The sequence below is a fragment of the Arthrobacter sp. 10T416 genome (genome assembly GCF_056394165.1).
Map to the genome: position 1 here is coordinate 1 of NZ_JBFTHI010000012.1, position 112,018 is coordinate 112,018.

The window sequence follows — 112,018 nt, forward strand, 5'->3', positions numbered from 1 at the left end:
CAGCTGTAAAAACCATGCCATCCACGGGGTGGACAACACAGCCAAAACAACCAATCAATAAAACAATTGGTATCAACAAACTTGGCACACTATTGAGTTCTCAAACAACAGACACACCCGGCACCACCACAACCCCAATACAGGGCCGCAACTCGCTCCGGAGCAACTTTTCAAACTTACCCGCTCCAGCAGTCCTAAGCAAATCGGCGTTACCGCCAATCACCAGTCCCACGAACAGGCCCCCACCCGCCAACAGCACGCAAAACTGCGAACCATTTTCCAGGCCGTTTAGAAAGGGAGTCAGTCGCTATCTTTCCGCATCAGCGGCGGCGACTCGAACTACTTTACACACCAAACCGACCCCGAACAAATCCACCCCCACACCACCCGCCAGGCGTCAGGATCCGCGGAACGGCGGGGCAAAACGGGCCGCCAGTCCCCCAACCGGGCCAACCGGCGTCGGACATTGGGAGTGTGTGCTCCGTCACCGCGGGGTTCCCCGAAGGCCGGGGGTGCCGCCGGCGCTTAACGGCAAAAAGGGGCCGGCAACCATATGGTTGCCGGCCCCTTTTCAAGCCACTGGCTTCAGGAGCGCTGAATTACCAGGAAGACTTCGTGATGCCCGGGAGCTCACCGCGGTGAGCCATGTCGCGGAAGCGAACACGGGAGATACCGAACTTCTGGAACGTACCGCGGGGGCGGCCGTCGATGATGTCGCGGTTACGCAGGCGCACCGGCGACGCGTTGCGGGGAAGCTTCTGCAGGCCCAGGCGTGCGGCTTCGCGTGCTTCGTCGGTTGAGTTGGGGTCAACCAGAGCCTTCTTCAGTTCGAGGCGCTTTGCAGCGTAACGCTCGACGATGACTTTACGCTGTTCGTTCTTAGCGATCATTGACTTCTTAGCCATGTGTTTAGCGCTCCTCTCGGAATTCGACGTGCTGGCGGATCTTGGGATCGTACTTCCGCAGAACCATACGGTCCGGGTCGTTACGACGGTTCTTGCGCGTCACGTAGGTGTAACCCGTGCCCGCGGTCGACTTGAGCTTGATGATCGGACGTACGTCCTTGTCCTTTGCCACTAGAGCTTCACTCCTCGTGCCAGGATGGCGGCGACGACAACGTCGATGCCGCGTACGTCGATGGTCTTGATGCCACGCGCAGAGACCTGCAGGGTGACATTACGGCGCAGGGACGGAACCCAGTATCGCTTCTTCTGGATGTTCGGGTCGAACCGGCGCTTGTTGCGGCGGTGCGAGTGCGAAATGCTGTGTCCAAAGCCCGGCTCGGCTCCGGTCACCTGGCAGTGTGCTGCCATGACGACTCTCCTCATAAAAATGAAATGAAACGGCTTGCGGAGTTCCCGCAGGTCCGTGCAGTAGGCGGCGTCCGCATCCAGCCCCGTCTTCAGCAGGCGTTCAGCAACCGGCAGGCCGGCTGCAGTCAGGACTGCGGTGAATATTGTGGGTCACGGGCACCAAGCGGTGATATCCATAGGGAACCACCGGGAAGGGCCGGGATGCTGGGCGAATACAGGAATGCGCGCAACTTGAGCCCCTAACTACCGGCCACCGGGCTGCCTGAACTTCCAGACATTCCCGCCAACCGGAGCAATTGCACACGCTCCGCGCCACCTAGCGCCTACCAAGTCTACGAGCTTGGCGAACTAAAGACCAATCCGGCCGCCCAGGGTGTATAAGCGGAGGCGGACCCGTGCAGGTGAGTCACATCCGCGACGCAGTTCTTTCACAGCAAAATGAAAGGCAACGGGCAGACTCTGGAGCCATGAACACACCGACCCAGTCAGTCCTGCAGCCAGCTGCCCGACCTGCTCCGGCTGCCGGAAATCCCTTCGCAGGGCAGCACCGGCGGCGCCTGTTCAAGGCAGACCTCCTCACCGTCATAGCGTGGGCGTCAGTGGCGGCAGCGATCGCCCTGTGGCTGGCCGACGGCGGGGCGGCCGGCATCACGAACGTCGCCGGCGCCTTCACGGCAGCCGGGATCGTCGCCGGGCTGGCCGGCATGGATTTGGTCCTGCTGATGCTGCTCCTGGCTGCTAGGCTCCCGGTCATCGACTCCGCCGTGGGCCACGACCGCGCCCTGGAATTCCACCGCAAACTCGGGAAGCCCTCGCTGTACCTCCTGCTGGCCCACGGCATCCTGATCGCCACAGGCTACGGCCTCGCGGAAGGGCTCGACCCGATCAGCGAATCGGTAGCCCTGTGGGTGAAGGTCCCCGACATGTGGCTGGCGTTCATCTCCATGGCGCTTTTTATCGCCGTGGTGGTGACCTCGCTGGTGGCGGTCCGCCGTCGTTTTCCCTATGAGTTCTGGTACGCGGTGCACCTCCTGACCTACGCCGCGGTGCTGACGTCCCTGCCTCACCAGTTCAGCGTCGGCGGACTGTTCGCCCAGGGCACCTGGCAGCGCTGGTACTGGCTGACCGTCTGCATCGCCACCGGCGCCGCACTGCTCCACTACCGGGTTCTGGAACCAATCGTGGCAACGTTCCGTCACCAGCTGCGCGTCAGCCGGGTGGTGGGCGTGGACCGCGGAGTGGTGAGCATCGAGATGACCGGCCGGCACCTGGACGAGCTGGCCGGCAGCGGCGGACGGTTCTTCATCTGGCGGTTCCTCGCCCCGGGACAGTGGTGGCACCCGCATCCGTTCAGCCTCTCGGCTGAGCCGGTTCAGTACGGGGCCGACGGCGCCGGCCGGTTGCGGATTACCGTCCGGAACCTGGGACGGGGCTCCGCCGCCCTCGCCCGGCTGAGGCCCGGCACCAAAGTCGCGATCGAGGGGCCTTATGGACTTTTCAGCACCGCGGCCCGTAGCCGCAGGCACGTCGTGATGGTGGGCGCCGGCATCGGCATCACCCCCATCCGCGCCCTGCTGGAAAGCACACCGTTCGCGCCGGGCGATGCGACGGTGATCCTCCGGGGACACAGCCGGGCCGGGCTGTACCTGAATGACGAGATCCTCGAGCTCTGCGAACGCCGTGGTGCCACCTTGTTCCACCTCACCGGCCGGCGGCCCAGGGGTGTCCAGACCTGGCAGCCCGACGCCGTAGCCCGGTCCGGCTACCGGCTGGCGAGCTACGCACCCCACCTGGCCGACGCCGACGTTTACGTCTGCGGGCCGGCCGCCTGGGCACGGAACGTCCTGGATGACGCCCGCCGGGCCGGTGTGCGGGAAGAACAACTCCACTACGAAAGGTTCGACTGGTGAGAATTCGCGCAGTAGTTTCAGCAACCCTGGCCTCCGTCGGGATCCTCCTGGCCGGCTGGCAGTCCGGCGCCCACGTGGCGGACACGGCGAGCGCCGTCGGCACCACGGCGGGTTCCACCGGCTCCGGGTCCGGCACCACGGGCTCCAGCGGTACCACCGGTTCCTCAGGGTCCACGGGCTCCGCCGGTGCGGCCGCGAAAGCCGGCGGGACGTACGCGGGCGACGTCGTACAAACCCGGTTCGGGCCCGTCCAGGTGCAGATCACGGTCAGCGGCGGAACCATATCGGACGTCGCGGCGCTGCAGCTGACCAATGAGGACGGCCGGTCCGTGCAGATCAGCAACTACGCGGCTCCCCTGCTGCGTTCCGAGGTCCTCCAGGCCCAGTCGGCGAACGTCCAGACCATCAGCGGCGCCACGATCACCAGTTCGGCGTACCTGACCTCGCTCCAGGCGGCCCTCGATGCAGCCCACCTCTGAGCTGGGCCATCCGGAGCTCAAGGCCCGGACCTTCCACTGCATGGGAACGGTCATCAGCCTCACGGTTCCGGTGGGACCCGGCGGCTGGAGCGAAATGGCTGCGGCCGTATTAACGGAAGCCGCCGGCGTCGTCGAACAGCGTTTCGACGAGCTCGATGCCCGCTTCAGCCTCTACCGGCCCGGGTCCGAAGCGAGCCGGGTGGCCCGCGGCGAACTGGCGTTGCGTGATGCCTCGCAGGAGTTCCGCGACCGCTACGCCGAGGCCGCCGACTGGCGGCTCCGCACCGAGGGCGCGTTCACCCCGGAGCGGCCGGACGGCGTGCCCGACCTCTCCGGCCTGGTCAAGGGCGTCGCCATCAAGGAAGCCGGGGCCGCGCTGCACTCACTGGGTCTGGCCGACTGGTGCCTCAACGCCGGCGGCGACGTACTGGTGGACGGCTCGCCGATCGTTGGCAGCCGGGCATCGTGGCAGGCCGGGATCGTCGATCCGCAGGACCGGAGCACCCTGATTGCCGCCTACCCGCTGGGCGGAGCGGACGGAGCGGGCCCAGCGAGCGCAGCGGCCCTGGCCACCTCGGGCTCCGCCGAACGCGGCGACCACATTTGGACCCCCGGTGCGAGGATCCGCGAATTCCAGCAGGTCTCGGTGGCGGCGGCGGACATTGTCACCGCCGATGTCCTCGCGACGGCCATTGTGGCGGGAGGGATCCCGATGCTGAACCGGGCCACGGCGGGATGGGACGTCGAGGTGCTCGCCATAAGGATCGACGGCGGAATCCTCGCGACCCAAGGCTTCCGCGCTTAGCCGGCCGCCGACGTCGTTCTAAAGACGGACGGGCTGCGGATACCGCGGCGAGAGGCCGTCGCCCGAGGACTTGCCGGTGACCCGGCGCATCACCCACGGCCCCGCGAATTCACGCACCCAACGGGCATTTGCGCGCAGTGCCTCCGCGCGGCTGAGTTCCGGAACCGGCGTCATTGGCGGGACATCGATCGAGTGGTCGTGCTCCAGGACGGTCAGGACGCGCTGGGCCATGTTGGCGTGTCCGGCCGGCGACATGTGCATGCGGTCAGTGGCCCACATACCCCAGTCGTAGTATTCGCTGAACCGCCAGTAATCCACCAGCAGCGCGCCGTGGTCGCCGGCGATGCCGCGGACCAGTTCGTTGTAAATGGCGGTGCGGCCGCGCATAGTCCCGAAGATTTTGGAGCCGCGGGCATCGAACCCGGTAAACATGACCACTTTGGCGCCGGTGGCTGTGAGCTTGCGGATGCCGGCGTCGTACTCGACCAGCAGGTCATCGATATCGATCTTGGGGCGCAGGATGTCGTTGGCCCCGGCGTAGATGGTCACTACGGTGGGTTTAAGTGCGACGGCGGCATCCACCTGTTCCGCCATGATCTGGCGGAGCTTCCGGCCGCGGATCGCGAGGTTGGCGTAGCCGAACCCCGGGTCGGCAGCGGAGAGTTGTTCGGCCACCCGGTCCGCCCACCCCCGGACGCCGTTGGGGCGGCCCGGGTCGTCGTCGCCGACGCCTTCCGTGAAGGAGTCTCCGAGGGCAACGTAGCGGGCGGTGAAATCCATGGAGCAAGTCTGCCATCTCTGGCTGAGAGCACCCAAGGCGCCGTTCGGGGGCTAGTCTTCGCGCAGGATCCAGTGGTCGGCGTCGAGCCGGGCAACGATCTTTTCGCCGATGCGGGCCAGGTTGGCGACGTCGTCCGGGTCCAGGGCGTCCAGGAACAACGACCGGACGGCCTCCACATGCCCTGGGGCGAGCCCCACGATGGTGGCCATGCCGGCGTCGGTGAGGTGTGCGGTGGTGACCCGGGCGTCCCCGGGGTGCGGCCGGCGTTCCAGCCAGCCCCGGTTCTGCAGCTTCGTGACCACGTGCGAGAGCCGGGAGAGGGACGCGCTGGTGCGGGCGGCGAGTTCGCTCATGGGCAGGTACTGGCCCTCGGCTTCGGAGAGCATCGCCAGCACGTTGTAGTCGAACATCGAGAGTTTCCCGGCCGCGTGCAGCTGGGTGTCCAGGGCCGCGGGCAGCAGCGTGTTGATGCTCAGTTGGGCCAGCCAGGCACGGCGTTCGTCGGCGTTGAGCCAGCGCGGTTCGGTCATGGCTCCATTCTAGGAGCATTGAAGCTTGACGGTTCAACTTCGAACGGTGGAAATGCGCGGGGAGGCCGGTCCGGCCCTGGTAGGGCTTGAGCTGAGCGCTCCCGGACGGGCCTCCTGGCGGCGGGGTCAACGCGGTAGGCTGGCGCTATGTACGTAGTCTCCCTGACCTACAAGGTTCCTGAGGACATCGTCGACTTCCACCTGGCGGCGCACGTCGCCTGGCTGCAGGACGCCTTCGACCGTGGCGTTTTTATGGTGGCGGGCCGCAAAATTCCCCGCACCGGCGGACTCTTCCTGTCCAATGCGGAGCGCACCGAGCTGGACGCCGCACTGGCCATGGACCCCTTCTACGTCAACGGCGTGGCGGACTTCGACGTCGAGGAGTTCCACGCCAGCCGGGTCGCGCCGGGCTACGAGAACCTGCTGGACAGCTAGGTCAGCGCGCCACGAGCTTTTTCAGTCCGCCCTTGCGCGGGACCCTCACGGGTTCGGGCCAGCGCGGGCTGAGCTGGTCCCCCAGGGTGACGCCCCGCAGCTTTCGGCCGAAGAGTGGGAGCACCCAGTCGTGCACCCAGCGGCGTTGCCGCCGTTCCCAGTCCCGGAGGCCAAGCCGCACTGGCGGATCCCAGTCCTTGGGGCTGATGGTGTGCGGCACACCCAGGTGGTCCAGGACCTGGGCGGCAAGGTATTTGTGCCCCGCCTTGGACATGTGCAGCCGGTCCGTGTCCCACATCCGGGGGTCGTGGAAGGCGTCAAAGCACCAGTAGTCCACCAGGACCGCCCCGTACCAGGCCGCCAGTTCCCGCACCCGGCGGTTGTACAGGTTGTTCCTGCGCTTTAGGGGCTCCAGCAGCACCGAGACTTTGACGTCGAATCCTGTGAAGAGGACCACGGTGGCACCGCTGGCGGCGAGCTTGGCCACCAGGTACTCGTAGTCGTCCATCAGGTCTTCGATGTCTGTGCCGAAGTCCAGGATGTCGTTCCCGCCGGCATAGAGGGTGACCAGTGTCGGTTCCATGGCGAGGGCGGGTTCCAATTGCTCGCCGATGATGTGGCGCAGGCGCTTGCTGCGAATGGCGAGGTTGGCGTATTCCCACCCGGGGTCAGCTTTGGCCAGCTTCTCGGCCACCCGATCCGCCCAGCCCCGCACCCCGTTGGGCAGGCTTTTGCTGCGGTCCCCCACGCCTTCGGTGAACGAATCCCCCAGCGCGACGTAGATCCGCCGTCCGTGGGCGCCGGGTGAAAGGTGGTTCTCGGCCATGGCGCCACGCTAACCCTGCCCGGCGACGCCGGGGTTAACGCGCGGGGCACAACGGATGGCCCGCCCCCAGGGTCCTACAGTTCGGCTTTCCCCTGCCGCCAGTACCCCATAAACGCGACCTGCTTCCGGTCGATCCCCACATCCCGTACCAGGTACCGCCGGAGTTGTTTGACGGTGCCCGCCTCGCCGGCGATCCAGGCGTAGAAGGGCAGGGCGCCGGCAGGCTTTCCGGGGTTCCGGCCGGCTTCCAGCGCCGCCGCGTCCAGCCGTGCCGGGGTGTCCCAGAGGATGTCGCTGTCCACGTTGACGTCCTCGGGTTCCGGCCCCGCGGCGGACCCGGCGGGCCTGACACCCACCCACCCCGGTGGTGGCACGGCCGCGCGGACCGCGGACTGGAGGCGTTCGCCGTGCGGCCGCGGTCCGGCCGCCGCGTCACGGGCCAGCCAGGTGATGGCGATGTCGGCGGGCGAGGTGAGGTCCTGGAAGTCGGCCGCCGTCGGAACTTCCAGGATGGCGTGGCCGCTCAGGTAGGGAGGCAGGCTCTCGAGGATCGCGCCGAGGGCCGGAACGGCCGTCTCGTCCCCGGCGAGGAGCACCCGCTGGGCGAGGCCGGGGCGCCATTCGATGCCGGCGTAGCTTCCTGCGGTGACGCAGTGCGCGGCCCGGTTGTTGGGCCCGATCAGGACCAGGCTGTCGTCCGGTGTGGCGGTGGACGCCCAGTCCGCGGCGGGGCCGCCGTTGCCCGCGGCGTCGAAGTGCAGCACGAAGTCGACGTCGATCTCGGGATAGACGGCGTCGAGGCGTGCCTGCCGCACGGTGTAAGTACGCATGGCGCCGCGCACCGCTGGGTCCAGGGCCAGCCATTCGCTATACCAGCCCGGCGTCCCGGTCCGGAATTCGGGCAGTTCGATGATTGAACCGTCGACGGCCCGGGACGGGATCATCAGTTTGATCCGCAGGTCCAGGGTGTTGCCGTGTACACCGAAGTGCCGCAGCGAGTACCCGCCGAAGGTGATGCGGCGGTAGCTCGGGCTCAGTTGCTCAACAGCAGTGACCCGGACGTCGAAGGCCAGGGTCATCGGCTCGACGGCCGGCGGGGAGGCGAGCGCCGCAGGGGCCGGGGATGGTCGGAACGTTGCGGTCATGGGATCAGCTCCAGGTGCGGGTTTGGGAGGTGGGTGGGGGCCGGAGCCGCGTAGTGGCGGCCCAGCGGGAGGATCAGCGGGGTGCCGGAGACGGGGTCGGGGATCACCCGGGACTCCAGGCCGAAGGCGTCGCGGACCAGGGATTCGGTGATCACCGCCGTCGCCGGGCCTTCGGCGAGGATGCGGCCGGCCTTCATGGCGATGACGTGGTCCGCGTAGCGTGCCGCCAGATTGAGGTCGTGCAGTACGATCGCGACGGTGGTGCCGCGGCTGCGGTTCAGGTCCGTCAACAGGTCCAGGACTTCCACCTGGTGCGCGAGGTCAAGGTAGGTGGTGGGTTCGTCGAGCAGGAGCACCTCGGTCTCCTGGGCCAGTGCCATCGCGATCCACACGCGCTGCCGCTGGCCGCCGGAAAGCTGGTCGACGGCGCGGCCCGCGAGGTCCAGCGTGTCCGTGGCGGTCATGGCGCGCCGCACGGCGCGCTCGTCCTCCGGGGACGTCCCGCCGGACCAGCCGCGGAAGAAGCCCTGGTGCGGGAAGCGGCCGCGGCCCACCAGGTCGCGGACGGTGATGCCGTCGGGCGCCGTCGGATGCTGGGGAAGAAGGCCCAGCAGGCGGGCAACCTCTCGGGCGGGCCTGGTCCGGATATCCTGGCCATCGAGCGTCACGGTGCCGGCCGCCGGTCTGAGGAGGCGGGACAGGGCCCGGAGCAACGTCGATTTACCGCAGGCGTTGGCACCGACGATCATGGTCACTTTGCCCTCGGGGATTTCCGTGGACAGCCCCTCGATGACAGTCCGCTGGTCATATTTCAGGGTCAGGCCGGCGGCGCGGAGCGTAGCCATCTCAGGTGTCCTTTCGGTTGGCGGTGACCAGAAGCCACAGCAGGAACGGCGCACCCAGGGCGCCGGTGACGACGCCGACCGGCAGCACGGTCCCGTGCAGGGCGAGCGGGGCGAGATTCGCCGCAAGGTAGTCGGCGGCCAGGACGATCAGCATCCCGGCCAGGGCGGCTGCCGGCAGGCTGGCCTTGCCCACAAAGCGGCGCGAAATGGGACCGGCGAGGAAGGCGACGAAAGCGACGGGGCCGGCGGCCGCCGTCGCCACCGCCGCGAGGGCCACCGCGGTCACGACGACGCCGAGCCGGGTCAGTCCGACGCGGATCCCCAGGCCCGCGGCGGTGTCGTCGCCCAGTTCAAGGAGGCGCAGCGGCCGGGCCAGGACCGCGGCGGCCGGAACCAGCACGAGGAGGGCGGCGGCCAGGGTACCGGCCCGGTCCCAGCTGGCGGAGTTCAGCGAACCGTTGAGCCACACGAGCGCGTCGGCAGCGGTCCGGATGTCCGCCCGGGTCATCAGGAAACTCACCACGGCCTGCAGGGCGGCGGCGATGCCCACCCCCGCCAGGATCAGCCGGTTGCCTGCCGCATCCCCCCGGCCCGCGGCGGCGCCGAGCGCACCACGGCGGGAGATGGCGGAGATGAGGGCGGCGACGCCGAGCGCGCCGGCGAGCGCGGCGCCGGAGACAGCGGCACCGGATGCCCCGAAAACGACGATGGCCGTCACGGCAGCGGCACTGGCCCCGGAGCTGATGCCGATCACGTCCGGACTGGCCAGGGGGTTGCGGAGCATCGTCTGGAACAGGGCGCCGGCGAGGCCGAACGCCGCTCCGATCATGCTGCCGACGACGGCCCGGGGCAGCTTCTGCTCCATGACGATGAAGCTCGCGCCCGGAATCTTGGGTCCGCCCGTGACATGGGCGGCCAGGATCCTGGCGAAGTCCGGGACGGTAACGGTGTAACTGCCCAGCAGGACGGCCGCAGCGAAGAGCACCAGCACGCCAACGGCCAGCGCCGCCGTCCGGCTGATCTTCCGGGCGCGGGGAGGCACGGTGACTGCTTCGGCGCTCACAATCCGGCCCCCTTGCTCCGGCGGACCAGCCAGACGAACACGGGCGCGCCCACCAGTGCGGTCATGATTCCGGCCGGCACCTCACCCGGCAGCAGGACCACCCGCCCGGCAACGTCGGCGCCCAGGAGCAACACCGGGGCCAGCACCAGCGAGAACGGCAGGACCCAGCGGTAGTCGGGGCCGGTGAGGAAACGGACGGCGTGCGGGACCACCAGCCCCACGAACCCGATCGGTCCCGCCAGGGCGGTGGCCGAGCCGCACAGCAATATGACTCCCAGGGCTGTGATGCCCCGGGTGAGGCCAACGCGCTGCCCGAGACCGCTGGCGAGCTCGTCCCCGAGCGCCAGGCCGTTCAGGTTCCGGCCCGTGCCGAGCACAATGGCCGCGCCCAGCAGCAGGAACGGGAGTCCGCCGCTGATGACGGACCAGTCGCGCCCGGCGATGCCGCCCACCTGCCAGAACCGGAACCGGTCCAGGGTGTCCTGGCTGGAGACGAGGATGACGTTCATCAGCGAATACAGTCCGGCGCTGAGTGCCGCGCCGGCGAGGGCCAGTTTGACCGGCGTCGCCCCGTCCCGGCCCAGCGACGCAATGAGGTACACGGCGGCGGCCGCCACGGCCGCGCCAAGGAACGCGAACCAGATGTAACCCTGCAGCGAGGAAATCCCGAAGACGTAGATTCCCGTCACCACGGCCAGGGCGGCCCCGGCGTTGACACCGATAATGCCCGGGTCGGCGAGCGGGTTGCGGGCCACCCCCTGCATGGCCGCCCCGGCGAGCCCCAGGGCACCGCCCACCAGCAGGCCCAGGACGGTACGTGGGATGCGGGCGTGCACCACGGCGTGGTCGCCGTCGGCCGGATCGAAAGCAGTCATTGCCTGCCACACGGTCCCGGGGCCAAGGCCGCGGGCGCCGACGGCTAAGGACGCTGCCGTCACCAGGGCAAGGACGACGACGGCGGCGAGCAGCCACGCGGCGCGGCTCGCGCCCGCCGTCCGGGGCGCCGGGTCCCGGGGCACGGCGGGCGCAGCGGGCACGGACGGCGCAGCGGGGGCGGCAGGGTCCGCCGTCGTCGTCACAAGGCTCATGGGAAGGTGCCTACTTCGCTGCGGCAACGGCTTTGTCGGCCGCGTCCGCGAGCTGCGGCAGGAATTTGTCCAGGGCCCAGGGCAGGCTCAGCGGGGACGACGCTGAGATGGACAGCGTCAGGGTGTTGTCCGTGTCAGCGACGAGCGCGTTGTTTTTGACCGCCGGGATCTGGCCCAGCAGGGGGTCGTTCTTGATCGACTCCGCGGTTTTCGCGTCGGGAACCCAGCTGACAAAGACGTCGGAGCTGAGCTCGTTGGCTTTCTCGGCGGACCAGGGGATGAAGAATTCCTTGGAGTTCTTGGAGTTTTCGTCCACCACGGTGGCCTGTTTCATGCCGATCTCGCTCAGGAAGCGGGGCCGGTTGTCGTTGGCGGTGTAGACGTTGATGCCGTCGCTCTTGGCCGGCTCGAGGTTGCCGTAGATGAAGGTCTTGCCCGCCAGCTGGGGGTACTTCGAGACTTTGTCCTTGATGGTGGCCTCGGTGTCGGTGACCAGCCGGGCGGCAGCGGCTTGCTTGCCGAGGGCCTTCCCGATCATGGCCGTGGAATCCTGCCATGACGTTCCGTACGCGACCTCGGGCTGGGCCACTACGGGTGCGATTTCGCTAAGCTTCTTGTAGTCCTCTTGTGTCAGCCCGGAGTAGGCGCCGAGGATGACGTCGGGGTTGAGTTTGGCAATCTCGGTGAAGTTGATCCCGTCGGCCTCGGAGAACTGGGCCGGTGCCTTGGCGGAGCCGAGTCCCGCGCCCAGCTTCTCCAGGGCAGCGTCCTTCCAGGGGGTAGATCCTTGGGCGTTGCCGCCCCACTCGTTCTTGGGCATCCCCGCCGGGACCACACCCAGGGCCAGGGCGACGTCGTCGTTGACCCACGAAACCGTGACGACGCGTTGCGGCTGCGCCTTGATGGTGGTCTCCCCGTACACGTGCTTGATGGTGACCGGAAACGCTGAGTCCTCAGCAGGTGCTGCAGTGGCGGGCGACGACGCCACCGGACCGGTGGAGCAGGCGGTCAGGCCGAGGCCGACGGCGGCCAGCAGCGCCGCGATCCTCACCGTGGTCTGGCGGAGGGGACGGCGGCCGGCGGTAGGGCCGGAAGGGCGGGGGAAGTCGGCGGAAGCCACGGAACTCCTTAGGTAAGTGATGCGAACCTAAGTAAGGCTAGCCTACCCTTCGGATAATTACGAAAGGTTTGAGTAACTTAATTGGCTTGCTCCGAGGGCGCCGGCTTAGAGGGCATCAGGCATTGACGTCAGATTCCACGCTCGACGGAGGTTCCGGTCCTTGGTGGGGCGCTCGCCTGGACCGGCATGCCGACACATGACATGCTGGCAGGGTGCGCTAGGTGCTCCGCACCGCGCAGTCTCGAAACCCATGGGATACGAGATGTCCCGCCGAGCCCGCCAAGACCGCTGCGGTGGCAGCCAAGATTCCGCCGATGCCCGGGACACTTCCTGGCTTCTTCGATTCTCATAACTATGACTCGCGACCGCCTGGTGGGTTCGGTGTATTCGCTTTTAGTTATGAGCCACCCTGGTGGCAGTCAAACGAAGGCGAGCCGGTCGTATATTTCGTTCTTGGCCGCGCAGGTTTCCTCGATCTCGTGGGGGGGGGGGGGGGGGGGGGGGGGGGGGGGGGGGGGGGGGGGGGGGGGGGGGGGGGGGGGGGGGGGGGGGGGGGGGTCGGCGCGGCTTGAAGACTCTTCCGCTGACGGGCGAGCTCACGAACGACCGTGGCCTCGCTGACGTCAATGGTCTTGGCGATGTCACGGATCGTCCGTTTCTCGCTTCTCATCCGGTGAGCGATTGCTGACTTGTCCGGAGTCATCTTAGTAGGCCGGCCGCCCACCCGGCCGCGGGACCGCGCTGCAGCAAGTCCGGCCAGAGTCCGTTCGCGCAGCCTGTTCCTCTCGTATTCTGCAATGGCGGAGAAGAAATGGAATATCAGCACGCCCTGGGACGTAGTGGTGTCCAACCACGTCTCTGTGAGGGACCGGAGGCCAACGTGCCGGTCCGCGAGCGTCTTCACGATGCTGGCCAAGTCAGCCGTGTTCCTCCCCAGCCGAGACAGGTCGTTGACCACCAGAATGTTCCCCGGCTGCAGGTGGTCCAAGCAGTCCTTCCACTGCGGCCGATCCGCCGTGGCTCCCGACGCGAAATCTGTCCATATTCGAAAGCAACCAGCGGCGTTCAAAGCATCCAGCTGTGGGTCCACCGACTGCTCAGTGGTGCTGACCCTGGCGTAGCCGATGAGGGTGGAGGTCAAGACTTTTCCGCTGTCGCTGGGTCGAGTCCGGCCGGTTCATTTTCCTCAGCTGATTCTCTTACCTCTCCCCGGTCCTCCAGAGCCTCCTCCACGCCAATTCGCCGCCAGCTGATGCGGAGCCGACGCGCTGTAAGTGCCGCCGCAGCCGCAAACAGGCCTGCTCCGCTCCAACGCAGAAATTCTAAGCCGGCTGGGAAGTCCCTCGGGGCCAAGCTGATGGCTGTGAGCATGATGAAGATAACGACCAATGCCCCGGCCTCGACTACGTTCATCCGTTTGGGAACGGTCATGTCGAGATATTCCTGTGTTGCGTAATTTGCCCGGCGTAGCAGTTCCAGACGATTCGCTTGCACCTTGTCGCGACCCGGCCAAGCATCAGCCCGATCAAGCTCATCTCCCAGCTTTTTCGCCATCTCGATGGCGCGTGTCGCCGCCGTATAGGCAGCCGTTCGGGAGTTGGTGGCCTGAAAGATGGTCACAGCGAGTCCGGCTGCTGCCACTATCCCCGCAAAAGCCATGTCCATGAGTCCCCCAAAGTGAGTCAAAAACGGCCAAAGCCGACTTTTGACCCATTTGTTTTCGTAGTCGAGTTATGACGCTAACTTTGCCACAAAATGCGATGGTGCGCTGTGACTTTCAGCGGTAAATTGCGGCGTTTTGGCGACGCTATTTGTCGCGCGCCCATGGATTCCAAGAGGACCCCTTCACCGGACGCCCCCGCAATTCTCGCCATCCGCTGAGGTGTTCGGTAGAGGATCCCTGAACGGACGCCGAAGCGTCCGATGATCCACCTGCGTAGGGGCGGTGCTAAGTGGACGCGGAGGACCGCAGCAGCTCAAGACACGGGCGGCCGAACACCTGCGGACGCTTAGCGCGCCTCCGGAAACCAAGGAAACAGAACTGCACGCGATCATCGCTCGGGCGGTGGTCTCAGCCCTGACATTCATTTGTCGCTGAGCACTCGGACTACCTCGGCGGGCGGCTCGGGCGTGGGGCGATCATCGGGGATCGCCACCCATACGATGCCGTGCTGGTCTTGACGACTTTTGGCAGTCCCGATCGGCTCGGCGAGGTTGACCGCCACGTCGCGAGCGAAGCCCTCAATAGTGTCGTCTGCTGCGTTCCCATGGAACTCCAGCCTGCAGCCTAGGACCGCCATGGGATCTATAGTCCGGCGGTACACAACGCACGCTTCAGCCGGCCCGTCTTGCCAGACTCCTCAGTGAAGCAGATAAGCGATGGCTCGTGGTGGCCAACGCCAGCGCCAACGCGACCTATACGGATCCCACAACTGTGGCGGCGGATTGCTACAACTCCGAGCTGAACCCCGGCGCCCGCTCGTGGTTCAAAGCCGGGTCCTCGCAACTTCTCCAAATGACGACCGAATACTTGAACCTCCTCGACAGGTACGGCGTTCCTTGGATGGCACTTCGCACCCGCAATCCCGGCCGCCTTGTCTACGAGGACGCAGTGCAGGTAGTTGCAGTTCCGCATAGTTATCCAGAGGACTGGCCCTTCCAACCCGTCCGGTAGAGGATCGGCTAGCGAGCCTGTCCAAGCGCCCATGGGTGGGCTACTGGCCGTGTCAGATCCAAACTGTCGGGGGTCGGGAGCATCATGGTCGCTAGTACTTCCTAACGAAGGGTGAGCAGGCAATGACCGACAAGATGGAGACCGAGTGCCCGGACTGCGGGAGTAGGGTCCGCTTCACGCTCGATGACATCGCTAAGCAGCGCACGGTGCGATGCTCGCGCGGGCACCTGGTGAAGTTGCAGGACGAAGGCGGCGGCGCCCGAAAGGCATCTAAGGCTCTCGGTGACCTAGACATGGCATTGAAGAAGTTCGGCAAGTAGCGGCCCTCCAGTGCCCGGTCCCGGCGCGCCGACCTCGTCCGGTAGCCAGGTCGCCAAAACGGGCTCCTCCAACGGGCGCTCGACGCCTAAGCGAGCTCGACCTGGCACCTTCTGCCGGTCGACTCCCCGTGGAGCGTGAAATCGAGGCTGAGAGTACGAGCATTTTTTGGCGGCTTCGGTAGGAAGGTCCAGGATGCCGCCCATTCAGTCCCGTCCCCGGCAACTTGCCCGGACGCCAAATGATATTCGGTTCCAGCGTCGTCTGAAACAACCACCTTGATCGATTCCAAGGCCGTCACGCCGGGCATAATCGGCCCATCCCCAGCACTCTCAGCGCCATGGTCCCTCCTCCGCTCAATCCACCGGGAGAGGGCTTCGATATATCTCTGGTCCCTTCTGACGGTTTCCTGGCTCCGGACTCCCTCAAGACTGACCATTATGCCCGGTTCACCTTGCGCGTCTGCGGCATGGCTCGGCCTCTCTCTGGTGAGTTCGACGCCTGCAAGACGCACGGCGATGCCGTCGCTTTCGGCAACAACGAGATCAGCGGGAGCGGAAACAATCGTCATCATGAGAGCCAGCCTAGCTTTCGCGAACCCGGATAATTCCTTCCCAGCTGAGTTCCGCTGAAGGATCGACCACCGGGCACTTTTATGGTTTGGCAGCCAGCTGCTTAGGCATCCGGTGCTGTACTCGTAAGACACCGCGCCTTGAGGAGCTCTAGGCTTGCACGGCTGGCGGCCAGCTGGAGTGTGGTGTTGTCTGACTTGATTGTCATCACTTGGCCTCCGGGGAAGACTGTCCAAGGGGCTTTTGTAGGTTCTCCAATCGCCCTGGGCGCTGAGTAAACTTCCATTGGCCCGGCAAGAGGGCCGCTCTCGCTTGCACCCAGCTGGAAGATCAGGCGGTTTGGCTCCGCTTTCGCGTAACCCCGGGCCCACCTACTCCGAAGTCCCGATCCAGGCTCACGATGGGCACATTCGAAAAGGCCTCGTTCCGCGTCCTGGGCCGCCCGCTTCTTTCGAAGCGGAGCAATGACCATGAGCTGGATGGCAGTTATGAGGACAATGCCAGCCGTGATCACGATGACCAAGGTCGGCCACCACCCCAAGACGGCCTGCAATGGGACAAAGAGGATGCCGGCTAACAAGTAGAGCGGCAACGCGCCGAAGGCATCATATGCCCGTTCCAGCCGGCTCCTCGGTGATGGTTCCAAGTCCGGTTCGCGCATGGGAAACCTGCTTCCTGTGATGTCGGGAGTCTAATCACCAGGATGGTCTTTTGATAAGGCGGGCCGTGACGGCGCAGCGAGGGTTGAGGTCCCCCCGCCGGCGCCCGTAAGCCGGTCGATCAGCGTGCCGCTGAAAGTCGCTGACTAGATCCGGGTGAGGGCGGCTCTGGGCGATGTGCGTATGACCCGCACGGAGAAATGAACGATGAGGAGGCGCTAACAGCAACTGCCGCCGGGGACAGCGCGGTACGCCCCTATCTCGGAAGCACGTTTCTTCAAGCGCGAACGCTGCCGACGTCAAAAACGACCCTTATCGAATATCACATGGTCAAAAACCTGACGTTGATGAGTTTTGACCTGTTTTGCTTGAAATCTGCACGCTTATGGCTGTGACTTTCAGCGGTAAATTGCGGCGTTTTGGCGACGCTATTTGTCGCGCGCCCATGGATTCCAAGAGGACCCCTTCACCGGACGCCCCCGGCGCGATCCAGGTCAACGGTGCTAGCGAATCATCCCTCGCTGAGAACTCGGAGTACCTCGGAGGGCGGCTGAGGTGTGCGGCGGTCGTCGGGGACAGCCACCCAAACGATGCCGTGCTGATCTTTACGGCTTTTGGCGGTCCCGATCGGCTCGGCGAGGTTGATGGCTACGTCGAGAGCGAAACCCTCGATGGTGCCGTCTGCTGCATCCGCATTGAATTCGAGCCTGCAGCCTAGGACGACGGAGGGATCTATAGTCCGGCGGTATACAACGTAGGCCGCAGCCGGCCCGTCCTCCCAGATGCCAAGGACTCGCACGTCCTCCGCCCTGTAGCGGTTCACTGCGTCCACGATGTAGTCGACAAGATCCATGGTCCCATCCTGGAGGAAGACCAGAAGGAAAGGCAGCCTAATTGGCCTGGGGCATCAGTGCCCGGCGGAGGATCCTTTACCGGGCACTTCGTTTATCTTGATGTCGTTGGAGGCCTCTTTGCGTTGGCGCCCTAGGGAATTATCGTGATGGACTCCTGAGGCATTGCGCACGATGCGAGCGTGAAGGCAGGGGCTTTTGCGTCTGCTCGGTTGTTCCGACCGGTGTCGTCGCACCAGTCGATCTCATACGGGTAAGCGGAGATAGAGCCTTCTCCTGCGGCCGTTTCGGTTGGCACGCTGAAGGTGTAGGTGAATCCGCCGGCATCATTCATCGGGGCTGTCGTATCGATGACTTTGCCACCGCGGGAGTCCGTGAAGGTGATCTTGACGCGTGCGTTCTGCCCGTAACGTGGATTGCACTGCGCGTCGGAGGCAGACACTGTTACTTGGTCACCGGTCCTAGCACTGGATGGATTGGCTGAGAACTTAGGGGGAAAGCATGGCGGCTCGCCTGTGGAGGAGGAGTTACATCCTGCTAGGGCGGTGGCCGTGGAGAGTACAGCTGCCAAGCCGAGCAAGAATGTCAGGCTCCTTGATGCTTTCTGCCACACCCGAGCCATAATTGCCGCCATTCAAAGTACCCTTCGCCGTCCTCGGCTTCAGCATTGCACTGCAAATGACGCTCTGTATATGCGCTTGGCACTTGTCCGAGCAAGGTCATCCCGGATCGCAGGGTGTCGTGGAGCCATGCCCGAGAAGATAGCCGGTGAGGGTGCGACAAACGGACGCCGGCGCATCGCTCGGAAGCGGACGTAAGTGCCTTGAAAAACATCAGTTTTTCGAGACACGGTCGTCGTGTCGACGAGGATCGAAGGAACCGGCGTCCTGCCGGGCCGCAGCGTGTCTTGGAAAGATGTCTCACCGTGGATCGTCTCAGGTGGATGCTTGCCGGGGGTTTCTGAGGCACAATGACCGGGTGAGACAACTTGGGTATACGCGTGTGAGTACGTCGGGCCAGGACGCGAAGCTGCAGCTCGACGCGCTTGTCGATGCCGGGGTGCAGAAGCGTGATGTTTTCGCTGACGTCACGTCCGGAAGCAAGGCAGCCATTGAGCGTCCGGGGATGAAGAAACTCCTCGCGTATGTGCAGCCGGGTGACACGGTCGTCGTGTGGCGGGTGGACCGGCTCGGTCGGTCCTTGATCGATGTCTTGAACACGGTGAACCTGCTGCGGGAACGAGGCGTGTACCTGAGATCCATTTCGGACGGGATTGACCCCACAACAACGTCGGGCCGGCTGATGCTGAACATGCTTGCGACTTTGGCCGAGTACGAGCGGGAGCTGATCGTCGAACGCGTGAATGCGGGCATTGCCGCGGCGCGGCAGGGTGGAACCCGTTTCGGTCGGCCAATCTCCGATCCGGTCGTGATCGCTGACAAGCTTCGGATCGTGACCGATGCCCGGGCCAAGGGCCGCACCGCCGAGGAGGCCGCCCGTCTTGTCGGGTGGAGCAGGGCAACGCTTTACCGTCACCAACAGGCCCTCGCCACCCGCGAGAGCACCAAGATGTAACTGCGGCATGGATGGCGCGGAGCGGTGGCGGATCCTTCGACTGCACGTCGAAGATGAGATCCCACTCGCGGAGCTGGCCCGGGAAACGAAGGTCAGCCTGCGCACGCTGGAGCGCTGGCACCGGTTGTTCCAGGAAGGTGGCATCGCAGCGCTGGACCCACGTCCCCGCGTCGATGCCGGCAGCCGCCGAACGGAAGCGGCGACCGTGGTGTTCATCGAACGGCTCGCTCTGACAAAGCCGCGCCCGAGCCTTGCGACCCTTCACCGGCTCGCCGTCGCCGACGCCCGGCAAAGGAACGCCCCGGCGCCAGGCTATTCAACCGTCAGGGACATCGTTACGGCCCTGGACCCCGGGCTCGTCACCCTCGCACTGGAGGGGCCGGCCTCATACCGTGATCGGCACGAACTCGTGTACCGCCGCCGCGCCGAAAGGCCGAACCGGATATGGCAGGCCGACCACACCGAGCTCGACATCCTCATCTTCGGCGCCAACGGCAAGCCGGACCGGCCCTGGCTGACCGCCGTGATGGACGACTATTCCCGGGCAATCTGCGGATATACCGTCTTTACCGGTGCACCTTCAGCCCTGAATACAGCACTCGCACTGCGGCAGGCGATCTGGCGCAAACAGAATCCGTCCTGGGCGATGTGCGGACTGCCTGACATCCTGCACGTCGACCACGGCTCTGATTTCACCAGCCACCACCTTGAACGCACGGCCGTCGCGCTGCACATACGAACCATCCACTCCACCGTCGGGCGGCCTCAAGGCCGCGGGAAGATCGAGCGTTTCTTCGGAACGATCAACACCGAAGTCCTCGCGGCGCTGCCGGGACGCCTGGGACCCGGAACCCGCACACCCCAGCCCGTGCTCGACCTGCCCGCACTCGACCGCGAGATCGGGGCATTCATCACCACGTACAACGACCGGACACACAGCGAACTCGGCGCATCACCCCGGGACGCGTGGGTCGCTGACGGCTGGCTTCCACGCATGCCCGACACCCTCGAAGAACTCGACGGGCTCCTCCTTACCGTCCCGAAGAACCGCGTCGTGCAACGCGACGGCATCCACTTCCAAGGCCAGCGCTACCTCTCGCCCACCCTGGCACCATTCGTCGGGCGCACAATCACCATCCGATACGACCCCCGCGACATCTCGGAGATCCGCGTCTACGACCATGACACCTTCATCTGCACCGCCATCGACGAGGACCACCCGAATCTCCGGCTGAGTCTGCGGGACGTCGAAGCCGCACGCCGCGCACGCCGGCGCGAACTGCGCCGCACCATCAACGACCGCATCCCGGTCGTCGCTGCCCGCGAACAACCCCGAGCTGCTGAACCACCGCGCCGCCGGCCGCGGCTTCGCACCTACGAAGAGGACGAATGATGGACCAGCCATTCATCGTGACCAAAGAGCACCGGCGTTTCACCGAGTTCGCCAACGCCGTGCGAAAAGAGCGCACCATCGGCATCTGCCATGGCGACGCCGGCGTCGGCAAAACCTACTCCGCCCGCCGCTACGCAAACTGGGATGCTCTGGAGCCCTATATAACAGAGTGGCGGTCCCGCGACGCGGAGGAAGATGCCAAGCACTTCTCACTGGCCAGCAGATCCCGCGCGGTCTTCTATACCCCCGAGGTACTCTGCCGCCCCAGAGAACTCATGGCAGAAATCCACCGCTCACAGGTCCGGATCGCCTCCTGCATCGATGGCCACCTCCACCGAAACGATCCAACAACCCCTCGCATCATGAACGGCATCACCAAGCTGGTCGAGCTGCTCATCATCGACGAAGCCGAACGCCTCACCCCAACCGCGCTGGAACTCCTCCGCGACAACCACGACCGAACCCATCTCGGGATCATCCTCATCGGCATGCCCGGCATCGACCAACGATTCCGCCACTACCCTCAGCTATACAGCCGTCTCGGCTTTTCCCACCGCTACAGGGCGCTCGGTCGTGACGAGCTCTTGTTCGTCCTCGATCGGCACTGGAAACGACTCGGTCGATCACTCGACCGGGACGACTTCACCGACGCCCAGGCAATCGCCGCGATCGAACGAATCACCCGCGGAAACTTCCGGATCCTCGAACGGCTCTTCCCCCAGATCACCCGAGTACTGAAGATCAACCAACTCGAAACCATCACCGACGACGTCATCGAGGCAGCCGCCAGCACCCTCGTCATCGGCAACTAACGACAAAGAGCGCCGACAAAACACCGCCAAAAAGCTCCGAAGTCCACAAACTTGGGCATAGACCGGCGGCTGTGGATCAATAACGGTCGTTTTAGACTTGCCGCGTGGGGTGCAGCCATGTGTCGTTCTTGCCAGGACACGAAGGCGGGCTCCTACCCGCTTCTCTGCATAAGAAGCAATAGTCTGAGCAGAGTCAAAGACGAATCTATAGTTGGGGATAATGCGTCGTGCCTTCTGAGCCCTCTGGTACCTACGATCTAGTGGATTTACCAGACCCGGGACCTGGTACGTACTCGCTAGGCGTTTCGGGTCCGACGCTGTTGCCTCGCCAATACATCGCGTTCTTCTCACCATCAGACTGGGAAGAATTCGTATACGAGTGGGCCCGCGCTCTCGACGGTTACCGCCTGGTCCAAATCCTAGGAGGAAGCGGCGACCGCGGCCTGGACGTCGTTGGACTACTGACGGACGACGGCACTGACGGGCAATGGGATTGCTTTCAGTGCAAGCACTACAGCCGAGCGCTGAAGCCAGGGGATGCCTATCCTGAAATGTTCAAAGTGATTGCAGGGGTCACGGACGGTGCGTATACCCTTCCGCGCCGATACAGATTTCTAGCCCCCCAAGGCTGTGGTCCATCACTCACGAGACTGCTCAGTTCACCGTCCAAGCTCAAAGAGGGCTTCCTGAGTTGGCTGGACGGAAGTACCAGCCCTCTTCACAATGCCGCCCGAGATAGGAAGACGAAGGTTCGCGCGACTGCCGTTGGAATCGATTACAGCCTCTTCAAAGCCGAAGACTTAGAGGACGTTCTGGTTGTGCACCGACGTTCACCAAACCATGTTCTCCGGTTCGGGACCCAACCCATCACCCGGGCGCGGGAATTGGCGCAAACCCCCTTAGAGGTAGACCTGAGCCGCGAGGCCATCTATGTCAAGAAGCTGGTGGAGGTCTATAACGAGCGACACGGAACAGCCTGGAGAAATGAAGCGGAGATCTCAGACGCTTCATCTCGCGAACACTTCAAACGTGCGAGGGAGGCCTTTTTCAGCGCCGAAGACCTAAGGGGAAGCGCAAGAGATCAGGTACCGGCGGAAGTGTTCAGCGACCTCCAACAAGACATGTATGACGGCGTTGTGGACATCGAGCAGATGGAACACCCCAACGGAATGAGCCGACTCTCCAAAGTCACCGAGAAGGCATCTACGGTCCCTCTGGATTCAAGCCCCCTGATTAGGATCATCCGCCCGCGAGACCGGACGGGGCTTTGCCACCAGCTAGCCAACGATGATCGACTCAACTGGATAGGTCAGGACTCTTAGCATGCTCCTCTTCAACGGTCCTGTAGAGGTCGGGATCCGAGCGGTGATCCTCCTCAACGCAGTATTTCCTCAATCGCTCGATCTGAATCGAATCAGCATTTTGGACCACTGGACATTACACAGTGGCATGATCAGTGATCTCCCAAGTGTTCATCCAGATCGAACTAACTCACTCGGTGAACTCGGGCTGAAAAGAGGCTCTATTGAGCAGGGTCTTCAACTAATGCGTAGCGCCGGCATGGTCTCCTTCATCGCTTCTGCAGAGGGACTTTCGTATCGAGCAACCGAAGAGGCTGCAGGCTTCCTTGGACTCATGGAGGCTCCCTTGGTCGCTGCACTGGGGACACGCGCCGAATGGGCAGCAAATCATTTCGCCGAACTCACTGATACGCAGGCCAACCAGTGGATGCTATCGCCGCTGCATGGTGTCGAAGATCCAGGAAAAGGAAAAGTATGGCCTCCCCTCGCATGAAGCTCCGGCACCTCACTTTCCTTGGGCGAGGCGTGGATCCGGCAAGTATTGACTTCAATGATCGCCTTACGGTCATAGTAGGACCGTCTGACACCGGCAAATCATTCATTCTTGACAGCATCAACTATGCGCTCGGTGGCAAGGAGCTCCGCAGCATCCCCGAAGTCGAGGGCTATACCCATCTACTGCTGGGTTTCAGTGTCGACGGGACAAACGCCACCTTGCTTCGCCCGCTCTCCGGCGGAAAGTTCGAGCTCTATAAGAGTGACGTAAGGGACTTTCCTACATCGCCTGCGGACCGAGTGCTGAAACCAGTACACAACGCAGAGAAGGAAGACAACCTTTCTAATTATCTGCTTACGGAGCTAGGCTTCGGTGGCCGCAGAGTCCGGACGAACGCAAAAAATACCACCCGCGGGTTGAGTTTCCGGGACCTCGTTCAGCTATGTGTGATCTCCGAGGGGAGCATTCAGGCGGAGGCGGCGCCGGCCCTCACCGGGCAGCGCACGAGTGCGACTGTTGAAAAGTCAGTGCTGAAGCTTTTGCTAGAGGACGAGGACGACGGCGCTCTGGTCGAGGCTCCATCCCAGGCCGAAGAAAAGCTGAGCCGAGGCAAGTCTGCCCTTCTGGATCAGATTGTGGCGAAGCTTTCCAGCGAGATCTCCGATCTACCTAGCGATGCCAGCCAACAGCTCATTCGCCTGAACACCTCAATCGCAGAGCACTACGATTCCATCCAAGAGAAGGTCGCGGAGCGCGATGCGGTTCTCAATGAGCGCGAGATCATTAGAGCTGATCTGTCCCGGCATGAGGAAAGGTTCGCAGAACTGGAGGAGCTTGCGGCCCGATTTGGCTTGTTGAGCAACCAATACCACTCTGACATTCAACGTCTCGAAATGGTTGCGGAGGGGGGCACGCTTCTCGGCCTTTTCGAGCCTGAGATCTGTATGCTCTGCGGGGCACAAAAAGAGCATCAGCAGCACGGGCCAGGGGACGTTTCCGGGGCCGAAATGCTTAGAGAGGCAGCCGTCGCAGAGATGGCAAAGACAGCGGGTCTGTTGCTCGATCTTGACGCAACCATAGAGTCAATGGCTTCCGAGAGGCGGGACACGCAGCAAACCATCTACGCCGCCAGGCAAGCCGTTGGAGAGCTCGGAGCCAAGGTCTTCGAGCTCGATAGAAACTTATCGCCCAAGAAGAAAGATCTCCTTGAGCTAACCGCTGCCAAAAGCAGAATCGAGCGCGCGCTTTCCGCCCAGGAGCAAATACGAAGCGTTGAGAGCCTGCGAAGCACCATCGAACTCGCTGCTACGAAGCCGGCTGGAAGCGCAGACGCGGGTAGCGATGAAGAGAAGCGTGAACTTGCAGCCTTGATCGCCGAGATCCTCAACGATTGGGGCATGGCAGGAACTAACACAGCACGCTTGGACGAGGGGGCTGAGCTGGTCGTAGATGGACGACCCCGGAGCTCAAGGGGTAAGGGCACCAGGGCGCTGCTCCATTCCGCGTTCTCACTCGCGCTAGCAAGCTTCTGCATGCGCAAAGACCAGCCGCATCCCGGGTTCGTAGTGCTGGATTCCCCTTTGGTCACCTACCGACAACCGGATCCAGGTGAAGATGAAACCATCCCCGAGTCCGTCTCCGATTCCTTCTACCGCTATCTGGCAACGAAATTTAAAGGACAGTCCATCGTCTTGGAAAACCAGGACCCCCCCGCGGACGTCTTTGGAGACACGACCATCATCACATTCACAAAGAGAGAAGGTCAGGGAAGATACGGCATGTTCCCAAGCGCACAAGGCCGTCCGTAACCCGTGTTTAAACGACAGCAGAGCCGGCACATCGTGCCGGCTCTGCTTGGTTTCCCTTGGGCAAAGGAAATCTGTGGTTCAGCTTAGCTGAACGGGTTTTGGTGCTGCCGTGGCCTGGTACCTCGTTGTTCCTGGTCGCGCGGCTAGTGAATGGCCAGCTGGCGTGGTCGCGCCTAGTGGCGGTCCGTCGCTGGTGAGTGGCTGCTGTGGTTCGCCCTGGGCGGCGGACCGCCCGACCTGCGAAAGGTTCGGCGCCCTGTTGGGGTCAGTGGCCGGGCAGTTGCGAAGGGGAATCCAGCCGCCCGGCCTTCCACCCTTTCGGGTGGAAGGGCCTGGCTTCCGCATTGGGGGTTTCAGTTACCCGGCCTATTCGCCCTCGGTGGTGTGTTTGTCAATGATGATCTGCTCGACAGCGCTGGCGGTGTACCCCCATTGGGTGAGCTGGTTCAGGTAGTCGAAGTGACGCTTCTCAGCGGAGCGCCATGAGTCTTTCTGGATGGTCTTCTCGTACCCTGCGCAGATCAGGGCGATCAGGGAGAAGTCGGGGCGGGCGGTGGTTTTGGCGGTGTGGTCCCGGAGCGGGTTCCAGCCCCACCGGTCGGTGTCCTCTCCTGTCTTGGCTCCGAGCATTTCGGTGGCGACCTTGCCGTCGTAGCCGCTGGCGGTTTCGGAGTGGTGGGTGATGGCGTGGACGGTGAAGTACTGCCAGCCCTTCGGCGCGGTCTTCCGTGAGAGCAGCGTCTTCACGAACTCGCGCCTAACCGTGGTCGCGCTTTCCATCTCGCGGTTGTTCGCGATCAGGGTCTTCCGTTCGGCTTTCTGGTCCTCAGTCATCGGGCCTTTCTGGGCCTGGGTGCCGCCGTCGTAGCGTGCGTAGCGCGTAGTGAAGCCCAGGTCTTTCCAGCCGGTGATGACGGGGTTGGCGGTGTGCTGGCCCCGGTAGTCGGTGCTGATCTTGTAGGCGTTGGCGTCCTCGTCGGTGGCCGGTTCCCCGTCGGCACGCTTGGCGGAGCTGACATAAAGGTTTTCTTCGTCGGCGTTGTGTCCGGCGTCCTCCACGATGGTCTTGCCCTCTGCCTCGAGCTCGGCGATGAGGGTGGCGAGGGCGGCGGCGCGGTCGCGGCGGTCCCGGAGCATCTGCGCGACGTGCAGGAGCTGGTCGGGTTCGTCGGCGATCACGGACTCCAATTCCTCGGTCGCTTCCTCGTCGCCCTCAAACTCGGCCATGATGAGCGCTTCGTCGATGGTGTACCCCTTGCCCAGGGCGGCGGCTCCGGCGTCGGAGGCTTTGGCCTTCAGCGCGCCCTCGACCGTGGTTTTGGTCCGGCCGGTCTTCTTGGCGATCGCGGCGGCCGACACGCCGATCAGGGACAGCTGGTGGTAGGCGTCTGCTTCGTCCGCTTCGGTCAGCTCGGCCCGCTGGATGTTCTCCACGACCTGGGTCACGATGCGTTCGGCTTCCTCGGGGGACTCGATGATCATCACCGGAATCTGGGGCCGGGCGGCTTCGACGGCGGCGCGGGTGCGGCGCTGTCCCATCAGGACGTGCACGGTGCCGTCTTCCTTGCGGTGGGCGATCACCGGTTCCATCACGCCGTGTTCTTTGATGCTGGCGATGAAGTCCGGGGTCAGGGCTGCGTCTTTGCGGACGTTGATGTCGACAGTCAGGGTGGCCGGGTCGAGCATTTCGAGGGTGGGGTTGGTGGTCATGGTGTTGCTCCTTTTGCAGAGGATCCGGTGGGTGGGGTGCGGTTGGTGACCGGCCAGCTTCCCCTCTCCCCCCGTTGTTTTTTGGCTGCTGGCGGAGCTTGCGGAGCTGTGTCCGACGGAGGCCTGTCTACCGGAGGCAAGGGGCAGGAAATTCCCGGAGGAAATAAGCGACGAAGGAGCGCCGCGGGGACATTTCCTGCACCGCAGGCCCCGGAGGAACGGAGGGGCTAGACGGGCTGGAGCGGGCACGTACGATCCGAAGGAATCTCAATGATGTTGTCAACGGATGTTGGCGGGTGTCCCGGCCAGCGTCGGCCGGGACACCCGGGGTGTTTCTAGTCCGTCCAGCCGGGGTAAGGCTTCCGGTCGATGTGCGGCAGTTCGACGGCAGTGGCAGGGAGGTTGTCCGGGCCGTCGGACTGGCCCGAGGCCCAGTGGAAGAACACCTCGGCGGTGATCGCTTCGAAGAAGGCGTCCTGGGACCGGAACCAGTAGGTGGCGGTGTCGCCTTCGACGTAGGTGCCGTAGCCGAACAGTTCCCCGTTTTCGTCGCGGGTGCGGGCGACGGCGAGGATGATGTAGGGCCAGGCTCCGGCGTCCCAGCCCTCGCTTCCCCAGTTCGGCAGGACCGACCAGTCGGTGCCCTCGAGGGTGTCCATCCAGTCGTACCCGTCCCCGGCCCGGTCGTCGGCGGGAAGGACCGGGGCAGTGACAGGTTCGGCAGTGTCGGCCGTTGTCGTGCTGGTCTTGGTTTGTGTGTTCATTGGGTGATGCTCCGTTTCGCTCGGGCGGGGCGGGCGCGGAAAGTACCGGCTTCCCTCTCCCCCACCATGTTTTTGCCTGCTGGCGGAGCATCGCGTAGCTGTGCCCGACGGAGCCGGGGCACCCCGCAGGGCAAGCAGCGGGTGGGTTGTGGGAGGAAATAAGCGCAGCGCCGAGCGCAACGCGTTGGGTGCGCCGCCGTCCGCAGGACGGTTGCGCCGGTGGAGCGGGCGCGTAGGATCCAACGGACAGCAGCAAAAAAGAAGAGAAGAATGCTTGTACTGCCCGAGCCCAGCGAGGCCCTTTTCGTTCGCCTCGCGTGGCCTTAGTGTCTACAATTTGGTGGCGTTGCCCGTCCATGTGCGCGGTTGGGATTCGTTGCTGTACCACTCTGCGGGGGCCGTGCCGGGACGGAGAACGTCATTGAGCCAGTAGGTCTCGTCAGGGTTCCATCCTGCGAGGACTGTGCCGGACTGACCGACGGGAAGGTATCTCCCGGCGGTCGTTAGGTAGCCGGCGACGGTGAGGTGAACGCCGTCGTAGTCGGCGGCGACGGCTGACCAGTCAGGCATGAGCCAGGGCCCTTCCACCCTTGTTGTTCGCCACCAGTCGTGGCGCTTAGCAAGGCTGACGTCCAAGGGGTAGCGGGCCACAAGAGACGTCCACGACGTCGGCTCCGATATCTCGTAAATGCGCGACCCTGAGGCCGGTTCGAGCGGCCAGACCATGGCGCTCTTCCACCCGAGGCTGTCTTCGACCAGGACCAGCTTGATGGCCCCCAGGCCGGTGATGCTTCTGGTGGTTGTCACCAGGTCGGACAGGGCCGGCGTGGACCACCATCGTCCGCTCCAAAGGGCTGCGGGGTCCCTTGGGCGGTCAGCTGCCTGACGTTCGTCGGCGACAGTCGAGGCCTTCCAGCGGGCGAGCTGTTCGGCGGCACCGGTGAGGCTTGGAGGTGGCAGCCGGTGTTCATCAGTCCATTGCACGAAACATTGCCGGTCCAGAGCCACCGAGCTTGGGCGCAACCATGCCGCCAATGAACCTGACAGCGAAGTGGCAACGGGGCCGAGCGCCGTCAGCACGGGACGGCGCGTGAGGAGCTGATCGGTCTCGTCGGGTTCCTGCCAATAACGGGCAGAATCAACTGCATCCGCGAGTCCGGTCAGCAGCTCCGAGCTTCCAGAAGATTCAGCCACCGCCAGGGCATCAGCGCTGCCGAGAGCGCGGACCAGTTCATCCATCAGCCTGTTATCACCGGGAGACATGGCGGCTCCAAACGCCAACGTCCAAATCTCCGGTCGGGCAGCCGTGAGAACACCCAAGCAGAACCGCCGTCCTCGCGGACCAATCAACAGGTCCTCAGCCATGGCCACACCCCCTGACCAGAGCATACAAGGCGGGCGCCAGCCCGGACCTCGGCCGTCGGCACTGAAAAGCGGATTCTCCGAACGCGTCCTATGTTAGGCGGCCAGTGGCGGCGCCGGCGTCGGCACGGGTACCGGCGTATATAGGGTTCCGTCGCGGAGCATGGCCCAGAGGACGTTGAGGCGACGCCTGGCGAGGGCGAGCATGGCTTGGATGTGGGTTTTGCCTTCGGTGCGTTTTCGGTCGTAGTAGGTCCGGGAGGCAGGGCAGCTTTTCAGGGCCGAAAGCCCGGAGAGGTAGAAGACGCGCAGGAGCCTGCGGTCATAGCGGCGTGGCCGATGATGGTTGCCACTGATCCTGCCGGAATCGCGGGGCGCGGGTGCGAGGCCTGCCACGCCGGCGAAACGGTCCGCGGTTTCGTAAACGGTGAGGTCTCCGCCTGTGGCCCCGAGGAACTCGGCTGCGAGAACGGGGCCGAAGCCGGGCATGCTCAGCAGCACCTGCGTGTGCCGGTGTTCCGTGACTGTCTCGCTGATCAGAGCATCGAGATCGGTCAGCTCTTCGTTCAGCGTCAGAATTTCTCTCGCCAGAGCGGCGACGATCCTCTCCCCCATCTGCTGGGCCGGAACGATCGTGTGCTGGGATTTGGCGGCCTCGACCGCGGTTGCCGCTACGGCAGCCGAGGACCGGGTCCCTTGCTTCTTCAGCCAGGCGTGGATCCTGGCCTGCCCTGCGCGGCGGATCCCGTCGGGCGTCCGGTGTTTGGTTAGCAGTGTCAGGGCCGCCTTGGAGCGGCTGTAGTCGAAGGCCCTTTCCAGCGCGGGGAAATATTCGAGCAGTTGGGCCTGCAGGCGGTTGATTGCCCGGGTGCGGTCCGCGGATTTGTCGGCCCGCCTCGCGGTGAGGATCCGCAGCCCCGTGCTGATCTCGTCCCCAGCCCGCAGGGATTGCAGGTCGGTTCGCATCCGGGCCTGGTCGGCAATGACGGCCGCGTCCTTGGCGTCGGTTTTACCTTCGCCGCGATAGATCTTGGAGGCGTGGTGCACGGTGCGGCCGGGAATGTAAAGGATGTCCTGGCCGTGTCCGATGAGCAGGGCGATGAGCAGCGCCGGGCCGCCGTGGTTCAGGTCGGTCGCCCAAACTACCGGCTCCCCGCCTGCCAGCTCCAGAACACTGGCCAAAAGCTCCAGCAGCGCAGGTTCATCATTCGGGATTCGCTGGGAGAGCAGGCGGCTTCCGTCGGCGTCGATCACGACGCAGTGATGGTGGGCTTTGCCGGCGTCAATGCCGGCCCATAGGTGCACCAAGAACAGCCTCCAGTCTGTCGGTATGGGGTAGAGCCCAGCAGATAACCGCGCCGTCGTGTCCTTATCCGGCGATCACGTCGCGTCTCTCAATCAGCGGTCGGGTCATCGCGGGGTGGCGGGCGGCCAATCCTTCGAAGCCGTCACGAGATCGTCCGGCACAGCAGCCAAAGCCATACCCTCCTCCCCTGGGTAGCCACGACCCTACAATGGCCGCGGAACTGAGCCCGGTAACAACATAAGGACAGCATCCAAAAAAGCGGTAATACTGGAACAGTCCTTGAGCCGGCGTGACCCAGCCAAAAATTGACGTACCAGGCGGCACTGTCTTCCCGACGATCTGTCCGCCGGCTCAAGGTCCGTTAAAAGGGGTGTCGAGCCAGGCGGACATGACCTCATAGGAGCCTGATACGACCAGTCCCATTACCGTTTTGTCTGCCCACCTGGCCCGCGCCCGATCAATCAGCATTCGACGCGACTGAGGGGCAATTTCCATCTTGGCAAGCGAACCAATAAAAGTCATCGCGGGTATCGACACCCACGCCGACACACACCACGTAGCCGTGATCAACGAACACGGCAAACCCCTTGCAGACAGGGAATTCCTGGCCGTGGGATCCGGATACCGGAAAATCATCGACTTCATCACTTCCTACGGCACAGTCGTAGCGGTCGGGGTCGAAGGAACAGGCTCCTACGGTGCCGAACTCGCCCGAACTCTTCGGGGTGAAGGGCTCACCGTGCTGGAGGTAAACCGCCCGAACCGGGCCGCCCGTCGTCTCAAAGGGAAGTCCGACCCGTTGGATGCCTACCAGGCCGCCAAGTCGGTGCTCGAGGGGCGGACGAAGGCGATCCCTAAGGCTAAAGACGGCCCAGTGGAATGCCTGCGGATCGTACGTTCCGGGCGCGCATCAGCCATCAAGGCCCGTACCGCGGCGATCAACCAGATCAAGGCGCTTCTCGTTTCAGCCCCGGACAAGATCCGGGCGAAATACCGGGCGCTGGCCACCTCAGCGCTGATTCCTGCCCTGCAGCGCACGAGACCGTCCGGGCATATGGCTGACCCCGAGTACGTGACCCTCATGACGCTTAAGGCGTTGGCAGCCCGATGCCAAGCGCTGGGAACGGAAATCGAGGCTGCTGACGCGGTACTCAAGGAAATCCTGGACAGCTATGCTCCGATGCTTTGTGATCTCCCAGGAGTCGGGACCGAAGTGGCCAGCCAGTTGTTGATCACCTTCGGGGACAATCCGGACCGGCTGGGGAACGAGGCCCAGTTCGCTTCGCTCGTCGGGGTCGCCCCGGTGCCAGCCTCATCGGGCAAGACCACCCGCCACCGGCTCAGCAGGGGCGGCGACCGCAGCGCCAATAATGCCTTGCACCAGGTTGTTCTGGTGCGCATGGGCTCGTGTCAACGGACCAAGGAGTACGTGGCTAAACGCACGTCAGAGGGCAAGAGTAAACGCGAAATTATGCGCTGCCTCAAACGCTACGCAGCCAGGGAAATCTATCGTCAGATCACCAATCCCCGGCCCGCACCCGACAACTCCGACCTCCGCCGCAGGCGGACAGACCTCGGCATGACCTTAACGACCGTCGCCGGCGAACTTGGTCAATGGGTTTCCATCATTTCGCGTCTGGAACGCGGACATATCCGCAACGATGCCCTGGCCGGCGCCTACCGGAAATGGCTCATCGACCAGGCCGAAATGCCACGCCGCACACCTCCGACGACAGCTGCAGCAAGGACAAATGCGTTACCGGGCGCCGTTAGCTGAGACTCAAGGCTTGACGCTTTACTCAAACCAGACTTACTCTAAAACCATAAAGTTATATAACGACAAGGTTATGGTTTTGATGGTTGATGAATTGAGTGCCGTGTTCGCGGCGTTGGCCGATCCGACTCGGCGGGCTATTCTGCAGCGGCTCGCTGACGGTGACGCGCAGGTGTCCGACCTCGCGGCGCCTTTCAGGATCAGCCAACCGGCGATTTCGAGGCATTTGAAGGTATTGGAAAATGCTGGCCTGATCTCCCGGAACCGGGTAGCGACTGCCCGGTTCAGTCATCTGGAGCCCGACCGGCTTAAGGAAGCGAGCGAGTACATGGAGCGGTACAAGAAGTTTTGGGGTGAGTCCTTCGACAAACTCGACGGCGCGCTGGCCTCGTTTCAGCACGACACCCCACCTACGGGAAAGGGCCGAGATGTCTGAGGGGCGCCAGCAGGAAGTCACAGAACACGATGTTTTCATTTCCCGCTCTTTCGCCGCCCCCAGGGACACAGTATGGCGGTTCTGGACCGAACCCCAACTCCTCGCCTCATGGTTCGGGCCTGAAGGAGTTCACGTACCCGTGGACAGCATCATCGTGGAGCTCGTGGAGCAGGGCCGGTGGGAGTTGACCATGGTCGACAACGCTACCGGGGCCGGCCACCCCATCCGGGGGCGCATCACCGCCTTTCAGGCACCGGAATCCCTCGAGATTCAACTGACAGCGCTGACCGAGGCTGGGCCCGTGGACGACGTCGTGCTGCGGCTTCAGTTCCACGATCACGGCGACCGGACGCGCATGACCCTCCATCAAGGCCCGTTCACCGACGAGATCCGGGACATGACCCACGCCGGATGGATACTGTCCTTCACCAAACTCGACACCCTCCTCGAAAGGCCCACAGCATGAAAACCAGCGCCGCCCAAAGCCAGGTCACCCAGATCACCTCAGCGGACGGAACCCCCATCTCCGTCGAACACATCGGCTCCGGCCCCTCCCTGGTCCTGGTTGACGGCGCCTTCTGCGGCCGGTCCTTCGGCCCGGCGCGGGCCCTGGCCACCACGCTGGCCGACTCCTTCACCGTGTACTTCTACGACCGTCGCGGCCGCGGCGACAGCGGTGATACACGGCCCTACTCCGTGGAACGCGAAATCGAAGACCTAGCCGCCGTCATCACCCATGCGGGCGGAGACCCCTACGTCTATGGCATCTCCTCCGGTGCGGCCCTCGCCCTCGAAGCAGCAGCGGCGGGTATCCCGATGCACAAGCTCGCCACCTACGAGGCCCCCTACACGGGAATCGGGAACGTCGACGGAACGCCCGTCGACCACGCCGGGCACCTGAACTCACTGCTCGCCCAAAACAAGCGCGGCGCGATGGTCTCCTACTTCTTGGTCAAGATGATTGGCGTCCCTGCATTTGTGCCCCTCATGCTGCGCCTCATGCCAAAGATCTGGAAGAGCCAAAAGGACGCCGCCAACACCCTCCCCAATGAAATTGCCGTTACCAACAACTTCACCGCACCCACCGGCCGGTTCGCCAAAATCACGGTGCCGACCCTTGTCATGGTCGGTGGAAAAGCCGCCCCGGTCATGACCTCAGCTCAAGCAACAACAGCCGCCGCGATCCCCCAGGCCCTTCACCGCACCCTCGAGGGCCAAACACACCAAGTCTCAGACGCAGCAATGGCAGCCGAACTCCGCGGGTTCTTCACCAACTGACCCGTTGACCACTCTCACCAAATTCATTTCGCCCACAGACCGGAATAGACCATGCCCAAAATCAGCTATCAGACCGAACATCAGGGATCCCAACGACGCCCGCCCGCCTCCTCTGCCACGCGGGTATTGCTGGCCTGTGGCATCACCGCCGGCCCCCTATACCTTCTGGTCAGCTATGCCCAGGCGTTTCTTCGCCCGGGCTTCGACGCGGCACATAACGACCTCAGCGTCCTAGCCAACGGCGACCTAGGCTGGATACAAACCACAAACCTGATCCTCACCGGCGCCCTAACCCTCCTGACCGCCGTCGGATTCCGTCGCGCACTCAACCCCGGACGAGGAGCCACCTGGGGGCCGGTTCTCGTCGGAATCTACGGTGCCGGATTAGTGGGTGCGGGGATTTTCACCGCCGATCCCATGAACGGATTCCCTCAAGGCGCACCTCCCGGACCCCCTACCTCCGGGTCCCTCCACGGGTTTCTTCACTTCGTTACCGCAGGGATTGGCTTTGCCGCCTTCATCGCTGCCTGCTGCGTTATGGCCCGCCGGTTCTACACATCCGAAAACCGGAGGCTCGGAGCATTCTCCCTTGCTACCGGAATCCTCTTTCTCGCCGCCTTCGTCGGCATTGCCAGCGGGTCAACGTCAGCCGTCATCGTTCTTAGCTTCACAGCAGCCGTAGTCCTCGCTTGGACCTGGCTGGCAATAACGGCCGCCCACCTACGACGCAGCCAACCCCTGCCTCCCACCGTCCGCACCAGCTGAGCGAGCCAACCACTAAAAAGCACGATCAACAGCAATTTGACGACTATAGGAGCATCGTCGAAGACGTGGGAAAGGGCCAGGGATCCCGGAACTCGGCGACGGAAGCCCTGGACCCAACAGCCGGCCGCGCCAGCGGACGCCCGAATAGGTGCGAGCCCTGCGAGGCCCCTCTGGTTTAGTACCGGAACCCTCGCTCCAGGTCGAATCCGGCGCGGGGTGGTCTCATCCTGGTCATCCTGAAGCCGGGCGTGGCGAGCCCTGTTGACCGTGGGGGGCTGGCAGGTGATGCTGAGGGCACTTCGGTGACCAGGGGGATCATGGGAGTGCACAAGGGGGGATTGGATGCTGACCTACATTCGCGAGCGGCAAGAAGCGCTGGGAGCTACTCCGGGGCGGCGCGTCTACAACTATGCCTCTGGTGCCATGATCCTTGTCCTCATGGGGTTGGTTTTTGCGGGCCTGGCACCTCAGTCGATTTTCTGGATCGTGTTCCCGGCGTCTGTCGCCCTGGACTTGGTCCTCACCAGAGGATGGATCAGAGAAGATGCGCTCAGGGCTCACCGGGCCGGGCAGGCTCAGTAAAATTGCTGTGCCCCCGTCAGTGTGATCGGCGTCCGACGGAAATGTGTTCCTACAGACAAGCCGTGTGAGAGGCTTGCCTTCGAAAAAGCTCACACTGGGGGAAACGCATTGGACATTGTTTTGATAATTGTCAGACTGGCGGCGGTCGCTGTGCCGGTAGTTCTCGCTGTACTGGCCCTGTACTGGATCATTCGCCTCGGAGTAAAGCACGGGTTGCGCTCATACGAGACGGAAAGGGCCCGGCACTCGGACACTGTGGTCTAAGCGCTTCAAGTCGGCTCTCGGCTGCGGGCTCCTGTACCAGCTCCTCGCCCATACAGCCCAGACCATCCCTTGCCCCTGCTTAGATCATGCGGCGCTTGTAGGAGAGGAATCAGGCGACGAACAACGTAAACACCAGGGCCAGGGATCCCGGAGCCCTGCGACGGAAGCCGTGGACCCAACAGCCGGCCGCGCCAGCGGACGCCAGGGCCGCCTAGGTCCGGGCTTCCACCCCCGGGCGCTTCAACGCGAAGCGCCCAGGTTCCCGGCAGGGACCCCGAAACTGGACAGGCGTCACGTGGATTTGCAAGGATGGCCGGACCGGGCCGATCGGACCCGGTTCGGTGAATTTCCGGGACGAATGTCTCCGTGATGGACGAGGGGAAGTGAGCATGCGCATCAAAACGATGTCTGCTGCCACAGTCAGCGGGGTGGCCGGCATGGCCTGCTTCGCGGCCGCGCACCCGCCAGCCTCCACCGGACCGTCCGCCGTCGCCGCGGACTGATTTCACCGGAAGTACCCGGTAACACCCGGAATCACAGGCTGGCATTTCCATGCCCCAGACCGCCCCGGCGCGCCATCAGGCCCCGGGACGGAACCATCCGATGCCGAAAGATTCCGTCATGCAGAAACTCACGCCCCAGCAGATCCGCTCGTCCTTCGTGAACGCGAGCCGCTCCGAAGCGGCCAAACTCAACCTTCCCGCGAACTTCGACTCCCTCGACTGGGACAGCCTTGAATTCCTTGGCTGGCGCGACGGGAAAATGCCGCTGCGCGGCTACCTGGTGCTGCCGGGCCCGAACGGTCCGACGGGGATCATGCTCCGGGCCCCGGAGGGCGGCGCCAAGAAGAACCGTTCAGTCCTGTGCGAGCTGTGCCGGGACATCTTCTCCAAGGATGACGTCGTCCTCTGGGTGGCGAAGCGGTCCGGCCAGTCGGGCCGCAACGGGAACACGGTCGGCACGTTGATCTGCGCCGAGTTCGGGTGCTGCCGCAATGTCCGGGTGGAACCGCCGGCCAACGAGATCAACCCCGACCCGGCCGCCGTCGTGCTCCGGCAAATCGAGGGCCTGGCTGAGCGGACCTCCAGGTTCCTGGACCGCGTCCAGGGGAAGTAACGCATCAGCTAAGCCCAAGGCCGGTGGCGTCCTCAGCGCAGGACGATGTCCACAGGGTTCGCCTCGGAGCGCCATGCGCCCTCCGGGGCGGACCCTGCCGTGATCACCGGGGCGGTCAGGACGCCGGACCGGTTGGTGCGCTTGTCCCGGAGGATTTCAGTCACCGAACCGAGGTGCCGTGAGAGGTCGATGACGTTTTCCGGCGCGGCCAGGAGCAGCTGGAACCCGAACTCGTGCAGCGCCTTGATCCCGGCGCCGGCGAATTCCTCCGAGGCCAGCACAAAGGCCTCGTCCATCATGACCGTGCCGTAGGTGGTGAACCCCTGCTCGGCGATGCCCAGCTGGTAGCTCAGGGCCGCCGCCATGATGAAAGCCGTGAAGCGCTGCCGCTCACCGCCGGACATCGACCCGGTGTCCGCGTGCATGTAGACCTCGGTCTTCGCCGCGCGCGGCGCGCGGCTGCCCTTGGCTGCAGCGTTTGGCCCGGCGGGCTGCACCCCGCGGTGCTCCTTGCACTGGATGAACAGGTGGCCCCGGACATCCAGGACCTCCGCGCGCCAGCGCCGGTCCTCGGGTGCCTGGGAACCGAGCCGCTTCACCAGCGTCTCCAGCGACTTGTAGCGGGTGGTCAGCTCGGCGTCGTCGTCCTGCCCGGCCGCCTGGCCCGCGGGCGCACCCGCGGCGGCAGCCTTGCCCGGACGGGTGTGGCGGACCTTCAGCGCATTCTGGATGGCGTCCTTGAACTGCTTCGCGGTGGCGGGCAGCGTCTGCTTGATGTCCAGTTCCAGGAAGCTGCCCTCGTGGAAGTTCACCTCGGAGAGGATGCCGTTCAGCGGCAGGATCCGGCTGGTGATGGAACGGCGTTCCTCGTCCAGCAGGTGCAGCAGCGTGCTGAAGGACTCGTGTGTCCGCTGGTTGAAGAACTGCCGGAACTCGGCCTCCTGGGCGGGCAGCCCGTCGCTGACTATGGCGTGGTAGCGGCCTTCGAACTCCCCGGCAGCCCCGATCGAGGTGCCGTGGTCCGCGGAGATGGCCGTGCCCCATTCACGCACGAAGCCCTCGAAGATCCTGGTCAGCCGCTCGGACGTGGCCTGCCCGCGGGACTCGGCTGCGTGCAGTTCCGCGAGGAGCCGGGTGCGGACCAGGTTGGCGAGGTTGTCCAGTTCGTGCATTTCCAGGACGTCGCCGAAGTCCACGAAGTAGGGTTCCAGTGCCGCTGCTGTGGCGTCCGACGGCGGCTGTTGGGCCAGCCGCCGTCGTGCGGCGTCCAGCAGTGAATCCGCCGTGGTGAGCCTGGCGTCGAGTGCCTTGTACTCGCTTTGCAGCACGGCCGCGGCCTCGGTGCTGGACTGGTGTTTCTGCCGGGCCGCCTCAATGTTGGCACGGAGCGGCTCGAGGTCGGCCTGGGCGGCGAGGGCGTCTTTGAGCCGTTGCTCGATTCGGGCGAGCTCATCGGCGGCCACGGCCGCGGAGACCTGTTCCCAGGGCCGGTGGTCGTCGGCGACACGGCGGAGTGCGTCGAGTTGCCGGGTCATGCCCTGGTGGGATTCCTCCCGGCTTTGCGCCAGGTCGGCGGCCTTGGCGAGTTCCTGCTGGAGGTCCTCGACCTGCGCGGCGACGAGTTCCAGTTTGGCGGCGTTATCGAAGCCCAGGACGTAGTCCTGCCGGGAGGTGAAGCGGTCATCCTTTTCCACGGTGTGGCGGTTCCGCTTGACCACGCCGCCCAGGCTCAGTCCCTTGTCCAGCCGGGCCAGTTCGTCCGGATCCTCGACGCAGGGGTACGCGTAATCAAGGGCGATCCGCTCCCGGATCCATTCGCCGGCCGCCGCGGCCGGCCCTGCGGTGAGGATGTCCAGCTTGGTCAGCAGGTCGCCGTCGGCCGCATCCTCCACGGCCAGCGCGCCGCCGGCGAGCGGCTTGGAGACGTCGACGGCGCGCAGTGCGCCGCGGACCGGATGATCGTTGAGGTACCGGGTGACGGCGGTGAAGTGCTCGCCGGGGACCAGCAGCGTGGTGGCGAGGCTGCGCAGGGCCCGCTCAGCGGCCGGCCGCCACTGCTCGTGGCCCTCTGCGAGGTCGATCAGTTCGCCGCCGAACGGCATCAGCTCCTCGGCAACGCCCGTGGCAGCCGCGATGGCGCTGCGGTTTTCGATGCTTGAAGGCGGCAGCAGGGACTTCCGGGTTTTGAGCGAGACAAGTTCCTGCTGCGCGGCGGCGAGTTCCCGCTTCCGGGCAGCGTGCCCGTCGAACGCCTCGAACCGCAGCTCCTTGAGGGCCTCGGAGTCGTCCTTCAGCTCGGCCGAGCGGGCGGCCGCATGTTCGTGCGCCTGCTCCCAGCCGGCGGCCGTCCATTCGAGCTCAAGGCCCGCATCCGTCAGGGCTTTTCGGGCGGACTCTTCGACCTGCTGGCGGAGTTTGAGGCCCATCCGGGCGTTCTCCAGCGACTGTTCGATCGCGGAGATCGCGTTGCCGCCCTGGTTGTTGTAGTCGGCCTCGAGCTGGCGGAGCTCCTTGGCCAGTCCGTCGCGGACACCGCGCTCGGCACCGAGCTCGCGGGCCTTCTCCTGTGCCTGGGCCTTGACGCGTTCAAGCGTCTTTTCGTGCACCGTAACGGCCAGCTGCTGCTTGTAGGCCTCGAACTCCTCGCCCGTGAGGTCCCGGAGCCGGTTCGCGTCGAGCAGGGCCTGCGCGTACTCCTTGTTCAGCCCGGGGACGGGGGCCAGCTGGTCGCGCTGCTGCCGGACGTCTTCGAGCCGCTGCCGGATGGACATCAGGTTGCTGAATTCCTCGACGACGTCGTCCGCAGCGGCCAGCGTGGCGGGCGCATCCAGGACCTGGTCGCGGAAGAAGGTGTTGACGCTGCCGCCGAGACCCTTGCCCGCCTGGATGACGCGCAGCAGCGGCAGGGCCTGGTCCGAGTTGATCCCGAGGAGGCGCCGGAAACGCTCTGCGAAGGCTTTGTGCACGTCGAAGATCTGCGCATCCGGGAAAATCGCGTCCAGCGCCGACTTGGTGAAGCGCTTCTCTGCGATGCCCTCCACAGCGGCCAGGTCCAGCGGCTTGTTATCGATCAGGTAGTAGCGTCCGACGCTGGATTCGGTGCCGTTCTTGGGCAGATCAAACAGCGCCGAAATGGTCACCCGGGTGCCGGCCGCGTTGTCGAAGGTCAGGGCGACGGCGGACCAGGTGGCGCCGGGGCGCTGGAAGGCACTGGCCGAGCCTTCGCCGACGGCCTTGTCCCCTACTTTGCCGCGCATGTAGGTGAAGGTGGTCCTCTTGTCCTCCACGGCCCCGCCGGCGCGCTGGGCGGCTGCCTCGTTGGAGCGCGGGCGGGCGTCGAAGACCCGCAGCATCGCGTCGAACAGTGTGGACTTGCCGACGCCGGAATTGCCGGTCAGGAGGGTGCCATTGCGGTCCACGTGCATGGTGTGGGCGCCATGGAACGTGCCCCAGTTGACCACCTGTACGAGGGCCAGGCGCATCTGGCCGGGGTTGGTGAGCTCGCCCATAGGCAGCATGGTTGCGATGCTCATTCGGCGTCCTCCGCTTCGTCGGTCACGCCGTTGTGGTCGCCTGTCGCGACATCACCGGACACATGCTCTGCATGCTCGCTCGTTCCTCGCTTAGACGCATGCTGCCGCATGTCCCCGGCGCTGCCGCTGCTGTTAAGGAGCGAATCGTCGTCGTCACCATTGCTCTGCGTCACCGAAATGTCGTCGTCGCCTTCTGCATCATCCACCGGAACGGCCGCGTCGGCGTCGAGGTCCAGGAGGGGCTCGGTGCCCGACTGGTCCGTACTGGCGGCGATCAGGGCATCGATTTGGGCCGGGATGTCGCCGATGTTTTCGAACGGAAGGGCCAGTGGGAGGGCGTTGGAGATGGTGTAGACGTCCTCCAGGCCTGTGGCGAGGAGGAGCTGGCGGGCCAGGAGCTTGGTGATGGCGCGGGTGACGACGTCGGAGTCGCGCAGGGCGTCCTGCTGGCCGGCCGGCTGGTAGTGGGCCACGAGGTCGGCGATTTCCTCGCGTGTGATCGTGGGGTCGGTCTGGGCCGTGACGTGGCGGTCCAGGAGCAGGCGGAGGCGGAGCAGGACGATGGTCTCCACCCGGCTCAGGGCGCGCTGCTGCCGCAGGATGCTGGAGCGGGTGCTCCCGCCGATCGCTTCGGGGTCCACCGGGCGCAGCACCGCGATCTTGCGTTCATGGTCGAGCTGCAGGGTCAGGAAGAGTTCGGAGAGGCGGCTGCGCAGGATGACCTGGTTGTCCAGGAGTGTGGTCCAGAGTTTTTCGTCGCGGCCGCCGTCGATGTAGGGCCCCTTCAGGAGTTTCACGAGCGCCTGGCGGACCTTCATGGGGAGCACTCCGGTGTCGCCGGGGAAGAGCGCTGCGCCGTCGACGAACGTGTCCCGGGCAGTCACGGCGAACGGGTCCGGGTGCACGTGGCCCGGTTCGCTGGCGGGTTCCGGCTGGTGCTGCTCGGCGCCCGGCGCGTCGAGGGAGACTTCGCTCATCTTCAATCCTTCTTGAGTGTGACGACGGGCAGGTAGGCGGTGCGGGTGGACCCGTCGATTTGTTCGAAGTCCAGGGGCGCCCAGGCGTCCCGGTCGAAGCCGGCGCCCAGGTGCAGTGCGTGCGAGAGCAGGGCCCGGATGGAGTTGATGTGCCGTTCGCCGTCCGGCAGTTGCTCCCAGGCCTCGGCCAGGGTTGTGGCGCCCGCGGCCGCCGCGCGGATCGCCTCGAGGCTGGCCTTCCCGGTCCGCGGCGAGCGCACCCGGTCCGAGTCGCTGAAGGCGATCGGATCGGCCAGTTTGGGCGGCGCCGCGAACTCGTCCGGATCGAAGAGCTTGACCATGGCCAGGGACTCGAAGCCGGCGTTGAAAAGCACCGGTCCCCGGACCAGGCCGGGACGCTCGCGCTCGTACGGCAATGAACGGATCGCCTGCTCGGCCTCCCGCAGGACCTTTCGGAGCCTGACGGACTGCCGGTAGTCGTCGCTTTGGACGTAGGTGTTGAGGCTTTCGCTGAGCTTGCCGTAAATCCGCTGGATCTGGCTGTGCTGGCTGCGCAGCTCGGCCACCAGGTTCTTTAGCGTCTCGCGTTCGTCCTGGCTGAGGTCATCGGCGAACTGCCGGCTGAGCACTTCGCCGATGGCGGACCGGAAGCGGAGCTGCTGCTGCGGGTCCTCCAGGAACGCCGTGAAGGACCGGAATGTCCTTCCTTCCGGGCTTTGCCGCAGCCGCTTGTCCGCTTCGAGCACCTGCGCCATGGTGGCGCCCTTGCTCAGGGACTCTTCGATGATCTGGTTCCGGAGCTCACCCACCAGCTCCTCGATCCGGTCACGCATCTTCTTGTAGTCCGCTGGCAGGCTGGCGGCGAGGTCCAGGATGTTGCCGGCCGCCTCGACGGCTTCCTCGTCGTCGAGCAATCCGTCGAACTCACCGGAGCTGATCTCCTCGATCAGCTGGCGGCGTTCGCCGATCTCCTCCTCCAGGGATTCCAGCCGGGCGCTCTGGTCCGGGTTGGTCTCATTGGCGAGCTTCTCGACATCGCCCAGCAGGGTGCCCAGCCGCGAGCCGTTGAGCGTGGAGCGTTCACTGGACAGGCTGTCCAGGAAGGCAAGGACACGCGCCGCGGGCTCGGTGACCTCGTACACGATCTGGCCGGACTGGTTCCGCCGGGTCAGGAAATTCTTGCGGGTCCACTCGTCGCCGAAACCTTTGCCGTTCGCGGAGCCGCCCAGCCCCGGATCCTGGCGACGCAGCTGCTCAAGGAAGGCGTCGACGTCGGCGTGGAACTGCTCCAGCGGAAGCTGCGGCCGGGTGCGCGTGAAGGAGGCCTGCAACACGGCGATCACCCACGGCGCCGAACGGGTCAGCGCCCAGGCGGGCCCTTTGGTGAGCAGTTCCAGGTCCCGGAGCCGGGCGCTGATGGCGTCGGCGGGGGACACAGCGGACCGGGACACGCAGTTCTCCTATCGATGCCGGGGGTGGGGTGGGCAGTGGATCCAAGAAAACTGCCAACTACAAGGTTAACGCAGGGCCTCCGGAATCCCTGCTGGGTCCCCGGAATGGCGGCGCACACCGCGGCAGAGACTGCTGCGGCGGGGAAATCCGCGACCTCCCCGTGACCTACGTGCGGGTAGCATTTCGATCCCGTATCAACCCCTTCCGACCCGCACGGCGGCTCTGGCTGGTCCGGCCCGCGGCGCCCTACGCTCGGGCTACTGGTCCAGCCGAAGCGACGGTGCAGGAGGAAGAATGCAGTTCGATCCAAGTGCGGTGGAAACGGGCACCATGGTGTTCCTCGGAACCCTGCTTTTCGCCCTGGTCATTGGCCTCTTCATCACGGCGGCCGCCTTCGTGGCGCTGGCCCTGCTGGGCGTGGGCCGGCTGGCCTGGTTCGTGGTGGCCGGAGCGTTGCTGGGCCTGGTCCACGGCATCAACGCCGGCTGGGACCGCCTGCTGCACCACGCCGCCGCGGTGGAGCTCACCACGGACTTTCCGGGCGAGTTAATCGGGCAGCCCTCCCCTAGTACGGGCACCTACCCGCGGGTAGTATTGCGGGACAGCTGAAGGGTCCTCCACCCGCGGCGGATCCAGGGCTCGAGTCGGACAACCCGGTTAGAGGAGATGCCCAATGAGCTCCGCCGTCGACAACCCAGCAACTGGCGGCCCCGCCGCTGACAGCGCCGCAACCGACAGCCCCGCCGCCGAAGTGCCGGTGCCGGCGCAAAAGATCGGCCGCGAGGCTACCGCCGCCGACGCCCGGGCCGTCGCCGAAGCGGCCAGGGAGGCCAGCTGGGAGCGGCCCAGCTTCGCCAAAGGCCTCTACCTGGGCAGCTTCGACCTCGGCCTGGTCCACCCGTGGCCGCAGGCGCCGGCCGACGACGTCGAACGCGGCGAGGCGTTTATGGAGCGGCTCACCGCGTACTGCCGCACCATGTCCGGCCGCCTCATTGAACGCGACGCGAAGGTCCCCGACGCCTACCTGTCCGGGCTGGCGGACCTCGGGGTTTTCGGCATGAAGATCCCGCGCGAATACGGCGGCCTGGGCCTGTCCCTGGTGTACTACGGCCGGGCGCTTGCCCTGCTGGGATCGGTGCACCCCAGCCTGGGGGCGCTGCTGTCCGCGCACCAGTCGATCGGCGTCCCGGAACCCGTTAAGGTGTTCGGGACACCCGAGCAGAAACGCGAGTACCTGCCGCGCTGCGCCGCCGGGGCCGTGACCGCGTTCCTCCTCACCGAGCCCGACGTCGGCAGTGACCCCGCGCGGATGGGCAGCACCGCCGTCCCGGCGGAGGACGGCCAGTCCTATGTGCTGGACGGCGTGAAGCTGTGGACCACCAACGGCGTCATCGCGGAGCTCGTGGTGGTGATGGCCCTCGTCCCGGCCCACACCGACGCGGACGGCACCGAACACAAGGGGGGTATCAGCGCCTTCGTTGTCGAGATGGACTCCCCCGGCATCACCGTGGAGAACCGCAACGCGTTTATGGGCCTGCGCGGTATCGAAAACGGCGTCACCCGCTTCCATCAGGTCCGGGTGCCGGCAGCCAACCGGCTCGGCCGCGAGGGCCAGGGCCTGAAAATCGCACTCACCACGCTGAACACCGGCCGGCTGTCCATTCCCGCCCTCTGTGTCGCGTCCGGCCGCTGGAGCCTGAAGATCGCCCGCGAATGGTCCAACGCGCGCACCCAGTGGGGCCGCCCGGTGGGCCAGCACGAGGCGGTGGGCAAGAAGATCGCCTTCATCGCCGCGAGCGCTTTCGCCTTGGATGCCGTGTTCGAGTTGTCCGCCGAACTGGCCGACGCCGGCCAGAAGGACGTCCGGATCGAGGCCGCCCTGGCGAAGCTCTGGTCCACCGAAATCAGCTGCCGGATCGCGGACGAACTGGTCCAGATCCGCGGCGGCCGGGGCTTCGAGACGGCCGACTCCCTTGAGGCCCGCGGCGAGCGCGCCGTCCCCGCCGAGCAGCAGCTGCGGGACCTGCGGATCAACCGGATCTTCGAGGGGTCCTCGGAGATCATGCGGCTGCTGATCGCCAGGGAGGCGGTGGACGCCCACCTGGCCGCCGCCGGTGCCCTCGCGTCCGAGGAGGCCAGCCTGTCCGAGAAGGCGAAGGCCGCCGTCGGCGCATCCGGCTTCTACGCCCGCTGGCTCCCGAAGCTGGTGGCGGGCAACGGCCTGGACCCGCGCTCGTATAGCGACTTCGGCCGGCTCGCCCGGCATCTGCGCTTCGTCGAACGCGCGTCTCGGCGGCTGGCGCGCCAGACCTTCTACGGTATGGGCCGCTGGCAGGCGAAGCTGGAGCACAAGCAGGCGTTCCTTGGGCGGATCGTGGACATCGGCGCGGAGCTGTTCGCGATGGCTGCCTGCTGTTCCCGGGCGGAAATGCTGCTGCGGACCGCCCCGGAGCGCGGCGCCTCCGCCTACCAGCTCGCCGACGCCTACTGCGCGCAGGCGCGGGTCCGGGTCGAAGAGTATTTCGACCAGCTCTGGCGAAACACCGACGACGGCGACCGTGGCCTGACCCGCCAGGTGCTGGCCGGGGACTTCGAATGGCTGGAGGCCGGTGTGCTGGACCAGTCCGAGGGGACCGGGCCCTGGATCGCGGACGCCAGCCCGCGCGCGTCCGCAACGGAAAACCTGCACCGAACATACCGCTGACGTGGGGCAATGCCGGGCGGGCGGCAACCTCCCCTGAATAGTAAGCATCCTTGCTATGTGCGGGGATGCCGTGGTTAGGTGTGGGGAAGACCTGATGACGGTCGAAGCATTGCCGTGCCCGGCCCAAACAATGGGTTCGGGTCAATCAATGAAAGCGAGCAGCCATCATGAGCAGCACAGGCCCCGAAGACCGTATGCCCCGCCGCGTTCCCGAGGACGACCGGACCGTGGACCGGGACGGCCGGATCCACGACGCGCGCCAGGACGGCGTGACTGCAGAGCGGCCAACCGACGCGGAGACCCGCCACGAAGTCCGTGCCGAGGAACGCACCGACGCCCGGGCGGATGCGCGCTCCAACGACACCAGGGCTTTCCCCGCCGCCCCCGTCGCCGGGGCAGCCGCTGCGGGCGCGGCACGACGCAACGACCGTGTGGTCGACGACCGCGCCGCCGACGATCGCGTGATCCACGGCTCGCGCGATGAGCGAGGTTACGTCGAGAACGACGCCGTCGTCGAGGAGGTGCCCACCCGCGAGGCCGTCGTGGCCCGCGAGAAGGAACAGTTCGGCGGCGTCAAGATCGGCTCGGCGTTCTTCGGCTGGCTCGCCGCCACTGGCATGGCCGTGCTGCTCACTGCGCTGGTCGCAGCTGCCGGCACCGCCGTCGGCCTCGCCACCAACACCAACGTCAATGAAGCCGTCAACCAGGCCTCACAGAACCAGAGCGTGGGCCTGGTGGGCATCATCACCCTGCTCGTGATCCTTTTTGTCTCCTACTACTGCGGCGGTTACGTGGCCGGCAGGATGGCGCGGTTCAATGGCGCCCGGCAGGGTCTGATGGTCTGGATCTGGGCCCTGATCGCGGCCATCATCGTGGCTGTCCTGGCCATGACGGCCGGGCAGAGGTTCAATGTCCTGGCGAACCTGAACAGCTTCCCGCGCATCCCGGTCAATGAAGGCGACCTGACCGCGACCAGCATCATCGCGGCCGTTGTGGTGGCCGTGGTGGCCCTGATCGGCGCCATGCTCGGCGGGCTGGCCGGCATGCGCTTCCACCGCAAGGTGGACCGCGCCGGTTTCACCCCGGTGGAAACCGTCGAGGAGCGCTAGGCGAGCGTCACCGCGTCCAAGTAGTACCAGCGCCGGTCCTCCCGCAGGAACCGGCTGGTTTCGCGGTGCACGCCGGGCTCGCCGTCGTGCCGGTAATAGGCAGCGAACTCAACCGTTCCTTCCGTGTCCAGCGGGCCGCCGCGGTGCGTCGAGACGATGTCGAGGCGCCGCCACTGGGTTTCCGCATCGAGCTCCAGCGTGGCCGGGCGGGTCTCCGGGTGCCAGGTGCGGAGCAGGTATCCGGCGTCGAGCACCACGAAGGCGCTGTACCGCGACCGCATGAGCTGCTCCGCCGTGGACGCGTCGGAGTCGCCGCGGTGGAAGCGGCCGCAGCAGTCGGCATACTGCTCCCCTGACAGGCACGGGCAGTTTCCCTCGAAGGGGGCGCCGTGGGGCTCGGAAGCGGCGGCCTGGGCGTGCGTCACGTGGTTCCTTCCGGCGGGCCGGACGGTTTCCGGCGGGAGTCTCCTCCGACTATAAACGCGGAACATATCAGCTTGGACACAACCGTCCCGGCCGGGGCTTTCCGTGCGTGTCAGCCCGAAAAATTCCGTATGGTTAAGAAGGGCTGTTGCCCGGCGAGACAATGCGGAACGGACCTCACTGCGGGCTGGATAACTGCAGGCTGGATAGGAGAGGCGAAGTGGAAGACCCGACAACGATCGCCATGCACCTCACGTTCTTCGGCACCCTCGGTGTGGGCCTCGTGATGTTCTTCGGCGTCTTTGTTGCCTTCGTCATTACCCTCCTGCTTGCCGGCCTCGGACGCCTGGTTTCCCTTCCCTTCGTTGCCCTGACGCGCGGACGCGGCCCGGCCCCCGAAACGGTCAGGTCCCCGGATCTGACCATGCCGGCCGAGGCGACGGAACCGGCCGAACGGGCCCACCCCGCGAAAACCGCGAAGCCGGCCAGGACCGCCAAGCCGGCCCGCAAGGAACCCCAGCTCTCCGCAGACTGGGCCGCCGCCGTCGAGCGCGCGGACGCCCGTGCCAGTGCCCGCGCCAAAGCCGAAGCCGTTCCGGAGATCAAGGTCTCCGTCCGCGAACTGCCCAGCCCGGAAGCCCCGGTGCGGGACATCAAGAAGGTGGCGCCGTTGATCGCGTCCGCCACGGACCGGAACGGTGCCGGGCCCCGCGCTTTCGCGAAGCCGGCGGTTCCGGCCAAGAGCCCCGTCCTGGACACCGGCTCCCTCGCCGCGCTCAAGCACCAGCCTGCGCGCCAGGGCCAGCAGCGCAAGGCCAGCTGAGGCCTTACCCCGGACGCCCATCTGGGCTACGTTGGGACCCATGGAATTCAGATACCTGGGTCACAGCGGCTTCAAGATTTCGGAAATCACGTTCGGCAACTGGCTCACCCACGGCTCCCAAGTGGAGAACGACGTCGCCACCCAGTGCGTGCGGGCAGCGCTCGACGCCGGGATCAGCACCTTCGACACAGCGGACGTCTACGCCAACACCGCCGCGGAAACGGTCCTCGGGGAAGCACTGAAGGACGAGCGGCGCGAGTCGCTGGAGATCTTCACCAAGGTCTTCGGGCCCACCGGGCCGAAGGGGCACAACGATCTTGGGCTGTCCCGGAAGCACATCATGGAATCCATCAACGGGTCGTTGACACGCTTGCAGACCGATTACGTGGATCTCTACCAGGCGCACCGCTACGACTACGAGACGCCGCTGGAAGAAACCATGCAGGCCTTTGCCGACATCGTGCGGCAAGGGAAGGCCCTGTACATCGGCGTCAGTGAATGGACAGCCAACCAGATCCGCGACGGCCACGCCCTCGCCAAGGACCTTGGGTTCCAGCTGATCTCCAACCAGCCGCAGTACTCCATGCTGTGGCGGGTCATCGAGGCCGAGGTCGTCCCCACCTCCGAGGAGCTGGGCCTGTCCCAGATTGTCTGGTCGCCCATGGCCCAGGGTGTGCTCAGCGGGAAGTACCACCCCGGCAAGCCTGCTCCCGAGGGCAGCCGCGCCACGGACGCGAAGGGCGGCGCCAGGATGATCGAGCGGTGGATGTCCGACGACGTCCTGACCGGTGTCCAGCAGCTGAAACCCATCGCCGAGGAGGCAGGGCTCACCATGGCCCAGCTCAGCATCGCCTGGGTCCTGCAGAACAAGAACGTGGCGTCGGCGATTATGGGGGCGTCGCGGCCCGAACAGATCGCGGGGAACGTGGCGGCCGCCGGTGTGAAGCTGGACCCGGCCGTGATGGACAAGATCGACGCCGCCATCGGCTCGCTCGCCGAACGGGATCCGGCGCAGACCAAGTCGCCGGCCTCGCGGGAGGCCTGACCCATGGCCGCACTGCCGGACCTCGCCGTCACCGGGTCCACCGGCCAGCTGGGCGGACAGGTGGCGCGGCTGCTGGCGGCCGCCGGCACTGCGCAGCGGCTCGTGGTGCGCGACGCCGGCCGGGCCCCGAAGCTCGACGGCGCCGTGACCGCCATCGCCACTTACGCGGACGCCGCGCAGGCCCGGGCCGCACTGGCCGGCGTGAAGACCCTTTTTATGGTCTCCGCCGCGGAAGCCGAGGACCGGCTGCAGCAGCACTACACGTTTGTGGACGCCGCGGCCGACGCCGGCGTCCAGCACATTGTCTACACCTCGTTTTTCGGGGCCGCCCCGGACTGCACCCCCCTGGGCCGGGACCATTACGCCAGCGAGGAGCGGATCAAGGGCTCCGGGATGGACTACACCATCCTGCGGGACAACTTCTATCTGGACTTCCTGCCATTGCTGGCCGGCGAGGACGGGGTGATCCGCGGTCCCGCCGGGGACGGCGTTATGGCGGCCGTCACCCGGGGCGACATTGCCCGCGCCGCCCTGGCAGTCCTCCGCGATCCGGCACTGCACCGCGGCAGGAGTTACGACCTCACCGGCCCCGAAGACCTCTCCCTGGCCCGGGCCGCAGAGCTGCTGACCGCCGGCACCGGCCGGACCATCAGCTACCGGAACGAGACCCTGGCGGAAGCGTACGCCTCCCGGGAACCCTACGGCGCCCCGCCATGGCAGGTGGACGCATGGGTCAGCACCTACACGGCCATCGCGGCCGGGGAACTGGCGGGACCGACGTCGACGGTGCACGCGCTGACCGGGCGGGAACCGCTGGGGCTGGCGGATTTCCTGGCCGAGGCGCATTCGCTCTAAGGGGCAGCGTCGGGCCGGCCCGGTATTGACGGCTTCCGGGCCGGAGCGTAGACCTGAAGACGGTGACACCGGTCCAAAACCGGGCTGGTCCGGAACAGAATCGCAGTCCCATGCCCAAGCAAATGTCCAAGCACACCTCCCCCGTCATGGCCCGGCGCCGGCAGTCCCAGCAGCTGTCCGCCCATCCCGGCGAGCCAAGCCACGGCCCGCTGACCGCCGAAGAGCTCCAGCTGGCGGTCCGGAACCATTCGATGCCCCTCGAGGCCCTCCGCGACGACGTCACTCCGCCCGGGCTGCACTACCTGCTGGACCACTTCGACATCCCGGCCATCACCGAAGACCGCTGGCACCTGCGGATTGGCGGGGCGGTCCAGCGGTCCCTGGAACTGAATCTTCGGGCCCTCCGCCGCGCCCCGAGCATCAGCGTCCCGGTCACCCTGGAATGCGCCGGCAACGGTCGGTCCCTGCTGAAGCCCCGGCCGCTCAGCCAGCCCTGGATGCTGGAGGGCGTCGGCACCGCCGTCTGGACCGGGGTGCCGCTGGCCTACCTGCTGACCCAGGCCGGCGTGGACGAGGACGCCGTCGAGGTCGCCTTCACCGGGGCGGACGCCGGGATCCAGGGCGGGGTGCGCCAGCAGTACGCCCGGAGCCTGCCTATTAGCGAGGCGCTGCGGCCCGACGTCGTGCTGGCCTACCGGATGAACGGCGCGGCGCTGCCGCCGCAGCACGGCTTCCCGCTGCGGCTTGTGGTTCCCGGCTGGTACGGGATGGCGAGCGTTAAATGGCTCACGTCGATCAAGGTCCTGACGCGCCCCTTTGAGGGCTTTCAGCAAGCGGTGGCGTACCGCTACCAGCAGGACGCGGACGACGCCGGCACCCCGGTTTCCTGGATAAAAGTCCGTTCGCTGATGGTTCCGCCGGGCATCCCGGACTTCTTTACACGGCAGCGGGTCCTGCCAGCGGGCCCGGTCATGCTGACCGGGCGGGCCTGGTCCGGCCACGGAACTGTCCGCAGCGTCGAGGTCGGGATCGATGGCAAGTGGGCCCCCGCGCAGCTGGAACACCCGGCGGGCCCGTTTGCGTGGGCGGCCTGGTCGATGCCGTGGGTGGCTGATCCCGGGCAACACGAGCTGTCCTCCCGCGCGACGGACTCCAGCGGCGCCATCCAGCCGCTCGAACCGGTCTGGAACTACCAGGGCATGGGCAACAACGTGGTGCAGCGGATCAAGGTCACCGTGGAATGGGCCCCAGGTGGATAGGCCCTAGCGGCCGCGCCTCAGGTGCTCCGCATTTAGTGCGTCGAGCTCGCTGTCGGTGAGGTCGTCGAAGCCGCGGGCCTCACGCTTGTCGCTCCTGGAAAACCGCATGAACATCAGGATGATCAAGGGCAGGTCCACGGCCTCGCAGATGAACCAGAGGACGTCGCCGGCCAGCTGCTGGTCGCGCAGGGCATCCGGAAACCATCCCGGGCCCGGCTGCCGCGCGGTGACGTGATCGAGGACCTGGCCGTTCAGGCGCAGCAGGATGCCGGGCACCGCGTCGATCAGCAGCTCAATGAACACGAAGACGAACTCCAGGGTGATGAACGCACTGGAGCGCCTGAAGGCCTCTTCCTCGATGATGGGGAGTGCCATCAGCAGGCCGAGCACGGGAATGCCGAGGGTGAGGAGGGCCCCCGCCACCGGATTCGTACGCAGGGTGGAGAAGGCCGGGGTCAGGAACGTCGAGAAGAGGGCAAGCCCCAGCAGCGGGGCCGCCAGGGAGTTGCTCAGGAACCGCACCGCCCGGTGTGCCAGCACGGCGTCCAGGCGCCGGACGCCGTCGTCCCGAAGTGCCATGCGGGCCAGCGAAATCGGCTTGCCCAGCCCGATCAGGAGCGGCACCACGAACAGCATCAGGGTGATCTTCAGTGTGAAGGCCCAACGGAGCTGGGAACCGTACACACCGGGAAATCCGCAGGTCAGCAGCGCGAACGAGCCAAGGCCCAACGCGTAGAAGGCCACGGTCCGCCAGATCGGCCACCGGTTGCCATGTCTTGGCGCGGCCCGGAGTGCGAGCGCGTACAGCCCGCCGAAGGCCACCATAATGGCGAGGGCGGTCCAGTCAATCTGCCAGGCAGTGATGACGACGTCGAGAGGAGGCACGGGGTCAGGATAACGGTGGTTCCTAGGATTTTGCCGGGCCGGGTTCCGGCGGCGGGCTGCCCGGGCCGCCCCGGCCTTCCTGGACCTCGGGCGGCACGGTCGCTGAGGGGCCGCCGATCCCGTAGAAGCCCGGCGGAGGCGGCTGGTATGGCCCATGGTCACCAGCCGGGCCCGAAGGCGGCCCGGGAGGCGGGCCGGCCGGTGGCCCGGCCGGTGGCCAGGGTGTCGGAACGGGGTGCCGGTCGCCCGGGTCCGTCGGCCCCATATCCAGGTGGAACGGCGGGTACTCGTCACGCACCAGCGCCACATAGGTGATGACCCGGTAGATCCAGCGGTTCAGGCCCATAAGGAGGTCGAACAACCCCCGCCAGTACTGGCCGGTGAACAGCAGGATGACGCCCGCTATCAGCACCAGCAAACCGATCAGCGAGATGCCGGCGTTTTGCCGGACCCACTCCCCGTCGGCCCAGTACCCGTCGCGGCCGCCCCAGCTGCGGGTCGTTCCGGTGAGGACGGCCACGATGAGCAGATGCGGGATGGCGAGCAGCCAGGACTTGACCAGCACCAGGCCATGGGAGAGCTTCTCCGGGTAGTCGACGTCGAAATCCGCGGGGTAGTCGGTCCGTGCCAGCGTGAACGGCGGGTATCGGTCCGTGCCGATCGCCGCATAGGAGTAGAACGCCACCCGCCAGCTCCAGCGGATCACCCCGACATTGAAGTTGAACAGCGAGCGCGGATACCGGCCGGTGAAGAGAATCGCGAAGCCGGCCACAATCGTTGTGACCACCAGGGCGAACCAGAGGAAGAACAGCACGATGTAGTGCGGGATGGCCAGGAACCACTTGACCAGCCACAGCCAGCGTGACAGCTGTGGATCCAGGTAGCCGCTGAGCCGCGAGGGGTAGACGTAACTGCCGGGCGGCGCGCCGGCGGGCACCGGACCGGCCGGATATGCGCCGGCGGAGTGCTGCTGGCCCGGGTACGGAACGGCGTACGGCGGCCCCGGTGGCGGCCCAGGGTACGGCTGCTGGCCGGGTCCGTGCGGCGGCCCGGCGCGGCCCAGCCCCGCCGCGCCCGCCACAATCAGGGGGACACCCACGGCCAAGAGCACAATGCCGCCGATCAGGAGGCCCAGGAAGACCGGCCACAGGAGGTCCGACCTGGCGCCCCCGCGGAGATCGACCGTGACGGGGCTGGTTGAGTCGGCGTTCATCACCACAACGGCCCAGTTTCCCGAGCGCAGGTCCCACGTGAGTTCCTGGCTGCCGGCACCGGTAGCGGACGCGGCCCAGAACTTCTGGTCGGCCGGGCGGGCGGGCGCCTTGGTGCCCTCAACGTCACGGTACTCGGCCCGGAAGGGCGAAAAGCGGACCTCGGTGAGCTCGGTGTGCTTGACCCCGTTGAGGTACGCCGCGACGTCGGCCTGGGGTCCGATACCGATGAAGATCCGCTGGGCGGAGTCCGCGGCCGAACCGCGGAGCATCAGGCTGCCGGCCATCGCAGCCGGGTCGACGCCGGTCGGTCCGGGCCCGGTCATAACGTCCAGCCGCGGGGACGTGAGGGCGTACGAATCCACCGTGTACCGCTCGGACGGCGTGGTGAAGTACCCGCCGTCGCGCTGCTGGTAGTTGGCCCAGCCGGTGAAGCCGGCGCCGGCAAGCATCCCCAGGCCCAGCAACGCGGCAAGCGTCCCGAGCACCAGCATGACTATCCGGCCCGGTTTCATGACCGTTCCAGCGCCTCGAGCAAAGACTTGCCCCACCGTGAGGCTTTCTCCAGTTCACCGGGACGCAGTGGCCCCTCGCTACCTTGCACGAAGAACGGCATGGGCTCGGAAATGATGTCCGCGCCATTGTCGCGGAGGGTGTGCGCCATCTTCTTGGCCGCGTCACCGTGGACGAACATCCGGATGCGTGTATCGAACGCGGCGGCTTTGACGCCCGCCAGCTGGCCGTTTCCGAGCGTCGAGAGCAGCGCGGTGATCTTCGGCGTCGGACGCCATCCGTTGATGGGGCTTCCAACCACCAGCAGGTCCCCGGCGGCGAGGTCGCCCGGGTGGAATTCGCTGACGGAGACGGTGGTGGCCCCGAGTCCCCCGAGCGAGCCGGCGACGGCCTCCGCCACGGATTTGGTGTTGCCAAAGGCCGAGTCGTAGACAACATGGGCTTTCATGCGCTGATCACCACTTTCAGGGCCTTGGTCTCGGCGGCACGGGCGAAAGTGTCGTAGGCGTCCATGAACTGGTCGAAGCCGAACCGGTGGGTGGCGAACTTCTCGGCAGGTACCTTCTTCTGCGCCACGAGCTTGAGCAGCATCGGGGTGGTGTTGGCGTTCACCAGGCCCATGCTGATGTTGATGTTCTGGATCCAGAGGTTCTCCACGTGCAGTTCCACCGGCTTGCCGTGGACCCCCACGTTGGCCACGTTCCCGCCGGGCCGCACGATCGCGGTGCACATGTCGAAGGTGGCCGGGATGCCGACGGCCTCGATGGCCACATCCACGCCCTGGCCGTCGGTGAGCGCGAGGACCTGGTCCTTCCAGTCGGCGTCGCCGGACAGCACCACGTTGGTGGCGCCGAACTCACGGGACTTTTCCAACCGGTTGGAGTCAAGGTCGACGGCGATGATGGTGGCGGCACCGTAGAGGCCGGCCGTGGCGATCGCGGCGAGCCCGACCGGGCCGGTCCCGATCACGGCCACCGTGTCTCCCGGCTTGACCCGCCCGTACTGCACCCCGATCTCGAACCCGGTAGGCAGGATGTCGGAGAGCATCACGGCCTGCTCGTCGCTGACGCCTTCGGGCAGCAGGTGGAGTGAGTTCTCGGCGTACGGGACACGGACATACTCCGCCTGGGTGCCATCGATCAGGTGGCCGAACACCCAGCCGATCCCGGACTGCCCCTCCTCACCCATGCAGTGCGAGTACAGCCCGGTCTTACAGTTGGCGCAGTGCCCGCAGGACTTGATGCACGAAATGATGACGCGATCGCCCACTTTGAGGGCGGTCACGGACTGGCCCACCTCGGTGATGGTTCCGACGCCTTCATGGCCGAGGATCCTTCCCTTGGCGACAGCGGGCACGTCCCCCTTGAGGATGTGCAGGTCAGTGCCGCAGATGGTGGTGGTATCCACCTTGACGATCACGTCGCTGGGGTTCTGGATCTCCGGATCAGGGACGTCAGTCCAGGATTTTTGGCCGGGGCCGCCGTACACGAGGGCTTTCATGCAAGCTCCTTGGTTCTGAGAATGACCGGCGGATCGACGATCCGCAGGCGGCACGGGGTGACGGACGCATCGATCCCGGAGGAGACGATCGACTGCCGGGCGTGGTCGTGGAGTTCGTCGAAGGCCGCGGCGGTTACCCGCGCGTGGGCAAGGTCCACCACGAGCTCATAACCGGACAGTTTGGCCGTGACCCGGCGGCATACGACGTAGAGGGCGCGGATGTTGGCCGTGGTGACGACGCCCCGCACCTCAACGCGGGCCAGTTCCGCGGAGGGGTCGATCCGGATGACCACCTTGATCCGCGGGTCCCCGTGGGAGGGGTGTGCGTGGTAGGCCTTGGCGCGGCTGGCGGCGCTGACGTGGCGCAGCGGGCTCATGCGCTCTCAGCGCTCCCCCGCGGCCGCAACGTTGCGGCGGCACGTGAACTGGCGACTGCTGCGATTGCTTCGTGAATCGACATAGCGGCTGGTCTCCTGCCTTTCCTGCCCAAGCTGGAAAGTGCACTTGCCATTTCCTCACCCCAGGTCCTAGCGAGACCGCAACTGCCCCAATGTGGTTCATCCCCAATGGCCGTGCAGGAACCGCCCCAACTCCAGAATGACCTCGCCGCCAAGGACGGGCAAGGGGACGAAAGTCCCTTGCAGGGCGCGGAAAATGACGCCCTGTAACCCGTGTGCAGACAGTGGCCAAAGTGGCCCGAATTGCTGCGGCCACACCCCGGCCCTAGCCTGTTCCTATGCCGACCACCGCCACCCCTGCCGCCGCGTCCGCCCTCGTCCTGGCCTCGGTCCGGCAACCCGGCGAGGCGGCGCCCTCCGACATCTTTATTGCGGACGGAGTGGTCACCCGGATCGCGCCTGCCGGATCCTGGGAAGGGTCCGCAGGCGGTTCCGCGGCGGGTTCGGCGGCCAGCTTCGAGGTGGTCGACGCCGACGGTCGCTTCGTCGTTCCCGGACTGTGGGATGAACATGTCCATATGACCCAGTGGGCCCTGGCGACCGGCAGGATCGACCTTTCCGGGGCCGCCTCGGCGGCAGAAGCGGCCGCCGTCGTGCGCTCCCGACTGTGCGGCACGGCTGCTCCCGCGACGGACGGGGCGACGCTGGTGGGCGTCGGGTTCCGGGATGCCGTGTGGGCCGATGAGCCCAGTCTCGCGCTTCTGGACGCGGCGACTGCCGGCGTACCAACGGCCCTGATTAGCCATGACCTGCACTGCGTGTGGCTGAACAGCGCGGCCGCTTCGCGGTACGGGGCGGCGGTGGGCGCGGACGGGCTGCTGCGCGAAGATCCCGCATTCGAACTCACCCGGGAACTCGGGCGCCTGCCCGACGACGCCGTCGACGCCCTGGTCCAAAAGGCCGGAGCGGCAGCAGCGGCACGGGGCATCGTGGGGATTGTCGACTTCGAGATGGTCTGGAACCGGGATCCGTGGCTCCGGCGGATGGCGGCGGGCTTCGACTGCCTCCGGGTGGATGCCGCGGTCTACCCCCACGACTTGGAGCGTGCCGTCGGCGACGGCATGCGGACCGGCCAGTTGCTCCCCGGTGCCGGCGGGCTGCTGCGCGTCGGCCCGCTGAAGGTCCTGATCGACGGGTCCCTCAACACGCGCACGGCGTACTGCGTCGACCCCTATCCCCACGGTGGCCGCGGCCTGCTGACGGTCACCGAACAGGACCTGATCCGGCTGCTTGCCAGGGCGGCCGAGACCGGATTTGTCCCGGCAGTGCATGCGATCGGCGACGGCGCCAACGAGGTGGCGCTGAACGCCTTCGCGGCGGCCGGCGTCAGCGGCCGGATTGAGCATGCCCAGTTTGTCCGGCAACAGGACTTTGCCCGTTTCGGCCAGCTGGGCCTCACCGCGAGCGTGCAGCCGGCCCACGCACTGGACGACCGCGACGCCGCCGACTCGAACTGGGCAGGCCGGACGGAACGGGCTTTCCCGTTGCGCTCCCTGCTCGACGCCGGGGCCAGCCTGGCGCTGGGATCGGACGCCCCTGTTGCGCCGCTGGAACCGTGGACGGCGATGTCCGCAGCCACCACGCGGGCCCGCGGGGACGGCCGGCTCCCCTGGCATCCCGAACAGGCCCTGACCCGGCAGGAGGCACTGGCGGCATCAGCGCGCGGACGGCGCCGGATCAGCGTCGGCGACCCGGCCGACGTCGTTGTCCTCGACGCCGATCCGTTGGCGGTTCCGGACGCCGGGTTTGCCGCCATGCCGGTGGCCGCGACGGTGCTGGCCGGACGGTTCACGTACCGCAGCGGGGTCTAGCCTAGGTCCGCCTCACCCGGGCCTGGACCAGGTTGGCGAACGGCAGGCGGCCATGGTCCCCGACAAACACGGCGTGATACGCGGCCTCTGCCGCCGTGAGCTCCTCGACGGGGAGTTCCTTCCAGGCGATGATCAGCGTCTTCGCCCCCGCGAGCTGCCAGATCAACCGCCCGTCCCAGTGGCCCGGGGGCTTGCCGGCGCCGAAATCCACGAACTCCTGGATTTGCCTGCGCAGCCCGCGGTTGCCCTTGCTGCCGGGGCCGGCTTTTCCGATGTACAGGACGTCCGCGCCCACAACCCACTCGGCGGCCAGCGCCTCCGGTTTCAGGCTGGGGTCTTTTTTCTTGAAGACCCCCGCGGTGCTTTTGGCCAGGAACTGCGGGTTGGCGCCTGCCTCGGGGCCTGAAGCGCTGCCGGGGACCGTGCCGGCGGGCAGCAGCACGGCGAAGATACCGGGTTTCTGCGGGATCCGGTTGACCTCCAGGTCAGCGATCGGCCGGAACCCGGTGAAGCCGTCCTGCTTCAGGGATTGTCTGGTGATGTGCATGGGGTCCTTGGCTCGGGTCGTTCCCTCAAGCTTACGGAGCACACGGGCACTACGGCGGCGCTTGTTGTCCGGGGCTTGTTGCCCGGGGCTTTAATGTCACAGGTGCCTGATTGACTGGATCTATGGACGGCAAACAGGTGCCCGAAGTGGGCGCGGTAACAGTGACGGCAGCGGTCACCGACATAATCCGCGGCCTGGTTGCTGCACGGCCCCCGGCGGAGAGCGCAGCGCTGATCGGCGAGCTCCGCGTCCTGGAGGATTTGAAGTCCGCAGCTGCTGCCCGGCAAGCCCGGCTTGCCGCCGCACTCGACGGGCGCCAGCGGCACGATCAGTCCCGCGCCGGCGTGCCCCCGGACCAGCTCGGTGCCGGAGTGTCAGCGCAGCTCGCCCTCGCCAGGCGCGAATCACCCGCCAAAGGAAGCCGCCTCCTCGGCCTGGCCAAAGCCCTCGTGACCGAAATGCCGCACACCCTCGCCGCACTGGAAACCGGGCAACTCAACGAATGGCGCGCCACCCTGATCGTCCGCGAGACGGCCTGCCTGTCCGCGGCAGACCGGGCCGCCGTCGACGAAGAACTGGCACCCGCCGCCGGGAAGTTCGGTGGAGTTGGCGACCGCGCCTTGATCGCCGCGGCCCGGGCTGCCGCCTACCGCCGCGACCCCCGCTCAGTCACCCAGCGCGCCGCCCGCGCCGAGACTGAACGCCACGTCAGTCTCCGCCCGGCACCGGACACCATGTGCCTTTTGACCGCACTCCTCCCGGTGGCCCAGGGCGTCGCGGTCCACGCTGCCCTCACCCGCCATGCCGGCGCCCTCCGTTCTAGCGGCGACGAACGCTCCCGCGGCCAGTTGATGGCCGACGCCCTGGTGGAGCGCATCACCGGAACGGCGGGCGGTATCAGCGGCATCGAAATCCAACTCGTTATGACCGACCGCACCCTGTTCCAGGGAGAGAGCGAAGCCGCCCAACTCCCTGGCTACGGCACCGTACCTGCCGGGTGGGCAAGGACACTGCTCGGTCCGGAGCTGGGGCTCGGTCCGGATCCGGATCCGGATGCGGCGCAAGGCAAAGATGTCTGGCTCCGGCGCCTGTACACCGCCCCAGCCACGGGCGAGCTTGTCGGCATGGACTCCCGCGCCCGGTTTTTCCCCGCGCGGCTGCGACGGTTCATCGAAGCCCGCGACCAGACCTGCCGGACACCGTACTGCGACGCCCCGATCCGCCACCTGGACCACATAGTCCCCTGGCACGGTGGAGGTGCCACCAGTGTCACTAACGGCTTAGGTCTCTGCGAAGCGTGCAACCACACCAAGGAAGCCCCTGGCTGGAGCGCTCAACCCCGGCCGGGGCCCAGGCACACATTCCAGCTCACGACGCCCACAGGGCACAGCTACTTCTCCACGGCGCCGCCACTTCCGGGGACGGTCCACCCTTCCAGGGCCGCGTCCGGCCGGCGGCACGAGCTCCGGCACCGCGCGAAATTACTCAGATTAGGCAGGGACAGGACGGCCACCGCAGCCTGATGCCGGCAGGCCTCCGGGCCGGTTAAAGGCGAAACCTGCAGGTACCTTCGCGATCTCGCTATGAGGCGGCTCGGACATTTTCACGTCCAGAACGACCCGGCTTAATCAATTGGCTACCTGCAGGCGCTTTAAGCCTACGCCCGGTCCGGGAGCCGTGACTAGGGGTCCGCCGCCTCTTCCGTGACGCTCGGAAACGCCGCCGCACGCAGAAGCGTAGAGTGGAACGAGACGCCTGATTCTGGACGCCGAGTGCTGAGGGAGAAATCGTGACGATTGACTGGGACGAAAAAAAGGCCCTGTTGCAGGAACCGAATATTGCGGCCGTGACACAGCTTTGCGACGAACTGATGGAGAAGAAGCCGGGGTCTGTAGTCCCGTACATCGACCCCGTCCACGACGAAGACGAATGCAGGATTGTCAGCCTTCATATCGCTCCCGGCAAGGGCTGCGAATCAGGATTTGTCTCGCACTTCAATGAGGACGAGGCCGCACGCCGGGCAACGTCCATCTACGAGGCAGTCGAACTCGACCCCCGCTACGTGATGCCCTGGAACGCGTACCCCTGGGTCCGGGACCCTGAGCTCCCGTCCGCCCTGAACGTCCAGGAAAAGACCGATGGCCTGCGTCCTTTCCGGCAGTTCATGAAGATCAACAAGCGCACGTCGGCCATCATCGCGCACGGCGCCGACGCCCACGCATTCCTCACGCTCTTCGAGAAGACATACCACTCCTCACTGAAGAACCGCGGTGTGAAAATCTACAAAGCCACCGCCCTCGGCGGCCGCGCCTTCGCTGTGTCGCCGGCCAAGCAGGAGGAGCTCCTGGCCAAGAATGTTGGCGTTTACAAGGACGCCATGCAGCGGGCCGGGATCCAGCACCTCTAAGGGGTTCTTCGGCGCCAGCAGCAGGGAGGGGTTCATGTCCGCACATTCCGCATCCAAGCTGGCTGTCATCGGCGCCGGCAGCGTCGGCACGTCGTTGGCCTACGCTGCGCTCATCCGCGGTTCCGCCAGCCACGTTGCCTTGTTTGACGTCAACGCCGCCAAAGCCGAAGCCGAAGTCCTCGACCTGGCGCACGGTACCCAATTCACCGCGGCTGCGGCCACCGTCAACGGCGGTGCGGACATCAGCGTGACTGACGGAGCCGACGTCGTCGTCATCACGGCAGGGGCAAAGCAGGCGCCGGGCCAGACCCGGCTGGACCTGGCCGGCACCAACGTCCGCATCCTCGAACAGCTCATGCCGCAGCTGCTGGAGCACGCCCCGGACGCGGTCTATGTCCTGGTCACCAACCCGTGCGACGTGCTGACGGTCGCCGCCCAAAAGATCACGGGACTGCCGCCGTCGCGGATCTTCTCCTCCGGCACTGTGCTGGACACTTCACGGCTCCGTTGGCTGCTGGCGCACCGTGCGGGGGTGTCCGTCAGCAGCGTCCACGCCAGCATGGTCGGGGAACATGGCGATACCGAGTTCCCCGTCTGGTCCGGGGCGACCATCGGCCCGGTGCCGATCCGGGACTGGACGGTCGACGGCGAACGCATTTTTACGCCGGGCTACCTGGCCGAAGCGGCCCGGGAGGTTACCGGCGCAGCTTACAAGGTGATTGCCGGCAAGGGCGCCACGAACTACGCGATTGGGCTCTCCGGCGCCCGGATTGTCGAGGCGCTGCTGCGCTCCGAAAACGCGGTGCTGCCGGTCTCCACCGTGCTGAACGGGCCCTACGGGATTAACGGCGTGGCCCTGTCCTTGCCCAGTATCGTCGGGAACGGCGGGGTCCGTGCCGTGCTGGAGACGCCGATGGACGAGGGCGAACTGGCATCCCTCCACCATTCCGCCGAGACGCTACGCCAGAGCCTCACCTCGCTCGGCATCTGACCGGCCGGAGGGCTCGCCGGGTTGGGCCGCTGCGGACCCCACCGCCGGGACCACCATCACCGAGCCGAGGTGCGGCAACGCGGCCCGGGCACCCTCTTCCAGGCTGGCGGCCGCGGCGGCGACGTCTGCCATGGTGGCTTCGGGACCGAGCGGAACGGTGATCTCCGCGTGCAGCCGATGGCCGGACCAGCGCAGCCGCGAGGTTCCTCCCTGCGGCGAGCGCTCCCGGACGACGGCGGCAAGGGCGTCACTGAGCTTGGGGTCGACTCCGTCCATAAGCCGGCGCCCGACATCGCGGACGGTCCCCCACAGCAGCCCCATGATCGCCACGGAAATCAGCAGCCCGACGATCGGATCCGCCAGCGGGAAGCCCAGCCAGATGCCCACGACGCCGGCGACCACCGCCAGCGAGGTGAAGCCGTCCGTCCGGGCGTGGATGCCGTCGGCAATCAGCGCCGCCGAGCCGATCTGCCGTCCCACCCGGATGCGATAGATGGCCACCAGCTCGTTGCCCGCGAAGCCGACCAGTCCGGCGGCGAGCACCCACCCGAGGTTCTGCACGGGCTGCGGCTCGAAGAAGCGGCGGATGGACTCGACGGCGGCGACCACCGCCGAGAGGGCAATCATGGCGACGATGAAAAGTCCGGCCAGGTCCTCGGCGCGGCCGAAACCGTACGGGTAGGTGCGGGTGGGCTTCCGCCGGCCCAGGAGGAACGCGATCCAGAGCGGGACCGCCGTCAGCGCGTCGGAGAAGTTGTGCACCGTATCGGCCAGGAGAGCCACCGAGCCGCTGACCAGGACGATTGCGAGCTGGAAGAGCGACGTGGTGCCCAGGCCGAGCAGCGAGATCTTGACGGCCCGGATGCCTTGGGCACTGGATTCGAGGGCCGCGTCAATGGAGTCCGCTGAGTCATGCGAGTGCGGGACAAAGAGTTCGTGTAGCCAGCCCTTCAGTCCCGGCGCGTGGCTGTGGCCGTGGGCGTGGTCATGGTCTCCGTGGGCGCCGTGCGTATGGTCATGATCGTGACCGTGCCCGTGGCCGTGGTCGCCATGCGGGTGGTCGTGGTCATGCCCGTGATCGTGGCCGTGCCCGCCAACGTGATCGTGGCTGTGCCCGCCAACGTTGTGGTCCTTCCCGCTCATGCTCCGTGCCTCGGGGCCGTGCCGAGCGCGTGCTCCGCCTGGTGCACGGCATCCATCACCAGCTGGCGGGCGTGGTGGTTCTGCAGCCGGTAAAAGACCTTGGTGCCCTCCTGCCTGGTGGCGACCATCCCGCCGAGCCGCATCTTGGCAAGGTGCTGCGAGACGGTCGAGGCCGGCTTGCCCACGCGTTCTGCCAAGGCGTTGACCGGCAACTCCCCCTCCCCCAGGGCGAGAATGAGCCGCACCCGCGTGGCGTCGGCCAGCATGGCGAAAACCTCAACGGCCAACTCCACATGGGGACTGTCGACCTCAATCTGCATATCTGCATTCATACGCAGATAATGCCACATTCGAGACGGTATACCAACTCCCGGACGGGCGGCCGACTGCAGTCCCTGGACTCGGACCGACCCCGGCGGCGCGCGTCACGCGGTTGACACCCCGATGTGACCTCTGCCATATTTAAAACGTGAACCTGTCAGACAGCCGGACAGCAGGACAGCCACTCGCCCGCCTCAGCGCGGCCGAAGCGGTCTTCAACGTCCTCCGCTCCGAAATTGAATCCGGCAAGCTGGGCATTGGCGCCAAGTTGAGCTCCGAGGCAACGCTTGCCCAGCAGTACGGGGTGAGCCGCTCGGTGGTCCGGGAGGCCCTGCGGTCCTGCACCGCACTGGGGCTGACCATCACCAGGACAGGGCGGGGAACGTTCGTCGTCGCTGACCACGTGGCCAAGGACCTGGTCCTGGGGCAGTACTCGGCGCTCGACCTCACCGAGGCCCGCCCCCACATTGAGGTTCCTGCCGCCGGCCTCGCCGCCGAACGCCGTTCACCTGAAGAGCTCGACACCCTCCGGGACATCCTGGCCGCCATGGACGCAGAGGACGACCCCGAGGTCTGGGTCGGCCTGGACTCGAACTTCCACGCCCTGATCGCCAAGGCCAGCCGCAACAAGGTCTTCGAGAATGTCGTCGCTGAGATCCGCGAGGCCCTGGCCCATCAGTCCGAAACCCTGAACATGGTCGCGGACCGCCAGCACGCCTCCGATGAGGAGCATGGACGCATCCTGGCCGCCATCGAGGCAGGCGACGCGGCCACGGCCCGCATCGCCATGAGCCAGCACCTGCACGCCGTCGGCGTTGCCCTCGCCTCAATCCTGGACCCCCGCACCGACTCCTGACCCCGCCGGCGCCACCGCCCGGCCGGCCTGCCGGCAGCCCCGCAGGCCACGAACCACACCCCAGCCAAAGGACCCCATGATTTCTCCAGCCCTCGCCCGCATTCCGACGCCGCCCGCCCCGGCGCGGCTACCGGAGCACGCCCCGCTTGCGGCCCAGACCCGCGACGGCGTGGTTGAGAGCGTCCACTACGGCTCCGCCGTCGCCACCGGGACGGACGGCCGGACCCTCCTGGCCGCCGGCGACCCGCTGGCCGCCTTCTACCCCCGCTCCGCGCTCAAGCCCCTGCAGGCCGTGGCCATGGTCCGGGCCGGGCTCGACCTCCCGGAAGAACTCCTCGCCCTGGCCGCCGCGAGCCACTCCGGTGCCGTCATCCACCGCGACGGCGCACAGCGCATCCTGGACCTGCACGGACTGAGTGCCGCAGACCTGGAGAACAGCACCGATCTTCCGTACGGCGTCAGCGAGCGTGAGGAATGGCTGGCCAGCGGCGGGAAGGCCACGCAGCTGACCCAGAACTGCTCCGGGAAGCACGCCGCGATGGCCGCCACGTGCGTCATCAACGGCTGGCCGGTCCGGGGCTACCTGGACCCGGAGCACCCGCTGCAGCAGCTCGTGGCCCGGACAGTGGTGGAGCTGACTGGTGAGGACCCCCTGGCCACCAGCACCGACGGCTGCGGGACCCCGCTCTTCGCGCTTACCCTGCCGGGCATGGCCCGCGCCTTCGGCACGCTGGCCGCGAGCGAGGACGCCGCGGAATCCGCCGTCGCCAACGCCATGCGCCGGCACCCCGGGATGGTTGCGGGCGAGCACCGGGATGTCACAGCGCTGATGCGCCTGGTTCCGGGCCTCCTGGCGAAGGACGGCTTCGAAGGTGTCCAGCTGGTGGGCCTTCCGGACGGTCGCGCCGTCGCCGTCAAGATCTCCGACGGCGGGGACCGGGCCCGGATGCCCGTCACCGTCCGTCTCCTGGCAGCGCTCGACGTCGACACCTCCCCCCTGGCGGGTCTCGCGGCGACGGACGTACTGGGCGGCGGCCGACCCGTCGGCACGCTGCAGGCCACGGATTTCCTCGCTTCCGAAACCCTCACGACTCCCACCACCTCCGAAGACCTGTAAGGACCGACCGTTATGACTTCGATCGACGAAATCGCAAAATTCCGCTCCGAGCACGACCTCCTGGGCGACCGTGATGTTCCGGCCGGCGCGTACTGGGGCGTCCACACCCTCCGTGCCGTGGAGAACTTCCCCATCACCGGCCAGCCGCTCTCGTCCAACATGCACCTGGTCCGCGGGCTGGCCGCGGTGAAGCTCGCCGCCGCCCGCACCAACCACGAACTCGGACTCCTCGACGCCGAACGCGCCCGGGCCATCGAGGACGCCTGCGCCGACGTTATGGACGGCAARCTCAGCGAGCAGTTCGTAGTGGACGTCATCCAGGGCGGGGCCGGAACGTCGTCGAACATGAATGCCAACGAGGTGATCGCCAACCGGGCCCTGGAAATCCTCGGCCACCCGAAGGGCGACTACGCCCGGCTGCACCCGAACGACCACGTCAACCTCAGCCAGTCCACGAACGACGTCTACCCCACCGCGGTCAAGCTCGGCACCATCTTTGCCGCCCGGGAACTGCTGGCTGCCCTCACCGAACTGGAAGACGCTTTCGCCGCCAAGGCCCTGGAATTCCGCACGGTGGTCAAGATGGGCCGCACCCAGCTCCAGGACGCCGTCCCCATGACACTCGGCCAGGAGTTCGGCACCTACGCCATCACGATCGGCGAGGACCGGCTCCGGCTGGCCGAAGCCGACCTGCTGATCCACGAGATCAACCTCGGCGCCACGGCGATCGGCACCGGCCTGAACGCACCGGCCGGCTATGCGGAGGCCGCCTGCCGGCACCTGGCCGAGATCACCGGCCTGCCCCTGGTCACCGCGCCGGACCTGATCGAGGCCACCCAGGACGTGGGCGCCTTTGTGCACCTCTCCGGCGTGCTGAAGCGGGTGGCCGTGAAACTCTCCAAGATCTGCAACGACCTCCGGCTGCTCTCCTCCGGCCCGCGCGCCGGATTCGGCGAAATCAACCTCCCGGCCGTGCAGTCCGGCTCCTCGATCATGCCCGGCAAGATCAACCCGGTCATCCCGGAAGTGGTGAGCCAGGTGGCCTACGAGGTCATCGGCAACGATGTCACCATCACCATGGCCGCAGAAGCCGGCCAGCTCCAGCTCAACGCCTTCGAACCGATCATCGTCCACAGCCTCCACAAGAGCATCTCGCACCTGGAAGCCGCCTGCCGCACCCTCACGGCCCGCTGCGTCCGGGGTATCACCGCCAACACCGAACGGCTCCGCCTTACCGTGGAACAGTCGATCGGCCTCGTCACCGCCCTGAACCCGCAGCTGGGCTACGCGACGGCCACGGCCATCGCGCAGGAAGCCCTCGCCACCGGCAAGGGAGTCGCGGAACTCGTCCTCGAACACGGGCTGCTCACCGCCGAGCAGCTCACCGAACTGCTCAGCCCGCAGCGCCTGGCCAACCTGAGCAAGTAGCAACTCCGACCCCCCAAAGGATTCCCCCATGACCCATCCAGAAACTGCCCGCGCCCAAAAACGGCCGGTGCAGGACCAGCCAACCCGGCAGCAAGCCGTCTCCGACCACACGATTCCGGCCCACGCTCACGCGTCCGAGGCCGCCCTCCATGCCGAAGACCAGGGCTATCACAAGGGCCTGAAACCCCGGCAGGTCCAGATGATCGCAATCGGCGGCGCCATCGGCACCGGCCTGTTTATGGGCGCAGGTGGCCGGCTCGCCGCCGCGGGCCCGGCCCTGATCATCAGCTACGCCCTCTGCGGATTCTTCGCGTTTATGATCCTGCGGGCCCTCGGTGAACTCGTAATGCACCGGCCGTCGTCGGGCTCTTTCGTTTCCTACGCCCGGGAATTCTTCGGCGAGAAAGCCGCGTTTGTCACCGGCTGGCTCTACTGGCTGAACTGGGCCATGACGGCGATCGTGGATATCACCGCCGTCGCGCTGTACATGAACTTCTTCAAGAAGTACTGGGCGCCCGTTGCGGACGTCCCGCAGTGGACCTGGGCGCTGGCCGCCCTCATCCTGGTGCTGGGCCTGAACCTGATCAGCGTCAAGGTGTTCGGCGAGCTCGAATTCTGGTTCGCGCTGATCAAGGTCGTGGCGCTGGTGTCCTTCCTGGTGGTCGGGATCTACTTCGTCATCTTCGGCACCCCGGTGGAGGGCCACGAGGTGGGCTTCAGCCTCATCGCGGATAACGGCGGCATGTTCCCCAACGGCCTGCTGCCGGCCATCGTGGTGATGCAGGGTGTGGTGTTCGCCTACGCCTCGATCGAGCTGATCGGCACCGCGGCGGGCGAGACGGAAAACCCGGAGAAGATCATGCCGCGGGCCATCAATACCGTGATCGTGCGTATCGCCGTGTTTTACGTCGGCTCACTCGTGCTGCTCTCGCTGCTGCTGCCTTACAGCTCCTACAAGGCAGGCGAAAGCCCGTTCGTGACGTTCTTCGGCTCCATCGGTGTGGACGGGGTGGACGCCATCATGAACCTGGTGGTTCTCACCGCGGCCCTCTCCTCGCTCAACGCCGGCCTGTACTCCACCGGCCGGATCATGCGGTCCATGTCCGTCTCGGGGTCCGCACCGAAATTCGCCGCCCGGATGAACAAGGCGGGTGTGCCCTACGGCGGCATCGCCCTCACCGCCGGCGTGGCCGTCCTGGGTGTCATCCTGAACGCCGTGGTCCCCGCCGAGGCCTTCGAGATCGTCCTGAACGTCGCGTCGCTGGGCATCATCAGCACCTGGGCCATGATCGTGCTGTGCCAGATGCAGCTCGCCCGGCTCGCGGCACGCGGCGAACTCCTCCGCCCGTCCTTCCGGATGCCCGGCGCCCCGGTCACCGGATGGATCACCCTGGCCTTCCTGCTGGCGGTCCTAGTCCTGATGGCCTTCGACTCCCCCGTCGGCACCTGGACCATCGCGTCGCTTGTTATCATCGTCCCGCTCCTGATGCTCGGCTGGCGCCTCTGCCGACACCGAATCCTGGAAATCGCGGCGGTCCGTGACGGTTTCACCGGCCCGTACCCGCTGGTGGCCAACCGTCCCTCCGGGCGCTCCGGAAACGCCGGCAGCTCCGGCACTTCCGGCACCGAGTAGCCCGCGGGCAAACCCGGCGGCGGCGTAACGCGGGTAACCGGTTCGCCGCCGCCGGGCACCGTTCGCCTAAGCTCGGAGGAACCGTTCCACCTGGCTCAGCGACGAACCACCCGGGAGACTCCTCATGACCACCTGGCGAATCAGGGATTTTCATTCCGCCGACCTGGACGGGATCCTGCACCTGTGGGAGTCCCTCAAGGCCACCAATGTCGAGCCGGTGTACGCCCTGTCCGAGGTCCTGGCCTCCTGCGAAAAGGACCACGCCGTCGTGGCAGTCCAGGGCGAGCAGGTGGTGGGCGCCGCCGTCGGCCGTGCCGCGCACGACCAGGGCTGGATCGTCTTCCTGGCCACCCTCCCCGAATTCCGCGGCCGCGGCATCGGCACGTCGCTGCTGGCCGCCGTCGAAAACCGGATGGCCCCGCACGGGCTGAACAAGCTCTCCGCGCTGATGCCGGAATCCGAGACCCGGGTGGAGGCGTTCCTGAGCCGGGGCTTTGTCCTGAAGCAGAACCTCCGCTATTTCGAACGCAAGATCCCGGTCCAGCGCCAGGAACTCGAACCGCTGAGCCAGCTGGGCGGCCGGATCCTGGCCCGTGACCTGTGGGAAAACGTCGCCGGGATGCGCAACGAGAAGGAACTCCTGGAACGCCGACTGGTGTTGCCCCTCGCCGAGGCGGACCTCGCCGACGAGTACGGGGTGGTCCCCCCGCGGGCTGTGGTGCTGTTCGGCCCGCCCGGGACCGGGAAAACGACGTTCGCCAAGGCCATAGCGTCCCGCCTGGAGTGGCCCTTTGTGGAAGTGTTTCCCTCCCGGCTGGCCGCGGATCCGCTGGGCCTGGCCGGCGCCCTGCGTGAGACGTTCCTGGAGATCGCCGAGCTCGAGCACGCCGTCGTCTTCATTGACGAGGTGGAAGAGATCGCCTCGCAGCGCGCCGGGGATCCGCCGTCGCCGCTGCAGGGTGTCACCAACGAACTCCTGAAGATCATCCCGGCGTTCCGCGAACAGCCCGGCCGGCTCCTGGTCTGCGCCACCAACTTCATCCGCGCGCTGGACTCCGCGTTCCTGCGCCACGGCCGGTTCGACTACGTCATCCCGATCGGCCTGCCGGACCGGCTGGCCCGCGAGGCCATGTGGCAGCGGTTCATCCCGGCCACCGTGGTGGACGACGTAGACGTTGAGCTGCTCGTGGACCGCACCGAGGGTTTCTCCCCCGCGGACATCGAATACGCCGCCCGCAGCGCCTCCCAGCGTGCGCTTGAGAAGGCAGTGTACGACGACGGTGGTGCGGCCTCCCGCGGCCCGGCAGCTGTCCGCGACGCCGTCCGGAAGGGGCCCGCCACTCAGGATTACCTGGATGCCATCGCGGACACCCGGACCACCGTCAGCGCCGAGGTGCAGCAGGAGTTCCTGGAGGACATTGACCTGCTGGGCCGGGTCTAGTCTTCGGACCCGTCGCCGTACGAGAGGTTTTCGTAGTCGGTCTCGTCGGCCTCGTCGAGCATGTCGTCGAGCTCGTCCAGCAGCCAGGGGTTGATCCGGGCCAGGATCTTGCGGGTTTCTTCCACCGGCACCGCGGCGTAGAGGACCGGCCGGGCGTCGGCGTAACGGGTGACCGGGGGCTTGTCCGGCCATTTCTCGGCCAGCGCCTTAACCCGTTCCGGCAGGGAGTTGTGGGCATTGTCGGCGATTTTGACCAGGGTGGCGTCGTGGTCCTCGGCGATGTAGCGGATGCCTGACTGGTAGTCATCCGGGTTCTCGTGCAGACGCGTGGTGACCCGCTCGATGATGTCCACGGCCCGTTCCGGGACGCCCATTTCCAGCAGTGCCTGCCGCGTCATGGGCGTGTCTTCCGCGATGTCGTGCAGGTATCCGGCGATCCGGACATTGTCATCGAAGTCGGCCAGCGCATCTCCGACGGCCAGCACGTGCTCGCGGTAGGGGCGCTTGAGCTTGTCCTTCTGGCGGTTGTGGGCCACTTCGGCAAGGACCCGCGCCGTGTCGACGGTGAAGCCTGCTTGCGGCACGGACGCTTCGTTTGACTCTGGTTCTGACATGGTTCCAGCCTACGCGGCGGAGCCCCCGGCGCCGGGCCACACCCAGGGCTCCCGGGGCAGCGTGGCCGGATCGAAGACCCGCAGGGCCTCCTCCAGGGTGCCCGGGGGCAGGCCCAGGGACCCCAGTAGGATGTCGCGGACCTGCCCGACGGCGGTACCGGCGGCGGCGAGGTCGGCCAGGGTCACCGCACCGTCGCGTTTGGCGAGCCGGGCGCCGTCGGCGTTGACCACCAGGGGGACATGGGCATATTCCGGAACGGGAATATTCAGGAGGGAGGCGAGGTAGGCCTGCCGGGGTGTGGAGGGCAGGAGGTCATCGCCACGGACCACCTGGTCGATTCCCTGGGCTGCGTCGTCCACCACCACGGCCAGGTTGTAGGCAGCCACCCCGTCGTTCCTGCGCAGCACGAAGTCGTCCACCACGCCGGTGTAGGTTCCGTGCAGCACGTCCTGGACCGTGGCTTCGGCCACGCCCGCGCGGAGCCGGACTGCCGCGGGCCGGACCGCCCGTTTGCGGGCGCGCCCGGCCGCATCGAGGCCGCGGCAGGTGCCGGGGTACGCGCCCTGCGGGGCATGCGGGGCGGAGGGGGCTTCCTGGATTTCACGGCGCGTACAGAAGCATTCGTAGGTCAGCCCGGCCGCGGTGAGCCGCCCGATCGCCGCGGTGTAGTGCGCCTCGCGCGCCGTCTGCCGGACAATGCCGCCGTCCCAGGTCACGCCGATCGCCGCGAGGTCCCGGAGCTGCCCGGCCTCGGCACCGGCGCGTGCGCGGTCCAGGTCCTCGACGCGCATCAGGAAGCTGCGGCCCGTGGACCGGGCGAAGAGCCACGCGAGCATGGCGGTACGAAGGTTGCCGACGTGGAGCTCACCGGAGGGGCTGGGGGCGAAACGTCCGGCAGGGGTCATGGGATAAGCCTATGCGGGCCAACGCAAGAGCCCCTCAGCCACCGATGACTTCGGACATCCGACGTCGGGGGCTCAGGGGCTCTTGCCGTAAAGGGGTGCGGAAAGACGATGCGTGAACAAGAGTCATTCAGCGGCGGGCTCCTTGCGGGGCGCCTCATCCAGAGTCCGGGAGGTGTACCGGGGGATCTGTAGCCTTGCGGGTCCCCGGCGGTGGCCAGGGTCCCGTGTTGCCACTATTTGAGCAGCAGTCATACAGTTGGTGCAACGGACAGGCAGCTGATTGGTCAGACTGACCAATGGCAGTCCGGGAGACTAGCAGGAAGTGGTCAGATTGCAGCAGCTCGACCCGACGGATCGCCGGATTCTCCTGGCCCTTGATGCCGACCCCCGGGTTCCCATCATGGTGCTGGCGCAGAAACTTGGCCTGGCCCGCGGCACCGTCCAGTCCCGCCTCGAGCGCATGACAGCGTCGGGCGCCCTGCGTGCCAACAGCAGCCGGGTGCTGCCGTCCGCGCTGGGGCGCGGGGTGGCCGCGGCCGTCAGCGCCGAACTGGACCAGAGCCACCTGGATGAGGCGATCGCCGCGCTGCGGAACATCCCCGAGGTGCTCGAATGCCATGCGCCCGCCGGCGACACGGACCTCCTGATCCGGGTGGTGGCCACCAGCCCGGACGATCTCTACCGGGTGTCCGAGGAGATCCGGCTGTGTCCCGGGATTGTGCGGACCTCCACCAGCATGTTCCTGCGCGAGGTCATCCCGTACCGGACCACGGGGCTGCTGGGCGGCTGAGCCGGCGGCTCAGACGGGCGGGCCGGCGTTCGCCTTGAGGTTCTTCATCACCAGGGTTGAGGTCAGTCGCTCGACGCCGGGCAGCGAGGTCAGTTCGGCGTCGTAGAAGCGCTGGTAGGCGGGCAGGTCCTCGGCAATAACCTTCAGCAGGTAGTCCGGTTCCCCGAACAGCCGCTGGGCCTCGACGATGTTGGGGTTTTCGGCGACGCGGTTCTCGAAGATTTCCATGGTGGCACGGTCCACCTGCCGCAGCGTCACGAAGACTATCGCCTCGAAACCCAGCCCCACGGAGGCTGGATCAATATCGGCCCGGTAGCCGCGGATGACGCCGGAGGCCTCCAGTTCACGGAGCCGGCGGTGGCAGGGCGCCACGGTCAGTCCCACCTTGGCCGCGAGCGCTGTCGCGGTCATCCGGCCGTCTTCACGAAGGTAGCGCAAAATACTTCGGTCAATATGGTCTATCACGCAAATATCGTATCGTCGACGCGGAAAGGAGGGCAAAAAGAGGGAGCACTTTTGGGCCACGAATTCCTAGGCTTACTCCTGTCACCCGTTGGACAGGAGTAAGCCGTGAACCCCCAGTTGTTTCTTGCCTTTATTGGTGTGGCCGTTGCCCTGGCCTGCACCCCCGGGGTGGACTGGGCCTACTCCATCAGCGCCGGACTCCGGGAACGCAGCTTTGTCCCGGCAGTCGCCGGGCTGTGTGGCGGGTACGTTGTGCACACCGCGCTGCTGGTTGCGGGGCTGGCGGCCGTGATCACCGGGCTGCCAGGGCTGATGGGCTGGCTCACCGTGGCCGGCGCGGCCTACCTGCTGTGGCTTGGTGTCAGCACGGTGCGTTCCTGGCGCGGGGCAAGCTTCGGTGTCCGGCCGGGCGATCCTGTCCGGGACAACCAGTTCCGGGTCTTCCTCCAGGGCATGGGCACCAGCGGGATCAACCCTAAGGGGCTGCTCTTTTTCGTGGCCCTGGTCCCGCAGTTCGTCAGCCGTGATGCGGCGCTTCCGGTCCCGCTGCAGTCCGGCCTGCTGGGACTGACGTTTGTGGTGCTGGTGGCCGTGATCTACACCTGCGTGGCGCTGATGTCCCGGAAGCTCCTGCATTCCCGCCCGGGGGCGGCCCGGCGGGTGACGCTCGCCAGCGGGATCATCATGGTGGGCCTGGGCCTGGTCCTGCTGGCCGAGCAGCTGCTTCCCCTGGTTGGCAGGATCGCGGCGGCGGCCGGCTGACACCCGGGCCCGCTGATGCGCAGCGGCCCGGACAGGTCAGGCGGACGCCGCGACCCAGACGCCGATCACCCAGGTACTGGCCGCCAGGCAGGCCAGCCCGAATTCCGTGATCATGCCCAGCCCGGTGGCTTTGAGCGCGGCCCAGCTCGAAACCACCGCGGTACGCCAGACCCGGGTGCGGAGGAGTTCGCTCAGCAGCAGGCCGGCTGCGAACCCGACGAAGAGCCCCACCACCGGGATCACGAACATCCCCACCACGCCGAACACGAGGCCGGTGACGACCGAACGGCCCGGCACGCTGTGCTCTTTGAGTTTCCGGCCGGTGAGGACAGCGGACGCTGCCATCCCGGCCGCCACGAGCGCCAGCCCGATCCCGAAAACCACCCAGCCGGTGGCCCCGGCCCCTCCCCAGAGCGCCCAGGCCAGCAGGCTCAGGGCGATCAGGATGCTGCCGGGCAGCACCGGGATGATGATGCCCGCGACGCCCACCAGGATGGCGAGCCCGCAGAGGATCGTGACGACGGTTCCGGGGTTCATGGCCCCAGTCTAGGCTCGGCGGCCGCGACGGCCCGTTACTCCGCTGCGACGGCCTCTGCGACGGCGGCTGCCACGGCCGGAGCGACGCGCGGGTCCAGGGGGCTCGGGACAATGTAGTCGGCGGAGAGCTCGCCTTCGGCCAACCCTGCAATGGCGCGGGCGGCTGCCAGCTTCATGGCCGGCGTGATGCGCCGCGCCCCGGCGTCCAGGGCTCCGCGGAAGATCCCGGGGAAGGCCAGCACGTTGTTGATCTGGTTCGGGAAGTCGCTGCGGCCGGTCGCGACGACGGCGGCGTACTTGGCCGCGACCTCCGGCAGCACCTCCGGGTCCGGGTTGGACAGGGCGAAGACAATGGCGCTGTGGTTCATCAGCTTGAGGTGCTCTTCATCCAGCCGCGAGGAGGAGACACCAATGAAGACGTCCGCGCCGAGCAGCGCCTCGCCGGGGCCGCCGGAGACACTGCGGGGGTTGCTGCGGGCCGCGAGTTCGGCCTTCTTGCTGTTCGGATCTGCGGCGATGTCGGTGCGGTCCTTGTGGATCACGCCGCGGGAGTCAAGCAGGACGACGTCGTCGATTCCGGCGGCCAGCAGGATCTCGGCGACGGCGATGCCCGCGGCGCCGGCCCCGGAGACCACCACGCGGAGGCTCCCGAGTTCGCGCTCGGTCACCTTGGCGGCGCCGGTCAGGGCTGCCAGGACCACGACGGCGGTGCCGTGCTGGTCATCGTGCATCACGGGGCAGTCGAGGGCTTCGATCAGCTTCTCCTCGAGCTCGAAGCAGCGCGGCGCCGACACGTCCTCGAGGTTGACCGCGCCGAAGCTGGGGCGCAGGCGGACCAGCGTTTCGACGATTTCGTCCACGTCGGTGGTGTTCAGGACCAGCGGGATGGAGTCGAGGTCGCCGAAGGCTTTGAAGAGCGCCGACTTGCCTTCCATCACGGGCAGGGACGCGCTGGGGCCGATGTTGCCCAGGCCAAGGACGGCCGTTCCGTCGCTGACCACCACTACGAGGCGCTCGGCCCACGTGAGGGTCCGGGCGAGGCCCGGTTCGGCCGCGATCGCGCGGCTGACCTGTGCGACCCCGGGGGTGTAGGCAATGGACAAATCGCGTTTGCTGGCCAGCGGGACGGTGCTGGCGATCGAGAGCTTGCCGCCCTGGTGGGAGGCGAAAATTTCCTCGTCGCCGAGTGCGGCGACGGGGGCGTCTGCGGCCCCTGCGGAGGAGGTGCGGGCAGAGGGATTGATCGTTTCAGTGGACACGTCGTTGTCTCCTGGGGCTCACCGTGGGCGTACGGCACTTTGGCTGCTGGGGCACCGCGGTGCCCCGGATGGTCTGGGAAAACTCCGGGGCGGCCCCGGGGTGGCGGGCCTGCGGTATGGAGCTTCCGGAAGTGCTGGCGCTGGCGCCGCTCCGGTCCTGCCATGGTAAGCAGCCCGGTTGCCCGCCGAAGATTCGGCCGGACACATAGCGGTAACTGGTCTAGACCGGAGACCCGTTCCCGCCGCCGCGGGCCAGCAGCGAGCAGGCCTTCTTCAGGTCTTCCTCCGCCTCAAACAGTGACAGGCGGCGGCACCGGACGGCCTGCACCAGGCCCGTGACGGTCAGGAGCAGGACCCGCGAGACGGCCGGATCGCCACTGACGGCGGTCACAGCCTTCTCCGCGGTGGTGTCGATGTCCCGGAGCAGCCGGGTGGTGTCTGTGTCCTTGGCGTACACCGTGCGGTTCAGGCATTGCTCGACGGCGGGCTGCATCAGGCGCATGTGGAAGATCTCCATCGCCGCTCCCGCCAGGGCGTGCGCGGGTGCCTTGGTGCCTGCCGGCCATTCGCCCTGGTGCAGTTCGCCAAGTTGCTTGCGGTAGAGCGCCAGCATCAGCTGAGTCGAGGAAGGGAAGTAGCGGTACAGGGTGCCCAGCGGCACGTCCGCTCCGGCGGCCACTTCGGACAGGACCACGGAGTCCAGGCCCTTCCGGGCGAAGCCGGCGGCGACGTCGAGAATCCGGGCATAACGCCGGCGCTGCCGGGGCAGCGTGGGCGGCGGGGCCATTGGCGGAAGATCCGAAGGGAATTCAGGCATCAGCAGCGTTCCGGGGGTCGTTTTTCTCGGCAGCCGGGAGGGTCAGTCCACAGCGCTGCCGCGGCAATCCCGTCCACTATACGGCACGGGACAGGGCCTTCCGCCAGTCATACAGTCCGGCTGGACGCTAGTCCACACCCTTGATTTTGACCACAAAAACGGCGCCCAGCAGACCGATAAAGGCGGCCGCCACGTACAGCGACACGTAGCCGCCCCAGAGGGCCACAAAGGGATAGGCGATCAGCGGGGCGAGCACCTGGGGCAGCGAATTGGCGATGTTGATAACGCCCAGGTCCTTGCCCCGGCTAAGCGCCGTCGGCAGCACCTGGGTGATGAGGGCGAAGTCCACGGCCAGGTAGGAACCGAAGCCGATACCCAGCACCGAGGCACCGATCAGCGCCCCGGTCCAGGTGGGGGCGAACGCCAGGATCAGGGCGGCCGCGGCGATGACGACGGAGGAGAGGATCACCAGGGGTTTGCGCCGGCCCATCCGGTCGCTGATCCGGCCGCCGACCACGCTCGTAATGATGACCATCACCGCGTAAAGGCCGGTCAGGATCAACACGCCGAGCTCCGCCCCGATGCCCTGTGTCTGCGGCAGGCGCACTGCATCGGTGAGGAAGAAGAGCAGGTACAGCGTCACCATATGGTTGCCGATGTTCACCAGCAGCCGGGTCAGCCAGGCCCACGCGAAATCCGGGTGGCGGGCCGGGGAGATCCAGAAGCTGCGGAGAAATGCGCCCAGCCGGAAGGGGGACCTGCCCCCCGAAGGCAACGCGACGTCGTCGTTCTTGAAGAAATACAGGACGACGCCGGCCAGCAGCGCCACGGCGGAGAACACGTACCCGAGCGCGAAGTTGCCCGAAACGACGGCCGCGATGACGGCACCGAGGAGGATGCCCACGGTCTGGCCCATGGCGGCTAGCCCTCCGACGGTGCCGCGCTGGGGCACCGGCACCCGGTCCGGGATGGCGGCGGTGACGGCGGCATAGGCGGCGTTGCAGCCGGCCTGGACGAGGCACCAGAGCAGTGTCATCATGGCGACGTCCGGGGCGCCGGCCAGCGCTACCAGCGCGGCCGCCCCGAGGATCGCGCCGAAGAGGACCCACGGCACCCGCCGGCCCCGCCGGGCGGTGGTCCGGTCGCTCAGTGCCCCGAACAACGGGTTGGCAACCAGCGAGACGGCTGCCCCGGCCCCGGTGACCAGGGCCAGGATGGCTTCCTTTTCGCCCTCGTTGAAGGCGGCTGCCTGCTGGCCGAGCAGCACCTGCAGCGGACCGAAAAACGCCGCGTTGATGCCCACGTTGACCAGGACCACCCCGGCGGTCCAGACCGGCCGGACGCGCTGCCGGGGTTCGGCGAGCGCCGGTGCGTCGGTGTTGGACAGGCTCATGTGGTTCCCCCGGAACGGATGACTGATGATCAGTGTGGGCCCAGACTATCGTGGGCATCACCCATGACCGCCGTTGAACCCCTCCAAGGAGAACCCGTGCCGGATGCCCCCACGAACCCTGTCAACACCGCCGACCTCTACGACGAGCGCGGCGGGGAGCTGGACTCGATCGCCCTGCAGTTCCAGTCACTCGGCGGCCGCACGCACTTCAGCGGCCCGGTCCGGACCATCCGCTGCTTCGAAGACAACGCCCTGGTCAAGGAAACCCTGGCCACGCCGGGACACGGAGCGGTGCTGGTGGTGGACGGCGGCGGCTCGCTGCGGACCGCGCTGATGGGGGACCTGATCGCGGCGAGCGCCGTCCGGAACGGCTGGGCCGGCGTCGTTATCAACGGCGCCATCCGGGACCGGGTGGCCGTGGCCGGGCTGGAGCTGGGCGTCAAGGCCCTGGGCAGCAACCCGCGCAAGAGCGCCAAGGCGGGCGCCGGGGAAACCGACGTGGAGCTGGAGATCGACGGCGTGGCCATCCGGCCGGGCCGGCGGATCTGGTGCGACCCGGACGGGATCCTGCTGGAACGCTAAGCCACGGCCCGGGCCGCCGGAAAAGTGGGCGGGCGGGAACAAAGCACACAGTAAGATAGTTACTGAAAGCAACCTTCCTGCTTAACCCCACTTTCTTCCCCTTGGAGCAGTTATGTCCAAAACCACATCCGCCCGCCTGCCCGGCGAGGTCCTGACGCACCGCCAGACCATCACGGTCATGGTGGGCCTGATGCTCGGTATGTTCCTCTCGTCGCTGGACCAGACCATCGTCTCGACCTCCATTTACACCATCGCTAATGACCTCGACGGCCTTTCGCTGCAGGCCTGGGCGACGACGGCGTACCTGATCACGTCCACGGTCAGTACACCGCTCTACGGCAAGCTCAGCGACATCTTCGGCCGCCGCCCGCTGTACCTCGCGGCGATCCTGATCTTCCTGGCCGGCTCGCTGTATGCCGGCTCGGTCCACTCCATGACCGAGCTCGCGGTGGCCCGCGGCATCCAGGGCATGGGCGCCGGCGGCCTGCTGGCCCTCGCGCTGACCATCATCGGGGACATCGTGGCACTCAAGGACCGCGCCAAGTTCCAGGGCTACTTCATGTCCGTCTTCGGCATCTCCTCCGTGCTGGGTCCGGTGATCGGCGGCGCCTTCGCCGGTTCCGCGACGATCCTCGGCTTTGACGGCTGGCGCTGGGTCTTCTTCATCAACATCCCGATCGGCCTGGCTGCCCTCGCTGTGGTCTTCCTGTACCTGCACCTGCCGGCCAAGCACCTGAAGCAAAAGATCGACTACTGGGGCGCGGCGGCCATCACCCTGGCCATCGTGCCGCTGCTGCTCGTCGCCGAGCAGGGCCGGACATGGGGCTGGAGCTCCACCGGCGCCTTCCTCTGCTACGGCCTCGGCGTCCTCGGCATCATCGCGTTCCTGCTGGCCGAGAAGCGCGCAGGCGACTACGCCCTGATTCCGCTCCGGCTGTTCCAGAACATCACCTTCGGGCTCTCCTCCCTGCTGAACTTCATCATCGGCGTTGGAATGTTCGGTGCCATCGCGATGCTGCCGATGTACCTGCAGCTGGTCAAGGGCCTCACCCCCACCGAGGCCGGCCTGATGATGATCACCTTCACCGTGGGCATCCTGACCGGGTCCATCACCGCCGGGCGGACCATCTCCGCGTCCGGGACGTACCGGATCTTCCCGATCCTGGGCACCGCGGTCCTGACCGCGGCCGCCGTCGTTATGGGATTCTCGCTGGGCGTCGACACCCCGCTCTGGGTCCCCGGCGCCATCGCCGTGTTCTTCGGCCTGGGCCTGGGCTTCTGCATGCAGCCGCTCACCCTGGCCATGCAGGTCTCCGTTCCCGCGAAGGATATGGGCGTGGGTACGTCCTCCGCCGCGTTCTTCCGGTCCATGGGCGGCGCCGTGGGCACCGCGGTGTTCATCTCGATGCTGTTCAGCCTCGCCGCCGACAAGATCGCCACGGGGATGAAAGACGCCGTGAAGAACGCTGACTACCTCAAGGTCCTCAAGGATCCGGCCGTGGCCGCCGACCCGGCCAACGTCAAGCTCTACGAGTTCTTCAAGAACGGCGCCAGCAACGACTCCCTCAACGACACGAGCTGGCTGCACACGGCGAATGCCGCCCTGACCCGGCCCATCACCGAAGGATTCGCCCAGTCGATCGACGCCGTGATGCTCACCGCCGCCGTCCTGACCGGCGTCGCGTTCCTGATCAGCTTCGCTTTGCCGAACAAGAAGCTGACGGACCCCAAGGCCGCGGCGTCGGAATCCGTCCCGGCCCACTAGGCACAGAGGGCCCCGCCGGCGCCGCCGCGAACCGTATGTTTCACATCACCTGGCAAGCGTGTGACATGCATCGCGGCGGCGCCAGTGCAAGACTGGGTAGTTGCGGCGTGAGCCGTCTACCGAGAATTGCCAAGGGAGCCTCATGACCACCACCCAAGACCAGACCGCCGCCAAGATCCCCAAGCGGGTCATTTGGCTGGCCGTGGCAGGCGCCGTTGGCGGCTTCCTCTTCGGTTTCGACTCATCGGTCGTCAACGGCGCAGTCGACGCCATCAAGGAAGAATTCGCGCTCAGCGAGGCCGTGACCGGCTTTGCTGTCGCCGTGGCCCTGCTGGGCTGCGCCGCCGGCGCCTACCTCGCCGGCAAGGTCGCTGACCGGTACGGCCGCATCCCCGCGATGAAGATCGGCGCGCTCCTGTTCCTGGTCAGCGCGTTCGGCACCGGCTTCGCCTTCGGCGTCTGGGACCTGATCTTCTGGCGTCTGATCGGCGGCCTGGGCATCGGCCTGGCCTCCGTGATCGCCCCCGCCTACATCTCCGAGATCTCGCCGCGGCACGTCCGCGGCCGCCTGGCGTCGCTGCAGCAGCTCGCCATCACCACCGGCATCTTCGCCGCCCTGCTCTCGGACGCGGTCTTCGCCAACGTCGCCGGCGGCGCGGACCAGACCCTGTGGCTCGGCATCGAAGCCTGGCGCTGGATGTTCATCGCCGGGGCCGTCCCCGCGGTGGTCTACGGCTGGATCGCCTTCACCCTGCCCGAGTCGCCGCGCTACCTCGTGTTCAAGGGCAAGGATGAGGAAGCCCTGAAGGTGTTCCAGTCCATCGCCCCGGACGGTGACACCGACCGGCATCTGCGGGACATCAAAAAGGCCATCGAAGAGGACAAGCTCGCGGGCCAGAAGGGCTCGCTGCGCGGCAAGGCCCTGGGCCTGCAGCCCGTGGTCTGGATCGGCATCATCCTGTCGGTGCTGCAGCAGTTCGTGGGCATCAACGTGATCTTCTACTACTCCACCACGCTCTGGAAGGCCGTGGGCTTCCAGGAAAAGGACTCCCTCACCATTTCCGTGGCCACGGCCATCACCAACATCCTGGTGACCCTGGTGGCCATCGCGCTGGTGGACCGGATCGGCCGCCGTCCCATCCTGCTGGCAGGTTCCATCGGGATGGCCGCCTCCCTGGCGACCATGGCTGTGGCCTTCGGTTCGGCCACCGGCTCCGGCGAGGCGATCACCCTGCCCGGCGCCTGGGGTCCGGCAGCCCTGGTGGCAGCCAACGTCTTCGTCATCAGCTTCGGCGCCTCGTGGGGTCCGCTGGTGTGGGTGCTGCTGGGTGAAATCTTCCCGTCCCGCATCCGTGCCCGCGCCCTGGGCCTGGCCGCGGCCGCCCAGTGGATCGCCAACTTCGCGATCACGCTGAGCTTCCCGGTGATGGCGGCGGCGTCGCTGCCCCTGACCTACGCCATGTACGCCCTGTTCGCGGCGGCGTCGTTCTTCTTTGTGATGTTCAAGGTGCCCGAAACCAACGGCATGTCCCTTGAGCACGCAGAGACGCTGTTCGTCCCGAAGGGCTCCGCCAAGAAGTAGCGGCAGCCGTTCGAACAACAGATGAGGCCCATGTTCCACGGAACATGGGCCTCATCTGTTGTTAATGCAGGAACCGTACCCCTAGACCAGGTGCGGCTCGTGTGAGCTGAGGTACCGGCGGCCGACGAGGACCACCGCGATCGCCAGCGCCATGGCGCCGGCCGCCGCGAAGAACGGAACCTGGGGCCCGAAGTGCTCACCCAGCTGCGCCGCGGCGAATGGCGCCAGCGCACCGCCCATCCAGCGCACAAAGTTGTACCCGGCGGAGGCCACCGGCCGCGGTGAATCCGAGACACCCATCGCCAGTTCGGTGTAGATGGTGTTGTTGATTCCCAGCAGGGCACCCGAGACCACCACCAGGACGACGACGGCGGGGACGGAGTGTCCGGCGGCCAGGCCAAGGCCGGCCAGGTCCAGGAGCAGCAGCGCCAGCGTGCCGCTCAGCACCCGGACGGCGCCGAAGCGCCGCTGCAGCGCGGGGGCGACGAATACCGAGAAGACGGCGACGGCGACGCCCCAGCCGAAGAACACCCCGCCGATCCCGTAGGCATCCATCCCCAGGATGAAGGGCGTGAAGGCGAGGATGGTGAAGAAGCCGTAGTTGTAGAACAGGCCGCTGGCCGCCGTCGTCCGCAGTCCCTTGTGGCCCAGGGCCAGCAGCGGGTCCCGGAGCCGGACCTTTCGTGCCGGCAGCGGGGTCTTGGGCAGCAGGGCGATCAGGGCGATGAAGGCCGAGGCCATGAGCAGTGCGGTGCCGAAGAACGGGGCACGCCACTGCCAGCCGCCCAGCAGGGCCCCCAGCAGCGGACCGAGCGAAATGCCCAGGCCCAGGGCAGCCTCGTAGAGGATGATCGCCGTTCCGGCCCCGCCGCTGGCGACGCCGACGATCACGGCAAGGGCGGTGGCGACGAACAGGGCGTTGCCGAGCCCCCAGCCGGCCCGGAAGCCCACCAGTTCCGTAACGCTGCCGGACATCCCGGAGAGAGAGGCGAACACCACGATGATCGCGAGACCGGCCAGCAGCGTCCGCTTGCCGCCGATCCGGGAGGAGACAAACCCGGTGATCAGCATGGCGATGGCCGTGACCAGGAAGTAGCTGGTGAACAGCAGGGATACCTGGCTGGGGGTGGCATCGAGGTTCTTGGCGATGGCGGGCAGGATGGGGTCCACCAGTCCGATGCCCATAAAAGCGAAGACTGCGGCCAGGGCGGTGGCCCAGACAGCCTTGGGCTGCTTGAGTAGTGAAGCCTTTTCGGCCTCGAGGGTTGATGTTGCTTCCGGCGCGGGGGCCGTGAGCTGGCCGTCCATGGAGGGCGCTCCTCAGGTGTTGTGGTTTGTTCTTTTCGTTGGTTCCAGCGGCGGGCTTTCCCGAAGGGAGCGGCCGTCAGGGCTGGAGGGTCTCGTTGATCCTGCCGATGACCGGGATGGCGGCCGCGAGGGCCCGCCGGTCCGCGTCTGTGAGTGAGCCGAGGATCTCCGCCATGACCGTGTTGCGGCGGTGGTTGGCCGATTCGACGGCGGCATGCCCCTCGGGGGTGAGCCTGACCCGGACGGCCCGGGAGTCCTCGGGATCCGCCTCCCGCCGGACCAGTCCGGCGCCTTCGAGCTTGATGATCTGCTCGGTGGCGCTGGGGACCTTGACGCCCAGGTTGCGGGCAATTTCACCCACCCGCGCACCCGCGGCGCCGGCGCTGTCGCCGGAATCGTCCACGAGCATCTTGAGCGTGCTGAGCTGGGCGGCGCTGAGCTCGCCATCGGCGTCCAGCCGGCGGACCAGGTAGATGCTGTGGCGGAGGGCCTCGCGGAAATCCCCGGCGAGGGCAAGCAGGCCGGCGTCCGGCAGCGGGTTCTCACTCATAGTTAGGTAGCCTAACAGTTAGGGTGCCTAAGAGTCAATGGTGCGCCCGGGCACGGGCGCGGCGTAGGGCCAGGGCTGGGTCAGAGCTGGAGCTTCATGCCTTCATGGCTGGCCGCGAAGCCCAGCCGTTCGTAGAAGCGGTGCGCGGCCGTCCGGGACTTATCGGTGGTCAGCTGGACGAGCGAACAGCCCCGACGCCGCGATTCCTCAAGTGCCCAGCCGACCATCGCCGCCCCGACGCCCTGGCCCCGCAACTCGGCGGCCACCCGGACCGCTTCGAGCTGCGCGCGCCACGAGCCGCGCCGTGACAGGCCCGGCAGGAAGCTGAGCTGGAACGTGGCCACCACCCGGGCGGGGCCGCCCTGCTCCGGGGCGAGTTCCCCGACCAGCAGCAGGTGGGCGGGGTCCGCGTCGATCGCCTCGAAGGCGGCCTCGTAGGGCGCCGGATCCGAGGTTTCCTCCCGTACGGCCCCCAGCCGGTCGTCGGCGAGCAGCCGGAGAATGGCGGGCAGGTCCGCGCGGGCAGCGGGGCGCAGGCTGAACCTCCCGCCGTCGACGCCGAATGTTAGCAGGGGGGCCGGGCCGGCTGAAGTCGAAGTCACGTGCCCAGCCTGCCATGACGCCGGAGCGGCCGCCGGCAACGCGCCACGATTTCTAAGCCTGTACTTTAGAGAGGCTGATTTGTAACCGCCGTCACCCAATGCGGCGGACCACACTAAGGATTGTTGACATGTCCGAACAGACAACCGCGGAGCAGAGAACTGCCTCCAGCCGGGACACCGAGCCCCACCTTGCACGCTCGCTGAGCAACCGGCACATCCAGCTCCTGGCCATCGGCGGCGCCATCGGCACCGGCCTCTTTATGGGCTCCGGCAAGACCATCTCCGTCGCCGGGCCGTCCGTGATCTTCGTTTACATGATTATCGGCTTCATGCTGTTCTTCGTGATGCGCGCCATGGGCCAGCTGCTGCTCTCCAACCTGAACTACAAGTCCTTCAGCGACTTCGCCGGCGACCTGCTGGGACCCTGGGCCGGCTTCTTCACCGGCTGGACGTACTGGTTCTGCTGGGTGGTCACGGGGGTGGCCGACGTCATCGCGATCGCCGGCTACGCCGAGGAACTCTGGCCGGGCATCCAGCTCTGGATCCCGGGACTGGCCACCATCATCATCCTGCTCCTGCTGAACCTGCCGACCGTCAAGGCCTTCGGCGAGACTGAATTCTGGTTTGCCCTGATCAAGATCGTGGCCATCGTCGCGCTGATCGTGGTGGGCCTGGTGATGATCTTCACCGGCTTCCAGTCCAACGCCGGCACCGCCAGCTTCAGCAACCTGTGGAACCATGGCGGCTTCTTCCCCAAGGAGTTCATGGGCTTCGTGGCCGGCTTCCAGATCGCCGTGTTCGCGTTCGTAGGAATCGAATTGGTGGGCACCGCCGCGGCCGAAACCAAGAACCCGGAACACAACCTGCCCCGGGCCATCAACGCCATCCCGCTGCGCGTCATGCTCTTCTACGTCGGCGCGCTCATCATCCTGATGTCCGTCACCCCGTGGACCGGCTTCAAGGCCGGGCAGAGCCCGTTCATCGCCATGTTCTCCCTCGCCGGGCTCGGCATGGCCGCCACCGTGGTGAACCTGGTGGTGCTGACCTCCGCAATGTCCTCGGCCAACTCCGGGATCTACTCGACGTCCCGGATGGTCTATGGCCTGGCCAACGACGGCGACGCACCCAAGCTTTTCGGCCGCCTTTCCACCCGCAAGGTCCCGCAGAACGCCCTGTTCCTCTCTTGCGTGCTGCTGCTCGCAGGCGTCGCCCTGCTCTACGCGGGCAAGGACGTGGGCGTGGCCTTCGACATGGTCACCACAGTCTCCGCGGTCTGCTTTATGTTCGTCTGGAGCATCATCCTGGCCAGCTACCTCGTGTTCCGGAAACGCCGCCCCCAGCTGCACGCCGCCTCGACGTTCAAGATGCCCGGCGGCATCCCCATGGTGTGGGTGGTGTTCGCGTTCTTCGCGTTCCTGGTCTGGGCGCTGACCACGCAGGCCGACACCCTGGCGGCCCTCCTGGTCACCCCGGTCTGGTTCGTGGTCCTGGGCGCGGCCTACGCCGTCGTCCGGCGCTCCCCGCTGCACCAGGCGCGGGTGGCCGAGTGGAAGGCCATGGCCGACGCCGAAACGGCCGCAGCCGGCCGGGCCTGACGCCCGCCGCACGCACGACACCGGCCGACACAACAAACCCTCCCCTACCGTCAGGCGGGGGAGGGTTTGTTGTTCTGGTGCAGCAGGTGCGGCCGGGGAGGTTGCCGCTAGACGGCGGCCTTGGCCTCCTCGACGAGGGCACGGACGGCCGGGAACAGCGGGTGCTCGGCGGCCAGGCCCGTGATCTTGGTGGTGGCGTCCTCCGGGGCGGAGGAGTTCAGGATCTGCGCCAGCTCAACGGCCTCCGCATCGGCGGGATCGTTGAACCGCAGCGCGGCGGCAATCGCGCCAAGCAGCGCCTCGGGGACGATTCCGCGTTCGGCAAGCTCCGCCGCGGGGCCGATGAAGCGCTCGTGCCGGCTGAGCTTGCGCAGCGGCGCACGCCCCACCCGGTTCACGGTGTCCGGGAGGTGCGGGTTGGAGAATCGGCCGAGGATCTTCTGGACGTAGGCCTCCTGCTCCTCGCGGTTGAACCCGTGCTTGGACACCAGGAGTTCCTTGGTCTCGTCCAGTACGGCGCGCACGTCCGCGGCAACGTCCTGGTCGGCCATGGCCTCGGAGATCTTGCCTAGTCCCGCCTGGAACCCGAAGTAGGCGGCCGAGGCGTGCCCGGTGTTGACCGTAAAGAGCTTCCGTTCGATGTACGGCGCGAGGTCGTTCACGAAGGTCGCCCCCGGAATGACCGGCTGCTTGCCCGCGAACGGCGTCCGGTCGATCACCCACTCGTAGAACGTCTCCACCGTGACGTCCAGGCCCTGGCCGGGCTCCTGGTTGGGCACAATCCGGTCCACCGCCGTGTTCGCGAACACGGCGGCCCCGTCCAGGGAGCCGGCGGCCGGATCCCACTGGGCGGCGACTTCGGTCTTCAGCAGGTCCGTCGCGTTGATGGCGTTCTCGCAGGCCATCACCTGGAGCGGCGCCAGCCCGGCCGCCCGTGCCGCAATCCCCCGGGCGATCACCGGCGCCACGAACTTCAGGATGTGCGGGCCCACCGCGGTGGTGACGATGTCCGCCGTCGCGATTTCAGCCACGACGTCGGCCTCCTGTGTACCGGAATTCAGCGCGCGGAAGTTGTCCACGGTCCGCTCGGCGGGACTGTCCCCCACCTCGTGGACCTGGTAGCTGTCCGCCGCGGCGAGCTGGGTGATCAGGGCGTCCGCGACATCGGCGAACACCACCTCATACCCGGCCTCGTGCAGCAGCAGCCCGACGAATCCGCGGCCGATGTTTCCGGCTCCGAAATGAACAGCCTTCACTAGGAATTGACCTTTCCGAACAGGTCGAGCACTTCGTCGACGGTGGTGGCCGCCTCCAACTGCGCGACCTGTGCCTTGTTGGTGAAGACCTTGGCGATCGAGGAGAGGATCTGGAGGTGCTCGTTGTTGATGCCGGCGACGCCGACCACGAACTTGACCTCCTTGCCGTTCCAGTCAATGCCGTTCGGGTAGCGGATGACCGATACCGCGGACTTCATAATGTGGTCCTTGGCGGCGTTGGTGCCGTGCGGGATCGCGAGGTAGCTGCCCATGTAGGTCGAGACGGATTCCTCGCGCTCGTGCATGGCGGCCAGGTAGCCGGTGTCGACGGCTCCGCGGTCCAGCAGCAGCCGTCCCGCCTCGTCGATCGCGGCGTCCCGGGTGGTCGCCGTGCCGCTGAGGACCACGCTTTCAGCCACCAGGATGTCGGACGGCGCGGCGCCGGTGACGGCCTCGGGAGCCGCAGCTGCCGCAGCCGTACCAGCCCCCGTACCCTCGCCCACGCCGGACGCGTCGGCCGGCGCGTTGCTGCTCTTGACCAGTTCCACGATCTCGTCGTACTTCGGCGAGTTCATGAAGTTGTCCACGGAGACGTGCACTGCGCTGGACGTCGCGGGCTTGGCCCGCTCGGTCAGGTCCTGGTGGGTGATGACGACGTCGTACGTGTCGCTGAGGTTCGCGATTGCGGAGTTGGTGACCTTAACGTCCGGGTAGCCGGCCGCCTTGATCTTGTTCCGCAGCACCGAGGCGCCCATGGCACTGGAGCCCATGCCGGCGTCGCACGCGAACACGATGTTCTTGACCGGCCCGGCCAGCACCGCGACGCCACCCGCACCGGCACCCGCCAGGGCGGAGGACACGGAGCTCTTTTTGCCCTTCATGCTTTCCATCCGGGTGGTGGCTGCGCCGAGGTCGTCCTCGGCCGGGGCCTTGCTGGTCTTCAGGATCACCGACGCGATCAGGAAGGACACGGTGGCGGCCAGGAGCACGGACAGGGCCACGCCCAGGAGGCTGTCCGCCGGGGTCGCGGCGAACACGGCGAGGATGCTGCCCGGGGCGGCCGGGGAACGCAGGCCGGCGCCGGTCAGGACGAGGGTGAAGATACCGGTCATACCGCCGCCGATGGCGGCGAGGATGATGATCGGCTTCATCAGGACGAACGGGAAGTAGATCTCGTGGATGCCGCCGACGAACTGGATCAGGGCCGCACCGGGGGCGGATGCCTTGGCCATGCCCTTGCCAAAGACCATGTACGCGAGCAGGATGCCCAGGCCCGGGCCGGGGTTGGCTTCCAGCAGGAAGAGGATGGACTTGCCCTGGGCGAGCGCCTGTTCGGTGCCCAGCGGGGTCAGGATGCCGTGGTTGACGGCGTTGTTCAGGAACAGGACCTTCGCGGGTTCGATGAAGATGCTGGTGAACGGCAGCAGGCCGTTGTGGACCAGGAATTCGACGACGGCGCTGGCGCCGTTGCTGAAGGCCTTCACTACCGGGCCGATCACCAGCATGCCGAAGATGGCCATGATGGCGGCCACGATGCCGGCGGTGAAGTTATCGATCAGCATTTCGAAGCCGGGCTTGACCTTGTTCTCCCAGAGGCTTTCGATCTTCTTCATGATCCAGGCCGTGAGCGGGCCCATGATCATGGCGCCGATGAACATCGGAATGTCCGTGCCGACGATCACGCCCATGGTGGCGGCCGCGCCGACCACACCGCCGCGGACGCCGTAGACCATCCGGCCGCCGGTGTAGCCGATGAGGAGCGGCAGCAGGTAGGTGATCATCGGGCCCACCAGTTTGGCGAGCTCGGTGTTCGGGGTGAAGCCCGCCGGGATGAAGAAGGCGGTAATGATGCCCCAGGCGATAAAGGCACCGATGTTGGGCATGATCATTCCGGACAGGAAAGTGCCAAATTTCTGCACACCTACCCGCATGCTGGTCCGGGGTGTCGCAACTGTCTCTGTTGCCATGTGATTTCCTAACCGTGATTCCTGCTGCACCGCAGGATTGTCCGATATTTTTTCGACGAGCTAGCTGGTGGCGCTGGTGGAGATCCGGTGGAGCCATTCGAGAAAGAGCTTGAGTTCGGAGCTGGAGAGCTGGTCCGAGTGCGAGGCCTGCAGCGCCGCGTTCAGGGCGATGGCCGCCACCACCACCGGGGACTTGCCGGGGTCTTCGGGACCGGCGGCGCGCGCCTCCTCCGTGGAAACGGCGAAGATCATCGCATCGCGGGTCATGCTGGAGAGTTCGAGGTTCCGGTCCGGCGCCTTTTCCGTGATCAGCATGAGCGTCACGCCGACGTTGGCTGCCAGGATGCTGCGGGCGGCCTCCCGGGGCGGGACGTTGAGCTGACCGGCGACGGCGGCCTTGTTCAGCATCTCCTCCATCAGCGCCTCGGCGTCGGCGACGACGGCGGGGCGGCTTTCAGGACGGATATTGCCGAACATCACGAGGTACAGTTCCGGCTGCTTGAGCCCGAACTGGACGTGCTGGTCCCACATCCGGCGGATGTCCACGAGCGGCTGGCCGGACGGGGCAAAATCGCGTTCGCCGGCAACATATTCCTCAAAACCGGCGGCGACGACGGCGTCGAACAGTCCCTCTTTGTCGCCGAAGTGGTGATAGAGCGTGGGTGCGGTGACCCCGGCCAGCTGCGTGATCTGGCGGGTGGAGACCGCCGCTCCCCCGGACTTGGCCAGCAATCCGGCAGCTGCACGCAGCAGCCGGGTTTTGGGCGGTAGCTGGCCATCGATACTCATAACCGCTACCCTAGCACCTATAGCAACGCTATATGAAGTGCATCACATACACTTTTTTCAGGTACCGCAATTWGCCGGTTGACGTAGTGGCCAGCCGCAGGAAATCTAGGATCTAGCGGTTCAGTGGCGGCACCTGGACTGACTTACTGGCTCACGGCAGAGAATGAGGACTTTCAGTGCAGAACTTCCAAGGAGTAGGCGTCAGCCCCGGCCGGATCATCGGCACCATCCGCCAGATGCCGAAACCGGTCAGCGAACCGCCGGCCGGCGAACAGCTCCCTGAGGGCGTCTCGGCGGAGGACGCGACGGCGGCACTGAAAGCCGCGGCGAAAGCTGTGCACGACGAGCTCAAGGCCCGGTCCGAGACGGTCAGCGGGGACGGCAAGGCGGTGCTGGAGGCCACGGCACTGATGGCCACGGACACCATGCTCCTGAAATCCGCCGCCAAACTCATCGGCCGCGGCACCTCCAACCAGCGCGCCATCTGGGAGGCCGGCGCCTCCGTCTCGGAAATGCTGCACAACCTCGGCGGGTACATGGCCGAACGGGCCACCGACGTCCTGGACGTGCGGGCACGGATCGTCGCAGCACTGCGCGGCGTGCCGGCCCCGGGCATCCCGTCCTCGCCCACCCCCTTCATCCTCATTGCCGAGGACCTCGCCCCGGCGGACACGGCAACGCTCGACCCCGCGAAGGTATTGGCCCTGCTCACCGCCGGCGGCGGCCCGCAGTCCCACACCGCCATCATCGCCCGCTCGCTGGGCCTGCCCGCCGTCGTCGCCGCGGCCGGCGTGGACACCGTTCCGGACGGCACGGAGGTCTACGTCGACGGCGCTGCCGGGACCGTCACGGCGGAGCCGGACGACTCCCAGCGCGCCGCGGCCGAACAGTGGGCCGCCACCGCCTCCCTGCTGGAGGAATTTGACGGCACCGGCACGACGGCGGACGGCCACCTTGTGCCGCTGCTGGCCAACGTCGGCGGCGCCAAGGATGCCGTGGCTGCGGCCGGGCTCAACGCCCAGGGTGTGGGGCTGTTCCGGACCGAATTCTGCTTCCTCGAACGGGACACCGAACCCTCCGTCGAGGAACAGGCCGCAGCCTACAAGGGTGTCTTCGACGCCTTCCCCGGCAAGAAGGTGGTGCTCCGCACCCTCGACGCCGGCGCGGACAAGCCCCTCCCGTTCCTCACCGACGCCACCGAGCCCAACCCTGCCCTGGGCGTCCGCGGCTACCGGACCGATTTCACCACCCCCGGTGTCCTGGAGCGCCAGCTGCAGGCCATCGCCCGCGCCCAGCAGGAGTCCGACGCGGACGTCTGGGTGATGGCCCCGATGATTTCCACCGCGGAGGAAGCCGCACGCTTCGCGGCGATGTGCGCCGACGCCGGGATTCAGACCCCCGGCGTGATGGTGGAAGTGCCCTCCGCAGCCCTCACCGCGGAGGCCATCCTGCGGGAAGTCGGTTTCGCGAGCCTGGGCACCAACGACCTCACCCAGTACGCCATGGCCGCGGACCGGCAGCTCGGCCCGCTCGCCGGGCTGAACACCCCGTGGCAGCCTGCCGTGCTGCGCCTGGTGGGCCTCACGGTCGAAGGCTCCGCAGCGGAAGGCCACAGCAAGCCGGTCGGCGTGTGCGGCGAGGCTGCGGCGGACCCCGCCCTCGCCGTCGTACTGACCGGGCTGGGGGTCACCACCCTGTCCATGACCGCGCGGTCCATCGCCGCCGTCGCCGCCGTACTCAAGACGGTCAGCCTCGCCGAGGCGCAGGAGCTGGCCAAACTGGCCCTCTCCGCGCCCAGCGCCGCGGACGCCCGCTCCTGGGTGCGGGCCAAGCTGCCCGTCCTGGAGGAACTGGGCCTGTAACCGGAGCCGTTGCCGCGACCCGGGGCGCTAGGATGCAGTCCATGACACTGATTGCTCCCCGGGTGACGGCCGGCCTGCCGGCTGACGACGCACACAAGCTCCAGTACGCGCTCAGCGGCAGCAACGACGTCACAGTGTTCGTCGATGGCACCGTCCACCGCCTGCCGCCGGCCGCGCGGGACGCCGTCGTTGACCTGCTGGGCCGCTTCAGCCGGGGTGAGTCGGTCACCGTCAGCAGCGTTGAGGAGATGCTGACCACCTCCAAGGCCGCCGAGTTGGCCGGGATCTCGCACACCTACCTGCGCAACATGACCGACCGGGGCGAGATCCCGGTGGAGTACCGCGGCACGCACCGGCGCATCCGGCTGGCCGACATCATGGCGTGGCTCGAGACCCAGAAGAAGAAAACCGCCGCGGAGAATGCAGCTGCGAACGCAGCGCCGGCGTCCGGCGGCGGCGAGCCCGCCGACGGCAGAGACGGCGCCACCGCCGATGCCTAGCGGCGGCGTGATAAGGATCAAACAACGATCCCGGCCGGGCGCGGAAACGCGGCGGAGGCCGGGGTTACGCTTGAATTGTGGATAAGTTCAGAGGGTGGCACATCCTGGCCGGCATCGCCGCCATGGTGCTCACCGGCATCCTCGGAACCGTCATGGGGCTGAACAACACCGCAGCCTTTATGTCCTCCTGCGTGGCGTTCGTGGCCGTCGCCCTGTGGACCGAGAGCCGGCTCTCCCGGCGCAAGCGGGACGCGGCGGGAAACCCTGGCGGGGACCGTGGCCTCGAACCGGGCCGGGAGCCGGACCGCGCACCCGACCGCGCACTCCGCGACGAACAGCAGTAGCCCCACCGGACCGGGTCCCCGGCCGAACTAGATCCTCGGCCGGGCCGCCCAGCGCCGCGCCTTCAGCGCCGCGTGCAGTTCCAGCCGCACCATTCCCTTGAGCGGGTCGACACCGAGCAGCTGGCGGATCCTGGCCAGCCGGTTGTAGATACTGCTCCGGTGCAGGTGCAGTTTGGCCGCCACCTCCTGGACCGACCCGTCGTTGTCATAGAACAGCTCCAGCACCGGCAGTAGCTCCCCGTTCCGGTCATGGTCCTCCAGCATCCGGAAATACACCGATCCCGCATCCGCCCACGCGCCGGCGCCCCCACCGGCGGAGGCCAGCAGCTGGTAGGGACCCGTGGCCCGGCAGTCCACCAGTTCGCCCAGCTGCGGGTCCACGGCCGCGGCCTGCGCGGCCTGCCGGGACTGCCGGTACGCTTCGGCCAGTTCCCGGGGCCGGGAGAAGCCCTCCGAGGTGCCGAGAATGATCCGGCGGACGGGGCGGCCTGCCCGTTTGGTCAGTTCCAGCTGGTAGTGGACCAGCACCTGGGCGTGGTCGGCCCGGCCCGTGGATTCCTTGAACAGCACCACGGCGTGCGTCTCTGTGCCGGCGCTGAACAACGCGGCGTCCACGCCGATGGTGGCCTGCAGGGCGGAGGACCGGTGGATCAGGGTCGCCGCGATCGGGTCCGACCCCTCGGCCCAGCCATCGGCATCCAGGACGGTGACCAGCTGCCACGGCCCGCGGCCCTGCACTTCCTTCCAGCCCCCGACGGCTGCGACGGCGTTGGCCTCGCCCCGGCAGGCAGCCAGGAACTCCTGTTCGCGCCGGCGGCGGAATTCGGATTCGGCGGTGTTGGAGTCCAGCAGCAGGGCCGAGAGCTGTTCGAGCTCCTGCGCGGCCTCGGGGAGGCGGGCGAGCACGGAGCCGGCGGTGGGTTCTTCGGCGTCGAGCTGGACCCAGAGGTACCCCACCCGGAAGCCGCGGACCAGCAGCGGGACGCAGACGCGGCCGAGCATTCCCAGCTCGGCGTTGGCGGGGACCACCACCGGCCGCACCGCCGTCGCGATCCCGTGGGAGAGCTGCCAGGCGCTGACGTCGGCGGCCACGCGCTTGCTGAGCAGGAAGTTCACCCGGACCCGGTCGGCGTGGGACTGGTTGGAGCTGTAGGCAAGGAGGACGCCGTCGAGGTCTTCGAGAGAGAGCCCGCGGCCCAGCCTGAGGGCCACGCGCTCGACGAGCTGCTCCACGTCCTGCTGCTGCATGCTGCCACACTACTGCCCCGCGGGGCGCGGCCGCGACCGGAACCCCGACGGACAGCAGGCGACACCTGACGCTCCGGTGCTCGACAAATGTCGAACCATGATTTCGCTGCACCCCGGAAACACGGGGGCTGGGCCGGCGGCGGCCTCTCGGGTCCTGTCGCCTGCCTCACAGCCGGATCTATTCTGGAATCACGACTTCCCCCGCACACCAGGCCCGAAACGGCCGCCATCCCTGGAGCTCAAAAATGATCATCGGTGTCCCTAAAGAGATCAAGAACAACGAATTCCGCGTCGCCATCACCGCTGCCGGCGTGCACGAATTCCGCCACCACGGCCACACTGTCCTGGTGGAGCGCGGCGCAGGCCTGGGCTCCGGCATCACCGACGAGGAATACGCCATCGCAGGTGCCGAGATCGTCGCCGAGGCGGATGACGTGTGGTCCCGCGCGGACATGGTCATGAAGGTCAAGGAGCCGGTGAAGGCCGAGTACCACCGCTTCCGCAAGGGCCTGATCCTCTTCACCTACCTGCACCTGGCCGCCGAGCCGGAACTGACGCAGGAACTCATCAATTCCGGCGTCACCGCCATCGCCTACGAGACCGTCCAGGAAGGCCGTGCGCTGCCGCTGCTGGCCCCGATGTCCGAGGTGGCCGGCCGCCTCTCCGTCCAGGTCGGCGCCACCTCGCTGATGGCTCCCGCCGGCGGCAAGGGTGTGCTGCTGGGCGGCGTCCCGGGCGTCCGTCCGGCCAAGGTGGTTGTGCTGGGCGCCGGTGTGGCCGGCACCAACGCCGCCGCCATGGCCCTGGGCCTCGGTGCCGACGTCACCATCCTGGACATCAACATCAACCGCCTCCGCGAACTCGACGCCCAGTACCAGGGCCGCCTGAAGACCGTGGCCTCCAACGCCTACGAGATCGAAAAGTCGGTCGTGGACGCCGACCTCGTCATCGGCTCCGTGCTGATCCCGGGCGCCAAGGCACCGAAGCTGGTCACCAACGAGCTCGTGTCCCGCATGAAGCCGGGCTCCGTGCTGGTCGACATCGCCGTGGACCAGGGTGGCTGCTTCGAGGACACCCACCCCACCACGCACCAGGAACCGACGTACAAGGTCCACAACACGATCTTCTACTGCGTGGCCAACATGCCGGGTGCCGTCCCGAACACCTCCACGTACGCCCTGACCAACGTGACCCTGCGCTACGCGGTGGCGCTGGCCAACCTGGGCGTCAAGGCCGCGTTCGAACGCGACGCCGCCCTGGCCGCGGGCCTGAACATCGCCGCCGGCCAGGTGGCGCACCGCTCCGTCTCCGAGGCGCACAACCTGCCCCTCGTCGCCGACTGGCACGCCCTGGTTTCCGCATAAGGATCAGTCAGCCGTTTGAACGGCAGTCATCCAACGCGTGCTGCTCCCCGCCGCTCCCCTCGCCTCGCAAGCTCGGCCAGGGAACCCGAACGGCGTGGGCCCACTTCGTCGCTTTGACGCACGCTTTCTGGATGGCTGCCGTTCAACGTTAAGCCCTCTGCGTCGCCAGTTCCCGTGCCTGCTCGATCAGCCGGAGGACCTCCACCGGCCCCGCGGGATCCACCGGGAGCGGCAGCGGAGAGCTTGCCCCGCCGTCGTTGATCTTCTCCGCCAGGATCCGGTAGAACTCCGGGTACGCGCCCCGTTCGGTGGGCAGCCGGTCCAGGTGGCCGTCACGGCCCAGCAGCCCCGCCCAGGCGCTGTCCTCCACCCCGTAGCCGGGATCGAGCGGGCTGCCGCCGGCCAGGATGTACGGCTCCTGCGGGTCGATGCCGTGCTTGGTGAAGCCGCCGTCCGCGCCCAGCAGCCGGTACCGCGGACCCTGCTGGGCGCACATCAGGTTCATCCACAGATGGCTCACCACCCCGCTGTGGTGCCGCAGGGCGATGAACACGTCGTCGTCGGCCCGCTCCCCCGGCCGGCGGGCAGCCAGCTCCGCGTGGGTCACTGTGGCGGGGCCGAACAGCTGCAGCGCCTGGTCCATCAGGTGGGTGCCCAGATCAAACAGCACCCCGCCCCCGTCGTTGGCGGTGGCCGCGGCCTTCCAGGCCTTCGTCACGTCCGGCGCCCAGCGTTCAAAGCGTGATTCGAACCGCGCCACCTGGCCCAGGGCGCCACTGTCCAGCAGGGCCTTGACCGTCAGGAAGTCCCCGTCCCAGCGCCTGTTCTGGAAGACCGTGAGCACCCTGCCGCGCTGCGCGGCGAGCTCCATGAGCTCCCGGCCCTCGGCGCTGCGGACCGCGAACGGCTTATCAACGACGACGTCGAGGCCCGCCTCGAGCGCGGCCTTGGCCAGCGGGTAGTGCGTGGCCGGCGGGGTGCCCAGCACCAGCAGGTCCAGCCCGTCGGCGCGCTCCAGGATTCCGGCCGGGGTGTCAACGATCCCGGCGGCCGGGTACGCCGCGGCCGCCGCGGCCTTCCTGCCGGCGTCGGACGTGGAAATCACGTCCAGGGAGTAGGCGGGGTTGGCAGCAACGAAGGGCGCGTGGAACACGCTGCCGGACAGGCCGAAGCCGGCGATGGCGGTGCGGATCGGGGCGGTGCCGGGGGTGGCGGAAGCGGAAGTCATGGCACCCACGCTACCCCCGGCGCCGGCGGCCGCGGAGTCGCCGGCGGCGTAACCAAGGCCCCCCGGCTTAACGGCGGAGGCCGGCACCTCCCGGACAGGATCCAGGGGGTGCCGGCCTCGACCGGCGGCCGCTAGGGCCGAACCAGGCTGGGGCTTACTTCTGCCAGCCGACGACGCTCCAGTCCGGGGTCTGGAACAGCGACGCGCCGTAGTTGGCAAGGCCGGTGCGGGCGAAGTAGATCTGCGGGCCGTTCATGATGACGCCCATGGAGTAGTACTTCTCCATGTGCTTCTTCTCRACSTCCATGGCSGCCTTGTTGCGCTGGGCATCGTCCTGGATGGAGGCGAGGTCCTTGATGGCCTTGTCCAGTTCGGCGTCGCCGAGCTGGTTTTCGTTGGTCTTGGAATCGTAGAACTGCTTGACGCCGGAGGTGGCGTCGGAACCGACGGTGTAGCCGCTGATGGTCAGCTGGAAGTCGCGGCTGCCCACGACCTTGCCGAAGTCGGCGTCGCCGCGCTGGTCGATGCCGACCTCCATGCCGGCAGCCTGGAGCTGCTTCTGCAGGGTCTGCACGGTAGCCAGGGAGGTGGGATCGTCACCGAAGTTGGTGATTTTGAAGGAGACGGCCTTGCCGCCCTTTTCCATGACGCCCTTGGCGTTGGGGGCGTAACCGGCGTCCGTCAGGACCTTCTTGGCAGCGTCCGCGCCGACATCCTTGACCGGGTAGTTGTCCTGGTAGTACTTGGAGAACGGCATCAGCATCATCGATCCCGAGCTCTCTTCTTGCCAGTTCAGGCCGCCGAAGCGCACGGCGCGGATGGCCGGACGGTCCACTGCGGTGAAGATCGCCTTGCGGACGGCGACGTCGGTCAGTGGAGCCTTCAGGGCGTTGAGGTTCAGGCCGCCGGCGAAGAGACGCTGGCCGCGGCGGACCTCGGAGTTTTTGGAGCCCTCAAGCTGCTTGTACTTGGTGAGGGTACGGCCGTCGGCCATATCGATTTCGCCGTTCTTGAAGGCGGCGATCTCGGCGCTGGCCTCAAGCTGGCGGAAGACCACCTTGTCGAGGACCGGCTTTTCGCCCCACCACTTGTCGTTCGGGACCATGGTGACGGTCTTGGCGGCGGAGTCGAACTTGTCCACCTTGAACGGGCCTGCCATCCACTCGGGGTGCAGCTGGCCGGAGAAGCCGGTGTTGAAGATTTCCGGGGTGTTGACGGTCTGCGGGATGAAACCGCCGAAGATGTCACTCAGCGGGTAGACCGGCTGGGTGGTGGTGACAACGACTTCCTTGTCGCTGCTGCCGGCCTTGACGGAGTCGATGAACTCGTAGGCGCCGGACGAGACGATGTCGATGTCCTTGTTCTTGCCGTTGAGCATCTTCCAGGTGTTCACGAAGGTCGCGGCGTTGATGGGGGTGCCATCGTTGTACATCGCCTTCGGGTTGATCTTGATGGTGATGGTCTGCTTGCCATCCTTGACTTCGCTCTTGAAGTCCTCGCAGAAGTTCTTGTTCAGGTTGGCGGTGCCGTCGAAGTCGAGCTTCCAGCAGCCAACGTAGCCGGCCTCATCGATCGGGTAGTGCAGCTCGGTGTTGTCCGCCGAGTTGCCCGCGTTGGAGAAGCCGTTGAAGTCCGGGCCGATGTTACCGACCGGCAGCGTCACGGTGCCGCCCTGCTTCAGTTCGTCGGCCTTTTTGGCGTTGACGCTGATGAGCTTGCTGATGTCGCCGGAGGCATCCTGTGCCTTGGCGCTTTCAGCGGTCGTGGTCGCGCCGCCTCCGCCGCAGCCGGTCAGCGCGAGGGCTGCCACTACGGCAGCCACCCCGCCGATCTTGGTCAGATTCTTCATAATGATCCCCTTCATTTTTGGTGCGAGTAGTGATGCAGGTGCGGTTTGGTGCGTCAGAGGGACTCGTGGACAACCAACATGTCCGCGTCCAGTTCGCCGTCCGGATAGAAACAGGCGAATTGCTGGTCTGTGGGGGCCGACGGCGGAACGTCGGGCCGGGAAGCGGAGGCCGTTGCCGTTTCCAGCGGCGGCTCCAGGGTGAGGCACTTTTCCTGCTTGGCGGCGGGAAGTGCGGCAAAGACGGGGCAGCGGGTGGCGAAGTTGCAGCCCTTGGGGGCATCCAGCGGCGAGGGCAGGTCGCCCTCCAGGATGATGCGTTCGCGGGTGCGCTCCAGCTGAGGGTCCGGGACCGGGATCGCGGAGAGGAGGGCGCGGGTGTAGGGGTGGCGCGGGTTGTCGAAGACACTGTCCACGTCCCCGATCTCCACGATTTTGCCCAGGTACATCACGGCCACGCGGTTGGAGATGTGGCGTACCACCGAGAGGTCGTGGGCCACCATGAGGTAGCTCAGGCCGAGTTCGGCACGGAGCTTGTCCAACAGGTTGATGACGCCGGCCTGGACCGAGACGTCCAGCGCGGACACCGGCTCGTCGAGGACCACCAGTTTCGGGTTGACGGCCAGGGCCCGGGCAATGCCGATGCGCTGGCGCTGTCCGCCGGAGAACTGGTTCGGGAAGCGGTTGACGTGGTCCGGCTGCAGGCCCACGAGCTCCATCAGCTCCATGATCCGTTTCCGGACGGCCGGCTTGGCCATCCCGGAGTTCTCGAGCGGTTCGGCCAGCACCTCGTAGACGGTGAAGCGCGGGTCCAGGGCACCGGTGGGGTCCTGGAACACCATCTGGAGTTCCTTGCGCATGGCGGCCTTGGTCCGGGCGTCGGAGGCGGCTTTGTTGCTGAGCCCGCCGATGGTCACCTCGCCGTCCTGGTCGCGGTGGAATTCCATGATTTCCAGCAGTGTGGTGGTCTTGCCGCAGCCGGACTCGCCGACGATGGAGAAGCACTCGCCTTCCCGGATGTCGAAACTCAGCCCGTCGACTGCCTTGACCGTGCCGATGCGGCGCTTGAGCAGCGCGCCCTTCATCAGCGGGAAGTGCTTTTTGACGTCCTTGAGCTCCAGGACAGCCTTGCGTTCGGCGCGCGGGACGGCGTCGAACCGGGACACCGGCACCTCGGGGGCGTGGAAGATCTCGTGGACATCCACGTCCCCGTCGAGCGACCCGGTCTTGATGCACGCGGCCTTGTGATCCAGGGTTCCGCCGCCGGTGCCGCTGACGGGCCAGAGCTCGGGTTCGCCTTCCAGGCAGGCTTCGCTGGCCAGCGGGCAGCGAGGGGCGAAGGAGCAGCCGGTCGGCGCGTGGATGAGGTTCGGCGGGATGCCCTCGATGGGCACCAGCGAGGACTTCTCGGCCACGTCCACCCGGGGCACGGCGCCCAGGAGGCCCATGGTGTAGGGCATCCTGGCGTTGTAATAGATGTCGTCGACGCTGCCGGTCTCCACCGGTTTCCCGGCGTACATCACCATGATGTCGTCCGCCATGCCGGCCACCACGCCGAGGTCGTGCGTGATCATTACGACGGCGGCGCCGGTCTCCTCCTGCGCCGTGTGCAGCACCTCCAGGACCTGCGCCTGGATGGTGACGTCCAGCGCCGTCGTCGGCTCATCGGCGATGAGCACGCGGGGGTTGTTGGCGATCGCGATGGCGATCATCACGCGCTGGCGCATGCCGCCGGAGAATTCGTGCGGGAACGCCTTGAGCCGGTCCTTGGGGCTGGGGATCCCCACCATGGCCAGGAGTTCGACGGCGCGCGCCTCCTTCGCCTGCTTGCTCATGGTGGGGTTGTGCACCGTGAGGGCCTCGATGATCTGGTTGCCCACGGTGTAGACCGGGGTCAGCGAGGACAGCGGGTCCTGGAAGACCATGGCGATGTCGTTGCCGCGGAACCGGCACATGGCCTTGTCGCTGAGGCCCAGCAGTTCGGTGCCTTTGAGCCGGACGGAGCCGGTGACCTGCGCGGTCTCCGGCAGGAGGCCCATGATGGCCATGGAGGTGACGGACTTGCCCGAGCCGGATTCGCCCACGATACCCAGGGTCTTGCCCGGCATCAGGTCGAAGTCAATGCCCCGGACGGCGTGGACCACGCCGTTCTCGGTATTGAACCGGACGTTGAGGTCGCGGACGGAGAGCACGGCGCCCGCCGGGGCGTGCAGTCCGGCAACGTGCAGCCGCTCCGCGGTGCTCAGGTCGGTGGCGGTGGTGTCGGAGCTCATGAGGTCATCTTCTTTACGCTGTCGGTGCTCTTCCGGGCGGCATTCTTCTTCTTGGCGCTGCCGATCGAACTGGAGCTGGGGTCGAACGCGTCCCGCAGGCCGTCGTTCATCATGGCGAGGGAACCGGTCAGCAGGAACATGACGGTCAGCGGCACCCAGAACATCCACGGGAACGTGGAGACCTGGGACGTGGCCTGGCCGATCAGCACGCCCAGGCTGACGTCCGGAACCTTGATGCCGATGCCGATGAAGGAGAAGGCCACCTCGGCGAGGATCGCACCGGTCACTCCGCGGGTGATGTCCAGGACCAGCAGCGAGCCGATGTTCGGCACCAGGTGCCGCCAGACGATGCGCCGCGGCGGTATGCCCATGTACTGGGCGGCTTTGACGAAGTCGCGCTGCATCAGGGACATGGAAAGCGAGCGGATCAGGCGGGCGGTGCCCATCCAGTTGAAGATCAGCAGGACGATGATCAGCAGCAGCCAGCTGGGCAGGTTCTGCTGCAGCCCGTTGCCGCCGCCGCTGGTGGCCACGGCCACCACCAGGAGGGCCGGCATCATGATGAGGGCTTCGAGGATGAACAGCATGACCTTGTCCACCTTGCCGCCGAAGTAGGCCATGGTGCAGCCGTAGACCGCGGCGATCAGCACCGAGACCAGGCCGACGACGAGGCCGATCAGGATCGAGACCCGGGTGCCTTCCACCGTCAGCGCGTAGAGGTCGATGCCGGCCTGCGAGGTGCCCAGGAGGTGGTCCGGGGAGGGGCCCATGCCGATGGCGAACGGGTCGATGGTCTCCTTGTCCCAGCTCGAGAAGAGTCCGCCGATCAGGGACAGCACGGTCAGCAGCAGGAAGATCACCAGGCCGGTGACGGCCGTTTTGTTCCGGAGGAAGCGCCGCACGATGATCGTCGACTTCGCGATCACGACGTCGTTTTTCTCGATCTTTGCTTCTTCGGCGACGGCGGCCGGATCGATGGCGTTCAGGTTTGTCATGGCTACTGCACCCGCACTCTCGGGTCGACAAGGGTGGTGGCGAAGTCGGCGAGGATGGCGCCGATCGCGAAGATCACGGAGCCGTACGCCAGGGTGGCCGTCGCGGCGTTGACATCCTGTAGGGAGATCGCATCGATGCTCCAGGAGCCGACGCCGTGCCAGGCGAAGATCTTCTCGGCGAAGAAGCCGCCGGCGAAGATGGCCGGGATGGTGAAGGCGATGCTCTGCGCCACCGGGATAAAGGACACGCGGAGCGCGTGCCGGGTGATGGCCTGGTTCCGGGTCAGGCCCTTGGCGCGGGCGGTGCGGACGAAGTCGGCGTTGACGTTATCCAGCAGGTACTGCCGCTGCGCGATCTGGTACGCGCCCCAGCCCACGATTGTGATGGCGAAGGTCGGCACGGCGTAGTGGGCGAGCATGTCGATGAATTGCGCCCAGCCGTCACCGTCCATCCCGGGCGTCGAGATGCCGGTGACGAAGAAGATGCGTTCGCCGACGGTCTCGTTGATGTTGATGGCGCCGAGCTGGACCAGGAAGTACGCGATCGGCGCGGGCACGATGTAAACGAGGTAGCTGTAGGAGGTGATGGCCCGGTCGGAGAACTTGTACTGGCGGGCCGCGGTGTAGACGCCCAGGGCGACGCCGATGATCAGGGTCAGGACGATCGAGGCGAGGAACAGCCGGGTGGAGATCCAGACCCGGTCGCCGAACTCGGCATTCACAAAGGCGCCGTTGGGGCTGCGTCCCCAGTCCCAGCGCGTGACGATGCCGGTGAGCCAGTCAACGTACCGCTCCCAGGGGCTCTGCGCCGGGTCCAGGCCCTTGAGCCGGAAGGAGTTGGCAACCTGTTCCGGCGTCGGACGCGGGATTTTTTCCTGCTCCAGCAGCGCCGGCTTGAGGCTGGTGACCGCCAGGAAGTACCCGGCGCTGGTGGTCAAGAAGATCATGAACGCGTACGTGACGGCACGCTTGGCTAGGTATCGGAGCATGGGACTAGTTCAGGATCGCCGGTGCCTGCATGGTGCCGGGCGCCGCCGGAAGGGCTGGACCTGCCTGGCCGGGAGCCGGTGTCATTACAAGATTCACAGCATGGATCCTTCCGTTGTCCCCCCATGCGGCAGGGGGTGTCCGCTGCCGATCCAGGATCTTGGCCAGCGGGTGCCTGGCCGCCCGCACGCCTTCCGGCCAGCCCGGTGGGGCTATGTTGCGGGTCACATTCCAGAGGAAACTACCACATAGGAATTGCGTGGAGGCGCGCCAAAGAGGGCGAAACGGTATGCCCACTACCAGATCGTTATGAATAACTCACTTGGATTGATTTGACTTGGCAGTGCCCGCGAAGATCGGTTAGCCTACGCGCCGCTGACCACCCGGGAGACCAGCTCCCGCCAGGACTCAACCAGCCGGTCCGGGGCCACCCCGTGCACCCGGACCGAGTGCAGGATTCGCTCGGGTTCGAGGGTCACGCTGAGGGCCCCGGCCATCAGCCAGGGGTCCGCCGTCACTCCCGCGCCGCGCAGCAGCATCTCCAGGTGCCGGCGCCAGAGCACCGCGGCCGGAACATCAAACCGGTTGTAGGCAGAGACATCGGCGGCGCGGGCCAGTTCGCCGAACTCCAGCACCCAGCCCACGCGCTCGGCCCCGGAGGCAACGAGCCGCTCCAGCGCCGGCGCGCCCGGCCCCAGCGGCGGCGGCCCGAACATGAACCGGCTCTGGAACTGCGCCTCCGCGTCGCTGAGCAGCGTCATCATGAGCCCTGCCCGGCTGCCGAACCGCCGGAAGACGGTCCCCTTGCCCACCCCGGCGCGTCCGGCCAGGGAGGCCATGGTGAGGCCGTCCGCGCCGTGTTCCTCTATGAGCTCCCGGGCGGCCCGGAGCAGCAACTCGCGGTTGCGGGCAGCGTCCCGGCGTTCGGACTCGGCGGCGCCGCCGTTGCCGGGGCGGGCCGCGGGGATGCCGGGGCGGATCGGGATGAGGCTCACAGGGCCAATTCTAGCCCCGGGGAATATTAACCGGACCGCAGTCCGTTTAGCATGGGTGAAGGCCCCAAAAGCCTCCGCGACCATCAAGCCGCCGAACCTGCGCGGCCCGATACAAGGAGTCCCCATGACCACCAACACCGTCCTCACCCTGGTCGGCAGCCTGCGCGCCGGCTCCACCAACGCCCAGCTCGCCGAAGCGATCCAGCTCAACGCCCCCGAGCAGGTGGAGGTTGTTATCCACGAGAGCCTCGGCAACATCCCGTTCTACAACGAGGACATCGACGTCGAGGGCCAGGTCCCGGCCGCTGCCGCGGCGCTGCGTGCCGCGGCCCACGAGGCTGACGCCCTGCTTCTGGTCACCCCGGAATACAACGGCACCGTCCCCGCGCCGCTGAAGAACGCCATCGACTGGCTCTCCCGCCCCTTCGGCGCCGGCGCCCTGAGTGGCAAGCCCACCGCCGTCGTGGGCACCGCCTTCGGGCAGTACGGCGGCGTCTGGGCCCAGGATGAGGCCCGCAAGGCCGTCGGCATCGCCGGCGCCCGCGTCCTCGAGGACGTCAAGCTCGCCGTTCCCGGCTCGATGGTCCGCTTCGCCGAGGTCCACCCGAAGGACGACGCCGAGGTTGTCGAGCAGATCAAGGGCGTTTTCGATGCCCTTGCGGACGCGCGCAGCACCGAAGCGGCCTAGCAGCAGCAACCCCTCAGGACGCCCCCGGCAGCCTTCGCTGCCGGGGGCGTCCTGCGTCAGGGCCCGGCGGGGCCGCCGTGGCCAGATTTTGTGAACAAAAGTTTTCCCTGTGACAACGCGGGCCTGTATCCTTGGAATTGTGACCCACGAAACACTTGATGCCGCCGCAGAGTTCCTTCCGGCCGAGGCAATTGACGCAATCGAACGTGCGGCTACGTCCGCCCACCGCCACGAGAGTCTCTTCTCGGAGCGCGCAGCAAATATCAAGCAGTCGGCCGTCCGGGACGTCTTCGACATCTCCCTGCGCCCGGGCCTCGTGTCCCTCGCCGGCGGCAGTCCCTACCTCCAGTCACTCCCCTTGGAGCGGCTTGGCCAGTCCGCGGCGAGGATCATCGCCGAGCAGGGCATGACGGCACTGCAGTACGGCGGCGGTCAGGGTACGGAGGAGCTCCGCACCCAGATCTGCGAGGTGATGGCGGCCGAGGGGATCCTGGACGCCAAGCCCGAGAACGTCATCATCACTGCCGGTTCGCAGTCCGCGCAGGACGTGGCCACGAAGGTCTTCTGCAACCCGGGCGACGTCGTCCTGGTCGAGGATCCCACCTATGTGGGCGCGCTGAACACCTTCGAGGCCTACCAGGTGGAGGTGGGCACGGTGCCGATGGACGGCGACGGAATTATTCCGGAGCTGCTCGAGGCCAAGATCGCGGCCCTGCAGACGGCCGGCAAAAACATCAAATTCCTCTACACCATCCCGAGCTTCAACAACCCGTCCGGGATCACCCTCTCGGCCGAGCGCCGCCAGCAGGTGGTCGACATATGCCGCAATGCGAATATCCTGGTGCTCGAGGACAACCCGTACGGCCTGCTGCGCTTCGACGGGCAGCCGCTGACGCCCCTGCGGGCCGAGAACCCCGACGACGTCATCTACATGGGTTCGTTCTCAAAGATCTTCGCCCCGGGCCTCCGGATCGGTTGGGCCCTGGTTCCGGCGCACCTGCAGCGCCGCTACTACCTCGCCTCCGAGGCCGTCACCCTCTGCCCGCCCACGCTGAACCAGATGCTCGTCTCCGCCTACCTGCGCGACTACGACTGGCGCGGCCAGATCGCCACCTACCGCGGCCTGTACCAGGAGCGGTGCGAGGCCATGCTGGCGGCCCTGGCGAAGCACATGCCCGAGGGCCTTAGCTGGACCCGGCCGGAGGGTGGCTTCTTCGTGTGGGTCACGCTGCCGGAGGGGGTCGACACCTATCCGCTCCTGCAGAAGGCCATCGACGCCGGCGTCGTCTTCATCCCCGGGGCAGCTTTCGCGCACTCGGACGAGCCGTCCAACAAACTCCGGCTCGCCTTCAGTGCGGTGCCGCCGGATGCCATCGAGGAAGGCGTCCGCCGCCTGGCGCCGGTGCTGCGGGAAGCCATCGAGGCGTTGTAGCCTGAATCATTGTTGTGCCCTGAACCGTGCTTGACCAGAGGAGACCCTTAATGACCGGAATCATCGTTGTCGGCGTCGATGGCAGTGAAACTGCCCTCAAGGCAGCCCACTCGGCCCGTGACCTGGCGGTGTCGCTGGGCGCCACCCTGCATGTGGTCAGCGCCTTCGACAGTGACCGGACCGAGGTGTTCGGCAGCGGCAGCGACCGTTTTATTGTCTCTGACGCCGACGAGGCGGAAAAGGTCGCCAAGGGCGTCGCCGCAACGCTGCGGTCAGACGACATCAAGGTCACCTACACCGCCGCCCGCGGCAAGCCGGCGGAAGCCCTGATCCAGGAGGCCGAGCGTGCCGGCGCCCGGATGATCGTGGTCGGTAACCGCCGGATGCGCGGCCTGGGCCGAGTCCTGGGCAGCGTTGCGAACAGCGTGGCCCACAACGCCCCCTGCGACGTCTACATCGCCAAGACCGACACTTCCGACTAGGAAGGGACCGGCCGGAGAGCCGGCGCCGCGGCCCTAGGGCTGCGGCGCCGGCTCTGCCGTTTTAAGCATCCGGCGCAGGATCTTCCCGGAGGCCGACTTGGGCACGGCATCGATGAACTCGACACGCCGGATCTTTTTGAACGGCGCCACCCTTGCAGCCACGAATTCCTCCACTGCCGCCTCGTCCAGGTGCTCGCCGTCGGGCGAAGGCTGGCGCACCACAAAGGCCATCGGCACTTCCTGGCCGTCGGCGTCGAGGGTTCCGATCACCGCCGCGTCGGCAATGCCCGGGTGCGTGAGCAGGAGGGCCTCAAGTTCGGCGGGGGCGATTTGGTAGCCCTTGTATTTGATGAGCTCTTTGAGCCGGTCCACGATCGTCACCACCCCGTCTGCCCGGACAGTGGCGATGTCGCCGGTGTGCAGGTAGCCGTCGGAATCGAGGGTGTCTGCCGTTTCCTCGGGCCTGTTCAGGTAGCCCAGCATTATGTTGGGCCCGCGGCACAGCAAGTGGCCGGGGTCGCTTGTCCCCTCGGCCGGTACCTCGATCTCGCCGCCGGTGGCCGGGTCGATGAGCCGGCACTCCATGTTGGGCACCGTGTACCCCACGGAACTGACGGGCACGTCCGTGGCATCGACCGGAATGAGGTGCGAAACGGGACTCATCTCGGTCATCCCGTAGCCCTGGAGCACCCGGCAGCCGAGCCGTTCAGCCAGCCGCGTCCCCAGTTCGCCGTCCAGCGGCGCGGCGCCGGAGAGCGTGGTGTGGACCGAGCTGAGGTCGTAATCGGCCACTAAAGGGTGCTTGGACAACGCGACCGCCACCGGCGGGGCAATAAAGAGGTAGCTGCACCGGTGGTCCTGGACTATCCGGAGGAACTCCGCCAGATCAAACTTGGGCATGGTGACCAGCCGGGCGCGTTCCCTCAGGGCCAGGTTCAGGAGCACCGTGAGCCCGTAGATGTGGAAGAACGGCAGCAGGGCCAGGAGGCGGTCATCCGGACTGACCCGGAGCAGCCCGCGGGATTGCTCCACATTGGCCATAAGGTTCCGGTGGCTCAGCATGACACCCTTGGGCCGGCCGGTGGTTCCGGAGGAGTAGGGCAGGACGGCGATGTGGGTGGCCGGATCGAAGTTGATGTCCGGCGCGGGCGCGCCGCTGGCCAGCAAGTCCGCAAGCGACGGGTGGCCCTCGGCGCCGTCGAGCACCACCAGGCGGCTGGCGGGGATGCCGACCCGGCCGGCGGCCTCGCTGGCGGCGGGCAGCAGGGCCGAGATGGTGAACAGCCAGCTGGCTCCGGCGTCGGTGAGCTGTTTTTCGATCTCATCGGCGGTGTACAGCGAGTTGACCGTGGTGACGGTGGCTCCGGACCGGAGGAGGCCGTGGAAGACCACGGTGAAGGCCGGAATGTTCGGGCAAAGAACAGCGGCCACGCCGTTGATGCCAAGCCCCTGGGCGGCCACGGCTCCGGCCAGCGCGTCCACCCGGTCCCGGAGGACACGGTAGCTTGTTTCCGCACCGCTGGCTCCGTCCACGACGGCGACGCGGTCCAGGTCCTCCTCCGCCAGACCGCCGAAGAGGTAGTCGTAGAGGCTGACATTGGGAATCTCAACGGCGGGGAACGGGCTCGAGAACACGCAACATCTCCTTTGATCGGCGTTCGCCGGCTCGGCGGCGGCTGGTGCAACTCTAGTGCCGCCCTGCCGGTTCGGGACAGGGTTGCCCCGATTTGACTCCCGTCACGCCCCGGGGTGGGCAGCCTCACCGGTTTTGGGCCCGTCCGGGCCACGGCGCGGCGGTAAAATGGGGAGTGCCCCCGATGGCGCGGACAGTCCTATCCGCCCTAATCCCGGGAGAGCCCTTGCCAATCCTTCAACGCCGCCAGCTGGTCGGGCACGACATTTTGCTGGCCCGGCACGGAAACCACATCAGCACCATGCGGGTGGACCGCGCCGCCGGCCGTGTGGTGGCCTACCTCGACGACGGATCCGTCGACAGCGCCCCCAACCTGATCTCCCCCACCCTGCGGATGCCGGACACGGTCCGGAGCATCCTGCGCGAGGACTGGAAGTTCCTCACCGGAGTGACGGCAGTCAGCTTCGGCCTGGCCGGCCTGGTGTTCGTCGCGGCCATCGTGGCTGCCGGGCTGGGCGGCAGCCCCGGCATGGCCACCCTGCTCGCGGCGTATTCCGGCTAAGAGCGCCGGCGTCAGTCGAGCAGCAGTGCTGGTTCTTCCAGGATGGAGGCGACGTCGGCCATAAAGCGGGCCGAGAGGTCCCCGTCCACCACGCGGTGGTCGAACGAGCCGCCAAGGGTGGTGATCCAGCGCGGGATCACCTCGCCATCCAGCACCCAGGGCTTCTGCTTGATGGTCCCGAACGCCACGATGGCTACCTCGCCGGGGTTGATGATCGGCGTGCCGGTGTCAATGCCCAGGGCCCCAATGTTGGTGACCGTGAGTGTGCCGCCCTTCATCTGCGCAGGCTGGGTCTTCCCGGCCCGCGCCGTGGTGGCCAGCTGGTTGAGGGCCAGTGCGAGTTCCTTTAGCGAGAGATCCTGCGCGTTCTTGATGTTCGGCACCATCAGGCCGCGCGGCGTCGCGGCGGCGATGCCGAGGTTCATAAAGTGCTTGACGTGGATCTCGGCCGAGTCGCTGCCGTCCGCGGCATCCACCCAGCTCGCGTTGACGCTCGGGTTGCGCGCCGCCGCCCAGATAACAGCCTTCGCAAGGATCAGCAGGGGCGAGACCTTGATGCCCTCGAAATCGCGGGAGGCCTTGAGCCGCTTAACGAACTCCATGGTGCGGCTCGCGTCGACGTCAACAAAGATGCTCACGTGCGGGGCGGCGAACGCCGACTCCACCATGGCCCGGGCGGTGGCCTTGCGGACGCCCTTGACCGGGATTCGCTCGATCCGCTGCTCCTGGGGGCGGCCGGTCTTGCCCCAGAACGAATCCGCCTGGTCCAGTTCGGCGTCGCGCTGCGCCTGGTAGCTCACCAGGTCCTCCCGCGTGACCTCGCCGCGGGCGCCGGTGGGCACCACGTCGGCCAGATCGATGCCGAGGTCCCGGGCGATCTTGCGGACCGGGGGCTTGGCCAGGACGCGGCTCACGAGTCCGGTGATGGCGCCGCCCAGCGTCGGTCGCGGGTCAACGGCGTCTGACGGGACGGCTGCCGGGGCGCCTGCCGGGGCGAATGCTTCCGGGCTGATGCGGATGTCGTGTGCCTCGACGGCGTCGACAGCGTGGGGCTCGACGGCGGCCGGCGCTGGGGCTGCCGGAGCTGGGGCTGCGGCGGAGATCCTGCGGCGCCGCTTGACGGCGTCGGCCTTGGGTCCGGACCCGACCAGCGGACCGCCGGCAGGCGGGGCACCGGCGTCGGAGGTGTCAGCCTCCAGCTTTCCGTACATCGGCGCAGGTTCGACGGCGGGCGCGGCGGGCGCCGGCGCGGCGGAAGCGGCGGGCTGGACGGCGGGCGCCGGCGCGGCGGGTGCACCGGCGTCGTCGGAAACACTGATGATCGGCGTGCCGACGTCCACCGTGACACCCTCGGCGACCAGCAGTTCGGCGACCGTTCCGGCGTACGGGGACGGCAGCTCGACGAGGGACTTGGCGGTCTCGATCTCGCACAGCACGTCATTGACGGCCACGGTGTCGCCAGCCTTGACCTTCCAGGACACGATTTCGGCTTCGGTGAGGCCCTCGCCGACGTCGGGAAGGTTGAACTTGTTCACGGTCATGGAAATCCCCGTCAGTAGGCGAGGGCGCGGTCCAGCGCCTCTAGGATGCGGTCGATGTCCGGCAGGTAGTCTTCCTCCACCTTGGCGACCGGGTACGGCATATGGAAGCCGCCGACGCGGATGACCGGGGCTTCCAGGGAGTGGAACGCACGTTCGCTGACCCGGGCGGCGATCTCGCCGCCGATGCCTCCGAACGTGGGTGCCTCGTGGGCGACGATCAGCCGTCCCGTCTTCCGGACAGACTCCGTGACGGTGTCGAAATCGATGGGCGAGATGGAGCGCAGGTCGATGACTTCGACGCTGTGGCCGTCCTCGGCCGCGGCTGCGGCCGCCGCGAGGGCGACGGGCACCAGCGGGCCGTAGGCCACGACGGTCGCCTCAGTCCCGGCCCGCAGCACGTGGGCCTTGAACGGGTCGTCGGACTGGCCGGGGGAGGCGGTGTCGACGTCGCCCTTGAGCCAGTACCGCCGTTTCGGCTCGAAGACGATCACGGGGTCCAGGCAGTCGACGGCCTGCTGGATCATCCAGTAGGCGTCCTGCGGGTTGGACGGGGTGATGATTCGCAGCCCGGCGGTGTGGGCGAAGAGCGCCTCGGGCGACTCCGAGTGGTGCTCGATCGAGCCGATGCCGCCGCCGTAGGGGATGCGGATCACCACGGGGACGGTGAGGTTGCCGTTGCTGCGCGAGTGCATCTTGGCCAGCTGGGTGGTGATCTGGTTGAAGCCGGGGAAGACAAAGCCGTCGAACTGGATCTCGCAGACCGGCCGGTAGCCGCTCAGCGCCAGGCCGATCGCGGTACCGATAATGCCAGACTCGGCCAGCGGGGTGTCCACCACGCGGTCTGCACCGAATTCGCCGATGAGTCCGTCGGTAACCCGGTAAACGCCGCCCAGCGGGCCGATGTCCTCGCCCATCAGCAGGGTGCGGGGGTTGTTGGCCAGGGTCGCGCGCAGGCCCTCGTTGATGGCCTTGGCAATGGTCATGGTGGTCATCGCTGCGCCCCCTCCGTGTCGGCCTCGGCTGCTTGCTGCCCGGGGGCGCCGGTCTCATCGGCAAAACCTGCACTGTATTCCTCGAACCACGCCAGCTCTTCGGCCACCAGCGGGTGGGCCTCGGCATAGGTGTTGGCGAAGGCCGTCCGGATGTCCGGGGTTCCGAGGTCATGGATGGTCCGGCGCACATAAGCTGCGAGTTCGTCGCCGTCGGCCTTTACCTGTTCGAAGAACGCGTCATCGGCCAGGCCCTGGGCCCGAAGGTACTTTTCCAGGCGCTCCAGCGGGTCCTTGGCGCGCCAGCTGTCCTCTTCCTCCGAGGGGCGGTACTTCGTGGGGTCATCGGCCGTGGTGTGGGCGCCGACGCGGTAGGTGAAGGCCTCGATCAGCACCGGGCTCTTGCCTTCGCGGGCGCGCTCCAGGGCCCATTCGGTCACGGCATGGACGGCGATCACGTCGTTGCCGTCCACCCGGATGCCCGGGAAGCCGTAGCCCTTGGCGCGGTTGGAGAGCGGAATGCGGGTCTGCACGGCTGTGGGCACGGAGATGGCCCAGTGGTTGTTCTGGCAGAAGAACACAACAGGGGCGTTGTACGAGGAAGCGAAAACCATGGACTCGTGGACGTCGCCCTCGGAGCTGGCGCCGTCGCCGAAGTAGACCATAACGGCGGCCTTGGGTGCCGCCGCGGCCGGCGCACCATCCCCGGCGGCCGCGTTGGCTGCGGCCAGCTTCTGGTCGCGCTGGATGCCCATGGCGTAGCCGACGGCGTGCGGGGTCTGCGCGGCGAGGACCAGCGTGTAGAGATGGAAGTTGGTGTCTTTGGGGTTCCAGCCGCCGTTGGACACACCCCGGAATTGCCGGAGCAGCTCGGCGAGATCGACGTCGCGGGTCAGCGCCACCCCATGCTCCCGGTAAGTGGGGAAGATGTAGTCCTGCGGCTGGCTCGCCCGCCCGGAACCGATCTGCGCCGCCTCCTGGCCGGTCAGCGGCACCCAGAGCGCCAGCTGGCCCTGCCGCTGCAGCGCGGTGGCTTCGACGTCGAACCGCCGGATCTTGGCCATATCGGCGTAGAAACCGCGGAGTTTGCCGGCATCAAGGCGGGCTGCGTACTCGGAAAACACCGGATCGGAGCCGAGGGTCCCGTCCGGGCCCAGGAGCTGGACCATCGGCACGTCCGGGTCGCCCAGCACAGCCTCGGCCTGCGCCTCGCGCTGGTCGTCCACGTCGGTTCCATCGAACTCGGTAGCGGGCAGATGTGTGGCGCCCATACCGTCTCCTTGCCTGCCGCACTCGCATGCGTCGCAATAGCTGGGATATATGCCGGATCAGGAATACATTCCTGATCCGGCATATATTTTGGCTTACTCGTCCCTACTTTATCCGTAGCGGGTTCCCGGCGGGCGTCATGTTAAGCGCTAGGAACGCCGCGGGCCTTTTGTATAGATCGCACACAATTCCAGGAAGCGCGTGTTGGCCTCGGATTCGCCGATGCTAACGCGGACCCCTTCGTTGCCGAAGGCCCGCACGGACAGCGCCCGCTCCCCCGCCAGTGCGGCGAATTCGGCGCTGTTTTCGCCGAGATTGAGCCAGACGAAGTTCCCCTGGGCGTCAGGAACGAACCATCCCAGATCCCGCAGCCCGGCCGTCACGCGATCGCGCTCCTCCACCAGGCTTTGTACCCTTTCTACAACCTCGTCAAAATGCTCCAGCGAGGTGACGGCGGCGACTTCGGCAATCTGGGATACCGCGAAGGGTGTAGCCGTGACGCGCAGGTGCTGGGTGAGCTCGGGGCGCGACACGCTGTAACCCACGCGCAGGCCGGCCAGGCCGTGCGCTTTGGAGAACGTGCGGAGCACCACGACGTTCGGGTGTTTGCGGTACATCGCGATGCCGTCGACGGCGTCCTGGGCCCGGACAAACTCCTGGTAGGCCTCGTCAATGACCACCACAACGTCCGACGGGACGGTTGCCAGGAAACGCTCGGTCTCCCCCGTGGTGAGGATGGGCCCGGTGGGGTTGTTCGGGGTGCACAGCAGGATCACCCTCGTGCGCGCGGTCACGGCAGCAGCCATCGCGTCGAGGTCGTGCCGGCCGTCTGCCAGCAACGGGACCTGGACACTCTCGGCACCGGCAAGACCAACGCTGATTGGATAAGCCTCGAAGGACCGCCAGGCGTAGATCACCTCGTCGGCCTTGCCGTCGTCGTTCTGGCCTGCGAACGTGGCCAGAAGCTGGTTCAGGGCGCCGAGGCTGCCGGCACCCGTGACGATGTCCTCGGCGGGAACGTCCAGGAAGCTTGCCAGCGCCCCGCGCAACTTGCTGCTCAGGGGGTCCGGGTACCGGTTGAAGTCTGTCTGCGCTGCGATGGCCTGCTGCACTGCAGGAATCGGGGGCAGGGGGTTTTCATTGGAGGAAAGTTTGTAGCTCACGAGCCCCTCGACCGGAACCGGGGGTTTGCCGGCCGCGTAGCGGGGAAGGAGGTCTACTACCGGCCGCGGGCGGATCCCGCCGGCCTGGTTGTCTGATGAAGTCATGCTTCTTAGCCTACTTCGCCCTCCTGCCGGCACGACGGATCATGTGACAGCATGGGGCCATGCGCTCACTTTTCGTGCGGGTCATCGTCAATGCACTGGCCCTGTGGATCGCCAGCTGGATCCTCCCCGGCCTGGACATCTCCACCACCGCAACCACGGGTGCCGTGGCCAAAAGCGGCGTCACCCAGGGCACGGACACGATCGGGATCATCCTGGCGTATCTGTTCATCGGGCTCATCTTCGGGCTGGTCAATGCCTTGGTCAAGCCCTTGGTCAGCCTGCTCTCGCTGCCACTCACCATCCTCACCCTGGGCCTGTTCACGATTGTCATCAACGCCGCGATGCTTTACATCACCTCCTGGCTGAGCGCCTACA

General features: G+C 66.7%; 106 protein-coding genes (1 of these 106 cut by a window edge). 50 read left to right on the forward strand and 56 right to left on the reverse strand.

Going from position 1 to position 112,018, the window contains the following annotated elements; translation table 11 throughout:
• Nucleotides 1-599 precede the first annotated feature (599 nt).
• The 3 genes from rpsN to rpmB are packed head-to-tail and all read right to left on the reverse strand — an operon-like array spanning nt 600 to nt 1,313.
• Nucleotides 600-905, reverse strand: coding sequence for a 30S ribosomal protein S14 (rpsN, locus tag AC1DBE_RS12640; protein WP_043485315.1), 306 nt, complete (start codon nt 903-905; stop codon nt 600-602).
• Between the two features lie 4 nt (nt 906-909).
• Nucleotides 910-1,077, reverse strand: coding sequence for a 50S ribosomal protein L33 (gene rpmG, locus AC1DBE_RS12645; RefSeq protein WP_056737121.1), 168 nt, complete (start codon nt 1,075-1,077; stop codon nt 910-912).
• Nucleotides 1,077-1,313 (reverse strand): 50S ribosomal protein L28, encoded by a 237-nt coding sequence (gene rpmB, locus AC1DBE_RS12650; RefSeq protein WP_011693744.1) that lies wholly within the window; start codon nt 1,311-1,313, stop codon nt 1,077-1,079. The genes rpmG and rpmB overlap by 1 nt, the downstream gene beginning before the upstream one ends.
• Nucleotides 1,314-1,780: 467 nt before the next feature.
• Between rpmB and AC1DBE_RS12655 the strand changes: the two genes are divergently transcribed.
• From AC1DBE_RS12655 to AC1DBE_RS12665, 3 genes are read left to right on the forward strand one after another with little or no spacing between them, the layout of a single operon-like run.
• Nucleotides 1,781-3,223, forward strand: a complete 1,443-nt coding sequence (locus AC1DBE_RS12655) for a ferredoxin reductase family protein (protein ID WP_476970744.1) — start codon at nt 1,781-1,783, stop codon at nt 3,221-3,223.
• Nucleotides 3,220-3,702 carry an FMN-binding protein gene (locus tag AC1DBE_RS12660; protein ID WP_476970745.1) on the forward strand — a complete coding sequence of 161 codons (483 nt, stop codon included), beginning with the start codon at nt 3,220-3,222 and terminating at the stop codon, nt 3,700-3,702. The genes AC1DBE_RS12655 and AC1DBE_RS12660 overlap by 4 nt, the downstream gene beginning before the upstream one ends.
• Nucleotides 3,686-4,507 carry an FAD:protein FMN transferase gene (locus AC1DBE_RS12665; protein WP_476970746.1) on the forward strand — a complete coding sequence of 274 codons (822 nt, stop codon included), beginning with the start codon at nt 3,686-3,688 and terminating at the stop codon, nt 4,505-4,507. The genes AC1DBE_RS12660 and AC1DBE_RS12665 overlap by 17 nt, the downstream gene beginning before the upstream one ends.
• An 18-nt stretch (nt 4,508-4,525) precedes the next feature.
• Here the strand turns inward: AC1DBE_RS12665 and AC1DBE_RS12670 are convergent, their stop codons facing one another.
• Together AC1DBE_RS12670 and AC1DBE_RS12675 are read right to left on the reverse strand one after the other, a co-directional pair.
• A complete protein-coding gene (locus AC1DBE_RS12670) occupies nt 4,526-5,287 on the reverse strand; it encodes an SGNH/GDSL hydrolase family protein (protein WP_476970747.1) in 762 nt (253 codons plus the stop codon).
• A gap of 51 nt (nt 5,288-5,338) precedes the next feature.
• A complete protein-coding gene (locus AC1DBE_RS12675; RefSeq protein WP_476970748.1) occupies nt 5,339-5,818 on the reverse strand; it encodes a MarR family winged helix-turn-helix transcriptional regulator in 480 nt (159 codons plus the stop codon).
• A gap of 147 nt (nt 5,819-5,965) precedes the next feature.
• On the opposite strand from AC1DBE_RS12675, the gene AC1DBE_RS12680 reads away from it, so the two are divergent.
• Nucleotides 5,966-6,253, forward strand: coding sequence for a YciI family protein (locus AC1DBE_RS12680; RefSeq protein ID WP_476879397.1), 288 nt, complete (start codon nt 5,966-5,968; stop codon nt 6,251-6,253).
• A gap of 1 nt (nt 6,254) precedes the next feature.
• On the opposite strand, the gene AC1DBE_RS12685 is transcribed toward AC1DBE_RS12680, so the two are convergent.
• The 8 genes from AC1DBE_RS12685 to AC1DBE_RS12720 form a co-directional block, all read right to left on the reverse strand.
• Nucleotides 6,255-7,079, reverse strand: a complete 825-nt coding sequence (locus AC1DBE_RS12685) for an SGNH/GDSL hydrolase family protein (protein WP_476970749.1) — start codon at nt 7,077-7,079, stop codon at nt 6,255-6,257.
• 74 nt (nt 7,080-7,153) lie between these two features.
• Nucleotides 7,154-8,158: a siderophore-interacting protein gene (locus tag AC1DBE_RS12690; RefSeq protein ID WP_476970821.1), complete on the reverse strand. Its 1,005-nt coding sequence runs from the start codon at nt 8,156-8,158 to the stop codon at nt 7,154-7,156.
• Nucleotides 8,159-8,220: 62 nt separating this feature from the next.
• The gene (locus tag AC1DBE_RS12695; protein ID WP_476970750.1) at nt 8,221-9,069 is read right to left on the reverse strand and encodes an ABC transporter ATP-binding protein; all 849 of its coding nucleotides are present in this window, start codon (nt 9,067-9,069) and stop codon (nt 8,221-8,223) included.
• A gap of 1 nt (nt 9,070) precedes the next feature.
• The gene (locus tag AC1DBE_RS12700; protein ID WP_476970822.1) at nt 9,071-10,111 is read right to left on the reverse strand and encodes a FecCD family ABC transporter permease; all 1,041 of its coding nucleotides are present in this window, start codon (nt 10,109-10,111) and stop codon (nt 9,071-9,073) included.
• A gap of 17 nt (nt 10,112-10,128) precedes the next feature.
• Nucleotides 10,129-11,220 (reverse strand): FecCD family ABC transporter permease, encoded by a 1,092-nt coding sequence (locus AC1DBE_RS12705; protein WP_476970751.1) that lies wholly within the window; start codon nt 11,218-11,220, stop codon nt 10,129-10,131.
• 10 nt (nt 11,221-11,230) lie between these two features.
• A complete protein-coding gene (locus AC1DBE_RS12710) occupies nt 11,231-12,340 on the reverse strand; it encodes an iron-siderophore ABC transporter substrate-binding protein (protein WP_476970752.1) in 1,110 nt (369 codons plus the stop codon).
• A 397-nt stretch (nt 12,341-12,737) separates the two neighbouring features.
• Nucleotides 12,738-13,430 (reverse strand): recombinase family protein, encoded by a 693-nt coding sequence (locus AC1DBE_RS12715; RefSeq protein WP_476970823.1) that lies wholly within the window; start codon nt 13,428-13,430, stop codon nt 12,738-12,740.
• A gap of 47 nt (nt 13,431-13,477) precedes the next feature.
• Nucleotides 13,478-14,005, reverse strand: a complete 528-nt coding sequence (locus AC1DBE_RS12720; protein WP_476970753.1) for a hypothetical protein — start codon at nt 14,003-14,005, stop codon at nt 13,478-13,480.
• Between the two features lie 1,131 nt (nt 14,006-15,136).
• Between AC1DBE_RS12720 and AC1DBE_RS12725 the strand changes: the two genes are divergently transcribed.
• Nucleotides 15,137-15,334 carry an MJ0042-type zinc finger domain-containing protein gene (locus AC1DBE_RS12725; protein WP_476887812.1) on the forward strand — a complete coding sequence of 66 codons (198 nt, stop codon included), beginning with the start codon at nt 15,137-15,139 and terminating at the stop codon, nt 15,332-15,334.
• 86 nt (nt 15,335-15,420) lie between these two features.
• Here the strand turns inward: AC1DBE_RS12725 and AC1DBE_RS12730 are convergent, their stop codons facing one another.
• Nucleotides 15,421-15,906 carry a hypothetical protein gene (locus AC1DBE_RS12730; RefSeq protein ID WP_476887811.1) on the reverse strand — a complete coding sequence of 162 codons (486 nt, stop codon included), beginning with the start codon at nt 15,904-15,906 and terminating at the stop codon, nt 15,421-15,423.
• A gap of 857 nt (nt 15,907-16,763) precedes the next feature.
• Between AC1DBE_RS12730 and AC1DBE_RS12735 the strand changes: the two genes are divergently transcribed.
• A complete protein-coding gene (locus AC1DBE_RS12735) occupies nt 16,764-16,958 on the forward strand; it encodes a hypothetical protein (RefSeq protein WP_476887810.1) in 195 nt (64 codons plus the stop codon).
• Nucleotides 16,959-17,074: 116 nt separating this feature from the next.
• Here the strand turns inward: AC1DBE_RS12735 and AC1DBE_RS12740 are convergent, their stop codons facing one another.
• The gene (locus AC1DBE_RS12740) at nt 17,075-17,416 is read right to left on the reverse strand and encodes a hypothetical protein (protein WP_476887809.1); all 342 of its coding nucleotides are present in this window, start codon (nt 17,414-17,416) and stop codon (nt 17,075-17,077) included.
• 976 nt (nt 17,417-18,392) lie between these two features.
• Here AC1DBE_RS12740 and AC1DBE_RS12745 point away from each other — a divergent pair.
• From AC1DBE_RS12745 to AC1DBE_RS12770, 6 genes are all read left to right on the forward strand, one after another.
• The gene (locus AC1DBE_RS12745; RefSeq protein WP_476887807.1) at nt 18,393-18,989 is read left to right on the forward strand and encodes a recombinase family protein; all 597 of its coding nucleotides are present in this window, start codon (nt 18,393-18,395) and stop codon (nt 18,987-18,989) included.
• A gap of 7 nt (nt 18,990-18,996) precedes the next feature.
• Nucleotides 18,997-20,382 (forward strand): transposase, encoded by a 1,386-nt coding sequence (locus AC1DBE_RS12750; protein WP_476887806.1) that lies wholly within the window; start codon nt 18,997-18,999, stop codon nt 20,380-20,382.
• Complete coding sequence (locus AC1DBE_RS12755) at nt 20,382-21,194, forward strand: AAA family ATPase (protein ID WP_476887837.1); 813 nt, start codon at nt 20,382-20,384, stop codon at nt 21,192-21,194. The genes AC1DBE_RS12750 and AC1DBE_RS12755 overlap by 1 nt, the downstream gene beginning before the upstream one ends.
• Before the next feature lie 551 nt (nt 21,195-21,745).
• Nucleotides 21,746-22,516: an ABC-three component system protein gene (locus AC1DBE_RS12760; protein WP_476970754.1), complete on the forward strand. Its 771-nt coding sequence runs from the start codon at nt 21,746-21,748 to the stop codon at nt 22,514-22,516.
• 1 nt (nt 22,517) lies between these two features.
• A complete protein-coding gene (locus tag AC1DBE_RS12765) occupies nt 22,518-22,988 on the forward strand; it encodes an ABC-three component system middle component 2 (RefSeq protein ID WP_476970755.1) in 471 nt (156 codons plus the stop codon).
• Nucleotides 22,985-24,799, forward strand: coding sequence for an AAA family ATPase (locus AC1DBE_RS12770; RefSeq protein ID WP_476970756.1), 1,815 nt, complete (start codon nt 22,985-22,987; stop codon nt 24,797-24,799). The genes AC1DBE_RS12765 and AC1DBE_RS12770 overlap by 4 nt, the downstream gene beginning before the upstream one ends.
• Before the next feature lie 366 nt (nt 24,800-25,165).
• On the opposite strand, the gene AC1DBE_RS12775 is transcribed toward AC1DBE_RS12770, so the two are convergent.
• The 4 genes from AC1DBE_RS12775 to AC1DBE_RS12790 all read right to left on the reverse strand — a co-directional run bounded on the left by AC1DBE_RS12775 (nt 25,166) and on the right by AC1DBE_RS12790 (nt 29,943).
• Nucleotides 25,166-26,509, reverse strand: a complete 1,344-nt coding sequence (locus AC1DBE_RS12775; RefSeq protein WP_476970757.1) for a ParB/RepB/Spo0J family partition protein — start codon at nt 26,507-26,509, stop codon at nt 25,166-25,168.
• Nucleotides 26,510-26,844: 335 nt separating this feature from the next.
• A complete protein-coding gene (locus AC1DBE_RS12780) occupies nt 26,845-27,273 on the reverse strand; it encodes a hypothetical protein (RefSeq protein ID WP_476970758.1) in 429 nt (142 codons plus the stop codon).
• 330 nt (nt 27,274-27,603) lie between these two features.
• A complete protein-coding gene (locus AC1DBE_RS12785) occupies nt 27,604-28,638 on the reverse strand; it encodes a hypothetical protein (RefSeq protein WP_476970759.1) in 1,035 nt (344 codons plus the stop codon).
• Between the two features lie 93 nt (nt 28,639-28,731).
• Complete coding sequence (locus tag AC1DBE_RS12790; protein WP_476970760.1) at nt 28,732-29,943, reverse strand: IS110 family RNA-guided transposase; 1,212 nt, start codon at nt 29,941-29,943, stop codon at nt 28,732-28,734.
• A gap of 494 nt (nt 29,944-30,437) precedes the next feature.
• Between AC1DBE_RS12790 and AC1DBE_RS12795 the strand changes: the two genes are divergently transcribed.
• The 7 genes from AC1DBE_RS12795 (at nt 30,438) to AC1DBE_RS12825 (ending at nt 36,156) form a co-directional block, all read left to right on the forward strand.
• Nucleotides 30,438-31,718: an IS110 family RNA-guided transposase gene (locus AC1DBE_RS12795; protein WP_476970761.1), complete on the forward strand. Its 1,281-nt coding sequence runs from the start codon at nt 30,438-30,440 to the stop codon at nt 31,716-31,718.
• 10 nt (nt 31,719-31,728) lie between these two features.
• Nucleotides 31,729-32,151, forward strand: a complete 423-nt coding sequence (locus AC1DBE_RS12800) for an ArsR/SmtB family transcription factor (RefSeq protein ID WP_476970762.1) — start codon at nt 31,729-31,731, stop codon at nt 32,149-32,151.
• A complete protein-coding gene (locus AC1DBE_RS12805; RefSeq protein ID WP_284987857.1) occupies nt 32,144-32,617 on the forward strand; it encodes an SRPBCC family protein in 474 nt (157 codons plus the stop codon). The genes AC1DBE_RS12800 and AC1DBE_RS12805 overlap by 8 nt, the downstream gene beginning before the upstream one ends.
• Nucleotides 32,614-33,429 (forward strand): alpha/beta fold hydrolase, encoded by an 816-nt coding sequence (locus tag AC1DBE_RS12810; RefSeq protein WP_476970763.1) that lies wholly within the window; start codon nt 32,614-32,616, stop codon nt 33,427-33,429. Before AC1DBE_RS12805 ends, AC1DBE_RS12810 begins: the two co-directional genes overlap by 4 nt.
• A 51-nt stretch (nt 33,430-33,480) precedes the next feature.
• On the forward strand, nt 33,481-34,194 hold the full coding sequence (locus tag AC1DBE_RS12815; RefSeq protein WP_284987855.1) for a DUF998 domain-containing protein: 714 nt from the start codon (nt 33,481-33,483) through the stop codon (nt 34,192-34,194).
• A 342-nt stretch (nt 34,195-34,536) separates the two neighbouring features.
• Nucleotides 34,537-34,776: a hypothetical protein gene (locus AC1DBE_RS12820; RefSeq protein ID WP_476970764.1), complete on the forward strand. Its 240-nt coding sequence runs from the start codon at nt 34,537-34,539 to the stop codon at nt 34,774-34,776.
• Between the two features lie 885 nt (nt 34,777-35,661).
• Entirely contained in the window at nt 35,662-36,156 is a 495-nt protein-coding gene (locus AC1DBE_RS12825) for an FBP domain-containing protein (RefSeq protein WP_476970765.1), read from the forward strand.
• 32 nt (nt 36,157-36,188) lie between these two features.
• On the opposite strand, the gene AC1DBE_RS12830 is transcribed toward AC1DBE_RS12825, so the two are convergent.
• Genes AC1DBE_RS12830 through AC1DBE_RS12840 form a run of 3 tightly spaced genes read right to left on the reverse strand, consistent with a single transcriptional unit; the run spans nt 36,189 to nt 42,117 of the window.
• A complete protein-coding gene (locus tag AC1DBE_RS12830; RefSeq protein ID WP_476970766.1) occupies nt 36,189-39,689 on the reverse strand; it encodes an ATP-binding protein in 3,501 nt (1,166 codons plus the stop codon).
• The gene (locus AC1DBE_RS12835) at nt 39,686-40,666 is read right to left on the reverse strand and encodes a DUF4194 domain-containing protein (protein ID WP_476970767.1); all 981 of its coding nucleotides are present in this window, start codon (nt 40,664-40,666) and stop codon (nt 39,686-39,688) included. The genes AC1DBE_RS12830 and AC1DBE_RS12835 overlap by 4 nt, the downstream gene beginning before the upstream one ends.
• Nucleotides 40,667-40,668: 2 nt before the next feature.
• Nucleotides 40,669-42,117, reverse strand: coding sequence for a DUF3375 family protein (locus tag AC1DBE_RS12840; RefSeq protein ID WP_476970768.1), 1,449 nt, complete (start codon nt 42,115-42,117; stop codon nt 40,669-40,671).
• Nucleotides 42,118-42,412: 295 nt separating this feature from the next.
• Here AC1DBE_RS12840 and AC1DBE_RS12845 point away from each other — a divergent pair, with 295 nt between their 5' ends.
• The 3 genes from AC1DBE_RS12845 (at nt 42,413) to AC1DBE_RS12855 (ending at nt 45,931) form a co-directional block, all read left to right on the forward strand.
• A complete protein-coding gene (locus AC1DBE_RS12845) occupies nt 42,413-42,727 on the forward strand; it encodes a hypothetical protein (protein ID WP_476880171.1) in 315 nt (104 codons plus the stop codon).
• Nucleotides 42,728-42,791: 64 nt separating this feature from the next.
• The gene (locus AC1DBE_RS12850) at nt 42,792-44,822 is read left to right on the forward strand and encodes an acyl-CoA dehydrogenase family protein (RefSeq protein WP_476970769.1); all 2,031 of its coding nucleotides are present in this window, start codon (nt 42,792-42,794) and stop codon (nt 44,820-44,822) included.
• A 164-nt stretch (nt 44,823-44,986) separates the two neighbouring features.
• Nucleotides 44,987-45,931: a YrzE family protein gene (locus AC1DBE_RS12855; RefSeq protein WP_476879969.1), complete on the forward strand. Its 945-nt coding sequence runs from the start codon at nt 44,987-44,989 to the stop codon at nt 45,929-45,931.
• Here AC1DBE_RS12855 and AC1DBE_RS12860 read toward each other — a convergent pair.
• Nucleotides 45,928-46,356 (reverse strand): YchJ family protein, encoded by a 429-nt coding sequence (locus AC1DBE_RS12860; protein WP_476970770.1) that lies wholly within the window; start codon nt 46,354-46,356, stop codon nt 45,928-45,930. The two genes, AC1DBE_RS12855 and AC1DBE_RS12860, sit on opposite strands and share 4 nt — an antisense overlap.
• Before the next feature lie 218 nt (nt 46,357-46,574).
• On the opposite strand from AC1DBE_RS12860, the gene AC1DBE_RS12865 reads away from it, so the two are divergent.
• The 4 genes from AC1DBE_RS12865 (at nt 46,575) to AC1DBE_RS12880 (ending at nt 50,336) form a co-directional block, all read left to right on the forward strand.
• Nucleotides 46,575-47,177 (forward strand): hypothetical protein, encoded by a 603-nt coding sequence (locus AC1DBE_RS12865; RefSeq protein ID WP_476970771.1) that lies wholly within the window; start codon nt 46,575-46,577, stop codon nt 47,175-47,177.
• 40 nt (nt 47,178-47,217) lie between these two features.
• Nucleotides 47,218-48,222 carry an aldo/keto reductase family protein gene (locus AC1DBE_RS12870; RefSeq protein WP_476970772.1) on the forward strand — a complete coding sequence of 335 codons (1,005 nt, stop codon included), beginning with the start codon at nt 47,218-47,220 and terminating at the stop codon, nt 48,220-48,222.
• Between the two features lie 3 nt (nt 48,223-48,225).
• Entirely contained in the window at nt 48,226-49,077 is an 852-nt protein-coding gene (locus tag AC1DBE_RS12875) for an SDR family oxidoreductase (protein ID WP_476970773.1), read from the forward strand.
• Nucleotides 49,078-49,223: 146 nt separating this feature from the next.
• On the forward strand, nt 49,224-50,336 hold the full coding sequence (locus tag AC1DBE_RS12880; protein ID WP_476970824.1) for a sulfite oxidase: 1,113 nt from the start codon (nt 49,224-49,226) through the stop codon (nt 50,334-50,336).
• Nucleotides 50,337-50,339: 3 nt separating this feature from the next.
• On the opposite strand, the gene AC1DBE_RS12885 is transcribed toward AC1DBE_RS12880, so the two are convergent.
• The 5 genes from AC1DBE_RS12885 to AC1DBE_RS12905 are packed head-to-tail and all read right to left on the reverse strand — an operon-like array spanning nt 50,340 to nt 54,822.
• Nucleotides 50,340-51,221, reverse strand: coding sequence for a cytochrome c oxidase assembly protein (locus AC1DBE_RS12885; RefSeq protein ID WP_476970774.1), 882 nt, complete (start codon nt 51,219-51,221; stop codon nt 50,340-50,342).
• A 22-nt stretch (nt 51,222-51,243) separates the two neighbouring features.
• Nucleotides 51,244-52,926, reverse strand: a complete 1,683-nt coding sequence (locus AC1DBE_RS12890; RefSeq protein ID WP_476970825.1) for a DUF4389 domain-containing protein — start codon at nt 52,924-52,926, stop codon at nt 51,244-51,246.
• A 17-nt stretch (nt 52,927-52,943) separates the two neighbouring features.
• A complete protein-coding gene (locus AC1DBE_RS12895; protein WP_476970775.1) occupies nt 52,944-53,393 on the reverse strand; it encodes a flavodoxin family protein in 450 nt (149 codons plus the stop codon).
• The gene (locus AC1DBE_RS12900; protein WP_476970776.1) at nt 53,390-54,445 is read right to left on the reverse strand and encodes a zinc-dependent alcohol dehydrogenase family protein; all 1,056 of its coding nucleotides are present in this window, start codon (nt 54,443-54,445) and stop codon (nt 53,390-53,392) included. The genes AC1DBE_RS12895 and AC1DBE_RS12900 overlap by 4 nt, the downstream gene beginning before the upstream one ends.
• Nucleotides 54,442-54,822 (reverse strand): hypothetical protein, encoded by a 381-nt coding sequence (locus tag AC1DBE_RS12905; protein WP_476880230.1) that lies wholly within the window; start codon nt 54,820-54,822, stop codon nt 54,442-54,444. Before AC1DBE_RS12905 ends, AC1DBE_RS12900 begins: the two co-directional genes overlap by 4 nt.
• 359 nt (nt 54,823-55,181) lie before the next feature.
• Here AC1DBE_RS12905 and AC1DBE_RS12910 point away from each other — a divergent pair, with 359 nt between their 5' ends.
• Entirely contained in the window at nt 55,182-56,714 is a 1,533-nt protein-coding gene (locus tag AC1DBE_RS12910; protein WP_476970777.1) for an amidohydrolase, read from the forward strand.
• Nucleotide 56,715: 1 nt separating this feature from the next.
• Here the strand turns inward: AC1DBE_RS12910 and AC1DBE_RS12915 are convergent, their stop codons facing one another.
• Nucleotides 56,716-57,261 carry a hypothetical protein gene (locus AC1DBE_RS12915; RefSeq protein WP_476970778.1) on the reverse strand — a complete coding sequence of 182 codons (546 nt, stop codon included), beginning with the start codon at nt 57,259-57,261 and terminating at the stop codon, nt 56,716-56,718.
• 122 nt (nt 57,262-57,383) lie between these two features.
• On the opposite strand from AC1DBE_RS12915, the gene AC1DBE_RS12920 reads away from it, so the two are divergent.
• From AC1DBE_RS12920 to AC1DBE_RS12930, 3 genes are all read left to right on the forward strand, one after another.
• Nucleotides 57,384-58,784 (forward strand): HNH endonuclease, encoded by a 1,401-nt coding sequence (locus AC1DBE_RS12920; RefSeq protein ID WP_476970779.1) that lies wholly within the window; start codon nt 57,384-57,386, stop codon nt 58,782-58,784.
• A gap of 266 nt (nt 58,785-59,050) precedes the next feature.
• A complete protein-coding gene (locus tag AC1DBE_RS12925) occupies nt 59,051-59,668 on the forward strand; it encodes a uracil-DNA glycosylase family protein (protein ID WP_476878490.1) in 618 nt (205 codons plus the stop codon).
• A gap of 34 nt (nt 59,669-59,702) precedes the next feature.
• Nucleotides 59,703-60,659 (forward strand): L-lactate dehydrogenase, encoded by a 957-nt coding sequence (locus AC1DBE_RS12930; RefSeq protein ID WP_476878489.1) that lies wholly within the window; start codon nt 59,703-59,705, stop codon nt 60,657-60,659.
• Here AC1DBE_RS12930 and AC1DBE_RS12935 read toward each other — a convergent pair.
• Together AC1DBE_RS12935 and AC1DBE_RS12940 are read right to left on the reverse strand one after the other, a co-directional pair.
• Nucleotides 60,627-61,802 carry a cation diffusion facilitator family transporter gene (locus AC1DBE_RS12935; RefSeq protein WP_476970780.1) on the reverse strand — a complete coding sequence of 392 codons (1,176 nt, stop codon included), beginning with the start codon at nt 61,800-61,802 and terminating at the stop codon, nt 60,627-60,629. The two genes, AC1DBE_RS12930 and AC1DBE_RS12935, sit on opposite strands and share 33 nt — an antisense overlap.
• Nucleotides 61,799-62,122 (reverse strand): ArsR/SmtB family transcription factor, encoded by a 324-nt coding sequence (locus tag AC1DBE_RS12940; RefSeq protein WP_476878487.1) that lies wholly within the window; start codon nt 62,120-62,122, stop codon nt 61,799-61,801. The genes AC1DBE_RS12935 and AC1DBE_RS12940 overlap by 4 nt, the downstream gene beginning before the upstream one ends.
• 149 nt (nt 62,123-62,271) lie before the next feature.
• Between AC1DBE_RS12940 and AC1DBE_RS12945 the strand changes: the two genes are divergently transcribed.
• The 5 genes from AC1DBE_RS12945 (at nt 62,272) to AC1DBE_RS12965 (ending at nt 68,598) form a co-directional block, all read left to right on the forward strand.
• The gene (locus AC1DBE_RS12945; RefSeq protein WP_476970781.1) at nt 62,272-62,979 is read left to right on the forward strand and encodes a FadR/GntR family transcriptional regulator; all 708 of its coding nucleotides are present in this window, start codon (nt 62,272-62,274) and stop codon (nt 62,977-62,979) included.
• Between the two features lie 76 nt (nt 62,980-63,055).
• Complete coding sequence (locus AC1DBE_RS12950; protein WP_476970782.1) at nt 63,056-64,096, forward strand: asparaginase; 1,041 nt, start codon at nt 63,056-63,058, stop codon at nt 64,094-64,096.
• Between the two features lie 12 nt (nt 64,097-64,108).
• Nucleotides 64,109-65,524, forward strand: coding sequence for an aspartate ammonia-lyase (locus tag AC1DBE_RS12955; RefSeq protein WP_476970783.1), 1,416 nt, complete (start codon nt 64,109-64,111; stop codon nt 65,522-65,524).
• A 28-nt stretch (nt 65,525-65,552) separates the two neighbouring features.
• Nucleotides 65,553-67,157 carry an amino acid permease gene (locus AC1DBE_RS12960; protein WP_476970784.1) on the forward strand — a complete coding sequence of 535 codons (1,605 nt, stop codon included), beginning with the start codon at nt 65,553-65,555 and terminating at the stop codon, nt 67,155-67,157.
• Nucleotides 67,158-67,281: 124 nt separating this feature from the next.
• Nucleotides 67,282-68,598, forward strand: a complete 1,317-nt coding sequence (locus AC1DBE_RS12965; protein WP_476970785.1) for an ATP-binding protein — start codon at nt 67,282-67,284, stop codon at nt 68,596-68,598.
• Here AC1DBE_RS12965 and AC1DBE_RS12970 read toward each other — a convergent pair.
• Both AC1DBE_RS12970 and gluQRS read right to left on the reverse strand, forming a co-directional pair.
• Entirely contained in the window at nt 68,595-69,212 is a 618-nt protein-coding gene (locus tag AC1DBE_RS12970; RefSeq protein ID WP_476970786.1) for an HD domain-containing protein, read from the reverse strand. The two genes, AC1DBE_RS12965 and AC1DBE_RS12970, sit on opposite strands and share 4 nt — an antisense overlap.
• A gap of 9 nt (nt 69,213-69,221) precedes the next feature.
• The gene (gene gluQRS / locus AC1DBE_RS12975; protein ID WP_476970787.1) at nt 69,222-70,118 is read right to left on the reverse strand and encodes a tRNA glutamyl-Q(34) synthetase GluQRS; all 897 of its coding nucleotides are present in this window, start codon (nt 70,116-70,118) and stop codon (nt 69,222-69,224) included.
• Nucleotides 70,119-70,449: 331 nt separating this feature from the next.
• Between gluQRS and AC1DBE_RS12980 the strand changes: the two genes are divergently transcribed.
• On the forward strand, nt 70,450-70,908 hold the full coding sequence (locus AC1DBE_RS12980; RefSeq protein WP_476878495.1) for an Lrp/AsnC family transcriptional regulator: 459 nt from the start codon (nt 70,450-70,452) through the stop codon (nt 70,906-70,908).
• Nucleotides 70,909-70,917: 9 nt separating this feature from the next.
• On the opposite strand, the gene AC1DBE_RS12985 is transcribed toward AC1DBE_RS12980, so the two are convergent.
• The gene (locus tag AC1DBE_RS12985; protein ID WP_476878479.1) at nt 70,918-71,373 is read right to left on the reverse strand and encodes an Lrp/AsnC family transcriptional regulator; all 456 of its coding nucleotides are present in this window, start codon (nt 71,371-71,373) and stop codon (nt 70,918-70,920) included.
• A 105-nt stretch (nt 71,374-71,478) separates the two neighbouring features.
• On the opposite strand from AC1DBE_RS12985, the gene AC1DBE_RS12990 reads away from it, so the two are divergent.
• On the forward strand, nt 71,479-72,135 hold the full coding sequence (locus AC1DBE_RS12990) for a LysE family translocator (RefSeq protein ID WP_476970788.1): 657 nt from the start codon (nt 71,479-71,481) through the stop codon (nt 72,133-72,135).
• A 36-nt stretch (nt 72,136-72,171) separates the two neighbouring features.
• Here the strand turns inward: AC1DBE_RS12990 and AC1DBE_RS12995 are convergent, their stop codons facing one another.
• From AC1DBE_RS12995 to AC1DBE_RS13010, 4 genes are all read right to left on the reverse strand, one after another.
• Nucleotides 72,172-72,672: a DUF456 domain-containing protein gene (locus tag AC1DBE_RS12995; RefSeq protein WP_476970789.1), complete on the reverse strand. Its 501-nt coding sequence runs from the start codon at nt 72,670-72,672 to the stop codon at nt 72,172-72,174.
• Between the two features lie 35 nt (nt 72,673-72,707).
• Nucleotides 72,708-73,916: an NAD(P)-dependent malic enzyme gene (locus tag AC1DBE_RS13000; protein ID WP_476970826.1), complete on the reverse strand. Its 1,209-nt coding sequence runs from the start codon at nt 73,914-73,916 to the stop codon at nt 72,708-72,710.
• 235 nt (nt 73,917-74,151) lie between these two features.
• The gene (locus AC1DBE_RS13005) at nt 74,152-74,718 is read right to left on the reverse strand and encodes a TetR/AcrR family transcriptional regulator (RefSeq protein WP_476970790.1); all 567 of its coding nucleotides are present in this window, start codon (nt 74,716-74,718) and stop codon (nt 74,152-74,154) included.
• A 157-nt stretch (nt 74,719-74,875) separates the two neighbouring features.
• Nucleotides 74,876-76,141 (reverse strand): MFS transporter, encoded by a 1,266-nt coding sequence (locus AC1DBE_RS13010; RefSeq protein WP_476970791.1) that lies wholly within the window; start codon nt 76,139-76,141, stop codon nt 74,876-74,878.
• A gap of 96 nt (nt 76,142-76,237) precedes the next feature.
• On the opposite strand from AC1DBE_RS13010, the gene rraA reads away from it, so the two are divergent.
• The 3 genes from rraA (at nt 76,238) to AC1DBE_RS13025 (ending at nt 80,070) form a co-directional block, all read left to right on the forward strand.
• Entirely contained in the window at nt 76,238-76,723 is a 486-nt protein-coding gene (rraA, locus tag AC1DBE_RS13015) for a ribonuclease E activity regulator RraA (protein ID WP_476970792.1), read from the forward strand.
• Between the two features lie 112 nt (nt 76,724-76,835).
• Nucleotides 76,836-78,488, forward strand: a complete 1,653-nt coding sequence (locus AC1DBE_RS13020; protein ID WP_476970793.1) for an MDR family MFS transporter — start codon at nt 76,836-76,838, stop codon at nt 78,486-78,488.
• A 142-nt stretch (nt 78,489-78,630) separates the two neighbouring features.
• On the forward strand, nt 78,631-80,070 hold the full coding sequence (locus AC1DBE_RS13025) for a sugar porter family MFS transporter (protein ID WP_476970794.1): 1,440 nt from the start codon (nt 78,631-78,633) through the stop codon (nt 80,068-80,070).
• 81 nt (nt 80,071-80,151) lie between these two features.
• On the opposite strand, the gene AC1DBE_RS13030 is transcribed toward AC1DBE_RS13025, so the two are convergent.
• From AC1DBE_RS13030 to AC1DBE_RS13040, 3 genes are all read right to left on the reverse strand, one after another.
• A complete protein-coding gene (locus tag AC1DBE_RS13030; protein ID WP_476970795.1) occupies nt 80,152-81,378 on the reverse strand; it encodes an MFS transporter in 1,227 nt (408 codons plus the stop codon).
• A 76-nt stretch (nt 81,379-81,454) separates the two neighbouring features.
• Nucleotides 81,455-81,928: a MarR family winged helix-turn-helix transcriptional regulator gene (locus tag AC1DBE_RS13035; protein ID WP_476970796.1), complete on the reverse strand. Its 474-nt coding sequence runs from the start codon at nt 81,926-81,928 to the stop codon at nt 81,455-81,457.
• A gap of 80 nt (nt 81,929-82,008) precedes the next feature.
• On the reverse strand, nt 82,009-82,530 hold the full coding sequence (locus tag AC1DBE_RS13040) for an N-acetyltransferase family protein (RefSeq protein ID WP_476970797.1): 522 nt from the start codon (nt 82,528-82,530) through the stop codon (nt 82,009-82,011).
• Between the two features lie 128 nt (nt 82,531-82,658).
• Between AC1DBE_RS13040 and cycA the strand changes: the two genes are divergently transcribed.
• Nucleotides 82,659-84,125: a D-serine/D-alanine/glycine transporter gene (cycA, locus tag AC1DBE_RS13045; protein WP_476970798.1), complete on the forward strand. Its 1,467-nt coding sequence runs from the start codon at nt 82,659-82,661 to the stop codon at nt 84,123-84,125.
• A 107-nt stretch (nt 84,126-84,232) separates the two neighbouring features.
• Here cycA and AC1DBE_RS13050 read toward each other — a convergent pair whose 3' ends face one another.
• Genes AC1DBE_RS13050 through AC1DBE_RS13060 form a run of 3 tightly spaced genes read right to left on the reverse strand, consistent with a single transcriptional unit; the run spans nt 84,233 to nt 88,137 of the window.
• Nucleotides 84,233-85,381: a mannitol-1-phosphate 5-dehydrogenase gene (locus AC1DBE_RS13050; protein ID WP_476970799.1), complete on the reverse strand. Its 1,149-nt coding sequence runs from the start codon at nt 85,379-85,381 to the stop codon at nt 84,233-84,235.
• Nucleotides 85,381-87,348 (reverse strand): PTS mannitol transporter subunit IICBA, encoded by a 1,968-nt coding sequence (locus tag AC1DBE_RS13055; protein ID WP_476970800.1) that lies wholly within the window; start codon nt 87,346-87,348, stop codon nt 85,381-85,383. The genes AC1DBE_RS13050 and AC1DBE_RS13055 overlap by 1 nt, the downstream gene beginning before the upstream one ends.
• A 60-nt stretch (nt 87,349-87,408) precedes the next feature.
• Nucleotides 87,409-88,137 carry a TetR/AcrR family transcriptional regulator gene (locus AC1DBE_RS13060; protein WP_476903751.1) on the reverse strand — a complete coding sequence of 243 codons (729 nt, stop codon included), beginning with the start codon at nt 88,135-88,137 and terminating at the stop codon, nt 87,409-87,411.
• Nucleotides 88,138-88,313: 176 nt separating this feature from the next.
• On the opposite strand from AC1DBE_RS13060, the gene ptsP reads away from it, so the two are divergent.
• From ptsP to AC1DBE_RS13075, 3 genes are all read left to right on the forward strand, one after another.
• Nucleotides 88,314-89,999, forward strand: coding sequence for a phosphoenolpyruvate--protein phosphotransferase (gene ptsP / locus AC1DBE_RS13065; protein WP_476970801.1), 1,686 nt, complete (start codon nt 88,314-88,316; stop codon nt 89,997-89,999).
• 41 nt (nt 90,000-90,040) lie between these two features.
• On the forward strand, nt 90,041-90,499 hold the full coding sequence (locus AC1DBE_RS13070; protein ID WP_476879753.1) for a helix-turn-helix domain-containing protein: 459 nt from the start codon (nt 90,041-90,043) through the stop codon (nt 90,497-90,499).
• Between the two features lie 77 nt (nt 90,500-90,576).
• Nucleotides 90,577-90,843, forward strand: a complete 267-nt coding sequence (locus tag AC1DBE_RS13075; protein ID WP_476879754.1) for a hypothetical protein — start codon at nt 90,577-90,579, stop codon at nt 90,841-90,843.
• Nucleotides 90,844-90,870: 27 nt separating this feature from the next.
• Here the strand turns inward: AC1DBE_RS13075 and AC1DBE_RS13080 are convergent, their stop codons facing one another.
• Nucleotides 90,871-92,091 carry a PucR family transcriptional regulator gene (locus tag AC1DBE_RS13080; RefSeq protein ID WP_476970802.1) on the reverse strand — a complete coding sequence of 407 codons (1,221 nt, stop codon included), beginning with the start codon at nt 92,089-92,091 and terminating at the stop codon, nt 90,871-90,873.
• Nucleotides 92,092-92,336: 245 nt separating this feature from the next.
• On the opposite strand from AC1DBE_RS13080, the gene ald reads away from it, so the two are divergent.
• On the forward strand, nt 92,337-93,455 hold the full coding sequence (gene ald / locus AC1DBE_RS13085) for an alanine dehydrogenase (protein ID WP_476879756.1): 1,119 nt from the start codon (nt 92,337-92,339) through the stop codon (nt 93,453-93,455).
• Between the two features lie 148 nt (nt 93,456-93,603).
• On the opposite strand, the gene AC1DBE_RS13090 is transcribed toward ald, so the two are convergent.
• The 6 genes from AC1DBE_RS13090 to AC1DBE_RS13115 all read right to left on the reverse strand — a co-directional run bounded on the left by AC1DBE_RS13090 (nt 93,604) and on the right by AC1DBE_RS13115 (nt 101,779).
• A complete protein-coding gene (locus tag AC1DBE_RS13090; RefSeq protein WP_476970803.1) occupies nt 93,604-94,683 on the reverse strand; it encodes a Gfo/Idh/MocA family protein in 1,080 nt (359 codons plus the stop codon).
• A gap of 154 nt (nt 94,684-94,837) precedes the next feature.
• Nucleotides 94,838-96,532: an ABC transporter family substrate-binding protein gene (locus tag AC1DBE_RS13095; RefSeq protein WP_476970804.1), complete on the reverse strand. Its 1,695-nt coding sequence runs from the start codon at nt 96,530-96,532 to the stop codon at nt 94,838-94,840.
• 53 nt (nt 96,533-96,585) lie between these two features.
• Nucleotides 96,586-98,802, reverse strand: coding sequence for an ABC transporter ATP-binding protein (locus AC1DBE_RS13100; RefSeq protein ID WP_476970805.1), 2,217 nt, complete (start codon nt 98,800-98,802; stop codon nt 96,586-96,588).
• Nucleotides 98,799-99,797, reverse strand: a complete 999-nt coding sequence (locus AC1DBE_RS13105; protein ID WP_476970806.1) for an ABC transporter permease — start codon at nt 99,795-99,797, stop codon at nt 98,799-98,801. The genes AC1DBE_RS13100 and AC1DBE_RS13105 overlap by 4 nt, the downstream gene beginning before the upstream one ends.
• A 2-nt stretch (nt 99,798-99,799) precedes the next feature.
• A complete protein-coding gene (locus AC1DBE_RS13110; RefSeq protein WP_476879412.1) occupies nt 99,800-100,786 on the reverse strand; it encodes an ABC transporter permease in 987 nt (328 codons plus the stop codon).
• A 363-nt stretch (nt 100,787-101,149) separates the two neighbouring features.
• Entirely contained in the window at nt 101,150-101,779 is a 630-nt protein-coding gene (locus AC1DBE_RS13115) for a TetR/AcrR family transcriptional regulator (protein WP_476903748.1), read from the reverse strand.
• 124 nt (nt 101,780-101,903) lie between these two features.
• Here AC1DBE_RS13115 and AC1DBE_RS13120 point away from each other — a divergent pair, with 124 nt between their 5' ends.
• From AC1DBE_RS13120 to AC1DBE_RS13130, 3 genes are all read left to right on the forward strand, one after another.
• Nucleotides 101,904-102,467: an NAD(P)H-dependent oxidoreductase gene (locus tag AC1DBE_RS13120; RefSeq protein WP_476879410.1), complete on the forward strand. Its 564-nt coding sequence runs from the start codon at nt 101,904-101,906 to the stop codon at nt 102,465-102,467.
• 139 nt (nt 102,468-102,606) lie between these two features.
• Nucleotides 102,607-103,899: an aminotransferase-like domain-containing protein gene (locus tag AC1DBE_RS13125; RefSeq protein WP_476970807.1), complete on the forward strand. Its 1,293-nt coding sequence runs from the start codon at nt 102,607-102,609 to the stop codon at nt 103,897-103,899.
• Nucleotides 103,900-103,949: 50 nt separating this feature from the next.
• A complete protein-coding gene (locus tag AC1DBE_RS13130; protein ID WP_476879408.1) occupies nt 103,950-104,381 on the forward strand; it encodes a universal stress protein in 432 nt (143 codons plus the stop codon).
• Nucleotides 104,382-104,414: 33 nt separating this feature from the next.
• Here the strand turns inward: AC1DBE_RS13130 and AC1DBE_RS13135 are convergent, their stop codons facing one another.
• Nucleotides 104,415-106,016, reverse strand: a complete 1,602-nt coding sequence (locus AC1DBE_RS13135) for an AMP-binding protein (RefSeq protein WP_476879407.1) — start codon at nt 106,014-106,016, stop codon at nt 104,415-104,417.
• 224 nt (nt 106,017-106,240) lie between these two features.
• Between AC1DBE_RS13135 and AC1DBE_RS13140 the strand changes: the two genes are divergently transcribed.
• On the forward strand, nt 106,241-106,576 hold the full coding sequence (locus tag AC1DBE_RS13140) for a hypothetical protein (RefSeq protein WP_476879406.1): 336 nt from the start codon (nt 106,241-106,243) through the stop codon (nt 106,574-106,576).
• An 11-nt stretch (nt 106,577-106,587) separates the two neighbouring features.
• Here the strand turns inward: AC1DBE_RS13140 and AC1DBE_RS13145 are convergent, their stop codons facing one another.
• The 4 genes from AC1DBE_RS13145 to AC1DBE_RS13160 form a co-directional block, all read right to left on the reverse strand.
• On the reverse strand, nt 106,588-108,117 hold the full coding sequence (locus AC1DBE_RS13145; protein WP_476970808.1) for a dihydrolipoamide acetyltransferase family protein: 1,530 nt from the start codon (nt 108,115-108,117) through the stop codon (nt 106,588-106,590).
• Between the two features lie 11 nt (nt 108,118-108,128).
• Nucleotides 108,129-109,109 carry an alpha-ketoacid dehydrogenase subunit beta gene (locus AC1DBE_RS13150; protein WP_476903746.1) on the reverse strand — a complete coding sequence of 327 codons (981 nt, stop codon included), beginning with the start codon at nt 109,107-109,109 and terminating at the stop codon, nt 108,129-108,131.
• Entirely contained in the window at nt 109,106-110,377 is a 1,272-nt protein-coding gene (locus AC1DBE_RS13155; RefSeq protein WP_476878990.1) for a thiamine pyrophosphate-dependent dehydrogenase E1 component subunit alpha, read from the reverse strand. The genes AC1DBE_RS13150 and AC1DBE_RS13155 overlap by 4 nt, the downstream gene beginning before the upstream one ends.
• A 147-nt stretch (nt 110,378-110,524) precedes the next feature.
• On the reverse strand, nt 110,525-111,643 hold the full coding sequence (locus tag AC1DBE_RS13160) for a histidinol-phosphate transaminase (RefSeq protein WP_476970809.1): 1,119 nt from the start codon (nt 111,641-111,643) through the stop codon (nt 110,525-110,527).
• A gap of 59 nt (nt 111,644-111,702) precedes the next feature.
• Between AC1DBE_RS13160 and AC1DBE_RS13165 the strand changes: the two genes are divergently transcribed.
• A protein-coding gene (locus tag AC1DBE_RS13165; protein WP_476878992.1) for a phage holin family protein crosses the window boundary here: on the forward strand, nt 111,703-112,018 show its 5' portion. Its footprint extends 113 nt past the window's final position; only the first 316 of its 429 coding nucleotides appear in the window; its start codon is at nt 111,703-111,705; its stop codon lies off the right edge, out of view.

Excerpts from the sequence above, each read along its gene's own strand:
- AC1DBE_RS13005 (WP_476970790.1), bottom strand. The coding sequence starts at position 74,718 with ATGGCCCCGCCGCCCACGCTGCCCCGGCAGCGCCGGCGTTATGCCCGG.
- AC1DBE_RS13105 (WP_476970806.1), bottom strand. The coding sequence starts at position 99,797 with ATGACAAACCTGAACGCCATCGATCCGGCCGCCGTCGCCGAAGAAGCA.
- AC1DBE_RS12830 (WP_476970766.1), bottom strand. The coding sequence starts at position 39,689 with ATGAGCATCGCAACCATGCTGCCTATGGGCGAGCTCACCAACCCCGGC.
- AC1DBE_RS12825 (WP_476970765.1), top strand. The coding sequence starts at position 35,662 with ATGCAGAAACTCACGCCCCAGCAGATCCGCTCGTCCTTCGTGAACGCG.
- AC1DBE_RS12845 (WP_476880171.1), top strand. The coding sequence starts at position 42,413 with ATGCAGTTCGATCCAAGTGCGGTGGAAACGGGCACCATGGTGTTCCTC.
- AC1DBE_RS13010 (WP_476970791.1), bottom strand. The coding sequence starts at position 76,141 with ATGAGCCTGTCCAACACCGACGCACCGGCGCTCGCCGAACCCCGGCAG.
- AC1DBE_RS12665 (WP_476970746.1), top strand. The coding sequence starts at position 3,686 with ATGCAGCCCACCTCTGAGCTGGGCCATCCGGAGCTCAAGGCCCGGACC.
- AC1DBE_RS13150 (WP_476903746.1), bottom strand. The coding sequence starts at position 109,109 with ATGACCACCATGACCATTGCCAAGGCCATCAACGAGGGCCTGCGCGCG.
- AC1DBE_RS12895 (WP_476970775.1), bottom strand. The coding sequence starts at position 53,393 with ATGAAAGCCCATGTTGTCTACGACTCGGCCTTTGGCAACACCAAATCC.
- AC1DBE_RS13080 (WP_476970802.1), bottom strand. The coding sequence starts at position 92,091 with ATGCAGCAGCAGGACGTGGAGCAGCTCGTCGAGCGCGTGGCCCTCAGG.
- ald (WP_476879756.1), top strand. The coding sequence starts at position 92,337 with ATGATCATCGGTGTCCCTAAAGAGATCAAGAACAACGAATTCCGCGTC.
- AC1DBE_RS12750 (WP_476887806.1), top strand. The coding sequence starts at position 18,997 with ATGGATGGCGCGGAGCGGTGGCGGATCCTTCGACTGCACGTCGAAGAT.
- AC1DBE_RS12940 (WP_476878487.1), bottom strand. The coding sequence starts at position 62,122 with ATGCAGATTGAGGTCGACAGTCCCCATGTGGAGTTGGCCGTTGAGGTT.
- AC1DBE_RS12720 (WP_476970753.1), bottom strand. The coding sequence starts at position 14,005 with ATGGACATGGCTTTTGCGGGGATAGTGGCAGCAGCCGGACTCGCTGTG.
- AC1DBE_RS12765 (WP_476970755.1), top strand. The coding sequence starts at position 22,518 with ATGCTCCTCTTCAACGGTCCTGTAGAGGTCGGGATCCGAGCGGTGATC.
- AC1DBE_RS12775 (WP_476970757.1), bottom strand. The coding sequence starts at position 26,509 with ATGACCACCAACCCCACCCTCGAAATGCTCGACCCGGCCACCCTGACT.
- cycA (WP_476970798.1), top strand. The coding sequence starts at position 82,659 with ATGTCCGAACAGACAACCGCGGAGCAGAGAACTGCCTCCAGCCGGGAC.
- AC1DBE_RS13120 (WP_476879410.1), top strand. The coding sequence starts at position 101,904 with ATGACCACCAACACCGTCCTCACCCTGGTCGGCAGCCTGCGCGCCGGC.
- AC1DBE_RS12900 (WP_476970776.1), bottom strand. The coding sequence starts at position 54,445 with ATGAAAGCCCTCGTGTACGGCGGCCCCGGCCAAAAATCCTGGACTGAC.
- AC1DBE_RS13060 (WP_476903751.1), bottom strand. The coding sequence starts at position 88,137 with ATGAGTATCGATGGCCAGCTACCGCCCAAAACCCGGCTGCTGCGTGCA.
- AC1DBE_RS12755 (WP_476887837.1), top strand. The coding sequence starts at position 20,382 with ATGGACCAGCCATTCATCGTGACCAAAGAGCACCGGCGTTTCACCGAG.
- AC1DBE_RS13030 (WP_476970795.1), bottom strand. The coding sequence starts at position 81,378 with ATGGACGGCCAGCTCACGGCCCCCGCGCCGGAAGCAACATCAACCCTC.
- AC1DBE_RS13145 (WP_476970808.1), bottom strand. The coding sequence starts at position 108,117 with ATGACCGTGAACAAGTTCAACCTTCCCGACGTCGGCGAGGGCCTCACC.
- AC1DBE_RS12965 (WP_476970785.1), top strand. The coding sequence starts at position 67,282 with ATGACCACCTGGCGAATCAGGGATTTTCATTCCGCCGACCTGGACGGG.
- AC1DBE_RS12730 (WP_476887811.1), bottom strand. The coding sequence starts at position 15,906 with ATGATGACGATTGTTTCCGCTCCCGCTGATCTCGTTGTTGCCGAAAGC.
- AC1DBE_RS12805 (WP_284987857.1), top strand. The coding sequence starts at position 32,144 with ATGTCTGAGGGGCGCCAGCAGGAAGTCACAGAACACGATGTTTTCATT.
- AC1DBE_RS13155 (WP_476878990.1), bottom strand. The coding sequence starts at position 110,377 with ATGGGCGCCACACATCTGCCCGCTACCGAGTTCGATGGAACCGACGTG.
- gluQRS (WP_476970787.1), bottom strand. The coding sequence starts at position 70,118 with ATGACCCCTGCCGGACGTTTCGCCCCCAGCCCCTCCGGTGAGCTCCAC.
- AC1DBE_RS12905 (WP_476880230.1), bottom strand. The coding sequence starts at position 54,822 with ATGAGCCCGCTGCGCCACGTCAGCGCCGCCAGCCGCGCCAAGGCCTAC.
- AC1DBE_RS12890 (WP_476970825.1), bottom strand. The coding sequence starts at position 52,926 with ATGCTGGTGCTCGGGACGCTTGCCGCGTTGCTGGGCCTGGGGATGCTT.
- AC1DBE_RS12950 (WP_476970782.1), top strand. The coding sequence starts at position 63,056 with ATGATTTCTCCAGCCCTCGCCCGCATTCCGACGCCGCCCGCCCCGGCG.
- AC1DBE_RS12880 (WP_476970824.1), top strand. The coding sequence starts at position 49,224 with ATGGCCCGGCGCCGGCAGTCCCAGCAGCTGTCCGCCCATCCCGGCGAG.
- AC1DBE_RS12960 (WP_476970784.1), top strand. The coding sequence starts at position 65,553 with ATGACCCATCCAGAAACTGCCCGCGCCCAAAAACGGCCGGTGCAGGAC.
- AC1DBE_RS12910 (WP_476970777.1), top strand. The coding sequence starts at position 55,182 with ATGCCGACCACCGCCACCCCTGCCGCCGCGTCCGCCCTCGTCCTGGCC.
- AC1DBE_RS12870 (WP_476970772.1), top strand. The coding sequence starts at position 47,218 with ATGGAATTCAGATACCTGGGTCACAGCGGCTTCAAGATTTCGGAAATC.
- AC1DBE_RS12735 (WP_476887810.1), top strand. The coding sequence starts at position 16,764 with ATGAACGATGAGGAGGCGCTAACAGCAACTGCCGCCGGGGACAGCGCG.
- AC1DBE_RS12835 (WP_476970767.1), bottom strand. The coding sequence starts at position 40,666 with ATGAGCGAAGTCTCCCTCGACGCGCCGGGCGCCGAGCAGCACCAGCCG.
- AC1DBE_RS13070 (WP_476879753.1), top strand. The coding sequence starts at position 90,041 with ATGACACTGATTGCTCCCCGGGTGACGGCCGGCCTGCCGGCTGACGAC.
- AC1DBE_RS12760 (WP_476970754.1), top strand. The coding sequence starts at position 21,746 with ATGTTCAAAGTGATTGCAGGGGTCACGGACGGTGCGTATACCCTTCCG.
- AC1DBE_RS12970 (WP_476970786.1), bottom strand. The coding sequence starts at position 69,212 with ATGTCAGAACCAGAGTCAAACGAAGCGTCCGTGCCGCAAGCAGGCTTC.
- AC1DBE_RS12725 (WP_476887812.1), top strand. The coding sequence starts at position 15,137 with ATGACCGACAAGATGGAGACCGAGTGCCCGGACTGCGGGAGTAGGGTC.
- AC1DBE_RS12815 (WP_284987855.1), top strand. The coding sequence starts at position 33,481 with ATGCCCAAAATCAGCTATCAGACCGAACATCAGGGATCCCAACGACGC.
- AC1DBE_RS12705 (WP_476970751.1), bottom strand. The coding sequence starts at position 11,220 with ATGAGCCTTGTGACGACGACGGCGGACCCTGCCGCCCCCGCTGCGCCG.
- AC1DBE_RS12670 (WP_476970747.1), bottom strand. The coding sequence starts at position 5,287 with ATGGATTTCACCGCCCGCTACGTTGCCCTCGGAGACTCCTTCACGGAA.
- AC1DBE_RS12740 (WP_476887809.1), bottom strand. The coding sequence starts at position 17,416 with ATGGATCTTGTCGACTACATCGTGGACGCAGTGAACCGCTACAGGGCG.
- AC1DBE_RS12935 (WP_476970780.1), bottom strand. The coding sequence starts at position 61,802 with ATGAGCGGGAAGGACCACAACGTTGGCGGGCACAGCCACGATCACGTT.
- AC1DBE_RS13160 (WP_476970809.1), bottom strand. The coding sequence starts at position 111,643 with ATGACTTCATCAGACAACCAGGCCGGCGGGATCCGCCCGCGGCCGGTA.
- AC1DBE_RS12680 (WP_476879397.1), top strand. The coding sequence starts at position 5,966 with ATGTACGTAGTCTCCCTGACCTACAAGGTTCCTGAGGACATCGTCGAC.
- AC1DBE_RS13090 (WP_476970803.1), bottom strand. The coding sequence starts at position 94,683 with ATGACTTCCGCTTCCGCCACCCCCGGCACCGCCCCGATCCGCACCGCC.
- AC1DBE_RS13025 (WP_476970794.1), top strand. The coding sequence starts at position 78,631 with ATGACCACCACCCAAGACCAGACCGCCGCCAAGATCCCCAAGCGGGTC.
- rpmB (WP_011693744.1), bottom strand. The coding sequence starts at position 1,313 with ATGGCAGCACACTGCCAGGTGACCGGAGCCGAGCCGGGCTTTGGACAC.
- AC1DBE_RS12690 (WP_476970821.1), bottom strand. The coding sequence starts at position 8,158 with ATGACCCTGGCCTTCGACGTCCGGGTCACTGCTGTTGAGCAACTGAGC.
- AC1DBE_RS12675 (WP_476970748.1), bottom strand. The coding sequence starts at position 5,818 with ATGACCGAACCGCGCTGGCTCAACGCCGACGAACGCCGTGCCTGGCTG.
- AC1DBE_RS12810 (WP_476970763.1), top strand. The coding sequence starts at position 32,614 with ATGAAAACCAGCGCCGCCCAAAGCCAGGTCACCCAGATCACCTCAGCG.
- AC1DBE_RS12685 (WP_476970749.1), bottom strand. The coding sequence starts at position 7,079 with ATGGCCGAGAACCACCTTTCACCCGGCGCCCACGGACGGCGGATCTAC.
- AC1DBE_RS12655 (WP_476970744.1), top strand. The coding sequence starts at position 1,781 with ATGAACACACCGACCCAGTCAGTCCTGCAGCCAGCTGCCCGACCTGCT.
- AC1DBE_RS13100 (WP_476970805.1), bottom strand. The coding sequence starts at position 98,802 with ATGAGCTCCGACACCACCGCCACCGACCTGAGCACCGCGGAGCGGCTG.
- AC1DBE_RS12995 (WP_476970789.1), bottom strand. The coding sequence starts at position 72,672 with ATGAACCCCGGAACCGTCGTCACGATCCTCTGCGGGCTCGCCATCCTG.
- AC1DBE_RS12785 (WP_476970759.1), bottom strand. The coding sequence starts at position 28,638 with ATGGCTGAGGACCTGTTGATTGGTCCGCGAGGACGGCGGTTCTGCTTG.
- rpsN (WP_043485315.1), bottom strand. The coding sequence starts at position 905 with ATGGCTAAGAAGTCAATGATCGCTAAGAACGAACAGCGTAAAGTCATC.
- AC1DBE_RS12920 (WP_476970779.1), top strand. The coding sequence starts at position 57,384 with ATGGACGGCAAACAGGTGCCCGAAGTGGGCGCGGTAACAGTGACGGCA.
- AC1DBE_RS12695 (WP_476970750.1), bottom strand. The coding sequence starts at position 9,069 with ATGGCTACGCTCCGCGCCGCCGGCCTGACCCTGAAATATGACCAGCGG.
- AC1DBE_RS12850 (WP_476970769.1), top strand. The coding sequence starts at position 42,792 with ATGAGCTCCGCCGTCGACAACCCAGCAACTGGCGGCCCCGCCGCTGAC.
- AC1DBE_RS12875 (WP_476970773.1), top strand. The coding sequence starts at position 48,226 with ATGGCCGCACTGCCGGACCTCGCCGTCACCGGGTCCACCGGCCAGCTG.
- AC1DBE_RS13020 (WP_476970793.1), top strand. The coding sequence starts at position 76,836 with ATGTCCAAAACCACATCCGCCCGCCTGCCCGGCGAGGTCCTGACGCAC.
- AC1DBE_RS12820 (WP_476970764.1), top strand. The coding sequence starts at position 34,537 with ATGCTGACCTACATTCGCGAGCGGCAAGAAGCGCTGGGAGCTACTCCG.
- AC1DBE_RS13055 (WP_476970800.1), bottom strand. The coding sequence starts at position 87,348 with ATGGCAACAGAGACAGTTGCGACACCCCGGACCAGCATGCGGGTAGGT.
- AC1DBE_RS12930 (WP_476878489.1), top strand. The coding sequence starts at position 59,703 with ATGTCCGCACATTCCGCATCCAAGCTGGCTGTCATCGGCGCCGGCAGC.
- AC1DBE_RS12915 (WP_476970778.1), bottom strand. The coding sequence starts at position 57,261 with ATGCACATCACCAGACAATCCCTGAAGCAGGACGGCTTCACCGGGTTC.
- AC1DBE_RS13130 (WP_476879408.1), top strand. The coding sequence starts at position 103,950 with ATGACCGGAATCATCGTTGTCGGCGTCGATGGCAGTGAAACTGCCCTC.
- AC1DBE_RS13110 (WP_476879412.1), bottom strand. The coding sequence starts at position 100,786 with ATGCTCCGATACCTAGCCAAGCGTGCCGTCACGTACGCGTTCATGATC.
- AC1DBE_RS12770 (WP_476970756.1), top strand. The coding sequence starts at position 22,985 with ATGAAGCTCCGGCACCTCACTTTCCTTGGGCGAGGCGTGGATCCGGCA.
- AC1DBE_RS12780 (WP_476970758.1), bottom strand. The coding sequence starts at position 27,273 with ATGAACACACAAACCAAGACCAGCACGACAACGGCCGACACTGCCGAA.
- AC1DBE_RS13035 (WP_476970796.1), bottom strand. The coding sequence starts at position 81,928 with ATGAGTGAGAACCCGCTGCCGGACGCCGGCCTGCTTGCCCTCGCCGGG.